This window comes from Halomonas sp. SL18_1 (assembly GCF_055755715.1).
Genome location: NZ_JBVTRK010000001.1, coordinates 3859102 through 3970385 on the forward strand (window position 1 = coordinate 3859102; position 111284 = coordinate 3970385).

Annotated in this window: 100 protein-coding genes, 1 tRNA gene and 30 pseudogenes (2 of these 131 only partly in view); 81 read left to right on the forward strand and 50 right to left on the reverse strand. The window is 67.6% G+C overall.

Annotated elements, in window-relative coordinates; translation table 11 throughout:
• Both ACSJDS_RS19620 and ACSJDS_RS19625 read right to left on the reverse strand, forming a co-directional pair.
• Positions 1–747 carry the 5' portion of a hypothetical protein gene (locus ACSJDS_RS19620; RefSeq protein WP_473034689.1) on the reverse strand. 498 nt of this gene lie to the left of the window's left edge, so 747 of the gene's 1245 nt are visible here — the first part of the coding sequence; its start codon is at positions 745–747; its stop codon lies off the left edge, out of view.
• Positions 748–990: 243 nt separating this feature from the next.
• Positions 991–1323, reverse strand: a complete 333-nt coding sequence (locus ACSJDS_RS19625) for a DUF427 domain-containing protein (RefSeq protein WP_473034690.1) — start codon at positions 1321–1323, stop codon at positions 991–993.
• A gap of 484 nt (positions 1324–1807) precedes the next feature.
• Between ACSJDS_RS19625 and ACSJDS_RS19630 the strand changes: the two genes are divergently transcribed.
• A complete protein-coding gene (locus ACSJDS_RS19630; RefSeq protein WP_473034691.1) occupies positions 1808–2020 on the forward strand; it encodes a hypothetical protein in 213 nt (70 codons plus the stop codon).
• Positions 2021–2088: 68 nt separating this feature from the next.
• Here ACSJDS_RS19630 and ACSJDS_RS19635 read toward each other — a convergent pair.
• Positions 2089–3374, reverse strand: a pseudogene (locus tag ACSJDS_RS19635) (MFS transporter).
• Between the two features lie 399 nt (positions 3375–3773).
• Between ACSJDS_RS19635 and ACSJDS_RS19640 the strand changes: the two are divergent.
• On the forward strand, positions 3774–4217 hold the full coding sequence (locus ACSJDS_RS19640; RefSeq protein ID WP_473034692.1) for an antitoxin Xre-like helix-turn-helix domain-containing protein: 444 nt from the start codon (positions 3774–3776) through the stop codon (positions 4215–4217).
• Positions 4156–4464: an RES family NAD+ phosphorylase gene (locus ACSJDS_RS19645; RefSeq protein ID WP_473034693.1), complete on the forward strand. Its 309-nt coding sequence runs from the start codon at positions 4156–4158 to the stop codon at positions 4462–4464. Before ACSJDS_RS19640 ends, ACSJDS_RS19645 begins: the two co-directional genes overlap by 62 nt.
• Before the next feature lie 94 nt (positions 4465–4558).
• Here ACSJDS_RS19645 and ACSJDS_RS19650 read toward each other — a convergent pair.
• A pseudogene (locus ACSJDS_RS19650) lies at positions 4559–4672 on the reverse strand (DUF427 domain-containing protein); the annotation flags it as partial.
• Between the two features lie 118 nt (positions 4673–4790).
• Here ACSJDS_RS19650 and ACSJDS_RS19655 point away from each other — a divergent pair.
• Positions 4791–5111: a hypothetical protein gene (locus ACSJDS_RS19655; protein WP_473034694.1), complete on the forward strand. Its 321-nt coding sequence runs from the start codon at positions 4791–4793 to the stop codon at positions 5109–5111.
• A 1-nt stretch (position 5112) separates the two neighbouring features.
• Complete coding sequence (locus ACSJDS_RS19660) at positions 5113–5610, forward strand: hypothetical protein (protein WP_473034696.1); 498 nt, start codon at positions 5113–5115, stop codon at positions 5608–5610.
• Positions 5611–5842: 232 nt separating this feature from the next.
• Here the strand turns inward: ACSJDS_RS19660 and ACSJDS_RS19665 are convergent, their stop codons facing one another.
• The 3 genes from ACSJDS_RS19665 to ACSJDS_RS19675 form a co-directional block, all read right to left on the reverse strand.
• Entirely contained in the window at positions 5843–6259 is a 417-nt protein-coding gene (locus ACSJDS_RS19665) for a GNAT family N-acetyltransferase (protein WP_473034697.1), read from the reverse strand.
• A 68-nt stretch (positions 6260–6327) separates the two neighbouring features.
• Complete coding sequence (locus ACSJDS_RS19670; RefSeq protein WP_473034698.1) at positions 6328–7368, reverse strand: sensor domain-containing diguanylate cyclase; 1041 nt, start codon at positions 7366–7368, stop codon at positions 6328–6330.
• 120 nt (positions 7369–7488) lie between these two features.
• Complete coding sequence (locus ACSJDS_RS19675) at positions 7489–7893, reverse strand: GFA family protein (RefSeq protein WP_473034699.1); 405 nt, start codon at positions 7891–7893, stop codon at positions 7489–7491.
• Positions 7894–8178: 285 nt separating this feature from the next.
• On the opposite strand from ACSJDS_RS19675, the gene ACSJDS_RS19680 reads away from it, so the two are divergent.
• The gene (locus ACSJDS_RS19680; protein WP_473034700.1) at positions 8179–8424 is read left to right on the forward strand and encodes a hypothetical protein; all 246 of its coding nucleotides are present in this window, start codon (positions 8179–8181) and stop codon (positions 8422–8424) included.
• Between the two features lie 82 nt (positions 8425–8506).
• Here the strand turns inward: ACSJDS_RS19680 and ACSJDS_RS19685 are convergent, their stop codons facing one another.
• Positions 8507–9130, reverse strand: coding sequence for a PAS domain-containing protein (locus ACSJDS_RS19685; RefSeq protein WP_473034701.1), 624 nt, complete (start codon positions 9128–9130; stop codon positions 8507–8509).
• A 273-nt stretch (positions 9131–9403) separates the two neighbouring features.
• Between ACSJDS_RS19685 and ACSJDS_RS19690 the strand changes: the two genes are divergently transcribed.
• Together ACSJDS_RS19690 and bfr are read left to right on the forward strand one after the other, a co-directional pair.
• A complete protein-coding gene (locus ACSJDS_RS19690; protein WP_473034702.1) occupies positions 9404–10141 on the forward strand; it encodes a 5'-methylthioadenosine/S-adenosylhomocysteine nucleosidase in 738 nt (245 codons plus the stop codon).
• Positions 10142–10221: 80 nt separating this feature from the next.
• Positions 10222–10689 (forward strand): bacterioferritin, encoded by a 468-nt coding sequence (bfr, locus tag ACSJDS_RS19695; protein WP_473034703.1) that lies wholly within the window; start codon positions 10222–10224, stop codon positions 10687–10689.
• Positions 10690–10769: 80 nt separating this feature from the next.
• Here bfr and ACSJDS_RS19700 read toward each other — a convergent pair whose 3' ends face one another.
• Both ACSJDS_RS19700 and ACSJDS_RS19705 read right to left on the reverse strand, forming a co-directional pair.
• Entirely contained in the window at positions 10770–12032 is a 1263-nt protein-coding gene (locus tag ACSJDS_RS19700; protein WP_473034704.1) for a hypothetical protein, read from the reverse strand.
• Between the two features lie 260 nt (positions 12033–12292).
• A complete protein-coding gene (locus ACSJDS_RS19705; RefSeq protein ID WP_473034705.1) occupies positions 12293–12925 on the reverse strand; it encodes an SDR family oxidoreductase in 633 nt (210 codons plus the stop codon).
• 192 nt (positions 12926–13117) lie between these two features.
• Here ACSJDS_RS19705 and hmuQ point away from each other — a divergent pair, with 192 nt between their 5' ends.
• Both hmuQ and ACSJDS_RS19715 read left to right on the forward strand, forming a co-directional pair.
• Positions 13118–13450, forward strand: a complete 333-nt coding sequence (gene hmuQ, locus ACSJDS_RS19710) for a heme-degrading protein HmuQ (RefSeq protein WP_473034706.1) — start codon at positions 13118–13120, stop codon at positions 13448–13450.
• Positions 13451–13467: 17 nt separating this feature from the next.
• Positions 13468–13698: a DUF3820 family protein gene (locus ACSJDS_RS19715; RefSeq protein WP_473034707.1), complete on the forward strand. Its 231-nt coding sequence runs from the start codon at positions 13468–13470 to the stop codon at positions 13696–13698.
• A 79-nt stretch (positions 13699–13777) separates the two neighbouring features.
• On the opposite strand, the gene ACSJDS_RS19720 is transcribed toward ACSJDS_RS19715, so the two are convergent.
• On the reverse strand, positions 13778–14125 hold the full coding sequence (locus ACSJDS_RS19720) for a hypothetical protein (protein WP_473034708.1): 348 nt from the start codon (positions 14123–14125) through the stop codon (positions 13778–13780).
• A gap of 147 nt (positions 14126–14272) precedes the next feature.
• Here ACSJDS_RS19720 and ACSJDS_RS19725 point away from each other — a divergent pair, with 147 nt between their 5' ends.
• Complete coding sequence (locus ACSJDS_RS19725) at positions 14273–14560, forward strand: sll1863 family stress response protein (protein WP_473034709.1); 288 nt, start codon at positions 14273–14275, stop codon at positions 14558–14560.
• Here the strand turns inward: ACSJDS_RS19725 and ACSJDS_RS19730 are convergent.
• Positions 14516–15178 (reverse strand): nucleoside deaminase, encoded by a 663-nt coding sequence (locus tag ACSJDS_RS19730; RefSeq protein ID WP_473034710.1) that lies wholly within the window; start codon positions 15176–15178, stop codon positions 14516–14518. The genes ACSJDS_RS19725 and ACSJDS_RS19730 overlap by 45 nt on opposite strands.
• 129 nt (positions 15179–15307) lie before the next feature.
• Here ACSJDS_RS19730 and ACSJDS_RS19735 point away from each other — a divergent pair.
• The 3 genes and pseudogenes from ACSJDS_RS19735 to ACSJDS_RS19745 all read left to right on the forward strand — a co-directional run bounded on the left by ACSJDS_RS19735 (position 15308) and on the right by ACSJDS_RS19745 (position 16822).
• A pseudogene (locus tag ACSJDS_RS19735) lies at positions 15308–15834 on the forward strand (YgjV family protein).
• A 134-nt stretch (positions 15835–15968) separates the two neighbouring features.
• Positions 15969–16229, forward strand: coding sequence for a hypothetical protein (locus ACSJDS_RS19740; protein ID WP_473034711.1), 261 nt, complete (start codon positions 15969–15971; stop codon positions 16227–16229).
• Positions 16230–16285: 56 nt separating this feature from the next.
• Positions 16286–16822, forward strand: coding sequence for a sirohydrochlorin chelatase (locus ACSJDS_RS19745; RefSeq protein WP_473034712.1), 537 nt, complete (start codon positions 16286–16288; stop codon positions 16820–16822).
• Positions 16823–16839: 17 nt separating this feature from the next.
• Here ACSJDS_RS19745 and ACSJDS_RS19750 read toward each other — a convergent pair whose 3' ends face one another.
• Positions 16840–17490: a hypothetical protein gene (locus tag ACSJDS_RS19750; protein WP_473034713.1), complete on the reverse strand. Its 651-nt coding sequence runs from the start codon at positions 17488–17490 to the stop codon at positions 16840–16842.
• Positions 17491–17664: 174 nt separating this feature from the next.
• Between ACSJDS_RS19750 and ACSJDS_RS19755 the strand changes: the two genes are divergently transcribed.
• From ACSJDS_RS19755 to ACSJDS_RS19785, 7 genes and pseudogenes are all read left to right on the forward strand, one after another.
• Complete coding sequence (locus ACSJDS_RS19755) at positions 17665–18666, forward strand: ion transporter (RefSeq protein ID WP_473034715.1); 1002 nt, start codon at positions 17665–17667, stop codon at positions 18664–18666.
• A 126-nt stretch (positions 18667–18792) separates the two neighbouring features.
• Positions 18793–19173: pseudogene (locus tag ACSJDS_RS19760) on the forward strand (M14 family zinc carboxypeptidase); the annotation flags it as partial.
• A 275-nt stretch (positions 19174–19448) separates the two neighbouring features.
• A complete protein-coding gene (locus ACSJDS_RS19765) occupies positions 19449–20525 on the forward strand; it encodes a M14 family zinc carboxypeptidase (RefSeq protein ID WP_473035087.1) in 1077 nt (358 codons plus the stop codon).
• A 238-nt stretch (positions 20526–20763) separates the two neighbouring features.
• Positions 20764–21279: pseudogene (locus tag ACSJDS_RS19770) on the forward strand (5-oxoprolinase subunit B family protein); the annotation flags it as partial.
• 163 nt (positions 21280–21442) lie between these two features.
• Complete coding sequence (locus tag ACSJDS_RS19775) at positions 21443–22378, forward strand: 5-oxoprolinase subunit C family protein (RefSeq protein WP_473034716.1); 936 nt, start codon at positions 21443–21445, stop codon at positions 22376–22378.
• Between the two features lie 77 nt (positions 22379–22455).
• Entirely contained in the window at positions 22456–23127 is a 672-nt protein-coding gene (locus ACSJDS_RS19780; RefSeq protein WP_473034718.1) for an MFS transporter, read from the forward strand.
• Positions 23124–23696, forward strand: a complete 573-nt coding sequence (locus tag ACSJDS_RS19785; RefSeq protein ID WP_473034719.1) for an MFS transporter — start codon at positions 23124–23126, stop codon at positions 23694–23696. Before ACSJDS_RS19780 ends, ACSJDS_RS19785 begins: the two co-directional genes overlap by 4 nt.
• On the opposite strand, the gene ACSJDS_RS19790 is transcribed toward ACSJDS_RS19785, so the two are convergent.
• The gene (locus tag ACSJDS_RS19790) at positions 23610–24917 is read right to left on the reverse strand and encodes an acyltransferase family protein (protein WP_473034720.1); all 1308 of its coding nucleotides are present in this window, start codon (positions 24915–24917) and stop codon (positions 23610–23612) included. The two genes, ACSJDS_RS19785 and ACSJDS_RS19790, sit on opposite strands and share 87 nt — an antisense overlap.
• Before the next feature lie 607 nt (positions 24918–25524).
• Here ACSJDS_RS19790 and ACSJDS_RS19795 point away from each other — a divergent pair.
• Entirely contained in the window at positions 25525–26244 is a 720-nt protein-coding gene (locus ACSJDS_RS19795) for a DUF1499 domain-containing protein (protein WP_473034721.1), read from the forward strand.
• 63 nt (positions 26245–26307) lie between these two features.
• On the opposite strand, the pseudogene ACSJDS_RS19800 reads toward ACSJDS_RS19795, so the two are convergent.
• Positions 26308–27362: pseudogene (locus tag ACSJDS_RS19800) on the reverse strand (proline racemase family protein).
• Positions 27359–28530 (reverse strand): annotated as a pseudogene (locus tag ACSJDS_RS19805) (zinc-binding dehydrogenase). The pseudogenes ACSJDS_RS19800 and ACSJDS_RS19805 overlap by 4 nt, the downstream one beginning before the upstream one ends.
• Positions 28531–28780: 250 nt before the next feature.
• Here ACSJDS_RS19805 and ACSJDS_RS19810 point away from each other — a divergent pair.
• The 3 genes from ACSJDS_RS19810 to ACSJDS_RS19820 all read left to right on the forward strand — a co-directional run bounded on the left by ACSJDS_RS19810 (position 28781) and on the right by ACSJDS_RS19820 (position 31165).
• A complete protein-coding gene (locus tag ACSJDS_RS19810; RefSeq protein ID WP_473034722.1) occupies positions 28781–29188 on the forward strand; it encodes a phasin family protein in 408 nt (135 codons plus the stop codon).
• A 208-nt stretch (positions 29189–29396) separates the two neighbouring features.
• Positions 29397–30047 (forward strand): 7TMR-DISMED2 domain-containing protein, encoded by a 651-nt coding sequence (locus ACSJDS_RS19815; protein WP_473034723.1) that lies wholly within the window; start codon positions 29397–29399, stop codon positions 30045–30047.
• A complete protein-coding gene (locus ACSJDS_RS19820; RefSeq protein ID WP_473035088.1) occupies positions 30035–31165 on the forward strand; it encodes a GGDEF domain-containing protein in 1131 nt (376 codons plus the stop codon). The genes ACSJDS_RS19815 and ACSJDS_RS19820 overlap by 13 nt, the downstream gene beginning before the upstream one ends.
• Before the next feature lie 84 nt (positions 31166–31249).
• On the opposite strand, the gene ACSJDS_RS19825 is transcribed toward ACSJDS_RS19820, so the two are convergent.
• Positions 31250–32434, reverse strand: a complete 1185-nt coding sequence (locus ACSJDS_RS19825) for a DUF3422 domain-containing protein (RefSeq protein ID WP_473034724.1) — start codon at positions 32432–32434, stop codon at positions 31250–31252.
• Between the two features lie 160 nt (positions 32435–32594).
• Here ACSJDS_RS19825 and ACSJDS_RS19830 point away from each other — a divergent pair, with 160 nt between their 5' ends.
• Complete coding sequence (locus ACSJDS_RS19830) at positions 32595–33488, forward strand: universal stress protein (RefSeq protein ID WP_473034725.1); 894 nt, start codon at positions 32595–32597, stop codon at positions 33486–33488.
• A gap of 13 nt (positions 33489–33501) precedes the next feature.
• Here ACSJDS_RS19830 and ACSJDS_RS19835 read toward each other — a convergent pair whose 3' ends face one another.
• Entirely contained in the window at positions 33502–34215 is a 714-nt protein-coding gene (locus ACSJDS_RS19835) for a DUF3581 family protein (protein WP_473034726.1), read from the reverse strand.
• A 146-nt stretch (positions 34216–34361) separates the two neighbouring features.
• Here ACSJDS_RS19835 and ACSJDS_RS19840 point away from each other — a divergent pair, with 146 nt between their 5' ends.
• The 9 genes from ACSJDS_RS19840 to ACSJDS_RS19880 all read left to right on the forward strand — a co-directional run bounded on the left by ACSJDS_RS19840 (position 34362) and on the right by ACSJDS_RS19880 (position 43383).
• A complete protein-coding gene (locus tag ACSJDS_RS19840; RefSeq protein WP_473034727.1) occupies positions 34362–36347 on the forward strand; it encodes a hypothetical protein in 1986 nt (661 codons plus the stop codon).
• A 297-nt stretch (positions 36348–36644) separates the two neighbouring features.
• On the forward strand, positions 36645–37121 hold the full coding sequence (locus ACSJDS_RS19845) for a hypothetical protein (protein ID WP_473034728.1): 477 nt from the start codon (positions 36645–36647) through the stop codon (positions 37119–37121).
• Between the two features lie 260 nt (positions 37122–37381).
• Positions 37382–37762: a hypothetical protein gene (locus ACSJDS_RS19850; protein WP_473034729.1), complete on the forward strand. Its 381-nt coding sequence runs from the start codon at positions 37382–37384 to the stop codon at positions 37760–37762.
• 279 nt (positions 37763–38041) lie between these two features.
• The gene (locus ACSJDS_RS19855; protein ID WP_473034730.1) at positions 38042–38476 is read left to right on the forward strand and encodes a hypothetical protein; all 435 of its coding nucleotides are present in this window, start codon (positions 38042–38044) and stop codon (positions 38474–38476) included.
• The gene (locus tag ACSJDS_RS19860) at positions 38445–39659 is read left to right on the forward strand and encodes a hypothetical protein (protein WP_473034731.1); all 1215 of its coding nucleotides are present in this window, start codon (positions 38445–38447) and stop codon (positions 39657–39659) included. The genes ACSJDS_RS19855 and ACSJDS_RS19860 overlap by 32 nt, the downstream gene beginning before the upstream one ends.
• A 42-nt stretch (positions 39660–39701) precedes the next feature.
• Entirely contained in the window at positions 39702–40145 is a 444-nt protein-coding gene (locus ACSJDS_RS19865; RefSeq protein WP_473034733.1) for a cache domain-containing protein, read from the forward strand.
• Positions 40142–41020 (forward strand): cache domain-containing protein, encoded by an 879-nt coding sequence (locus ACSJDS_RS19870; protein WP_473034735.1) that lies wholly within the window; start codon positions 40142–40144, stop codon positions 41018–41020. Before ACSJDS_RS19865 ends, ACSJDS_RS19870 begins: the two co-directional genes overlap by 4 nt.
• Positions 41021–41120: 100 nt before the next feature.
• Complete coding sequence (locus ACSJDS_RS19875; RefSeq protein ID WP_473034736.1) at positions 41121–42527, forward strand: putative bifunctional diguanylate cyclase/phosphodiesterase; 1407 nt, start codon at positions 41121–41123, stop codon at positions 42525–42527.
• 40 nt (positions 42528–42567) lie between these two features.
• A complete protein-coding gene (locus ACSJDS_RS19880) occupies positions 42568–43383 on the forward strand; it encodes a PEP-CTERM/exosortase system-associated acyltransferase (protein ID WP_473034737.1) in 816 nt (271 codons plus the stop codon).
• A gap of 52 nt (positions 43384–43435) precedes the next feature.
• Here ACSJDS_RS19880 and ACSJDS_RS19885 read toward each other — a convergent pair whose 3' ends face one another.
• Both ACSJDS_RS19885 and ACSJDS_RS19890 read right to left on the reverse strand, forming a co-directional pair.
• The gene (locus ACSJDS_RS19885; protein ID WP_473034738.1) at positions 43436–44143 is read right to left on the reverse strand and encodes a trimeric intracellular cation channel family protein; all 708 of its coding nucleotides are present in this window, start codon (positions 44141–44143) and stop codon (positions 43436–43438) included.
• Positions 44140–44730, reverse strand: coding sequence for a helix-turn-helix domain-containing protein (locus ACSJDS_RS19890; RefSeq protein ID WP_473034739.1), 591 nt, complete (start codon positions 44728–44730; stop codon positions 44140–44142). The genes ACSJDS_RS19885 and ACSJDS_RS19890 overlap by 4 nt, the downstream gene beginning before the upstream one ends.
• A 236-nt stretch (positions 44731–44966) precedes the next feature.
• Here ACSJDS_RS19890 and tdh point away from each other — a divergent pair, with 236 nt between their 5' ends.
• From tdh to proX, 5 genes are all read left to right on the forward strand, one after another.
• The gene (tdh, locus tag ACSJDS_RS19895) at positions 44967–45992 is read left to right on the forward strand and encodes an L-threonine 3-dehydrogenase (RefSeq protein ID WP_473034740.1); all 1026 of its coding nucleotides are present in this window, start codon (positions 44967–44969) and stop codon (positions 45990–45992) included.
• Positions 45993–45996: 4 nt separating this feature from the next.
• On the forward strand, positions 45997–47187 hold the full coding sequence (gene kbl / locus ACSJDS_RS19900; protein ID WP_473034741.1) for a glycine C-acetyltransferase: 1191 nt from the start codon (positions 45997–45999) through the stop codon (positions 47185–47187).
• A 159-nt stretch (positions 47188–47346) separates the two neighbouring features.
• The gene (locus ACSJDS_RS19905; protein WP_473034742.1) at positions 47347–48603 is read left to right on the forward strand and encodes a quaternary amine ABC transporter ATP-binding protein; all 1257 of its coding nucleotides are present in this window, start codon (positions 47347–47349) and stop codon (positions 48601–48603) included.
• Complete coding sequence (locus ACSJDS_RS19910) at positions 48600–49493, forward strand: ABC transporter permease (protein ID WP_473034743.1); 894 nt, start codon at positions 48600–48602, stop codon at positions 49491–49493. Before ACSJDS_RS19905 ends, ACSJDS_RS19910 begins: the two co-directional genes overlap by 4 nt.
• Before the next feature lie 36 nt (positions 49494–49529).
• The gene (proX, locus tag ACSJDS_RS19915; protein ID WP_473034744.1) at positions 49530–50567 is read left to right on the forward strand and encodes a glycine betaine/L-proline ABC transporter substrate-binding protein ProX; all 1038 of its coding nucleotides are present in this window, start codon (positions 49530–49532) and stop codon (positions 50565–50567) included.
• Between the two features lie 124 nt (positions 50568–50691).
• On the opposite strand, the gene ACSJDS_RS19920 is transcribed toward proX, so the two are convergent.
• Together ACSJDS_RS19920 and ACSJDS_RS19925 are read right to left on the reverse strand one after the other, a co-directional pair.
• Complete coding sequence (locus tag ACSJDS_RS19920) at positions 50692–50934, reverse strand: hypothetical protein (protein WP_473034745.1); 243 nt, start codon at positions 50932–50934, stop codon at positions 50692–50694.
• Positions 50904–51647, reverse strand: coding sequence for a DUF21 domain-containing protein (locus ACSJDS_RS19925; RefSeq protein ID WP_473034746.1), 744 nt, complete (start codon positions 51645–51647; stop codon positions 50904–50906). The genes ACSJDS_RS19920 and ACSJDS_RS19925 overlap by 31 nt, the downstream gene beginning before the upstream one ends.
• Positions 51648–51816: 169 nt before the next feature.
• Here ACSJDS_RS19925 and ACSJDS_RS19930 point away from each other — a divergent pair.
• From ACSJDS_RS19930 to ACSJDS_RS19945, 4 genes and pseudogenes are all read left to right on the forward strand, one after another.
• Positions 51817–52313 (forward strand): annotated as a pseudogene (locus ACSJDS_RS19930) (NfeD family protein).
• A gap of 11 nt (positions 52314–52324) precedes the next feature.
• Positions 52325–53369, forward strand: a pseudogene (locus tag ACSJDS_RS19935) (SPFH domain-containing protein).
• A 154-nt stretch (positions 53370–53523) separates the two neighbouring features.
• Complete coding sequence (locus ACSJDS_RS19940) at positions 53524–53685, forward strand: YhfG family protein (RefSeq protein ID WP_473034747.1); 162 nt, start codon at positions 53524–53526, stop codon at positions 53683–53685.
• Between the two features lie 20 nt (positions 53686–53705).
• Positions 53706–54302 carry a putative adenosine monophosphate-protein transferase Fic gene (locus ACSJDS_RS19945; protein ID WP_473034748.1) on the forward strand — a complete coding sequence of 199 codons (597 nt, stop codon included), beginning with the start codon at positions 53706–53708 and terminating at the stop codon, positions 54300–54302.
• Here ACSJDS_RS19945 and zapE read toward each other — a convergent pair.
• The 6 genes and pseudogenes from zapE to ACSJDS_RS19975 all read right to left on the reverse strand — a co-directional run bounded on the left by zapE (position 54292) and on the right by ACSJDS_RS19975 (position 61829).
• Positions 54292–55470: a cell division protein ZapE gene (gene zapE / locus ACSJDS_RS19950; protein WP_473034749.1), complete on the reverse strand. Its 1179-nt coding sequence runs from the start codon at positions 55468–55470 to the stop codon at positions 54292–54294. The two genes, ACSJDS_RS19945 and zapE, sit on opposite strands and share 11 nt — an antisense overlap.
• A 145-nt stretch (positions 55471–55615) precedes the next feature.
• Positions 55616–56977 (reverse strand): annotated as a pseudogene (gene astB / locus ACSJDS_RS19955) (N-succinylarginine dihydrolase).
• A gap of 2 nt (positions 56978–56979) precedes the next feature.
• Positions 56980–58446, reverse strand: a pseudogene (gene astD / locus ACSJDS_RS19960) (succinylglutamate-semialdehyde dehydrogenase).
• A complete protein-coding gene (gene astA / locus ACSJDS_RS19965) occupies positions 58446–59492 on the reverse strand; it encodes an arginine N-succinyltransferase (RefSeq protein WP_473034750.1) in 1047 nt (348 codons plus the stop codon). The pseudogene astD and the gene astA overlap by 1 nt, the downstream one beginning before the upstream one ends.
• Positions 59492–60565, reverse strand: a complete 1074-nt coding sequence (locus ACSJDS_RS19970) for an arginine N-succinyltransferase (protein ID WP_473034751.1) — start codon at positions 60563–60565, stop codon at positions 59492–59494. Before ACSJDS_RS19970 ends, astA begins: the two co-directional genes overlap by 1 nt.
• 50 nt (positions 60566–60615) lie before the next feature.
• Positions 60616–61829: pseudogene (locus ACSJDS_RS19975) on the reverse strand (aspartate aminotransferase family protein).
• Between the two features lie 205 nt (positions 61830–62034).
• On the opposite strand from ACSJDS_RS19975, the pseudogene ACSJDS_RS19980 reads away from it, so the two are divergent.
• Positions 62035–62660, forward strand: a pseudogene (locus ACSJDS_RS19980) (class I SAM-dependent methyltransferase).
• A 24-nt stretch (positions 62661–62684) separates the two neighbouring features.
• Here the strand turns inward: ACSJDS_RS19980 and ACSJDS_RS19985 are convergent.
• The 3 genes and pseudogenes from ACSJDS_RS19985 to fabV all read right to left on the reverse strand — a co-directional run bounded on the left by ACSJDS_RS19985 (position 62685) and on the right by fabV (position 65274).
• Positions 62685–63662 (reverse strand): GlxA family transcriptional regulator, encoded by a 978-nt coding sequence (locus tag ACSJDS_RS19985; RefSeq protein WP_473034752.1) that lies wholly within the window; start codon positions 63660–63662, stop codon positions 62685–62687.
• Between the two features lie 149 nt (positions 63663–63811).
• The gene (locus ACSJDS_RS19990; protein ID WP_473034753.1) at positions 63812–64012 is read right to left on the reverse strand and encodes a hypothetical protein; all 201 of its coding nucleotides are present in this window, start codon (positions 64010–64012) and stop codon (positions 63812–63814) included.
• 66 nt (positions 64013–64078) lie between these two features.
• A pseudogene (gene fabV / locus ACSJDS_RS19995) lies at positions 64079–65274 on the reverse strand (enoyl-ACP reductase FabV).
• 180 nt (positions 65275–65454) lie between these two features.
• On the opposite strand from fabV, the pseudogene ACSJDS_RS20000 reads away from it, so the two are divergent.
• Positions 65455–65835, forward strand: a pseudogene (locus ACSJDS_RS20000) (DUF7079 family protein); the annotation flags it as partial.
• 10 nt (positions 65836–65845) lie between these two features.
• Here the strand turns inward: ACSJDS_RS20000 and ACSJDS_RS20005 are convergent.
• Positions 65846–66330, reverse strand: a pseudogene (locus tag ACSJDS_RS20005) (glutathione peroxidase).
• Between the two features lie 79 nt (positions 66331–66409).
• Entirely contained in the window at positions 66410–66889 is a 480-nt protein-coding gene (locus ACSJDS_RS20010; protein ID WP_473034754.1) for an NUDIX hydrolase, read from the reverse strand.
• Between the two features lie 193 nt (positions 66890–67082).
• On the opposite strand from ACSJDS_RS20010, the gene ACSJDS_RS20015 reads away from it, so the two are divergent.
• Positions 67083–68633 (forward strand): acyl-CoA dehydrogenase family protein, encoded by a 1551-nt coding sequence (locus ACSJDS_RS20015; protein WP_473034755.1) that lies wholly within the window; start codon positions 67083–67085, stop codon positions 68631–68633.
• Positions 68634–68673: 40 nt separating this feature from the next.
• Here ACSJDS_RS20015 and ACSJDS_RS20020 read toward each other — a convergent pair whose 3' ends face one another.
• The 5 genes from ACSJDS_RS20020 to ACSJDS_RS20040 all read right to left on the reverse strand — a co-directional run bounded on the left by ACSJDS_RS20020 (position 68674) and on the right by ACSJDS_RS20040 (position 71404).
• Complete coding sequence (locus ACSJDS_RS20020) at positions 68674–69456, reverse strand: EAL domain-containing protein (RefSeq protein ID WP_473035089.1); 783 nt, start codon at positions 69454–69456, stop codon at positions 68674–68676.
• Positions 69426–69902, reverse strand: a complete 477-nt coding sequence (locus tag ACSJDS_RS20025; RefSeq protein WP_473034756.1) for a response regulator — start codon at positions 69900–69902, stop codon at positions 69426–69428. Before ACSJDS_RS20025 ends, ACSJDS_RS20020 begins: the two co-directional genes overlap by 31 nt.
• A gap of 96 nt (positions 69903–69998) precedes the next feature.
• Entirely contained in the window at positions 69999–70616 is a 618-nt protein-coding gene (locus tag ACSJDS_RS20030; protein WP_473034757.1) for a LysE family translocator, read from the reverse strand.
• A gap of 46 nt (positions 70617–70662) precedes the next feature.
• The gene (gene rnk, locus ACSJDS_RS20035) at positions 70663–71076 is read right to left on the reverse strand and encodes a nucleoside diphosphate kinase regulator (RefSeq protein WP_473034758.1); all 414 of its coding nucleotides are present in this window, start codon (positions 71074–71076) and stop codon (positions 70663–70665) included.
• A gap of 145 nt (positions 71077–71221) precedes the next feature.
• On the reverse strand, positions 71222–71404 hold the full coding sequence (locus tag ACSJDS_RS20040) for a hypothetical protein (RefSeq protein WP_473034759.1): 183 nt from the start codon (positions 71402–71404) through the stop codon (positions 71222–71224).
• A 395-nt stretch (positions 71405–71799) separates the two neighbouring features.
• Between ACSJDS_RS20040 and ACSJDS_RS20045 the strand changes: the two genes are divergently transcribed.
• Positions 71800–72078 carry a hypothetical protein gene (locus tag ACSJDS_RS20045; RefSeq protein ID WP_473034761.1) on the forward strand — a complete coding sequence of 93 codons (279 nt, stop codon included), beginning with the start codon at positions 71800–71802 and terminating at the stop codon, positions 72076–72078.
• Positions 72079–72190: 112 nt separating this feature from the next.
• Here the strand turns inward: ACSJDS_RS20045 and ACSJDS_RS20050 are convergent, their stop codons facing one another.
• The 3 genes from ACSJDS_RS20050 to ACSJDS_RS20060 all read right to left on the reverse strand — a co-directional run bounded on the left by ACSJDS_RS20050 (position 72191) and on the right by ACSJDS_RS20060 (position 73015).
• Positions 72191–72496, reverse strand: a complete 306-nt coding sequence (locus ACSJDS_RS20050; RefSeq protein ID WP_473034762.1) for an addiction module antidote protein — start codon at positions 72494–72496, stop codon at positions 72191–72193.
• Positions 72493–72825 carry a type II toxin-antitoxin system RelE/ParE family toxin gene (locus tag ACSJDS_RS20055; RefSeq protein ID WP_473034764.1) on the reverse strand — a complete coding sequence of 111 codons (333 nt, stop codon included), beginning with the start codon at positions 72823–72825 and terminating at the stop codon, positions 72493–72495. Before ACSJDS_RS20055 ends, ACSJDS_RS20050 begins: the two co-directional genes overlap by 4 nt.
• 103 nt (positions 72826–72928) lie before the next feature.
• Positions 72929–73015: transfer RNA gene (locus ACSJDS_RS20060), tRNA-Leu, on the reverse strand.
• Positions 73016–73131: 116 nt separating this feature from the next.
• On the opposite strand from ACSJDS_RS20060, the gene queA reads away from it, so the two are divergent.
• From queA to secF, 5 genes and pseudogenes are all read left to right on the forward strand, one after another.
• Positions 73132–74172 carry a tRNA preQ1(34) S-adenosylmethionine ribosyltransferase-isomerase QueA gene (gene queA, locus ACSJDS_RS20065; protein WP_473034766.1) on the forward strand — a complete coding sequence of 347 codons (1041 nt, stop codon included), beginning with the start codon at positions 73132–73134 and terminating at the stop codon, positions 74170–74172.
• 53 nt (positions 74173–74225) lie between these two features.
• Positions 74226–75343, forward strand: a pseudogene (gene tgt, locus ACSJDS_RS20070) (tRNA guanosine(34) transglycosylase Tgt).
• Between the two features lie 106 nt (positions 75344–75449).
• The gene (gene yajC / locus ACSJDS_RS20075; protein WP_473034767.1) at positions 75450–75776 is read left to right on the forward strand and encodes a preprotein translocase subunit YajC; all 327 of its coding nucleotides are present in this window, start codon (positions 75450–75452) and stop codon (positions 75774–75776) included.
• A gap of 350 nt (positions 75777–76126) precedes the next feature.
• Positions 76127–77976: pseudogene (gene secD / locus ACSJDS_RS20080) on the forward strand (protein translocase subunit SecD).
• A 22-nt stretch (positions 77977–77998) separates the two neighbouring features.
• A complete protein-coding gene (gene secF / locus ACSJDS_RS20085; protein ID WP_473034768.1) occupies positions 77999–78925 on the forward strand; it encodes a protein translocase subunit SecF in 927 nt (308 codons plus the stop codon).
• A 111-nt stretch (positions 78926–79036) separates the two neighbouring features.
• Here secF and ACSJDS_RS20090 read toward each other — a convergent pair whose 3' ends face one another.
• Positions 79037–79831: an inositol monophosphatase family protein gene (locus ACSJDS_RS20090; RefSeq protein ID WP_473034769.1), complete on the reverse strand. Its 795-nt coding sequence runs from the start codon at positions 79829–79831 to the stop codon at positions 79037–79039.
• A 212-nt stretch (positions 79832–80043) separates the two neighbouring features.
• On the opposite strand from ACSJDS_RS20090, the pseudogene trmJ reads away from it, so the two are divergent.
• The 18 genes and pseudogenes from trmJ (at position 80044) to ACSJDS_RS20180 (ending at position 94344) form a co-directional block, all read left to right on the forward strand.
• A pseudogene (trmJ, locus tag ACSJDS_RS20095) lies at positions 80044–80807 on the forward strand (tRNA (cytosine(32)/uridine(32)-2'-O)-methyltransferase TrmJ).
• Between the two features lie 85 nt (positions 80808–80892).
• A pseudogene (gene cysE, locus ACSJDS_RS20100) lies at positions 80893–81761 on the forward strand (serine O-acetyltransferase).
• Positions 81762–81889: 128 nt separating this feature from the next.
• Positions 81890–82363 (forward strand): Fe-S cluster assembly transcriptional regulator IscR, encoded by a 474-nt coding sequence (gene iscR, locus ACSJDS_RS20105; RefSeq protein ID WP_473034770.1) that lies wholly within the window; start codon positions 81890–81892, stop codon positions 82361–82363.
• 62 nt (positions 82364–82425) lie between these two features.
• On the forward strand, positions 82426–83574 hold the full coding sequence (locus ACSJDS_RS20110; protein ID WP_473034771.1) for an aminotransferase class V-fold PLP-dependent enzyme: 1149 nt from the start codon (positions 82426–82428) through the stop codon (positions 83572–83574).
• 26 nt (positions 83575–83600) lie between these two features.
• Positions 83601–83927, forward strand: coding sequence for a HesB/IscA family protein (locus tag ACSJDS_RS20115; protein ID WP_473034772.1), 327 nt, complete (start codon positions 83601–83603; stop codon positions 83925–83927).
• A gap of 364 nt (positions 83928–84291) precedes the next feature.
• Entirely contained in the window at positions 84292–84717 is a 426-nt protein-coding gene (ndk, locus tag ACSJDS_RS20120; protein ID WP_473034773.1) for a nucleoside-diphosphate kinase, read from the forward strand.
• A gap of 75 nt (positions 84718–84792) precedes the next feature.
• Positions 84793–85919 (forward strand): annotated as a pseudogene (gene rlmN / locus ACSJDS_RS20125) (dual-specificity RNA methyltransferase RlmN).
• Positions 85920–86033: 114 nt separating this feature from the next.
• Positions 86034–86771: a type IV pilus biogenesis/stability protein PilW gene (gene pilW / locus ACSJDS_RS20130; RefSeq protein WP_473034774.1), complete on the forward strand. Its 738-nt coding sequence runs from the start codon at positions 86034–86036 to the stop codon at positions 86769–86771.
• Between the two features lie 30 nt (positions 86772–86801).
• On the forward strand, positions 86802–87170 hold the full coding sequence (locus ACSJDS_RS20135) for a helix-turn-helix domain-containing protein (RefSeq protein ID WP_473034776.1): 369 nt from the start codon (positions 86802–86804) through the stop codon (positions 87168–87170).
• Positions 87167–87430, forward strand: a complete 264-nt coding sequence (locus tag ACSJDS_RS20140) for a hypothetical protein (RefSeq protein WP_473034777.1) — start codon at positions 87167–87169, stop codon at positions 87428–87430. Before ACSJDS_RS20135 ends, ACSJDS_RS20140 begins: the two co-directional genes overlap by 4 nt.
• On the forward strand, positions 87406–87768 hold the full coding sequence (locus ACSJDS_RS20145; protein WP_473034778.1) for a DUF4115 domain-containing protein: 363 nt from the start codon (positions 87406–87408) through the stop codon (positions 87766–87768). The genes ACSJDS_RS20140 and ACSJDS_RS20145 overlap by 25 nt, the downstream gene beginning before the upstream one ends.
• A 9-nt stretch (positions 87769–87777) precedes the next feature.
• Positions 87778–88892 (forward strand): annotated as a pseudogene (gene ispG / locus ACSJDS_RS20150) (flavodoxin-dependent (E)-4-hydroxy-3-methylbut-2-enyl-diphosphate synthase).
• A 70-nt stretch (positions 88893–88962) separates the two neighbouring features.
• Positions 88963–90264 carry a histidine--tRNA ligase gene (hisS, locus tag ACSJDS_RS20155; protein WP_473035090.1) on the forward strand — a complete coding sequence of 434 codons (1302 nt, stop codon included), beginning with the start codon at positions 88963–88965 and terminating at the stop codon, positions 90262–90264.
• Between the two features lie 12 nt (positions 90265–90276).
• On the forward strand, positions 90277–90936 hold the full coding sequence (locus ACSJDS_RS20160) for a YfgM family protein (RefSeq protein ID WP_473034779.1): 660 nt from the start codon (positions 90277–90279) through the stop codon (positions 90934–90936).
• Positions 90884–91809, forward strand: a pseudogene (gene bamB, locus ACSJDS_RS20165) (outer membrane protein assembly factor BamB); the annotation flags it as partial. The gene ACSJDS_RS20160 and the pseudogene bamB, both read left to right, overlap by 53 nt.
• 48 nt (positions 91810–91857) lie before the next feature.
• Positions 91858–92097, forward strand: a complete 240-nt coding sequence (locus ACSJDS_RS20170) for a hypothetical protein (RefSeq protein ID WP_473035091.1) — start codon at positions 91858–91860, stop codon at positions 92095–92097.
• Positions 92094–93499, forward strand: a pseudogene (gene der, locus ACSJDS_RS20175) (ribosome biogenesis GTPase Der). Before ACSJDS_RS20170 ends, der begins: the two are co-directional and overlap by 4 nt.
• A 215-nt stretch (positions 93500–93714) precedes the next feature.
• A complete protein-coding gene (locus ACSJDS_RS20180) occupies positions 93715–94344 on the forward strand; it encodes a hypothetical protein (protein ID WP_473034780.1) in 630 nt (209 codons plus the stop codon).
• A gap of 253 nt (positions 94345–94597) precedes the next feature.
• Here ACSJDS_RS20180 and ACSJDS_RS20185 read toward each other — a convergent pair.
• Positions 94598–95463, reverse strand: a pseudogene (locus ACSJDS_RS20185) (ATP-binding protein).
• Positions 95464–95597: 134 nt separating this feature from the next.
• On the opposite strand from ACSJDS_RS20185, the gene ACSJDS_RS20190 reads away from it, so the two are divergent.
• Together ACSJDS_RS20190 and ACSJDS_RS20195 are read left to right on the forward strand one after the other, a co-directional pair.
• On the forward strand, positions 95598–96401 hold the full coding sequence (locus tag ACSJDS_RS20190) for a M48 family metallopeptidase (RefSeq protein WP_473034782.1): 804 nt from the start codon (positions 95598–95600) through the stop codon (positions 96399–96401).
• 43 nt (positions 96402–96444) lie between these two features.
• Entirely contained in the window at positions 96445–96705 is a 261-nt protein-coding gene (locus tag ACSJDS_RS20195; protein ID WP_473034784.1) for a hypothetical protein, read from the forward strand.
• Here the strand turns inward: ACSJDS_RS20195 and ACSJDS_RS20200 are convergent, their stop codons facing one another.
• From ACSJDS_RS20200 to ACSJDS_RS20225, 6 genes and pseudogenes are all read right to left on the reverse strand, one after another.
• Complete coding sequence (locus ACSJDS_RS20200) at positions 96706–97035, reverse strand: hypothetical protein (RefSeq protein WP_473034785.1); 330 nt, start codon at positions 97033–97035, stop codon at positions 96706–96708.
• Positions 97036–97063: 28 nt separating this feature from the next.
• Positions 97064–97879: a shikimate dehydrogenase gene (gene aroE, locus ACSJDS_RS20205; RefSeq protein WP_473034786.1), complete on the reverse strand. Its 816-nt coding sequence runs from the start codon at positions 97877–97879 to the stop codon at positions 97064–97066.
• A gap of 10 nt (positions 97880–97889) precedes the next feature.
• Positions 97890–98801 (reverse strand): annotated as a pseudogene (gene hemF, locus ACSJDS_RS20210) (oxygen-dependent coproporphyrinogen oxidase); the annotation flags it as partial.
• A 33-nt stretch (positions 98802–98834) separates the two neighbouring features.
• Positions 98835–99391: pseudogene (gene tsaC, locus ACSJDS_RS20215) on the reverse strand (L-threonylcarbamoyladenylate synthase type 1 TsaC).
• A gap of 68 nt (positions 99392–99459) precedes the next feature.
• Complete coding sequence (gene dprA, locus ACSJDS_RS20220; RefSeq protein ID WP_473035092.1) at positions 99460–100509, reverse strand: DNA-processing protein DprA; 1050 nt, start codon at positions 100507–100509, stop codon at positions 99460–99462.
• Positions 100510–100562: 53 nt separating this feature from the next.
• Positions 100563–101660: a LysM peptidoglycan-binding domain-containing protein gene (locus ACSJDS_RS20225; protein ID WP_473034787.1), complete on the reverse strand. Its 1098-nt coding sequence runs from the start codon at positions 101658–101660 to the stop codon at positions 100563–100565.
• Positions 101661–101838: 178 nt separating this feature from the next.
• Here ACSJDS_RS20225 and def point away from each other — a divergent pair, with 178 nt between their 5' ends.
• The 7 genes and pseudogenes from def (at position 101839) to ACSJDS_RS20260 (ending at position 109376) form a co-directional block, all read left to right on the forward strand.
• Entirely contained in the window at positions 101839–102351 is a 513-nt protein-coding gene (gene def / locus ACSJDS_RS20230) for a peptide deformylase (RefSeq protein ID WP_473034788.1), read from the forward strand.
• Positions 102352–102469: 118 nt separating this feature from the next.
• A pseudogene (fmt, locus tag ACSJDS_RS20235) lies at positions 102470–103453 on the forward strand (methionyl-tRNA formyltransferase).
• A pseudogene (gene rsmB, locus ACSJDS_RS20240) lies at positions 103453–104804 on the forward strand (16S rRNA (cytosine(967)-C(5))-methyltransferase RsmB). Before fmt ends, rsmB begins: the two co-directional pseudogenes overlap by 1 nt.
• Positions 104805–104857: 53 nt before the next feature.
• A complete protein-coding gene (locus tag ACSJDS_RS20245) occupies positions 104858–105064 on the forward strand; it encodes a dodecin (RefSeq protein ID WP_473034789.1) in 207 nt (68 codons plus the stop codon).
• A 117-nt stretch (positions 105065–105181) separates the two neighbouring features.
• Positions 105182–106555 (forward strand): Trk system potassium transporter TrkA, encoded by a 1374-nt coding sequence (trkA, locus tag ACSJDS_RS20250; protein ID WP_473034790.1) that lies wholly within the window; start codon positions 105182–105184, stop codon positions 106553–106555.
• A gap of 43 nt (positions 106556–106598) precedes the next feature.
• Positions 106599–108053: a TrkH family potassium uptake protein gene (locus ACSJDS_RS20255; RefSeq protein ID WP_473034791.1), complete on the forward strand. Its 1455-nt coding sequence runs from the start codon at positions 106599–106601 to the stop codon at positions 108051–108053.
• A 75-nt stretch (positions 108054–108128) separates the two neighbouring features.
• Positions 108129–109376, forward strand: coding sequence for a TraB/GumN family protein (locus ACSJDS_RS20260; RefSeq protein ID WP_473034793.1), 1248 nt, complete (start codon positions 108129–108131; stop codon positions 109374–109376).
• Positions 109377–109391: 15 nt separating this feature from the next.
• Here ACSJDS_RS20260 and ACSJDS_RS20265 read toward each other — a convergent pair whose 3' ends face one another.
• Positions 109392–109826, reverse strand: a complete 435-nt coding sequence (locus ACSJDS_RS20265) for a transcriptional regulator (protein ID WP_473034794.1) — start codon at positions 109824–109826, stop codon at positions 109392–109394.
• Positions 109827–109999: 173 nt separating this feature from the next.
• On the opposite strand from ACSJDS_RS20265, the pseudogene ACSJDS_RS20270 reads away from it, so the two are divergent.
• Positions 110000–111284: pseudogene (locus ACSJDS_RS20270) on the forward strand (sensor domain-containing diguanylate cyclase); it runs 562 nt beyond the window's last position.

Consider the following 111284-nt stretch of genomic DNA (forward strand, 5'->3'; position numbering starts at 1 on the left):
GAGGTCTGAATTAGACTCCAAGTGGCTAACCACCTTTTTTAAATCTTTTTGAATCGTATCTTTAGCATGATCACCAGTAACGGCAAACGTTAAACCATTATGCTTATATGCAACTTTAGTTACATCAGCAGCAACGCAGCCAAAGACGTTCCTCCCATCACGTTTTTTGGGCATTCGTTTTAGCAGCTGAGCTTCAGCATCTCTTATTCTTTTTCTCAATTGCTTACTGCTGGCAACTCTCTTGCATTCAATATAAAAGGCTGCTTTTTTTGAAAAAGCAATAACATCAGTTTCGGTAGTAAGATCTACATGGCAGCCATATTGCAAAAAATAACTAGCGATTCTAAGCTCAAACTGAGCATTCCTAGAGTCAGAGTCTTTATCTAGTGCAGCAAAGTCACTTCCTCCTATCATGAGCTCCAACTTCTCATCACCACCTAAAGGCTCTTTGCATTTCAACCCCCTCAATATCCACATAAGCTCGTGAACTTCCCGCAACACATAAAGCTCCCAATCCAACGGGCTTTCAAACGGCCCTGCCAATGAATTTTTAAACACTCTCCAAGGATCTGCATCTTCCTCCAAAACCAAAGAAAAATAGTCCAAATATCTCTCGATTCTTGTATTTTTTAATTTTATCCCTTTTAAAGAGAGGTGTTCATTAAGTTCGACTAGGTCCTGATAGTGATGGGAGTACTCTAGTGAAGGAAGCGTTTGCAATGGCAAGTTGTATTTTTTTTCTTCCATGCTTATCAAGCTCTCAAACTTTGCACAACAATTAATGAAAAATTTCAGAAAACCATACAGCGGATTTTAGAAGTTTTTTAGTGTCCGCTTTGGGTCGTTTTCTGCCCTTCTCTTCCCTCACGCCGACAGTTTCCGATAGCCAGTGCCTCCATCTGGCCAGATCAGCCGCCGCTGGTCGCGCGCTAGAGCGACCTCCTACAGGACGAGGTGGTGATCGAAGGAGCTGTTCGGCATCGATTCCCGTCATTCCGTCACCCCCTCGTAAAACGCCAGCCATCCGGCAAGTGCTTCCACTCCCTCCACCGGCCGCTCATAGCTCCACGCCACGTCCTGGTGTTCGCCAAACGAAAAGTATGCGGCATCGCCCTTGAAGGGGCAGTGGGTCACGCTGTCGGAGGGGGTCAACAGGTCCATGCGCACGTCGTCGCGGGGAAGGTACTGCCGGGGCGGGTAGCCGCGTTCGCGGAGTTCGATGGCGCGGGTGGTGTCGGCCAGCACGGTGCCGTCGATGACGACCCGCACCCGGCGGGAGTGCGGGTGCAGGGTGATACGGGGCTCGGGGCGGTCCGTTGCCATGATGCTGTCCCTTGCGTTCTGGCGGTGTCGTTATCGGTATCTGTCCAAGACTAGCACCGAAGGATGCTGTGTCCCAGGCATGGGAACGACGGGATGTCGGCGCTACCTGCCCTGGAAGATGTCGGTATTCCCCGCTGCGTCCCGAAAGCCCGCCTTGCACTCCTGGCCGACGAAAGGATCGCAGAACGGAGCCGACGAGGGACTTCCCACCCCAATCCTGGGAAACATGCAGAAATGTAATTAAATGTGACTGAATGTCTCCACCCTGTTCTACACTGGAGGAACCTGGTAGCTCAACCGGGGGTGGGGGCGATACGAGGCATCACGGCTCCCTTGGCGGCGGCATGGGCACTTCCTCCCTTGGCCCTACCCCTGCCCAGGCAAGCACTGAAAGGATCGCCGCCCTGACTGTGACAAAGTAATAGGCAACCAAAAGCGCCCTGAGCCCACGCCAGACTCGAGCGACTTGAGGAGGGAAGCCATCATGAACATCGCCATGTTCACCTCGCTCGCCCCCAACTGGCAGCATGTCCATGCCGACTGCTGGCAGGACGATCAAGGCAACCGCATCCATCGTGTCGAGATCGACGACGAGGCGCTCTACTACTGCCACTTCGCCGGGTCGCCGCTGCCGTGGAACGCCGAGGCCACCAGCCTGGACGAGGCCATCGCCGTCTTTAACGGGCAGCGCGAGTGACCACCGGGCAAGGCGTCGGCAGGGACGCGAGGAAAGCCTGGCCCTGGGTGGCCGGCTGCCCGCCCCCCTCAGGACGTGGCGGTAGGCGTCTCGTCTTCCTCCTCGAGGGGGTCCTCCAGTGGCTCGCCCTCCTCGTCCAGGAGCTGGTGATCGTAGGCCGCCTGGAGGCCGCTCTCCTCCTCGGTGACCTCTTCCTCCTCCTCCTGGGCGATGGCGCCCGGGTAGAAGGGCGAGAGGACGGCCACCAGGATGCCCAGCGCCGCGAACATGGCGAAGGCGTCGGCATAGCCGAAGCCTTCCACCAGGCTACCGACCACGGGCGAACCTGCCGCCTGCCCCAGGGAGACCGCCATGAAGGGCAGCACTGGCCCCACGGAGAGGCGGCCGGGCAGCAGGCGAATGCCGGTCATCAGATAGAGCCCCGTCAGGCTCATATAGGCCAGGCCGAAGACTAGCGCGGAGAAGGCCGTCAGCAGCGGCTGGTCAGGACTGGCCGCGAGCAGGGCGAGGCTCGCCGAGAGCATCATCAGCATCAGGGCCTGGGTGATGGGCGGGTTGTTGCGATCGGCCAGGTCGGCCACCACCGCGCCGCCGAGCCCGGCCACCCCCACCGCGAGCCACAGCCAGGCGGTGGCGCTGGGGGCAGGCCGCCCAGGGTCACCACCAGGTCAGGGGCGAAGATCCAGTAGGCGGCGGAGACGAAGCCCATCAGGAAGGCGAACAGCGAAAGCCGAATCAGCCGCGACCAGGGGAGCTCGCTGAGCGGCGGCGGTTCCGCCGCGTTCGACGGCACGATCCGCGAGACCGAGGGCAGGAAGAGCCAGGCGGCGATCACGCCGAGGCCGGCCAGCAAGGCGAAGGAGAGATAGGCGAGGCGCCAGGCGCCGACCATGAAGAGCACCGTGGGCACCGCCACGATCACGCCGATGCTAGTGCCGGCGTTCATCACCGAGCTGACCCGCCCGTGCAGCGAGCGCTTCACGATCGCCTGCATGGCCGCCGTCAGCGCCGGCATCATCAGGCCGGTGCAGATCCCGCAGGCGAAGACCCCGGCGCCCAGCATCATCGGTCCGGTGGCCTGGCTGATCAGCGAAAGCCCACCGGCGCCGAAGGCCCCGGAGAGCACCGCCGCGTAGCGGGCGCCGAGGAGGTCGGTGACGAGCGGCGCGACCGCCGTGGCCAGCAGGAAGCTGATCAGCGGCAGCGAGCCGATGATGCCGATCACATAGGAGCTGAGCCCCAGCTCCTCGCGAATGGGTGGCACGAAGAGCCCGAAGGCGAAGCGGGCGAGGCCGAAGCTGATCGCGATCAGTGCGGCCCCGAGTAGCGCGAATCCCGTGCTGGAAAGCCTCATCCTGCGTCCTCCGCCAGACTGCCATGAAGTGGTAGATCGTCACCGGCGCCCGGTCGCCGCCCCTGGGCGCATGATGGCGTGTCGGCCCTCTCCCTACGGCCGCTGCTGGCCTACCCCAGCATAGTATGGGGAGGCCTGGTCGCCCGATGTTTTACAGGCCCTGCACCCCATCAGCGTCGCTCAGTGGACACGACTCATCACCACGGCGACCGATGCCACCAGGTCGCGGCAGCCATCCAAGCATTGACCATCGGATGGTGATGCGACACCGAACCCCAGGCGCGCATAGAGCCTGGCAGCTGGGGTGTGGGGAGGGCATCTTCGAAGAAGACGACATTGATGCCTTCCACCATTTGGTCGAGAGTGACATATATCCGCCATTTGGCGAAGGAGGTCAGAATGGCCCTACCCCAGCTACCCACCGAAAAGCGCCAGCAGATGAGCGCCGCGGCGATGCGTACCTACCCCAGCATTGCCAACGACTGGGGGTTGAAGGAGCAGGAAGCCGCCTTGCTGCTTGGCGTGCCTGAGTCCACCTATCGGCGCTGGCGCAAGCAGCCCACGGCGGCCCGTCTCGACGTCAATCAGCTCGAGCGCATGTCGCTGATCCTGGGGATCTACAAGGCCCTGCAGATCCTGCTGCCGCGGGCCGACGCCGCGGATGCCTGGTTGCGCCGGCCCAATCACAATCCCCTGTTTGCTGGCCAGTCACCGCTCGATCGGCTGCGCAGCGGCCTGGTGCAGGATCTCTATGTGGTCCGCCAGCACCTCAATGCGGCCCATGCAGCTCCAGCAGCGGGTCTACCTGGCCGACCTTCAGGGCGAACTCTTCGACTTGCGTGACAACCCGCCTGGGGCCACCCCTCTGCTGGCCCCGGCTGACTGGAGCGCGGGCCAGGCGTTTGGCCGCAAGGCCTGGGAGTCCCATGCCGATGGGATTGTCTACCCAAGCGTGCGTGATCCGAGCGGTGAGTGTGCCGCGGTGTTGCGCCCGCCGGTATTGTCGGCCACCTGGCAGGGCCGGCACCTCGGCTATGAGTGGGACGGCGAGCGAATTCGCCATGTCCTCGAGCTGCGATTGGTGGAGTGAGGGTTGATTCAGATAGCCCTGCGCGGGATGCAGCGAGGGCCGCTACTTGTACCGTGCTCTCCGCTTCGCCGGAATGACGCTTGTCATCGAACGCCAAGTGATGCGCTATCGCCTGCATGCCAGCCAAGGGCTGTTCATAGCTCCACGCCACACTGTGATGCTCGCCACGGGAGTAGTAGGCGGCAACGCCCTTGAAGGGGCAGTGGATCGCGGTATCAGACTATTAGGACACACTGTTATTCACTGGTGGAAGCCATCGTTTGTTGGTAGTATCCAATCAGCTAAGGGAATAGTATCGACACAATAGGCCAGAAGGAATCTGGAGCATGGACTACTACGATAGGGAATACATATCTGCAGCTATTAACTATTTTTGGGGAGACGGCACAGCATCGCCTCAGACAGTAAATGAGAGAGCTACCGAGGTGGTTTACAAAGCAATCTCTGAAGCGCAGGCATGCTCTTCATCCATGGACCTCGTCCCAAGGCCCAGCGGCGTCAAACCGGGGATGTCATATATTGCCAAACAGATTGCAAACATTGGAAAGAACATAGTCGCTGGAAACACATCCATTTACCATGTTTGCAAGGTTAGAATTAGCGTAAGCTATAAAACAGAAACAACCATGGCATTACAAGGAATTTAAAATGCTAAAAATCGGGCTTTCTATTGCTTTGCTGCTATTTCCCCTTGGCACGTTTGCAAAGACAGGCATTGACTTAACGTACTCAGGCCTTAGATTTGAAATTCCCGGTAACTTCTCCATGATAGGTGACGCAGGAGGCAGTCAAAACATTTTAATATTCAGGTATGGAGATGAGCTGGGGAAGAGGTTTTTGGCTTTTTCCGACATGACGGATGACCAAACCCTTAGCTATGGATGCCCAACTAGCTCTTTCTTTATGGCTGTTTTCTTCGATACGAATGACTCTGGATGTGACCAAGATAGCATCCAGATAATGCAAGAGCACTTTGTGGAAGACCGAGAAGTTGAGAAATGGTCTGAGAAAGAATACTCTGTCGTATACTCAGGCAACAGAGGGAAATCATACATTTTCATAATAGGAGACAACGGCAAGCTTGTGAAGTTGGACTCTGACTTCCTAGAAAAAGAATCTTTAAAGAAAATAGTTAGAGATATATAAGTGGAATTCATCCTCTGAGCTGGGGCAGGTGTTGCACTTATTGCTTGAATTCAGGTCATTGAGACCGCCATGTTTTGTCCCATGCACTGCATCAACGAACTGGTAGAGCCCGTACCGACCGACATCGATGGGGAGACACTACTCTCTCCCGTCACCACGACTTTTCACCACGAAGGCCGATACCACCAGGTAGCGGCAGCCATCCAAGCTTTGACCATCGGGTGGTGTTGCGTCATTGAACCCCAGGCGCGCATAGAGCCTGGCTGCTGGGTTGTGAGGATAGACGTTGAGCGCGCACTCGGTGACGCTCAGCGCTTCGCCCCCCTCTCGCCAAGGCGGCAATGAGTCTTCCCCCAAGGCCCTGGCCACGATGACTCGGGGCAATGGCGAGCCGCATCAGATGGCAGCGCTCATGGCGTAAGCAATACTGCCCGAAGCCCAGGAGACTGCCCCTGTCGTTCAACAGCGCACGGCTCGTCACGCTCTCGAGCTGCAGGTCGTCGCTAAAGCTCTCGGCGGTGAAGGGGTAACGGATGGCGGGCCCACCCCACAGCCGGGCATGCTCGGCATCCGGCAACCAGGACTGCAGTAGCGCCAAGTGCCGCTTATCCACCGGGGCCAAGTGCAGTGACCCGGAATCCAATGCCATCGGGAGACTCCAAGCAGGTGCTCTTCCGGCCTAAGCCTTCAGAGAGGGTCATTCTCTCGTGAAATGCGTCAACCAGGCGCTTCTCGATGATATTTCCGCTTGGCGGCGAGTAGCCTTTGGTCGGCGCGGGCAGCGAGGCTTTCCAGGGTGTCGTCGCGGCGCAGCGTGGCAATCCCCGCGCTGATCGAGATGGCGGCCTGCTCCTGCGTCTGCTGCTGCAGGCGCTCGGCGGTGGCGCGAGCCTCTTCGTCGTTGCTCTCGGGCAGCAGGATCAGGAATTCATCGCCGCCGAAGCGGCCCAGCAGGTCGTTTGTGCGCAAGGCGCTCTGTAGGCTCGCCGCAACGCGTTTGAGCGCGGCATCCCCTGCGTCGTGGCCTTGAGTGTCGTTGATCTGCTTGAAGGCGTCGAGGTCGATCATCAACACGCTGAGCGAATTGCCATAGCGCAGCGCCCGCTCAATTTCGCGCTGGCCCAGGGTCTCGATATGTCGGCGGTTGTAGCAGTCGGTCAGGAAGTCGCGGGTGGCCATCTGCTCGAGCTGGCCGTTGAGCACCCTGAGCTCGCGGTTGGCATGCTGCAATTCAGCGGTACGCTGCTCCACGCGTGCTTCCAGCATCTGGTTGTGACGCTCCAGCGCTTCTCGAGCCTGGTGCAGTTCGGTCACGTCCTGAGCGATGCCGAAAAGATGGGTGACGCGCTGCGGGTCGTCGGCAGCGTTGTGCAGCGGCACGATCAGCGTCAACCAGTAGCCGTGCTGCTCGTTGCCATGCTCATCGAAGAAGGTGGCATGCTCTTGATAGCGCATCGGCTTATCTCGCGCCACGCATTCGCGGTAGCGCGCATAGACCGCCTCAGCCGAAGCAGCCGGCATGAACGCCGACAGCGGCTGGCCCAGGCACTCACGGCCAATGGTGTCGAGCTGCGCCGGGTTGGCGGCCTCAGCCGTGAACTGTCCGTCGTCCTCCACGCGTACCAGGAACATGTTCTCGGGGAAGTGATTCCACAGCTCACGAATCAGCGGATGCCTCATCAGGGCTTCGTGGAAGGATTGCAGTGTCTGCTGAAGCGGTTCAACAGCCATGGGATCACCTGCGGCGAGGTTTTCCATACCTTTACAGTAACCACCTGGCCTGGCAAGTGTCGCCAACCCGTTCGGAGCGAAAGCCATGACATCGGGTACCGCATGGCCAATCACTCAGGACGCCCGAAGCCAGGCGAATAGGTGGCATCAGTGCTTCGGCGCGGCTTGCGGATAACGGGGCAGTTCGTCGGCGAGTTCAAACCACTCTGCCTTGGCAGAGGCCCAGGCGTGGACGCGCCTGCCGGGCGCTATCGGGGTGTCCAGGGTGCCGAGGCGCAGCCGCTTGGCTTCGGGCAGGTCGTCACGGGCGCTGTAGAGCGGGCTACCGCACTCGGCGCAGAACACCCGCACCTTGCCAGGCGTGGCGCGAAACTCCTTGAGGTATTCCGCGCCCCGAGTGATGGAAAAGTCGGCCGAGCGGATCGGTGCCACGGCGACGAAGGCCGAGCCCTGGGCCTTCTGGCACTGCTTGCAGTGGCACATCGAGACCTCATCGATCTCGCCGCGGTACTCGTATTCCACTTTGCCACATAGGCAGCTTCCCTTGTGCATCGGCGTTTCTTCCGGTCGGTTTTTTCATCTAACGGGTTTTGGAGCGAATAACGATGCAGTATAGTCGGAGGGTTACGCCCCTAGTCGGTGTTTGCAAGGTGACGCCCGAGAGCGCCTATCTGGACCAGCAGCTGGAGAACCTGGATCCGGCAAAGCCCGTTCTCGAGCAGATACGCTCCGCCAATCGCACGGCACCCGAGGCGGACCTGCGCATGCGCCTGGCGCAACTGGGGATCGATGCGCAGAAGATAGCGACGCCCAGTGGGTCACTGAGCGGGGGAACGGTTGAAGGCGGCTCTCGCCTGCCTACTCTACGCCGACAGGCCACCGCCGCTGCTGTTACTCGATGAGCCCAACAACCATCTGGATTTGCCCTCGGCAGAGGCCCTGGAAGCCATGCTGCGCAGCTACCAGGGCGCACTGATCGTGGTGTCCCATGACGACGCCTTTCTGGATAACCTCGGCCTGACCGATCGCTTGCTGGCGACCGATCAGGGTTGGAGGCTGGAGCCGCTCAGGTCATCCCGCTGATCCTGCATGGCAGGGAAAACAGCCTCGATAAACGATAGGTTTCAGGCGAATAGCGTCTCGCCCCCGCTTCGGCGAGAGGTGTTCAAACATTCAACTGGTCGAGCTTTTTCATCAGATCCGTAATCGTCGCTGCGGAACCGCTCGTATCGTCAGCCAGCCTACGCACATTATCCGCCACCACGGCAAACCCTTTGCCCGCCTCACCGGCGCGAGCCGCCTCTATGCCTGCATTGATGCTCAACAGCCGAAGCATTTTCAATGCATGCACAATCTGCTCCGTTTCCGTGGCAATATCACGGCTGATCTCGGCCAACCTTTCTTCATTTTGACGCCGCGACTGAATGTCCGTTACCACGCCTTCCAAGTAGATCACGTTGTTCTCGGCATCCTTGACAGCACCACCATACTCACTCACCCAGCGCAGACTTCCATCCTGACATTTCAAGCGGTAATCAGCCTGCCAGTTACGCTCAGAGTCGATGGCGCTCTCAATAGCCTGGTCAAGTCCAGCGGCGTCATCGGGATGAATAAGTTCCACATAAGACTGGTTGCGATTGCCAATCAAATCCTCGCTCTCATATCCCGTCAACGCCTTTACCCTGCCGGTCAAATTCAGCATGGTATAGTGATCGTCGTTGCGGCAGCGGTACAAGAATCCGTTCATGCGTGTCGCAATACTTTCATACACACTGTCGTACTCAGACATACCGCACCGACCCTCAGCCATTCCTACATCCGTATTGTCACCGACATTTTCCCGATTTGATCATCTCTCGTCGACATCGCACGGGGCGACAAATTCAACGTAAGAAGCCCATTATACTTAGGCAATTCGTCGGCAAGTTCGAACCACTCAGCCCTGGACGAGACCCAGGCGCGGGCTCGCCTGCCGGTCGCTATCGGGGTATCGAGGGTGTCAAGGCAGTACACTGGGACGAATCTCTTGATGAACCTCTCTGTGGAAAAGGAAACAGCGTCGATGAACGATTCCTCACCCCCTGATGCCCTAACCGATGCCCTTGGCGAGCCCAGGCTGACCTCACTGGGCGGGCACAGGGTGCTTTTCGTGATGGCCGCCGAAGCCGAGTACGGGCCGCATCTCCGGCAGCGTTTCACTCCCACCATGACCGGCGTTGGCCCAGTGGAGGCGGCCGTGGAGCTCACTGCGGCCCTGGCCGCCCTCGCCCACCGTGGGCACCTGCCAAACCTGGTGGTGTCGCTGGGCTCGGCCGGCAGCCGGGTGCTCGAACAGACCGAGGTCTACCAGGCGACCTCGGTCGCCTACCGCGACATGGACGCCACGGCGCTGGGCTTCGAGAAGGGCGCCACCCCCTTTCTCGACCTGCCGGCGACGCTCCCGCTGCCACTGCGCATTCCCGGCATTCGCGAGGCGACACTCTCTACCGGCGCCAATATCGTCTCGGGCGCGGCCTACGACGCCATCGCCGCCGAGATGGTGGACATGGAGAGCTACGCCTGCCTGCGCGCCTGTATGCGCTTCGACGTGCCGCTGGTGGCGCTGCGCGGCATCTCGGACGGCAAGGCGGAGCTACACCACGTGGACGACTGGACGGAGTACCTGCATATCATCGACGAGAAGCTCGCCGCCGCCGTGGATCGGCTCGGCGAGGCGCTTGGCCGGGGCTCGCGGACTGACCGCCGGCCGGCTTGCCGGATCGAATGCGAATCGCACGCGAAGGCAATATCAACCACCTGAATTTAAAGGGAAATTGACCTAGTGAAGAATTCCTTCTAGGATGGGTGATTCGCTCGATTCGCGCCAAGGGAAGGACACGCATGAAAGGCAACCAACGCATCATCGACGCCCTGAACGGTCTGCTGGCGGCTGAGCTCGCCGCCATGGATCAGTACTTTCTTCACTCCGAGATGTATGCCGACTGGGGGCTCAGCAAGCTTCACGAACGCATCGCCCACGAATTCGACGACGAAAAGGGCCATGCCAAGCAGCTGATCGAGCGGATCCTGTTCCTGGAGGGGCAGCCCGACATCCATACCCGTACCCCGGTGCGCATTGGCGCCGATGTGGAGGAGATGCTCGCCAACGACCTCCAGCTCGAGTACGAAGTGGGCGACGCCCTGAAGGATGCCATCGCCCTGTGCGAGCGGGAGCGCGACTTTCAGACCCGCAGCGTGTTGCTGGGGCTGCTCGCCGACACCGAAGAGGATCACGCCTACTGGCTGGAACAGCAGCTGCGGCTGATCAAGATGCTCGGCAAACCGAACTACCTGGTGTCGCAAATGTGAGCCCGGCAGGCGCCCCCTGCCTTCCCCCTGTGAAACTCTCAGCTAAGCCGCATGCCGGCGCTGATCGAACCACCTGATGATCAGGACACCGGCTGCTGCTTGAGCCGGTAGAGCACCTTTTCCGGACGCCCGTCGTCGTCGGTGTAGACCACGAAGGCCTTGTAGTTATCGAAGAAGGTGCCGGTGAAGAAGATCCATTCGTCGGGGCGGAAATTGACGATATCGTCCAGCTTGACGTCCTCCTCATCGAAGAAGTCTTCGCCGGTCAGGGTGATCAGCAGCTCGCGGAAGTCTTCGGCGGAGGCCTCCTCGAGCACGAAGTCGGAGGCGATCAGGTCGCCGAAGAAGGCGCTCAGGTCCGTGTCGCTGGAGGGGCGCTGGAAGGGCACCAGCTGATCCCCGTCCCGGTAGAAGAAGTACTCGCGGGTGCTGCGCCAGCCGCTGTCGTCGGAGCGCGAGGCGAAGGTGTCGTAGTCGTAGCGATAGACTGTGCGCTGCACGATATCGCTGCTCTCCGGGCTCACAACCGGCTCTACCTCCAGGCGGATATCGTCGCGAAACAGCGCCTTCACCTCGGCCAGCTCTTCCTCGCTGACGGATGGGGCGGAGGCATCCACCAGATCATCCCTGTCCCAGTTGGCGACTCGCATTGACGCATCCTGGGTCAGTTCGCCGATCTCGAGCGTCAGGGACACCTCGGCCCCCTCCAGCGCCTGCCCCTGCATATCGACAAGGCGGCCGCCGAACTCCAGGCTGCCTTCCAGGGTATCGGCTGCCGGCCGCTCGAGGGAAACGCTTCCCGTGTCCGTGAGCACTTCTGCCTGGGGGACGAAGTCACCGTCGTCGCGCCCTCCCAGCAGCCCAACGACCATGAAGGTATCGCCATCGAGGGTCTCGACTTCCGGGCCGACCAGGTCTGCCTCTCCCGTCACCATCAGCGTCTCTTCGTGAGGCGACAGCACCAGGCACAGGTACTGCAGTTCGTCGCTGTCGCTTCTGAGGATGAGGTCCGAGGCGGCAACTAGCCCGCTGCTGTCGCTGACGTTGAACCAGCCCTGGCCATAGACGCGCCAGCGCTCATCTTGATGCTCCCAGCTGCCGGTGATGGGGGGCGCCATCTCCGGGTCGTCGCTGTCGATCATGGCAAGGATCTCGGCATCGGCGATCTCTGCCGGGGGCATCATGCAGAGCGTGGGGTCCACCATTTCGAACAGCAGGCCCGGCGGCATCCGCTCCTCAAGCGGGTCGGCGCCGATCGGCGCCGCCGCCACCAGCATGCCAGCTCCCATCAGGCTGGCAGTCCGCCAGGCGCGCGCAGGCGTAAGGGCCGAAAACGTCATCATGGGTACTCCCTGTTTGTGGCCATCGATAGTGCGGTGCCCGACGGCAACGCACTCTTCGCTAAAGTAGCAGTGCCCCCTGGACCAGTCCCCGTTCAAGTGAAGGGGACCGGCAGCCCCGGCTGGGGCTGTGGCTGCTGAGGGAGGTCGGAGAGACCGATCGAAAGGGGCCACCCAGCGGCTCAACAGATGAGCCGAATGAGGAGGTGATTCGGCTCAAGGGTCAAACGGGTGGATAATCCAGGCTCACCGGGGTTGAGGTATCAGACCAGCACCTCGGCGAGGGTGCGCTGCCCGTCGAGCAGCACGAACTCGCGGTTAACCAGCTCCCGGGCCTTGGTCAGATGCAGCAGGGCATGGGCCACGTTGGCCCGGGAGACGCCGTTCTCGCCGCCGGTCTCCTCCAGCGAGGCGGCAACCCGCTGGGTGGCCGCCTCGTCGGTGAGCCGCCCCGGCTTGAGGATCACATGGGGCACGCCAGAGGCGCGCAGGTAGGCGTCGGCGGCGAACTTGGCGGCCATATAGGGGCGCAGCTTCTCGGGGGCGGCCTGGGGGTCCTCGGCACGCATGGCGCTGACCATCAGGTAGCGCGAGAGGCCCTGCTCACGGGCCGCCTCGACGCTGCGGATGGCGCCGTAGAGGTCGATCAGCAGGGTCTTGTCGGCCCCGGTATGGGGGCCGGAGCCGGCAGAGAACAGCAGCTGGTCGCAGCCGTCCAGGGCGTGGACGAAGTCGCCTTCCAGGTCGGCGATCACCGTGTCGATGCCGCGCTCCTCGAACCAGGGCTGCTGCTCCGGGTCGCGGATCATGGCGCGGATGGGCTCGCCGGCTTGCTGAGCCAGGGCACAGAACTGGCGGCCGATCTGGCCGTTGGCACCGATCACCAGGGTCGTCATAGGGCACTCCCTCCTTTCCTGTCTTCGAGATTCCGCTGCGGGCCAGCCCCCCGAGGATAACACCGCACCGCCGCGGGCCGGCTCCGTTTCGCGTAAGGGAGCTCGCCAGCCTCGCACCACCTTGCCTCGCTCGGGGCAAGGTGTCATGGTCCAGCGAGCACGATCACCCACCTGACCTTGGGAGAAGGCACCTTGTACATCGCCATGAACCGTTTCCGAGTCGATCCCGAAAGAGTGGACGAGTTCGAACAGATCTGGCTGACGCGGGAGACGCACCTGCAGGGTCTGCCCGGCTTCGTCGAGTTCCATATGCTGCGCGGCCCGGAGAAGGAGGACCACGTGCTCTACGCCTCCCACACGGTTTGGCGCTCGCGCGAGGACTTCGAGGCCTGGACGCACTCCGAGGCGTTCCGCGCGGCCCACGCCAACGCCGGCCAGAGCCGCCGCGAGGGGCTCTACCTGGGCCCGCCGACCTTCGAGGGATTCGAGGTCATCCAGACCCTCGATAACCACAGCGACACCTGAATCAAGGAGTGTGATGCGTGCAGCCCGCGGACCTGGAAAAGCTGGTCAACCGAACGATGCCCTACGGCAAGTACGAAGGCTGGCTGATCGCCGACCTGCCCGGCCCCTATCTCAACTGGTTCGCCCGTCAGGGATTCCCGGCCGGCGAGATCGGCCAGCTGCTGCAGCTGATGCACGAGATCGACCACAATGGCCTGAGCCCGCTGCTCGAGCCGCTGCGCCAGCGGCCTGAGCCGACGACTCGGTAGGCCCCGCCCGCTGATCGCGGCGCCCCGGCGCTCCCCCTCGGGTGCCCGGGCATCCGCGCCTGCCGCCAGCTACGAGGCGTCAGGCGCGCCCCGCCATGACCCGGGCCAGCTCGGCCCGATAAGCCGCGGGGTGCTGCGACGGGTCGGCGGGAAAACGCCCGAGCGCCACCGCCAGCTCGAAGAAGCCCTGCCGGGGCAGGTCGCCGCGCCGGCTGACCACCAGGGCGGCGATCAGCGGGCGGCCGGCGGCGACGTCTTCGCGCATCAGCGCTTCCAGCGCCAGGGCCACGCGCTGGATGGTCCGCGGCGGGGTGAGCCCCAGCGCTTCGGCGGCCTGCTGGTAGGTGATGGGCACGGCCTCGTCGGGGAGGTCTTCGAGCCGTTCGCGCAGGCGCAAAGCCAGCTCGGCTTGCTCGGACGTGAGCATGGGGCTGTCTCCGTATCAATGAGATGGCATCGCCGCCAGCTTGCCACCGCGCCGGCTGAATATGCCACCCTGGAGGGCAGCACCCTGTCGGCCCGAGACCGACTATCCTCAAGGTGCCCACTTTCATCAGACGCAAAGGAGCGCCCCATGAGCGACAGGCAAGCCTATGAGCAGAAGCTGCAGGCCAAGCTGGATGAATGGCAGGCCGAGGTGGACAAGCTCAAGGCCAAGGCGAAGAGCGCCGAGGCCGATGCGCGGATCGACTATCAGGAAGAGATCGACCGGCTGGAAGCGAGCCGCGAGGAGGCCCGCGAGAAGCTGGCCGAACTTCGCGAGGCCGGCGATGGCGCCTGGGAAGACCTCAAGGATGGCGCCGAGCGCGCCTGGAAATCACTCAGCGATTCCCTCGAGAAGGCGCGTTCGCGCTTCAAGTAAGCCGCCTGCCGACGGCCGCTGCGGCCGTCGGTCTTGCCAAGCAGAGCATCGATCAAGGGGCACGCTTGCCCTGCCAGTCTTCGCGATCCAGCTCGGGGCAGTCGGCGCGAAAGCGGGCGTAGAGCTCGATGCCACGGGGTCTTCGAGAATATCGACCCGAATCCCCTTGCCGCGCAGCAGCTCTTCGTTGCCGGAGGCATTGGTGACGTCGCCCACCACTACCCGGGCGAAGCCGCGCATGTACAGCAGGGTGGCGCAGATATCGCAGGGGCTCAGGGAGGTGAAGAGCGTGGTGCGGCTGAAGTCGAGGCGCCCGGCATCACGAATGGCGGCGGTCTCGCCGTGGTTGTAGGGGTGATCCTCCTGAACCAGGGTGTTGTGCCCCTTGCCGACGATGCGCCGAGTGTCATTGTCGATGATTACAGCGCCAATGGGACAGCCGCCCTCCTCACGGCTCTTCTCGGCCAGCAGCACCGCGATACGCATGAGATCGGCATCGCTCAGGCGCCGTGCGAAGTCGTCATTCATCAGCGCCGGCAGGCTGCCGGTGGGCATATGGGCGATGGCGATCAGCGCCGCCTCGGTCACCTCGGCGCCAGCGTTCAACAGCGTGTGCATGGTCTCTCCTGTTGCCACATCGAAACTGCCATCATGCCTGAATCGTCGCCGCCCTTGGTCATCCCACAGGGCGACGGCCCGGCGTGCTAGCATGGCGCGATTCCTTTCCACTTCGACAGCGGTGTGTCCATGGAAGAGCTCGGCCTGAGATGGCTGCTGGGCCAGGGCGTGAGCCTGATAGCACTGACGCTTTGCCTGGTGGCCTTCGCGAGCAAGCGGGACGACAAGCTGTTCGTGCTGCTGCTGTTCGCCAATGTCGCCTTCGCCGCCCAGTTCGCGCTTTTCGAAAGCTGGGTGGCCGCCGGCATCTCGGCGCTGATCGTGCTGCGCATCGCCCTGGTGCGGCGCTATCCGCGCAACCGTATCCTGATGGCGACGATGCTGCTGGCCACCCTCGCGGTGGCGGCACTGTCCTGGAGCGGGCCCCAGGACATCCCGGCCCTGACCGCCGGGCTGCTGGGCACCTGGGCATGTTCATGCTGCGCGGGATTCCCATGCGCCTGACCCTGGCGGCCGCGGCGCTGTGCTGGGTTATCAGCAACCTGCTGGCCGGCTCGATCGGCGGCACCATCGCCGAATCGCTGATCTTCGCGACCAACGTGATCACCGTACTGCGGATGCGCCGCGATGCCCGCCTGCGCTATATCCACGGGTGAGCCGCCATCATGGACCAGCGCACCAGCCGGCAGGACCTGGCAGCTTCCCCACTTGACCGGGACCCGCCTGGGTAGTGTGATGGGCCCAGGCGCCCTGGCGCCAATCCCCGCCCCGTGCCAGCCAAGAGGCCTCCATGCGCAAGATCCTGCTCGTCGATAACGGCTCCCTGAGGCCCCAGGCCGCGCTCAACCTGCGTCGCCTGGCCGAGGCCCTGAGCCGGACCACCGGCCATGAGGTCGAGGCCGCCTCCCTGCTGCATTCCTACAAGATTCCCGCGGAGCAGCTCGAGGGGCACAAGGCGGTCTCGCTGGGGCCGCGGGCCGCACAGCTGGCGGCGCAAGGCGCGACCGAGCTGGTGGTCCTGCCCTTCTTTTCGGCCCTAGCCAGGCGCTGACCCGCTACCTGCCCGAACGTCTGGCCGAGGTGCAGGCCAACCATCCTAAGCTGTCCGTGAAGGTGGCGCTGCCGCTGGTGGACAGCCAGGCCCCGGTGGACCTGCGCCTGGCGAAGCTGTTGGCCGACAACGTCCGCGAACGGATTCGCGGCTCGTCGCCGCCCAAGGTAGTCCTGGTCGACCACGGCAGCCCGATCCCCGAGGTCACGGCGGTGCGCAACTATCTCGCCGGCCAGCTCAGCGTGCTGCTGGCCGGGGAGGCCAGCTGCGTCACCTTCGCCTCCATGGAGCGCCGTGACGGCGAGGCCTACCGCTTCAACGAGCCGCTGCTGGTGGACCTGCTGGCCTCACGGGCCATGGCCGACAGCGAGATCATCCTGGCCATGCTGTTCCTCTCCCCGGGCCGCCACGCTGGCGAAGGCGGCGACATCGCCGCAATCTGCGAGCAGGCGATGGTGGACACCCCCGGGCTGAGCGTCACCACGACCCGGCTGGCGGGCGAGCACGACGGCATCCTGGAGATTCTCGCCACCCGCCTGGAGCAGGCCCTGGCCGGCGCCCCGCTGCTGCTGGCGCTACCCGCCGCCCGCTGAGCCGCTCTCTCGCCGGCTCAGTCGACGGCAATGGTCTCGCCGCCGGCCGCGTCATGGCGCCAGCGCTGCCCCTCCACCTCGACGATCAGCGCGCCGTCGCGCCATTCGACGGCACGGTACTCGGTCTCCGGCGGGACCTGCGGTTCATGCTCGGGCAGGCGCAGCGGCCGGGCGTTGTCGCTCACCGTCTCGCCCAGCCCGTCGAGGCCCACCACCGCCAGGGTACGGGTCGGGGCCGGGCCTTCCTGGGCGAACACCACGTACTGGCCATCGTCGCGCCAGGGGCCAAGCGCGACGCTGCCGCCGTACTGGAAGGCGGCGGGATGAATGGCCTGGTCGTCCCGCACCACCAGCCAGCCGGCGCCGTGGGCGGCCCCCGCCGTGGTGATCGCCAGCCAATCGCCATCCGGCGACAGCCGGGCATCGGTGAAGCGCTGTGCGGCACCGAACTCGCTGTCGGCATCGACGCGAATGTTGCCCGGCAGCGCGCCGATGGTGAGCAGCTCGCTACCATCGGCGCCCCGGACCCTCGCCTCGCCGACCTCGAGGGGGACGAGATCGGGCGTTGCCGCCTCCCCGGGCGGGGGCTCGGCACAGCCCGCCAGGGCGCTTCCCACCAGGACCAGCAGACAACAGACGCGCGTGGCGGCCGGGCTCGTCGATATCATCCTCAAGCCTCCCGTTGGCTGGTGCGTGACAGTCGATCCCTCCAGGGGCTGCCAGGCTCAGGGTAGCAGTCAGCCATCTGTCGACAAGACGCGGCCCGGACAGCGGGAGGTCGCCAACGGGCCAACCTTCTAGGCTGGAAAGCATCGTTGCGGCACCGAGCTCAAGGAGGCGTCATGCCTGACACCCGCGAGAGAGCGCTCAGCCCCGCCCTGGAGCGTGTCCATCTGGTGTGGGACCTGCTGATCATCGTGCTGGTGATCGCCAACCTGGCCCTGCTGCTGTTCGACAGCCTCTTCCTGCTGTCGCCGCTGAATGCCGCCTTCGAGGCCGCGGCCCCCGGCCTGCATGGCGCCTACGACCGGTACATCCACGCCCGCTTCATCGCCATCGACCTGGCCTTCGTGGCCATCTTCATGCTCGACGTGCTGCTGGGCTGGGCGGCGGCCATCGCCGAGCGCCGCTATCACCGCTGGTTCTTCTACCCCTTCGTGCACTGGTACGACGTGCTCGGTTGCATCCCGGTGGGCGGCTTCCGGCTGCTGCGCATCCTGCGTGTGATCTCGCTGCTGCACCGCCTGCAGCGGCTGGGGCTGATCGACGTGCGCCGCTGGTACCTCTATGAGGTGGTCGCCAAGTACTACGATATCCTGCTGGAGGAGCTCACCGACCGCATCGCCATCCGCATGCTCGACAACGTCCAGTCCCAGCTGCGCTCCAGCGACTCGCTCTCTACTCGACTGGTCGACCAGGTGGTGCGGCCCCGCCAGCAGGCGCTGATCCAGGAGATCAGCCAGCGCCTGGAGGCCATGGCCGGCACCGCCTACGCCCACAACCGCGACGACACCCTGCGCTATGTGCGCGGCCTGGTCGGCCGCACCCTGGCGGAGAGCCCGGAGATGCGCCGGCTAGCGCGCCTGCCGCTGGGTAGCCAGGTGAGCCGAGGCCTGGAGGCCTCGCTCTCGGACCTGGCCTGCCGCCTGGTCAACGAGGCCCTGGAGGGGCTGCAGTCGGCGGAGTTCACCGCGCTGGTGGAGCACCTGGCCGAGAGCGGCTTCGATGCCTGGCTGCACACCGACTCCCATACCGAACAGGTCACCGAACAGGTGCTGGTGGACATGCTGGAGCTGCTCAAGGAGCAGATCGCGGTCAAGCACTGGCACCGCAAGTACCAGTAACGCCGAGGCGGAACCGATGGTCGAGCGGCAGGCTCGACCGCCGGAGAGCACGCCGCCATCGCGTGGCAGCCGCCGGGTTTGCGCCATACTGTCACCAGGCGTGGCCAACCGAAGCGGGGAGGGGAAATGGGACAGGATCTGCACGACAGCCGCTTCCGTCATCGCTACCTGAGCCATGACGACCTCACGCACCAGCTCAAGGCGTGGGTGCAGGCCTACCCGCGGCTGGCTCACCTGCAGAGCATCGGCATCAGCCCCGGGGGGCGGGAGATCTGGGTACTCACCATCGGCCACGAGCCGGAGCGCAAGCGGCCGGGCGTGTGGGTGGACGGCAACATGCACGGCACCGAGCTGGCGGGGTCCAGCGTTGCCCTGGCGGTGGCCGAGGCGGCCCTGGCCCTGCACAGCGAGTCGGGCGCCGTGCCGGGCGACCTGCCCGAGCACTGTCGCCAATTCCTGCAGGACGTGCTGTTCTACGTCTGTCCGCGCCTCTCGCCGGACGGGGCCGAACAGGTGCTCAGGCAGGGCGGCTTCGTGCGTTCCGCGCCGCGCCGCTCGCCGGAGAGCGCCGGTCGGCCGCACTGGCGCGCCCAGGACCTGGATGGCGACGGTCGCTGCCGCTACCTGCGCCTGGAGGACGCAGCCGGCGACTTCGTCGCGTCGCCCGACGCCCCCGGCCTGATGCTGCCACGCCGGATCGACGACCCCCGCCCTACTGGCGGCTCTATCCCGAAGGCGTCATCGAGCACTGGGACGGCGAGACCATCCCCGAGCCCGAGTGGCTGCAGGACACGCCCGACTTCAACCGCAATTTCCCCTGGCGCTGGCGGCCGGAGCCGGAGCAGGTCGGCGCCGGCGACTATCCGGGCTCCGAGCCCGAGACGCGCGCCGTCATCGACTTCGCCAGCGCGCACCCGAACCTCTATGCCTGGCTGAACCTGCACACCTTCGGCGGCGTGTTCATCCGCCCCTTGATCGACGCCCCCGACAGTCAAATGGATCAGGGCGACCTGGCCATCTACCGCCAGCTGGCCGCCTGGGGCCGCACCCGGCTCGACTACCCCACCGTCAGCGGCTACGAGGAGTTCACCTATCAGCCGGAAACCCCGCTGCACGGCGACCTCACCGAGTTCGCCTACCACCAGCGCGGCTGTGTGGCGATGGTCTGCGAGCTCTGGGACCTCTTCCAGCGGATGGAACGCCCGCGTCCCGAACGCTTCGTGGAGCACTACACCTCCCTCGATCGCGAGGGAATGGAGCGGCTGGCCCGCTGGGACCACGACCATAACCGCCAGCGTCTCTTCCACCCCTGGCGGGCCGTTCGCCACCCCCAGCTGGGCGAGGTTGAAGTCGGCGGCCTGGACCCGGTCCATGGGATCTGGAACCCGCCCCCCGAGGCGCTGCCCGAGCTCTGCAACGGCATCGCCGCCTACTGGCTGCGCGTGGCGGCCCTACTGCCACGCCTGGCCATCGCCGCCGTGCGCTGTACGCCGCTGGGAGCGGGCCATTGGGCGCTGCGGGTCACGGTGGAGAATCTCGGCTACCTGCCCAGCCACGGGGTCAATGCCGCCCGGGAGCGGCCCTGGAACACCGGCGTCGAGGCCCACCTCGCCGTCGAGGGCTGCCGGCTGCTGGCTCCCGGAGAGGCCCGCCAGTCGCTGGGCCATCTGGCGGGATGGGGACGCGGCCTGGGCGAGGCCGCGCAGATGCCCTGGTTCCAGCGCTCGCCGGGCAACGACCACCAGGCCACGGCCCGCTGGATCCTCCAGGGCGAGGGGGAAGTCCGGGTGCGCGTCGGTGGACCGCGGCTGGGCCAGCTGACGCTCACCCTCCCGATACCGGCGGATTCGCACCGGTAGGGGACATCACGCCTCGGCCGGCAGGGGGGCACCGGGACGTCGAGGCTCAGCGCGGCTGCGGATGGACCCGCAGCCGCCAGGAGGCCCCCGCCACCCCGACCAGCGCCCCGGGCAGCGCGCACTGAGGTTCCGACGCTTCCCCTTCTCCATTACACTGGCCCGCACCGCCCCGAGAGTCGCTAACGCCATGGCCCCAACATCCCTACCAAGACTGGAACCCGCAGGCCTCGACGGCTGGATGGTGCGGCTGTTCGACGCCATCGAGGAGCGCAACCTGCCCTGGCTCGCCGCCCTGAGCCGTGAGTGCGAACACGCCTTCGGGGACGCCCTGGTGGACCTGGTGCCCTCCTACACCACCCTGCTGGTGGTCTTCGATCCGGTGCGCCTCGACCCTCAGGCGGTGCGCCGCCGGCTGCTCGAGCTGCTGGCCGAGCTCACCTCGGACGAGAGCGGCGCGGCGGGGCCGCTGCATGAGCTGTCCACCTGGTACCACCCCAGCGTCGGGCCCGAGCTGTCGCGGGTGGCCGAGCGCGCGGGGCTCTCCGTCGAGGCGGTGATCGAGGCCCATGCCGCCCGCGAATATCGGGTCTTCGCCCTGGGCTTCGCGCCCGGGTTCGCCTTTATGGGCCTGCTCGACGAGCGCCTGGAGTGCCCGCGCCTGGCCACGCCGCGGCGCCAGGTGCCGACAGGCAGCGTAGCGCTGGCCGGTCGCCAGACCGCGGCCTACCCGACCGTGACGCCTGGCGGCTGGAACCTGATCGGCCGCACCCACGCCCGCCTGTTCGACCGCAACCGTGACGGCTTCAGCCTGCTGCGGGTGGGGATCGGGTGCGTTTCATTCCCGTGGCGCGGGCCGACTTCGAGGCTCGGGGCGGAGACGTCACGCCGGTGGCCAGCGAAGGGGAGGATGCATCGCCATGAGCGAAGCGACAGGATTTCGGGTGGAGCGCGCCGGGCCGCTGGCGCTGCTGCAGGATGCCGGCCGCTTCGGGGTGCGGCAGCTGGGCGTGACCCAGGGCGGCCCGGCCGACCTCCACGCCTGGGCCTGGGCCAATCACCTGGCCGGCAACGCCTGGGGAGCGGCAGCCCTGGAGATCACCTTCGGCGGCCTTGAGCTGCTTGCCGAACGCGACATGACGCTGGCAGTGGCCGGCGCTGATCTGGCGGCCACCCTGGACGGGGCGCCGCTGCCGATGTGGCGCACCCTGCAGGTGCGCCAGGGGGCACGGCTGGCCTTCACCACGCCGACCAACGGCCTGCGCGCCTACCTGGCGGTGGCCGGAGGCTTCGCCGCCGAGCCGGTGCTGGGCAGCGTCGCCTGCGTGGTGCGCGAGAGGCTCGGCGGCCTGGACGGCCAGGGCCGCCGGCTGGCCGACGATGACCGGCTGGCGGTACGCCGCACCGGGGCGGCCTGCGTCGAGACACGCGAGGCGCCGACCGACCAGCGCCCCGACTATCGCGCCCCGACACGGCTGAGCCTGCTGCCCGGCGCCCAGATCGCCGACTTCACCGGCAGCAGCCTGTACGCGGCCTTCAATGACGAGTGGCACGTGGATGACCGCGCCGACCGCATGGGGGTTCGCCTGACCGGCCCCGCCCTGAGCTGCCGGATCGAGTCGCTTATCTCGGAGGGCATCTCCCTGGGAGCCGTCCAGGTGCCGCCGGACGGCCAGCCCATCGTCCTGCTCAACGACCGCCAGACCATCGGCGGCTACCCGCGGCTGGGCAACCTGACGCCGCTGTCAGCCTCACGGCTTGCCCAGTGCCTGCCCGGCCAGGCGGTGAGACTCGCCCCGGTCGCTATAGAGCACGCCCTGACCGAGCACCGCCGCTTCCTGGCACGCTTCTGCTGAGCGTCGGGGCACGGCGCGACCAAGGGTGGCTCAGGCCGTTCTCCTTCCCGCCCTTTCACCATGGCCATGGAGCGGACATGACGACAACGCCCCACCGGGACGCCCGCCAGACCACCTACAGCTACTTCGCCGCCTTCGTCGCCATCGGCATGAGCGGCGGCCTGCTGGGGCCGGCCCTGCCCCACCTGGCCGAGATGACCGGCGCCACCATGGGCCAGATCGCCATCCTATTCACGGCCCGGGCGCTCGGCAACATGCTCGGCTCGGTGCTCTCCGGCGCCCTGGTGGACCGCTTCCCCGGGCATCGGGTGCTGATGGGCATGCTCGGGCTGATGGCCCTGGGCCTGGCCGCCGTGCCCTTCAGCCAGGCCCTGGCGGCACTCACCGCGGTGGTCTTCCTGCTCGGGGTCAGCGAGGTCTCGGTCAACGCCGGGGCCAACACCCTGCTGCTGTGGCTTCACGGCACCGCCTCGCCGCCCTGGATCAGCGCCCTGCACTTCTGCTTCGGGCTGGGCAACATGCTGGTGCCGCTGCTGCTGGTGGCGGCGCTGTCCATGACCGGCCAGTTCCAGTGGGCCTTCTGGGGAGTGGCGCTCTACGCTCTGCTGCTGCTCGTCCCGCTGGCCAGACAGCCGAGCCCGCCGCCGCCCGCCCCCGCGCTGAGGAGTCGGCGAACCGACCCGCGCCGGACGCCGGGCGGCTTGCCCTGTTCCTGCTGCTGTTCGGGCTCTACGTGGGGATGGAGGTGACCTTCGCCGGCTGGATTACCGCCTACGCGACCCTTGGCGGCATGCCGGCCGGCAGCGCGGCCCTGCTGGTGACGCTGTTCTGGGTGACACTCTCGGCGGGGCGCCTGCTGGCCATCCCCCTGCTGCGCCGGATCACGCCGTTGCGGGTGCTGCGCCTCTGCCTGGGGCTGGCGCTCGCCGCCGCCCTGGCGCTGCAATTCGGCTGGCTTCCCCTGCCGGCGGTGGCACTGCTGTTCGGCCTGGCCAGCTCGGCGATCTTCCCCACCCTGTTCGGGCTGGCCAACCAGCTGATGCCCATGAGCGGACGCACCACCGGCTGGATCTTCCTGGCGGCCGGCAGCGGTGCCATGGCGGTACCGTCGCTGGCCGGTCCCCTGCTGGAGCGGGCCGGCACCGGCGCCTTCCCGCTGCTGCTGCTCGCCCTGGTGGGCCTGATGGGCGCGGGGCTGGTCCTGCTGCGCCGACGGGTGCGGCGTGGCGCCTCAGCGGGGCTGGGGATGCCGGCGCAGCAGCCAAGAGGCCGCCGCCACCCCGGCCAGGCCGATCAGGGCGCCCGGCATCGCCCCTAGCGCCATGCTGATCAGAATGCCGGCAAACAGCGCCGCCCCGCCGCCCAGCACCGCCGGGGCAGCGGTGGCAGAGACCACATCGCGCTTGCGGCGCATCTCGAAGCTGACCACCGCCACCATCACCGGCGCCACCGTCAGGGCGCAGAGCAGCAGCCACACCAGCCGCCCCCACCAGAAGCCCAGCTCCCCCGGCACCCCGGCATCGATGGGCAACCCCAGGCGCTCGCCCAGCCAGGCCGCCGGCAGCTCGGCCACCTTGTGCCACAGATAGAGGGGCATGCCCAGGGCGCCGAGGAGGGTCACCGTGCGGTGGATCGGGCGACGCGCCAGCAGGCGCCGGGCCGGCCCCTCGGCGAGCAGCACGGTACCCACCTGCAGCCACATCACCCCCATCAGCGCTAGCGTCGGCGGCAGCAAATTGCTGCGCCCGCCCACCTCGCCATCCACCATGGCCAGCGGATAGCCGGAGCCCACCGCCAGAGCCAGCCATGCCAGCCCCAACGCGCCCAGCCCCAGGCCGGCCCATGGGCCGGCGAAGCGCCCCTGCCGCCAGGCGATCCCCAGCTGCTGCGGGAGCAGCCAGACCACCAGCAGGTTGAGCCAGCCAAGTACGGTGACGCGGTCAGTGGCCAGCTCGCCCAGCCGCAGCAGGTCTGCCGATGACCCGGGACGCGCCCGCAGCAGATCGACCAGTACGGCGATAACCACCAGCATGGAGACAGCCCCGAGCCCCCAGCGCCGGTCGGCGCGCACGCTGAGCGGTAGCAGCGCCTGCACACCAAGCAGCATCAACAAGAACCACAGGTGCACCGTCAGGGAGTGGTTGAAGGGCTCTAGGAAACGCCCGCCGGTATAGCGCGAAAGCAGCGCCACGGCGGCCAGCACCGCCAGGTAGGTCACCGTGGGACGTGCCAGGGCCAGCGCCCGGGCCGCCCACCAGTGCAGCTGGCGATGCCCGACATCGAGCCGACGCAGGGCGCCGTCGGTGCTCACCGCGGCGGAAACGAAGACGAACAGCGGTACCACCTGCACGAACCAGGTCAGGACACCCGCCCCCTCCCAAACCACCAGCAGATGGTCGGTGTCTACCAACAGTCCCTCGTCGAAGCGCGGCAGGGTGGCGATCCAGTGGCCGAACACCACCATCAGCAGGGCGCCGGCTCGTAGGGCATCCGGATAGCGGTCGCGAGTCGTGGCGGCGGCGATTCCTGACTGACTCATGGTCGACTCCGGCTATGACGGGTAAGACACGCGCTTAAGAAACGGTGTTTCTTAAATCCCGTTCTATACCAGCCCTCCGGAGACGACAAGGGGTGAGCCGTCAGCGACCATGGCGTCGCCAACACTCAGGCGCAGCTGCAGCCACATTGCGCTGCACCGTAATCCTTTCAATAAAAAAGGACCCCCGAAGGGGCCCAGTAGGAGCACGCCAGCTCACATCGTGTTACTGCCAGGGGTGGCAGCGTTGCAGCGCTCGCGCTGCAGGAAATCCGTTTCAGGTCTTCAACCTGTCTATCCCTCACAATGCGAGAGGCGGGCCAATAATTGGCCACTTCATTTATAATCAGATAGTTATATGCATTGAGCGCCCCACGGGGCACGACGGCACGCGCCGCCCGGGCCGCGACATGCACCAGCCAGGGACGCCAACATCGGCCCATGCCTCATCATGACGCACTGCAGCAACTCGCCGCCCATCGGCGCGACGCGACGAGCGGGTAAGCGCCGATGCGATATGCTGTTGGTCAGATACCTGTGACGCGGAGGTTACCGATGGCACCCCACAGCTCCTCTCCTCCCCGCCCCCGGGGCGGCGAAATGGCCGACGATGCTTGCCTGGCTGGCCGTGCTGCTGCTGATCGTGGCGGCGCTGATGGTGATCGGCGCCGGGCCGGCCTACCGCCAGGGGATGCTGCCGCTGGGCGAGGCCTTCCACCTGCTGCGCAACGGCATCTTCGTGGCGCTGGGAGCCGGCGCCGTGGGACTGGCCACCCTGATCGTCGCCGCGGCCTGTCGGCGGCGCCTGGTCGTCCTGACCGCCGTCGCGGTGGTTGCCGCCAGCGTCGGCATGATGGCGGTGCCCTGGCAACACTGGCAGCGCGCCCAGGAGACGCCGCCGATCCACGACATCACCACCGACACCCAGAATCCGCCCGCCTTCGAGGCCCTGGCCGGCGCCCGCGAGGCGGCCCCCAACGCCGTGGCCTACCCCGGCGAGGCGACCGCCCGCCAGCAGCGCCAGGCCTATCCGGATATCCAGCCGATCTTGCTGGACCTGCCCCTGGCAACCGCGCTCAGCGCCGCCGAGGCGGCGGCGCTCGACATGGGCTGGGAGCTGGCCGGCGTCACCGATACCACCCTCGAGGCCACCGCCACCACCGCCTGGTTTGGGTTTGAGGACGACGTGGCCATCCGCCTCACCGAGACCGACGAGGGGGTACGCGTGGACGTGCGCTCCGCTTCGCGGATCGGGCGCGGCGACATGGGGGCCAATGCGGCCCGAATCCGCGCCTATCGCGACGCCCTGGCGCAGCGGGTCGGAGGATAATCGTCGCGGGCGATGGGGGATGCCGAACGGAGCACAGTGGCAGCGTCCGGCAGCCTGTCGGCGCTACTCGGCGTCCGGAGACGAATGAGCGGTGCTGAGAATATGGTGCAGCCCGGCGCACTCCACCATGGGGTCCTCGCAGTTGACGACGATGTCCGAGCGCGCCAGCACGTAGCTCTTGCCGGTGATAGTGTTCTCCACCACCAGGCCCTTGCCCTCCTCACGGACACCGGTGAACTTGCCGATGAAGCCGGTCTCGCGCAGGGAGACGGTCTCCAGCTTGTCGCCGGGCCTGATGCGCCCCTCGTAGTGCATCAGCGCCAGGCGCGCCGAGGTACCGGTGCCGGTGGTACTGCGACAGATCACCCGGGATGCACGTAGGTGGTGGAACGTGAGCGGTAGAAGTCGTCGGCGACCTGCTCCACCGGCCCCATGAAGTGCAGGAAGGGCAGCGGCCCGACATCGCCCAGGGTGTAGTGGGAGAAGCCGCGTTCGGCCTGGATCGCCTCGACGATCCGGTGGGCACAGTCCGCCAGGGCCCGCTCTTCGTCGCGGGTCAGGTGGAAGCCCAGCTCGGCGGCATCCACCAGGGCGTAGAAGCCGCCGCTATAGGCCACGCTGTAGGTCACCTCCCCCACTCCGGGCACATGAATGGCGGCCCGGTAGGTATCGATATAGCTGGGCAGCCCCTCGCAGGTAATGGCCTCGACCACCCCGTTCTCCACCAGCGCCTCGATCTGCACCAGCCCCGCTGGCGATTCCAGCGCGAAACGCTGGCGCCCCTCCCGCTTGGGCACCAGGCCGCTCTCCAGCACCGCCGTGGCGGTACAGATGGTGTTGGAGCCGGAGTAGATGGGGTAGCCCATCACCTCCATGATGATGTAGCCCACCGCCGCTTCGGGGTGGGTGGCCGGCACCAGCAGGTCCACCGACATCTCGGGGATCCCGTAGGGCTCTTCCAGCAGCAGCTTGCGCAGGCCGTCGGCGTCGTCGCGCAGGTAGTGCATCTGCTCGCGCACCGAGGCCCCGGGCAGCGGCTCGATGCCGCCGGTGACGATACGGCTGACATCGCCGCCAGCGTGGGTGTCCATCAGCTGCAGGACCAGTTCGTTGCTCATGGGGTGTTCTCCAGCGCGAAGGGGGCACCGTGCTCGGCCCACTGCGAATCGGGGACGATGACGATCTTGCCCAGGTAGCCGCTGCCGCGATTGACGAAATAGCGCTCGGCCTCGTGCAGCTCGGAGAGCTTGAAGGCGGCGTGAAGCACCGGCTTGAGCTGACCGCCGCGGATCCACTCGACCAGCTGCTCGGCCTCCTCGCGGGTGCCGTGGGAAACCCCGAAGATCTGCACCTGGTAGAGATAGATGCGCGTCCACATGATCTCGGAGAGGTTGCCCCGCTGGCGCCGGCGATGGAGAGCCGCGGATAGGTAGTTCGGCGCTTCATGTCGACGATCATGGTGTCGATGAAGCGGTCGGTCATCTCGCCGCCGACCAGATCCATCACCGCGTCGATGGGCGCCCCCCGGTGGCCTCGAGGACCCGCCCGACGAAGCTCTCCAGGTCGCCGCGGTCGATCACCGCCTCGGCGCCCAGCGCCAGCAGGGCCTCGCGCTTGTCGGGCTGGCTCACCGCATAGGGAATGGCGCCGACGATACGGCAGAGCTGGATCAGCGCCGTGCCCACGCCGCCGCTGGCGCCGCTCACCAGCACCCTCTCCCCGCGCCGACCCGGGCCGAGGTCATCATGTGGTAGGCGGTCTGGTAGGAGCACATGCCCATGGCGGCCACCTCGGCATCCGCCAGTTCCGGGTTGGGCACATGGTGGAACTGCTCCGAGGGCACGACGATGTACTCGGCAAAGCCGCCGTCGGCACCGTGGCCGTAATAGTCCGGCGTCAGGTTGATGTCGCGACGCGCGTCGGCGTAGAGGTTGAAGTCGAGCAGACCGCGCTCACCGAGCCGCTCGAGATCCACCCCCTCCCCGGCGGCGACCACCCGACCTGCCACATCGGCCCCCTGGATGCGCGGAAAGCTCAGGGTGGGCTCGCCCCCATGGCGAAGGACGTCACCTCGCCCTTGTCCTTGGTGGGATCGAGGCCCTCGCGGGCCTTGCGGTCGGTATTGTTCTTGGCGGTGGCGGTGACCCGCACCAGCACCTCGCCGCGGCCAGGGCGGGGCGTCGGCACGTCCTGGCGATAGACCAGCTTGTCGACGTCACCGTGGCCGGTCAGCAGCATGGCCGACATGCTGGCGGGGATCGTCTCCGGATGGGAATCGTGGGCCATCGGCTGCCTCCTGAATTGATGAATGACTCATGGCGCGACGATAGCAAACTCATCGGCACTGCCAACAGCAGCATAGGTCGGCCCCCGTGCCACGGCCAGCGCGCCGGGCGGGCCTTTCCGGGAGGGCGTGGATTCGCTATGTTGCACTGCACAAACATCCCTGCTATTGTGCAATGCAGCAAAGACGCAGAAGGCATCGGTCGACCACCAAGGCCTTCGCACTATCAAGCACCCTAAGGAGGGTCAAGCGATGCAAAACGTCGATACCAAGCAGTTCACCGAGCAGTTCGAATCCGTGTTCATCGGCCCGACTCGCGCCTACGCGGCGCTGACCGTGGACTACAGCGAGAAGCTGATCAACGCCCAGCTCGAGGCCGGCAAGTCCTGGGCCGACGCCAGCCTGGCGCAGCTGCGCAGCCTGCTCAACGTCAAGACCGCCGAAGACCTGCGGATCTACATGGAAGGCCAGCAGAACGTCGCCAAGGAGATCACCGAGCGCTTCAAGCGCGATGCCGACAAGGTGGTGGCCCTGCAGCAGGACTTCGTCCAGCAGAGCCAGAAGCTGACCGAGGAGAGCGTCGAGAAAAGCCAGAAGCTCGCCGAGAGCGGCGTCAAGAAGGTGACCGAGTCGGCTAGCAAGGCCGCCAAGCGGGCCTGATCCCGCCGCCGGCCATGCCGGCAGCCAAGACGTGACAGTAGGGCCGTCGATCGCCGATCGACGGCCCTTTCGCGTAGACGCCGACCACCGGCGCACGGTGAACTTGCGACAGCCCCCGGGCTGGTCATGCTTAGCGTCAATGCCCCCGCAAGGATATGCTGACAGCAGGGGACAGGTGGCGAGGCGGCCGGCAACAGGGAGCGCACAGGTGAACCGAGCAGCGGGCAGGGCCAACGACAGCGGACAGGCAGGGCGCTGGAGCGCGGCGCCGATTCGCCTGCTTGTCCCGGCGATGCTGTGGCTGTTCCTCCTGGTCGGCGAGGCCGGCGCCGAACCGCATTCCTTCCAGGGCGAGTCGACGCCACTGCTGCCCCACGCCCACTATGTCGTCGAGCCGGAATCCGGCTGGCAGGTCGAACAGGCGGTGCGCGCCTTCGCTGCCGGCGCCTTCTGGCCGGCCGAGGCCGAGGCCCTCAACCTGGGTCGGGTGGACACCGCCGTGTGGCTGCACCTCGAGCTGCTCGCCCCGACGGTACCGACAGGCCCCTGGCTGCTGCATCTTGACCGGCATCGGTTCCAGGAGGTCACCCTCTACCAGCGCAGCGAGGCGGGCTGGCAGCCGCTGGCGCCCAGCGCCCGGCTGACAGGCGCCGAGGGCCGCTGTTCGAACTGCCCCTCGAGGCCGAGGCGCCTCAGCGCTTCATGCTGCGGCTGGTGTCCGCCGCTCCCATGCTGGTCGCCCCGCAGCTGCAGACACCGGGCGCCTACCTGGCCGAAGCACGCCAACACGACTTCACCAACGGCCTCTACTACGGGCTGCTCGCTGCCCTGGCATTTTTCGCCCTGGTGCAGGCGCTGACCCTGCGTGACCGCAGCCCGCTCTGGTACGCGCTGCTGATCGTGCTGGCGGCCCTGCACCTGAGTCTATCGCGAGGGCTGCTCATCACCTTCTGGCCAACGGCAACGCCGCGCCTCGAGCTGCTGGCGGGGAGCGCCACCCTGGCGGCCATGGCGATGGCGGCACTGCTGCTCAGCCGTGACTTCCTGCTCACCCCCAGCCGCGACACCGACGGCGAGCGGCTGACTCGTCTGGGCCTGCTGGTGGCGGCCAGCACGCCGCTGGCGATGCTGCTGTTCGGCGAACGCATCAGCCTGCCCTACCACACCCTGATGGGAGTGGTCTGCACCATCGCCCTGATGACGGTCGCCGCACGCGCCCTGCGCCGCGGTTTCCGGCCGGCCTGGGGCCTGCTGCCCGCCTGGCTGGCGCTGATCGGCGGCCTGGGCCTGACGGCCGGCCTCTACCTGGGGATTCTGCCCTACCGCCCGTGGAGCGTGCACGGCTATCAGGCCGGCTCGCTGGTGGCCGCCCTGCTGCTGCCGCTGGCGCTGGCCTGGCGAGTGCACTGGCTGGCACGGGAGCCTGCCGTCCGGGATCGCCAGCGCGGCTCGGGGCAGCAGCGCGACATGACCGACCCCTTGACCGGGCTCTACAACCGCCAGCGTCTGCCCGGCGCCCTGCGGGAGGCGGTGAAGCGCTGCCGACGCAACGGCGAGCCGCTGAGCCTGATCCTGCTCGAGGTGGATCACTTCAAGGCCTGGCACGACAGCTGGGGCCATGAGGCCGGGGACCAGGTGCTGGAAGCGCTGGCCAAGCAGATCCGCCAGCATGTGCGTCAGAACGACATCGCCTGCCGCTACGGCGGCTCGGAGTTCGCCCTCATCCTGTCGGGCACTCACGCCCAGGCGGCAGTGGAGATCGCCGAGCGGCTGCGGCGCACCATCGAGGATCAGCCGTTCACGCCGCTGCCCAACCAGCTGGCCCGGGTCACCCTCAGCCTGGGCATCGCCCAGCTGGGGGCCGGGGATACCGCCGAGAGTCTGATGCAGCGCAGCGACCGTGCGCTCTTCTCGGCCAAGCGCCTGGGCTGCAACCGCAGCGTGGTGGACGGTGCCTCGTCCCGCGCCACTAGCTGACCGCTCCCTCCTGCCCACCGTACGCCCTTACGGCGGCGTCAATGCTGTTTACCCGCCAGATCCGCCAGGCCAGCAGGCCGATGATCAGCGCCCCCAACGGCCCCAGCACAGCGGCAGCGGTATAGGGGGAATCACGATCCCCAGGGCGGCGAGACTCTGCAGCCCCAGCTTGAAGAGGCTGAAAAGGTAGTAGCTGATAACGATGATCGACAGCCCCTCTACCGCCTTCTGGATCTTGAGCTGGCTGCTGGCACGCTCGTTGAGGCTGTGCAGGATGTCGGAGTTCTGCGCTTCGATCTCCACCTGGGCACGAGTCCTGAGCAAATCATTGAGCCGCGCCACGTTCTCGGCAAGGTTCGCCTGGCGCCGGTCGATGGCCGCACAGAAGTGCACCGTGGGGCGAAAGCGGCGCAGGATAAAGGTGCCCAGACGCGGACGGTCGCCGACCCGAGTCTCGCGAAGCTCCTCGATGCGAGTGTAGACGAGGCGGGCGTAGGCTTCGGTGGCGCTGAAGCGCTGGCGCGAGCGTGAACTGCTGCGCTCCAGCCGCGCCGAGAGCGAGGAGATCGCCGCCAGCAGCGGGCGCGGTGTGCTCTCCTGCTGCTCGGCGTTGCGCTCCGACAGCTCGCAAAGCTCCCGCTCGTAGCCCTGCAGCTCGACGCCGAGCTCCTTGGCCAGCGGCAGCGACAGCGACGCCATCATGCGATAGGTCTCGATCTCCAGCAGGCGCCGCACCATGCGGCCCAGGCGGAAGGCGTTGAGCCGGTGGTTGACCAGCAGCAGGCGGTTCACGCCCGTCTCGGTGAGGCGAAAGTCGCTCCAGACGGTAGCATCGCCGCCGCCCACCCCGGAGCCGGCCGGGTCATCGAAGCCATAGGCGCTAGTCTTGCCGGCCCAAGACGCTTCCGACTCCACCAGCACCAGGCTGGCATTGATCAGCGTCTCACGGTGCGCCTCGATGAGGGTCGCCAGCAACGGAGGAGGCGCCGGCCAGGCGCTCGTTTCCTCGCGCTTGGGCACCAGCAGGGTCAGGGTGAAGAACTCGGTGTGCCGCTCCCATTTCAGGGTCTGGCCGTCGAGGGCCAGGATCCCCTGAACCGCCTCGACGTCGGGGGAAGCGTCGGCCATCTCGCCAAGGCGGGCGAGGATGGCGTCGCAGACCTCGCCGTCGTCGAGAAAGGCCAGGTGGTGCAGGTAGGCCGGCTCAGCGAAGTAGATCGAGGGTCGGGCGTGCAGCTCGTTGTGTAGGCGTTCTCGCTGAGGGTGCATGGTCGGTTCCAGGAAAGATTGAAACTCGAGACTACGGCCTGGGCGCCCGGCAGCCAAGTCTCCAAGTGTCGGCAAGGCAGAGCTGGGTGGAGGACGACGAGGCCCAGCGAAGTGCGCTAGGCTTGAGCTGTCGCCTTCTGCCGCCAAGGGAGAAATCTCCATGAGTGAGCGCATTTCGCTCGTGATCGTACCCGTGGACGGGTCGTCCACCGCCGCCGCGGCTACCCGCCATGCGGCCCTGCTGGCGCGCCTGCTCGAGGCCGAGCTGCAGCTGCTCCACGTGATGCCGCTCAATCCGCCGGAATTCAGTGATATGCCGGCCAACCGCCAGGCCGAGGCCGACCGCGACCGCTCGCTGCGCCTGCAGGCCGCCGCCGACGCCTTCGCCAGCGCCCGCGAGGCCATCGAACCGCCGCTGGCATCGCCGCCCCGCGAGGTCACCCTGGAGGACGACACCTTCGTGCGCCAGCCGGCCCGCGCCATCGTCAACCATGCTCGCCAGCACGACCGCTGCCTGCTGGTGATCGGTGCTCGCCACCTCACCGACATGGGCAAGTTCGTGGAGGGCAGCGTCAGCAACGAGGTGGTCCACCGGGCGCGCGGCCCGGTCACCGTGGTCCACGCCGAGGCGGCGCCGGAGGATATCCAGCGCATCGGCCGTGTGCTGCTGCCGGTGGACGGCTCGCGGCACAGCAACCAGGCCGCCGAGCTGGCCGGGGACCTGGCACGCAGCGCCGAGGCCGGCGTGGAACTGCTGTTCTGCCGCCCCAGCGGCAAACCGGCCGACCAGGACGCCGACCAGCAGGATGAGGCCGAGCGCATCTTCGCCCAGGCCCGCCAGGTCCTGGGCGAGGTGCCGGCCGGCGTTACCGAGCAGCTGCTGGCCGGGGAGCGCTTCGCCGAGGCAATCGCCGAACACGCCGCGCGCTACGAGGACTACCCGGTCATCATCATGGGGCGGCGCGGGCTGGGCACCTGGCGCGAGGCGCTGCTGGGCAGCGTCAGCCACCGGGTCATCGACTTGGCCTCCTGCCCAGTCACCGTGGTGGTGTAGCGCTCGTGGTCGCTCAGTCGCCGGCTTCGTAGGCGGCCTTGAGCCGGTAGAACTCGGTGACGATCGCCTCCATGGCCTCGGCGTCGTAGTCGCACAGGCCGCTGACCACCAGCTTTTTATTGCCGCTGCCGACCTCCTCGCCGCCGTCGGTGATGGAGAACTCGAGCCGCACGTCGCCGCGCTTGCCGTTCACCTCCAGGGTGGCGTCGACCAGCGTCAGCTGCGGCTCGCGAAGGGCCAGGCGCTCCAGTGAGAAGCCCATGCTGTCGTAGATCACCAGCGGGCGGCGCGGGTTGAACATCACCCCCTGGGCCTCGAGCAGCGGCTTGAGCACGTGGGGGAAGTTCTTGCCCGAGAAGGCCACGTAGCCGCGGGTGAAGGCCTCCACCGCGGCGGCCTCATGGGTCGTCTCGCCGCGGCGGGTGGCCTCCAGGTAGCACTTGCCCTCGTCGTCACTGACCTCCAGCAGGCCATCGTCCTGGGCCTGCAGGGTGAGCGGCGTGCCGTCGCCGACCATGCTCTTGAACTGAAAGTCCATGTGCCGCGAGAGACCGAAACGGTCCAGCACGAGGGCGAACAACAGGTCTCCCGGCACGCAGAAGCGCCGCGCCCCCGCATCGTGGATGGGGTTGAAGTCGCCGGCAACGCGCTTGGCGAAGTCGCTGGCCTGCTGCGCAGAAATGCAGATGCGCGAGCCCGTGCGCGTATGATAAGGATCGAGAAACATACGTGGTCTTGTCTGCCCTGGGTGATGAGGCGGTCACCGATGCGAATCGGCGGCATGCTGCAACGCGTCGATGATGCCATAAATCGGCCCGGGGCGAAGCCACTGCGCTCGCGGCAATCAGCCAACGAGGAGGCCAGCGGCACGCCATGGGGCCCACCAACGAACAGCCGCCGCGCCGGCTCAGGCGCAGCGCGATCTGGCTGGCAGCGAGCCTGGCGCTGCTGACACTGCTCTGCCTGGCCGGTCTCAACCTGCTGCTGAACAGCGCCTGGGCCCAGGCCTGGCTCGACCGCCGCCTGCCCGAGGTCTCGATCTCCTGGCACAGCGGCTGGAGCCTCTGGCCCGGCCGGCTGCGGCTCGAGGGCCTGGTCATCGAGCGCCACACCGAGGCGCTGCCGCTGACCCTGGCCGTGGAAGAGGCCGAGCTGCGGCTGGCGCCGGGCGAGCTGCTCCAGCGTCGGCTGCGGATTCAGCGGCTCGACGCCAGCGGCCTGCGGCGGCTGGCGGTGGGCGAACACCGCCTGCAGGGCGAGGGGGAGCTGCGCCTGGAGGCGTTGAGCCTGACCGCCGATCGCCTCAGCCTCGACTCCCTGGCGCTGTCCCTGGCCGAGGGCGCCCTGTGGCGCGACGAGACCCTGCTGGCCGAGGCGCTGTCCCTGACCGCCCGCCTGAGGGTCGATCCCCTCGACCCGACTCGGGGCGTCGACCCGTCGCAGCTCGCCGCGGTCTCCGGCGAGCTGAGCCTGGCCGGCCGCGCCGACGCCTGGGATGTCTTCAATCCCTACCTGCAGGCCACCCCCTGGCTGGCGCTGGCGGGTAGCGGCGTGCTCAGCGGCGAGCTGGCGCTGCAGCAGGGCGTGCTGGCCCCGGGCAGCCACCTGACCCTGGACGCCCCGGCCCTGGCGGTGACCCTCGACGAGAGCGCCCTGCTCGAGGAGGCCGATGCCGCCGCGCCCGGCCATCGCCAGCGGCTGGCCGGGCGCGGTCGGGCCAGCCTGCGGGTGAGCGCCGAGGACGAGGCTGACGCCACGCCCCGACTGGACGTCGGCCTCATTGAGGTGACCATGCGGCCGCTCCACGAGGCGGATGCCCCGCCGCTGCTCGCCAGCCGCCGCTTCGCCCTCTCGGCTTGGCTGCCCGACGCCGACCTGACAGCGCCCTCCCGGCCCCCCGACAGCGCGCAGCTGAGCTGGCACGGCGCCGAGGTCGCCGACGTGGGCCGACTGGCCCGCTACCTGCCGCCGGGCTCACCGCTAGAGCTGCATGACGGCAGCGCCCGCCTGGACGCCGAGCTTCGCTATCGCCACGGCCGGCTCCGGGGCCGCATCGACCTAAGCGGCGAGACGGTGGCCCTGACCCTGCTGGAGCAGCGCCTGCTGGGCGAGCTCACCCTGGGGCTGAACCTCGTCGAGCTCGACCCCCAGGCGCGGCGCCTCGACCTCTCGGGAACGCACCTGCGGGTGGCAGCCGCCGCGGCGGGCGAGCCCACGCCGATGATCACCGACCTGAGGCTGCCGACGGCGCGCTTCCAGGCCCAGCGACCGCTGGCCGAGCTGGCGGACCCGACGGGCCCGCCGCCGCTGGACGGCGAGCTTGCGGTCAGCGGGCGGGTCACCCACCTGGCCTTCCTGAACGCTTACCTCGCAGAGGCCCTCGACGGCCGCGGCCTGACCCTGGACGGGGAGAGCGAACTCGAGGCCCACCTGCGGCTGGGCAACGGCCACCCCCTCCCTGGCAGCCGCTTGGCCCTGAGCGCGCCGCGGCTCGAGGCCCGCTTCCTGGGCTTTCACGCCCGGGGGCGCGGCAGTCTGCTGGCGCAGCTGAACGAGGCCCAGGAGGAACCCGGGGCCGAGCTTGAGCTGCGCCTGGAAGACGCGCATTTGGGCCATGGCCAGGACCCGCGCCCGCTGCTGCTCGCCCCGACCCTGACCCTGGCGGCAGAGCTCGACTCACTCGACGCGCCCGAGGCCGCGGCCCTGCGCCTGGCCTGGTCGGAAGCCAGCGTCCCCGACGTGGCGGTGCTGGGTCAGCACCTGCCTCCGGCCGCCCCCTGGCGCTGCTGGGCGGACGCGCCGACAGCCGCGGCGAGCTGCGGCTATCGCCCGACGGGGTTCGCGGCGAGCTCGCGCTGAGCGGACGCGCCCTGCGGGCCCGGCTGCTGGACACCGAGGTCGACGGCGAGCTGAGCCTGGCACTGCCGATTCGCCACGCCCGCCTTGACGGCAGCCATCTCGACCTCTCCGGCGCCCGCCTGACGCTGCGCGCCGACAGCGCGGAGGGCGCCCAGCCGCTGAGCACCCTGCTGGTAGCCCGCCGGGCCCGCTTCGATCACCCCTTCGGCGGGGGCAGCCCCCCGCAGCCGCCTGGTACTGGAGGGGCGGGTCGAGCGGCTGGGCTTTCTCGACCGCTTCCTGCCCGCCGCCCACGGCGTGACCCTGCGTGGCGACGGACAGCTGCAGGCCGAACTCGAGCTGGTCGGCCAGACGCCCCAGCCGGGTAGCCGGCTGCAGGTGGATACCCAGCGGATGGCCGCCACCTTCCTGGACTACCGGGTGGTCGGCGGCGGGCGGCTGGAGGCACGCCTGGAGGGCAACCCCCAAGCCCCCGCCGCACGGCTCAACCTGAGCCTGCCGCGGCTGTCGCTGGGGCGGCGTGACGGCTCGACGACCTACCTCAGCGGCCGCCACTTCCGCCTGGAGATCGCCACGCCCCATTTCGCGATGGCCGCCGGGGCTATCCCGCTGGCGTCGCTGACCACCCGTATCGCGCTGCCAGTGGCCGAGGTCGCGGATCTCGCCGACTATCAGGCCTATCTGCCGGTGGGCGCCGGACTGGCCCTACTGGGCGGGCGCGCCAGCCTCGCCGCCGAGCTCGAGCTGGAGGGCCCCCGCGCCCGGGGGACCTGACCCTGCAGGCCTTCGATGCCGGCCTGCGCCTCGGCGAACAGCAGCTGCAGGGCAACCTGCGCCTGGAGGCCCGGCTGCGCGAAGGCAACCTCGATACCCTGCAGTTCGATGCCGCCGGCAGCCGCCTGCGACTGGACAACGTCTCGCGCCAGGGGCTCGACGGCCAGCGCGAACGAGGCTGGTGGGCTCAGCTCGACCTCGAGGCGGGCCAGCTCACTTGGCAGCAGCCGCTCCATCTGGATGCCGAGCTGGCGCTAGCCATGCGCGACAGCGGACTGCTGGCCAACCTGGTGCTGGCCAGAAGCGCCGAGCGGCCGCGGCTCGGCCGGCTGCTCACCGTGCCCGATATCCGCGGTCATACCCGGCTGCGCCTGGGCGGCGATGGACTGCACCTTGAGGAACTGGACCTGACCGGCCGCGACCTGGCCCTGCTGGCCAACCTGCGGCTCGCCGACGAGACGCTGCGGGGGTGCTCTACGCCCGCTACGGCGCAGGGCGGCTGGGACTTGCCCTGGGAGATGACGGGCGTCAGCTGCGGCGATTCCGCCCGCGGCGCTGGTACGACAGCGCCGCCGAGGCCCAGGCGCGCGACCCCCGCCAGCCGCTGCCGAGCGACTGGCGGCAGGCCGTCGACGGGGTGATCTCCGGCACCGACGACTAACCCTCTGTCCCCAGAACGTTTACGATAGGTTGATCGCATTGCGTTGATAGCCTAGGGCCGCCTCCCTTCGCATCAAGGGCTGCCAACGCATATATTGTGCATAAACGCATCACTCAATCGTGCCAGCTCAGGGAACACGACGTCATCCGGGCGGCGCCCGGTAAGCCAAGGAATCGGGAGTCCACGCTATCACGATGCTCACGCCGAACATCATGACCATGACCGCCTCACGCCAGTGCAGCTTCGGAAAGGGTGGCGCTTGGTCGGGCTGAGGCAACAGCTGCTCGCCGCTCTGGCGCTGCTGCTGGCGACCTCGGCCGCCGGTAGCGATGCCGAGCGGGTAGAGCTGGTCGCACACCCGGAGGTCACCACCCAGACGCTGACCCGAGACACTACCCGAGCCATCTTCGCCATGCGCCAGCGCACCTGGCCCGACGGCCAGGCGGTGAGGGTCTTCGTACTGGCCAACGAGCACGAAGACCACGTGCGCTTTGCCAAGGAGCGCCTCGCCGTCTTCCCGCACCAGCTACAGCTGTCCTGGGACCGGGTGGTGTTTTCGGGTACCGGCCAGGCCCCCACCCGTGTATCCTCGCCGGCCGACATGCTGGAGCGGGTAGCCACGACCCCCGGCAGCCTCGGCTATCTCGCAAGGGAGCATCTGGATGAGCGTGTCCAAGTCATCACCATGGAATAGCGCAGCGCAGCGCCTGATCCTGGCGGCCCTGGCCACCCTCGGCGCCTCGCCGGCGGCGGCGGACGGCATCCTGGATACCCTGCAGGTGCACGGCTTTCTCAGTCAGGCGCTGGTGATCACCGATGACAACGACTTCTTCGGTCCCAGCAGCGACGGCGGCGGCAGCCTTAAGTTCACCGAGATCGGCGCCAATGCCTCGCTTCGCCCCCATCAGGACGTGCTGCTCGCGGCCCAGGTACTCAGCCGGCGCGCGGGAGGCGATGGCAGCGATGCCAGGCCGGTGCTGGACTACGGGGTGGTCGACTACCAGATGCTCTCCGACCAGCGGCGCACCCTGGGCCTTCAGGCCGGCCGTTTCAAGAACCCCTTCGGCTTCTACAACCAGACCCGCGACGTGGCCTTCACCCGGCCCAGCATCCTGCTGCCGCAATCGATCTACTTCGACCGCACCCGCTCGCTGGGGCTGTCGGCGGACGGCGTGAGCCTCTACCTCGACGAGCGCCTGCCCAGCGGTTCGCTACGCGCACAGCTCGGCGTCGGCCGGGCACAGACTGGCGACGACCTGCGCCGCACGCTGAGGCTGAATGAGGTTCCCGGCGGCTTTGCGTCGCGGAACTCGGCCATCGGCCAGCTGCGCTACGAGCACGACGGCGGGCGCATCGCGGCGGCCATCAGCGCCGCCACGGTCAAGACCACCTTCGAATCGGAGGTGCCCGGGCTTGGCGACGGCGATTTCCGCTTCGAGCCTTGGATCCTGTCGCTGCAGTACAATGCCGAGCGCTGGAGCCTGACCGGCGAATTCGCGCTGCGCGGCTCTAGCATGAGCGGCTTCGACGACCCGCGCTTCAATTTCGATATCACCGGCGAGAGCTGGTACGTCCAGTACACACGCCGCTTCCATGACCAATGGCAGTGGCTGGTGCGCTACGATAGCCTGACCAGCAACCGCGACGACCGCTCCGGGCGCGCCTATGCCGCCAGCGGAGCGGGGCCGGCACACTCCCAGTTCGCCGACGACCTGACTCTCGGTCTGCAGTGGACCCCCCACCCCAAGCTGCTGCTGGCGGCGGAGTATCACCATATCGACGGCACCGGCTGGCTACCCAGCCAGGACAATCCCGACCCCGATGAGACGCGGCGGCGCTGGAACATGGTGCTGTTCCAGCTCTCGCTGCGATTCTGAGCCCTGCGGCTGTCAGCCCCGAATGATGGAAGGTGCTTGCCGATGACCCACGACACCACCGCCGTCAAGCGCCGACGCCTCAGCCTGACGTGGCGCGTCATCGCCCTGAGCTCCCTGCTGCTGCTCGGCGTCGCGGGGCTGTTCACCTACCTGGGTCATGACAACCTGACCCGCCAGTTCCAGCAGAGTCGTGACGACCATCACGCCCGCCAGGTCCGCGAGATCCGCCTGGCCCTGTCCCGCTCGGAGGAAAGCCTGCGTCAGCTGGCCGGCGTGGTGGCCTCCTCTCCCGGCCTGGGTCCGGCCCTGGCGAACCGCGACCGAGAGGCCATCCTCGCGGCCCTCACCCCCCAGTGGCCGACCCTGCAGCTGGAGGCCGGCATCGACGAAATCCTGGCCTTCGACAGCCAGGGCCAGCAGCTGGCCGGCCGGGGGAACGCCACGCCGGAGACGACCGTCCACTGGATGAGTGGCGGCACCGCGTGATCGGCTCGGACATGCCGCTCACCGCCCTGCGCTGCCGCGACGACTGCCGCCAGTATGCGGCGGTGCCGGTGCTGGGCGAGGGCGAGAACCTAGGCATGGTCAGCCTCTCCCGCTCGCTGGCCGACGTGATCCGCCAGCTGCACCAGGTCTCCGACAGCAAGGTGGCGCTGCTGGTCACCGGCCGCCAGGCCGCCGTGGGCCCCTCCGAGCGCCATCTCGCCGCCTGGAACGGCGATCTCGTCGCGCTGACCCATGCGCAGGCGAGCCTGCCGATTCTGCGGCAGGCAGCCTCCCTCTCGTCACTGGCGCCCCTCGAGGAGCGCCCGCTGCAGCTGACCCACGCCGAGCGCCACTTCGAGCTGAGCGCCGTGCGCCTGGCAGATCACAGCGAGCCGGGATACAGCGGTCACTTCCTGCTGGTATCGGACATTACCCCCCAGATCCAGGCCATCCAGCGCGATACCCGCACCCTGCTGCTGGCCGGCCTCGGCGGCTGGCTGGCCGCCGAGCTGATGCTGCTGGCCATCCTGCTGGGCCCCATGGCGCGGCTGCGCCGGCTGGCCGGGGCTCTGCCCTCGCTGGCCATGGGGGCTTCGCCGACGCCCGTGCCCGGATCGCCCGGCCCCGGCACCGCCTGGCCGACGAGATCGACGTGCTGGAAGGCACTACCCTGGAGCTGGCCGACCGCCTGCAGATGCTGGACCGAGAGGTCCACCGCCGCGGCGAGCTACTGGAGACCCGCGTGCGCGAGCTGGGCCAGGAGCGCGACTTCGTCAGCAGCCTGCTGGATACCGCCCGGGTCTTCATCCTCGCCCAGGACGAGCGCGGTCGGCTGGCGCTGGTCAACGAGCACACCCTCGGCGTGCTGGGAGTGAGCGAGGACGCCCTGCTGGGACGCCACTTCGACGATGCGTTCCCCTGGCGACGCGCCAGACGCACCTGCCGGGGCAGCAGCACGAGGAGCGCACCCTGTCATTGGGGCCGGGCATCGTGCGCACCATCGTCTGGTATCACGCACCCCTCAACGCCTCCAGCGATGCCTCCCTGGCACGTATCTCGGTAGGCCTGGACATCACCGAGCGCAAGGCGGCCGAGACCCGGCTGACCTGGCTGGCCCAGCGCGACCCGCTGACCGAGCTCTACAATCGCCGCTATTTCCAAGAGGCGCTGGACAAGGCGCTGGTGCGGGAGGGTGGCGGCGCGCTGCTGTTCCTCGACCTCGACCAGTTCAAGGACGTCAACGAACTCAGCGGCCACCACGCCGGCGACCGCCTGCTGCGCATGGTGGCCGACACCCTCCACCAAGAGCTCGGCCACCGCGGGGTCATCGCGCGGCTCGGCGGCGACGAGTTCGCCATGCTCATCGAGGGCGCCGACGAGCAGCGCGCCGTGCGCACCGCCCAGCATATCGAACATCTGCTGGATACCCTGGAGTTTTCCAGCGGCGGCCGCCGGCACCGGGCCAATGCCAGCATCGGCATTGCGCTCTACCCGATCCATGGCGATACCCCCACCGAGCTGATGGCCAGCGTCGATGTCGCCATGTACAAGGCCAAGGCCAGCAACGTCCAGCGCTGGCACCTGCTCTCCACCGTGGAGGAGGCGCGTATCGAGCTCAAGGAGCGGGTCTACTGGGTGGAGCGCATCCGCAAGGCACTGCGGGAGGACGCCTTCGAGCTGATGGTGCAGCCCATCGTGCGGCTGGCCGATCGCGATATCCGCCACTACGAGGTGCTGCTGCGCATGCGCGAGGACGACGGCACCCTGCTCTCACCGGGCCGCTTCATCCCTATCGCCGAGCGCAACGGCCAGATCCTGCAGCTCGACCGCTGGGTGATTCGCCGCAGCCTGCGCCTGCTGGCAGCCGTCCAGGGACGCGGCATCAGCCTGGCCGTCAATCTTTCCGGGCAGTCGCTGCACGACGCCGGCCTCAACCAGTTCCTCGCCGATGAGCTGGCCGCCAGCGGCGCCGACCCGCGTCAGCTGATCCTGGAGGTCACCGAGACCGCGGCGGTCACCGACTTCTCCACGGCCAGGGGGGTGCTGCAGGGCATGCGCGAGCTGGGCTGTCGCACCGCCATCGACGACTTCGGGGTGGGCTTCAGCAGCTTCCACTACCTGGGCCAGCTGCCGGTGGACTACATCAAGATCGACGGCTCCTTCATCCGTACCCTGACCACCAGCGCTGACAGCCGCGTGATCGTCAGGGCCATGGCCGACATTGCCGCCGGCTTCGGCAAGCAGGCCATCGCCGAGTTCGTCGACCAGGAGGCGATGCTGCCGATCCTGCAGGATTACGGCATCGCCTACGGGCAGGGTTTTCACCTGGGGAAACCGATTCCCCACAGCATGGCCTTCGGCGTGATATCACTCGACGGCTGAACCGACCGGCACTCCCATGATCCGCCAAGGAACCTTGTAGATGACCGCTCGCGAGACCTTCGGTGCCCCACCCGAGCCAACCCGGCTCTTCGAGCGCTTTCAGCGCGAGTTCCAGTTCCAGCTGACCGCCACGCCGGCCGAGCACGAGCGCGTCTTTCGCCTTCGCCATGCGGTCTACTGCCGCGAGCTCAGCTATGAGGCGGCCGCCGATCCGGTCAAGGAGCTGGAGTACGACGCCCATGACCGCCAGGCCATTCACTGCCTGGTGACCCACCTCGACAGCGGCCTCGCCGCCGGCTGCCTGCGCCTGGTGCTCCCCGCCCCCCTCGAGCACCCGGACGGCCCGCGGCTGCCGCTCCAGGGATACGCAGGGCAGAGCCTGACCCATTCCGTCTGGCACCCGGAACGACTCGATCACCGCCAGATCTGCGAGGTCTCGCGACTGGCCACCTCGCCGCACTTCCGCAACCGTCCGGCCAACGCCGACATCGTCGACCCGGGCGCACCGCCGCTGTTCAGCGACGACGAGCGGCGCAGCTTCCCGGCGATCATCGTCGGGCTCTTCCTGGCCAGCACCGCCCTGGTGGGCCTGGCCGGTCGCCGGCACGTCTTCGCCATGATGGAGGCGCGGCTGCCCAGGCTGCTGTCGATGTCGGGGCTGAGCTTCACCCGGGTCGGCGACACCATCGACTTCCATGGCCGACGCAGCGCCTACTACATCGACCAGCAGCGGGCGGAACGGGAGATGCACCCCCACCTGGTGCCCCTCTACCGGCACATCCAACGCACCCTGGCCCCCCAGCTGCCCCGGGCCATGCCCGGCGCCGTCGACAGTGCGCGCGCCCGTCCCGGCTGAGCCGTTCAGGGATCGCGCGACCCTTGGCGATCGCGCTGGCGGCTCGGCGGGATCAGCTTGACCCGCGTTTTGGGGCGTGCCCGCGGTGGCCCGCCATCCCCGGAGTGCCCCTCCGGCGGCACCCGGGCCGGCTCGGAGGCTGGATCGTTACCCAGGCGAAGGTGGGCAGCGCCAGCCGCCAGTGGATCGCCGCCAGGCGCAGCCCCAGCGTGATCAGCAGCGCCACGGCGATGGTCAGGGTCGGCGGCGCCGCCAGCGCCTCCAGCACCACATAGGCGATACCGCCGGCGATGGAGGCCGTGGCATAGACTTCACGACGCAGCACCATGGGCACCCGGCGGGCCAGCACATCGCGCACCATGCCGCCGGCCACCCCGGTCAGCAGGCCCATCAGCACTGCCACCAGCCCCGGCGCCTCGAGCAGCAGCGCCTTGTGCGCCCCGATCACCGTGAACAGCGCCAGGCCGAAGGCGTCGGCCACCGGCAGGAAGACCCGTGACAGGCGGTGAATATAGTGGAAGCCGATCATCGACAGTCCCACGGTGCCCAGGATCACCCACAGGTAGGTGGGGTCACTGACCCAGAACACCGGGCGAACGCCCAGCACCAGATCGCGCAGGGTACCGCCACCGATCCCAGTTACCGCCGCCAGCACCAGCATGCCGAAGGGGTCCATACGCGAGCGGCACGCCAGTATCACGCCGGAGAGGGCGAAGACGATCACCCCTGCCATGTCCAGCCAGTAGATCAGTCCCGTCACTGGTAGGTCACCACCAGAAAGCCCACCAGCTCCTCGTCGCCGCTGTTCTCGATGGTGTGCTCCAGGTCGGCATGGTAGTGGGCACGATCCCCGGGGCCGAGGGCGCAGCGGTTGTCGCCGGCCTCGATGCGAGCCCTGCCCTGGGTCACGGTGAGCAGCTCGCGGGTGCCCTCGAAGTGGGGGGCGCTGTGCAGGCTGGCCCGCGGGGCCAGACGCACTTCGTAGAACTCCACGTTCTTTTCCAGGTGCAGCGGGGAGAGAGTGCGAATCCGGCACTCCTGGTCGTCGCGAAACAGCTGGCTGGCGTCGTCGCTACGCACCACTTCGATGCGCGAGGCGGCCCAGGGCTGGTCCACCAGCTCGCCGATATTGAGGCCGAAGGCCTGGGCGATGCGCAGGGTCACCGCCAGCGTAGGATTGGCCCGCCCGCGCTCGATCTGACTGAGCATCGAACGGCTGACCCCCGAGGCGGCGGCCAGCTGCTCCAGGGTGAGGTTGCGCTTCTTGCGCAGCTCGATCACCCGGTTGGCCAGGCCCTGGCTGCCCACGTCGACGGCGCCCTCTCTGGCGGATGCGCTATCGTTCACCTCGACTCTCCTCTATACCCATAGACAGGTGGCACGCATGGCCACCGATAATTCCACTATAAGGGAAATTAATCTTGCATAGCAGAATATTTCTGCAATACTGGAAACTAATCTTCTATAGTAAACACGACAGCCCCGATTGCCAACGACCGCCCTGCCCATTGGCTGCCAGCCCGGCGCCACAAGCGCCTCGCTTGGCGACAAATGCTCGTACCACGACCCACAACAGGTGAGACATGAAAGCACTGGTCAAGAAGGAAGCCGCCCCCGGCCTGTGGCTGGAAGACGTGCCAACACCCGATGTCGGCATCAACGACGTGCTGATCCGCGTCAAGCGCACTGCCATCTGCGGCACCGACATGCACATCTACAACTGGGATAGCTGGGCGCAGAAGACCATCCCCACTCCCATGGTAGTGGGTCATGAGTTCGTCGGCGAGATCGTCGAGGTCGGCTCCAACGTCAACGATTTCAAGCCTGGCCAGATCGTCTCCGGCGAGGGTCACGTGGTATGCGGGCGCTGCCGCAACTGCCTGGCGGGACGCCGCCATCTGTGCGCCTACACCAGCGGCGTGGGGGTCAACCGGCCGGGCGCCTTCGCCGAGTATGTCGCCCTGCCCATGTCCAACGTCTGGGAGCATAAGTCGGGCATCGATCTCGACGTGGCCGCCATCTTCGACCCCCTGGGCAACGCCGTGCACACCGCCCTGCAGTACGACCTGCTCGGCGAGGACGTGCTGATCACCGGGGCCGGCCCCATCGGCGCCATGGCCGCCGCGGTGTGTCGCCACGCCGGCGCCCGCCACGTGGTGATCACCGACCTCAATCCCGAACGCCTGGCGCTGGCCAAGCGCCTCGGCGCCACCCGCACCGTGGACGTGCGCCACGAGACCCTGGCCGAGGTACAGCGCGACCTGGGGCTCAGCGAAGGCTTCGACGTCGGCCTGGAGATGTCCGGCAGTCCCGCCGCCTTCCGCGACATGCTGGCCAACATGTGCCACGGTGGCAAGGTGGCGATGCTCGGCATTCCCACCGAGGACATCGCCATCGACTGGAACACGGTAATCTTCAACATGCTGACCCTGAAGGGCATCTACGGGCGCGAGATGTACGAGACCTGGTACAAGATGTCGGTGATGATCGAATCGGGGCTGGATATCGCGCCGGTGATCACCCACCGCCTGCCCTATACCGAGTTCCAGCGGGGCTTCGATGCCATGCTGTCCGGTGAAGCCAGCAAGGTCGTTCTGAACTGGGAGTGATGAGATGTACGGGGACTTTCAACACCACCTGCGCCGCGAGCTGGACGCCATCGAGGCGGCCGGCCTGACCAAGCACGAGCGGCTGCTCGCCTCGCCGCAGGGGGCCCACGTGGCGATCGAGCAGGGGCGCGAGGTGCTCAACCTGTGCGCCAACAACTACCTGGGCCTGGCCCAGCACCCGGCGGTGAACGCCGCCGCCAAGGCGGGGCTGGAAGAGTGGGGCTACGGCCTGGCCTCGGTGCGCTTCATCTGCGGCACCCAGAGCCTGCACAAGCAGCTGGAAGCCAAGCTCAGCGACTTTCTCGGCACCGAGGACACCATCCTCTATCCCTCCTGCTTCGACGCTAACGGCGGGCTGTTCGAGACCCTGCTGGGCGCCGAGGACGCGGTGATCTCCGACGAACTCAATCACGCCAGCATCATCGATGGCGTACGCCTCTCCAAGGCCCGTCGCTACCGCTACCGCAACCGCGACATGGCCGACCTGGAGGCGCAGCTCAAGGCCGCCGACCGCGACGGCGCCCGCTTCAAGCTGATCACCACCGACGGCGTCTTCTCCATGGACGGCTACATCGCCCCCCTCGACGAGATCTGCGATCTGGCCGAGCGCTACGGGGCGCTGGTCCACTTCGACGACTGCCACGCCACCGGCTTCGTCGGCGCCGGGGGGCGCGGCACCCATGAGCACCACGGCTGCCTGGACCGGGTCGACATCACCACCGGCACCCTGGGCAAGGCACTGGGCGGGGCCAGCGGCGGCTACACCAGCGGCAAGCGCGAGATCGTGGAGCTGCTCCGCCAGCGCTCGCGGCCCTACCTGTTTTCCAACACCGTGGCACCGCCGGTAGTGGCGGGCGCCCTGAAGGCGCTGGAGCTGGCCGCCGAGTCCGATGAGCTGCGCGACCGACTCAAGGACAACACCGCCTTCTTCCGCGACGGGCTCGAGCGACTGGGCTTCGAGCTGCTGCCCGGCGAGCACCCCATCGTGCCGGTGATGCTGCACGATGCCGCGGCCGCCGGCCGCTTCGCCGACGCCATGCTCGAAGAGGGCATCTACGTGATCGCCTTCTCCTACCCGGTGGTGCCCAAGGGCAAGGCACGCATCCGCACCCAGATGTCGGCGGCGCTCACCCGCGACGACCTGGAATTCGCCCTGGCCGCCTTCGGTCGGGTCAAGGAGCGGCTGGGGCTCTAGGAGGCTGTCGCCCCCTGAAGCGGATCATGCAGGCAGAAAAATTTACGCTACCCTTTACCATTAGGGAGTTAAGAGCAGGCTCGCTGAGTCCTTGAACATCAAGGCACGCCCCCGATAGAACTCGGGATAACAGTGCTAAAAGGCGCAGGAGGCTCCGATTTGATACGCGCAGAAGGCGTCACCAAGGTCTTCGGCCCGACTCCAGAAACGGCGCTACCGCTGCTGGAGTCGGGCAAGGGAAAAAGCGAAATTCAGGCCGAGACAGGCCAGGTCGTGGGGGTCCACGACGTCAGCTTCACCGTCGAGTCCGGCGAAATCTTCGTCATCATGGGCCTCTCGGGCAGCGGTAAATCCACCCTGATTCGCTGCATCAACCGGCTCTTCGAACCCACCGCCGGACACATCTTCTTCCAGCATCCCGACGAGGGAGAGATCGACATCACGCAGCTCTCTGGTGAGCGTCTGCGCATGCTGCGCAAGTACCACATGAGCATGGTCTTCCAGAATTTTGCGCTCTTCCCCCATCGCAGCGTGCTCGACAACGTGGCCTACGGGCTGGAGGTCCAGGGCAAGTCGCGTGACGAACGCCACCGCCACGCCCAGGAGATGCTCGAGATGGTCGGCCTGGGCGACTGGGGCAAGGCCTACCCGTCGGAGCTGTCGGGCGGCATGCAGCAGCGGGTCGGGCTGGCTCGGGGGTTGGCCACCGACGCCGGGGTGCTGCTGATGGACGAGCCCTTCTCGGCGCTGGATCCGCTGATCAAGGTCAACATGCAGCAGGAGCTGAAGAAGATCCAGCAGCAGCTGGGCCGCACCATCCTGTTCATCACCCACGACCTCGACGAGGCCATGCATATCGGCGATCACATCGCCATCATGGAAGAGGGCAAGATCATCCAGCTCGGCACCCCCGAGGAGATTCTGGTCAACCCGCGTACCGAGTACGTGGCCCGCTTCGTCGAACACGCCGACCCCACCGGGGTCATCACCGCCGGCACCATTGCCCTGCCCTTCGATAGCCCGGCCTTCACCACGGTGAGCGAGGCCGACGGCCTGCGCTTTGTCGCTGCCGAGGATCTGCCGGAGCTGCACTATGGCCTGGACGATCAGGGCCAGCTGCGCGAGGCCCGCCTGAATGAGCAACGCCTCGAGATCCGCTCGCTCGATGAGGCGCTCGAAAGCGAGGCCCGCGGCGCCCGCCGTGAGGACCTGCTGATGCACTGTCCGCGCGAGACTGTCCTGCGTCGGGTGCTGCGTGGCCGCACCCGCACCGCGCTACCGACGCTGGTGACCGACGACGAGGGCCGCGTCATTGGACTGATCGACGAGCCCCAGCTGATCAGTGGCATTCTCGAGAAGCGCGGGCCAAGCGCCGACGGCGAGTCGCAGCCGGCGACGGAGGAGGCGTGCTCATGAGCGAGTTTCTCGAGCTGCTTCGCCAGCTGATCACCGACCCCTTCGGGCTGCTCGACGCCCTGCCGGTGCGTCAATGGATCACCGATGCGGTCAACTGGGTGGTGAGCAACTTCCGCGACTTCTTCCGCGCCTACCTCAGCCCGCCGGTGCGCGGCGTGATGGAGGTCATCCAAACCGCTCTGCAGGCCATCCCGCCGGGGCTGTTTTTGATCGGCATCTTCCTGATCGGCTGGCGGGCCGCCTCCTGGCGGGTGGGGCTGTTCAGCCTGATCGCCTTCGCCCTGGTCGGCTTCATGGGCGTGTGGGACGCCATGGTGGTGACCCTCTCGCTAGTGGCCACGGCAGTGCTGTTCTGCATGCTCATCGGCCTGCCGCTGGGCATCCTCTGCTCGCGCAGCGACCGCTTCGCCAATGGCATGCGGCCGATCCTCGACATCATGCAGACCACCCCACCCTTCGTCTATCTGGTGCCGGCGGTGATGCTATTCAGCATCGGCAACGTGCCAGGGCTGATCGCCACCATCATCTTCGCCATGCCGCCGATGATCCGCCTGACCAACCTGGGCATTCGTCAGGTGCCTACGGAGTACATCGAAGCCGCCGAGGCCTTCGGCTCCACCTCACGCCAGATCCTCTGGAAGGTGCAGTTCCCGCTGGCCCTGCCCACCGTAATGGCAGGGCTCGACCAGACCATCATGCTGGCACTCTCGATGGTGGTGATCGCCGCCATCATCGGCGCCGGCGGGCTCGGCCTGGAGGTCTACGCCGGGCTCGAGCGCCTCAACATCGGCCAGGCCTTCGTCGGCGGCATCGGGATCGTGCTGCTGGCCATGGTGCTGGACCGCATCACCCAGGGACTGGGCGAGAAGGCGCCCGGAAAAGGCAAATAGTCCCGCTTTCACCGCAACGTGAACAGGAGGTATGTCATGCATAACACGACAACCCATCGACATCCGCTGAAGCACACCACCCTGGCCCTGTCGGCGGCCTGCCTGCTGGGGCTGGGCGGCCAGGCAGCGGCCGACACCGAGCGCCCCGGCGAGGGCGTATCGGTACAGCCCGCCGTGGCCACCTGGACCTCGGCGGTACCGGTGAGCTGGGCCTTCGTCGAGCTGCTCGAGGAGCTCGGCTATGAGGTCCAGACCCCGATCTCGCTCTCCAATCCGGTGGCCTACTTGGCGGTCTCCGAGGGTGACGCCGACTACTGGCCTAACGGCTGGTTCCCGCTGCACAGCCCGCAGCTGCCGGACAACTTCGACGAGGTCGCCACCATCTTCGATCCGCTCTGCACTGCCTGCGGTATCCAGGGCTATCTGGCCGACACGCCCTCCATCGAGGAGTATGAGATCACCGGCATCGAGGATTTCACCCGCGACGAGGTGAAGGCCGCTTTCGATGCCACCGGTGATGGCAAAGCCGACCTATTCGGCTGCCCGCCGGGGTGGGGCTGCCACGAGGGCATCAATGCCATGCTCGATAAGTTCGAGCTACGCGACCATATCAACCACGTGGATGCCGGCTACGCCGCCAACTTCGCCGAGGCGCTGTCGCGCATCCAGGCCGGCGAGCCGGCGCTCTACTACACCTGGGGGCCCAGCGCCTGGCTGCTCTCCCTGGTGCCCGGCGAGGACGTGATGTGGATCAACGCCCCGGGCATCGTCGAGGACGAGGCCGAGCGCGCCGAGGGTGTCGCAGGCGCGGTCAGCGACCCCATCGAGATGGGCTTCGTGGCCGCCGACATCCAGGTGGCGGCCAACAACGACTTCCTCGAGGCCAATCCGGCCGCCGCCGAGCTGTTCCGCCAGGTGCGCCTGCCCCTGGAGTGGATCAGCGAAGTGGACGGTGCCATGGACGAGCAGGACCTCACCGATGCCCAGGTCCGGCCGCTGGTCGCCGAGTGGATCGCCGAGAACCGCGACACCGTCGATGAGTGGCTCGCCGCCGCCCGCAGCGCCGCCGAGTAAGCATCGGCACATCGCTCAGTCGCGGCACCGGGGCATCACGAAACGCCCCGCAACGCCCCCGCCCTTTCGGCGGGGGCGCTTGTTACGATGCCCCTTAGCAGCCGGCCCAAGACGTCGGACCCCGTCAGGATCCGCTTCTCCTCCCCCACAGCAGGATGACGTCCTCATCGAGAACGTCATCCTCGCGATGCTCCGAGTGGACCCGAAAGCGTCCGATCACTGCCCCCAGCGGTAGCGCCGGATCTCGTACCACGATGGGTCGGTGACAGTAGCGCAGCGGATAAAACGGCCCCAGACCGAAGAGCACCGCTCTCAGGAAGGCGTCGATATCGATCACTAGCCGCGGCTCGCCGGCGTCATCGACCACCACTGCCCGGCTATGGCCACAGGCCTGCAGGCGACGCAGGAAGTCATCGTGCCGCGTGCTACGGATGGCGGGAAACACCGGCCTGTCCCGTCGAAGGGCAGGCAGATAATGCTGTTGGAAGCCAAGGGCTCCCCTTCACGGCCCAGCGGCACATCGTCCAGGGTCAGAAAATTCATCGCACCGCGCCCTTCCACGCGATCAATCTCGGTTTCGTTGGACTCCATATGCAAGCGGATCAGCTGGTGTAAATCACGCTCCTTGAAGTAGGGAATCGCCTCCGCGCCCAACCAGCGATCCAGCCCCCAGGCGGTAGGCCTCGCCACTGTCCATAGCAGCAGCTGATAGAAACGGATCATGGGAGTCAGCCAGGCCGCCATGCGAAGCGCATGGCGCGAAAAATAGGCTTGGGGCAGGATCTCCGCACACAGGGTGATCACCACGGTGGAAAACAGAAAGGCGACCAGCGCTCCCATCACCGAGCCGGAGAGCAGCGCCAACAGCACGTTCACGGCCACGTTGCCCCACAGGATGGTCACCAGCAGGAAGTTGGCATCCTGTCGCAGGCGCTGTACGCGTTGAGCCCGCGGGTTACCCTTGCGTGCCTCGAGTTCCAGCTCGAGCTTGCCAATGGCGAAAAACGCCAGATTGAGGCCCGAGAACAGCGCCGACTGTAGCAGACACAGAACAATACCGATCCAGCTCAGCAGGGTCATATCGGGTGCGCTCCTTTGCAGCCGTCAGGTGGCACGCGCAGCATACCGCGATCCGCGATCATCCAGTCGAGGCAGTGGTTCCCACCCACCCTGCCCTGATCCAGACAACCATAGCCCACCGCGCCATAACCGGTTACCCTCGTGGGTGTTTGCCGACCCCGGAATGCCCATGGACTGGAATCCCGCCGTCATCTGGCTGATCATCGCCCTGCTGCTGGGCCTGGCCGAGCTGACCTCCGGCGGCCTGGTGCTGCTGGCGCTGGCCGCAGCCGCCCTGCTCACAGCCGCCCTGGCCACCCTGGGGCTATCGCTGCCCTGGCAGCTGCTGGGCATGGGCGTCTTGTCCGGCGTGCTGGTGCCGCTGGCCGTGTGGAAGATCCGCCCCTGGTTCTCGCCCCGCGGGGTAGCCTACGGCACCACCGGCACCGGGGTGGAAAAGGGCCACACCTATACCACCCTCAAACGCGACTTCGACGGCGCCACCGGCATCAAGATCAACGGCGACTTCTATCGCCTGCGCGTCGCCGACGAAGCGGGCGAGAAAGCGGCGAGACCGAGCTGCCGGCAGGCACCCCCGTTATCTTTCAGGCCTTCGACGGCACCACCGCCATCGTTCGCCTCGCCCAGGCGGCGCCCTTCCAGCGCGCCACCCACGACCCGGAGTAACCCACATGGATATGGACCTTCCCGTCAGCCCGGGGCTGCTCATCGCCCTGATCGTCGTCGTCATCGGCATCCTGATCATCGCCAAGGGGCTGGTGATCGTGCGCCAGTCGGAGGTGATGGTGATCGAGCGCCTGGGTCGTTCAGCCGGGTGCTGGAGAGCGGTATCAACATCATCGTGCCCTTCATCGACCAGCCCCGCGCCATCACCATGATCCGCTACCGCAAGATGGGCGAGGAGTACCACGCTATCACCAGCAACGAGACGCGCATCGACCGCCGCGAGACGGTGATGGACTTCCCCGGCCAGCCGGTGGTGACCACCGACAACGTCACGGTGCGCATCAACGGGGCGCTCTACTACCAGATCATCGACCCCAGGCGCGCCGTCTATGAGGTCGAGAACATGAGCCAGGCGGTGGAGGTGCTGGCCAAGACCACCCTGCGCTCGGTGGTGGGCAAGATGGAGCTCGACAAGCTGTTCGAGTCCCGGGCCGAGGTCAACAACGAGATCCAGGCGGCCATGGAGGAGCCCGCCTCCAAGTGGGGGTGAAGATCTCCCGGGTCGAGGTGCAGGACATCGCCATGCCCGAGGAGGTGGAGTCCGCCATGCGCCTGCAGATGGCCGCCGAGCGCAAGCGCCGCGCCACCGTGACCGAGGCCGAGGGCGAGAAGGCCGCCGCCATCGCCATGGCCCAGGGCCAGCGCGAGTCGGCGATTCTTAACGCCCAGGGCGATAAGGAGTCGGCCATCCTGCGTGCCCAGGGCGAACAGGAGTCGATCAAGCTGGTGCTGGGCGCCATCGGCGACAGCGAGGAGAACAAGCGCACCGTAGTGGGCTACCTGCTCGGCCAGAGCTATATCAAGGCGCTGCCGACCATGGCCCAGGAGGGCGAGCGCGTCTTCGTGCCCTACGAATCCTCGGCGCTGCTGGGCTCCATGGGCATGTTCCGCGAGATGGCCGGCTCGCCGGAGGACGCCGTGGCCAGCCACCTCAAGGCCGGCGGCAACGCAAGCGGCCTGCGCGGCGGCGTGGTGGGCGGTGCGGCCAGCGGCTAACGCTCGAAGCCTGGGCATCGGCTGTCAGGCCGATGTCCCGGCACTTTTCCAGCGACAGCGACTGGTCCGACTACAGCGACTAGCGCTCGGGAAGGAAGCATCGTGCGCCGATATACGTTAAAATACGGGCATCGGAAAATTCGAGGCAATCCCCATGACCAAGGTATCCCTCAAGACCAAGCAGGACTATTTTGCCAAGGTCAAGCAGCACAACTATGCGGCCAGCCTGCGCCTGGAAGGGTTCAGGGCTCCCAATGCACCACTGCACGCGCTGCCCAGCAAGTCCGCCACGCTGGAAAAATATCGCCAGCGTTGAGCGTGCCACTAGCCGTTTTCATGGACAAGTACGGCGTCGGCCAGGATCCCTACTGTTACGACGGTAGCAGCGTTTTCAAGAATCTCCTCGATATTCGTGACGATGCAATCCTGCAGGAAGCCGAACGCGAGCTGACGATCATTGCTGCCGACGGGATTCCTTTCACTCCCCCGCCCTACGATTTTGACTATCTCAAGGCGCTGCACAGGCAGCTCTTCCGTGACCTTTATCCTTGGGCCGGCGAAATCCGTACCATAGATATTTCCAAAGGCGATACGCGCTTTTGCCATTGCGACCGCATTGAACCGGAAGCCAACAAGCTGTTCACACAGTTAGTGCGAGCCAACTGGTACACAGACCTTGAGCGTGACGACTTGATAGTTGCCGCCGCAGAGTTCTACGGCGATCTCAATGTCCTGCACCCCTTTCGGGAAGGCAACGGCAGGGCGCAGCGTATTCTCTTCGAGCATCTGATCATTAATTGCGGCTACGAGATATCGTGGGCCCGGCTGGAACGGGACGAGTGGATTCGAGCCAACATCGCTGCTTACTACTGCGATTACGGCCCCATGATCGAGGTTTTCAGGCAGTGTATCGGGGCGCCGCTTACCGAATGACGTAGTCGGTTGAGCCGCTTGCAGGTAGTCCACCAAACCTTTCCAGCTGCATCTCCTGCAGGCGGCTCAGGGCGCGACGGAACGGGAAGGCGAGATAGCCCCGGGGATAGAGCGCCTCCATGGCCACCTCGGCTTCCACATAGAGCGGCACGCGGCGGTCGTAACACTCGTCGACCAGGGCGATGAAACGACGTACGCCGTCGTCGCGGCGCGAGAGCGGCGGCAGCTCCCTCTCCCCGGCCTCGACACGCTCGATACCATCCTCGGTACCACGCGCGATGCCGCCCAGAGCATGGGCATCGTTAAGCTGCGGTACCTCGCTGAGCAGGATATGGTCGAACTCGTCGACCAGCGCAATGAAGTCCAGCGCGGCCAGCGGCTGCTCGCACAGCTCAGCGTAGCGGCACCACACCACCCGCTCGCTGCACCGCTCCACCGCAATCCGGCGATGCCCCAGCTCGATGAACTCGGCGCTGGGCTCGGTGCTCGTCGTCTCCTCCTCGCTCAAGCGCTCGAAAACGGCCGCTAGTACACTCGGGCGGCCGGGTTCGCTCACCCAGTAGCGCTGGCAGGGCTTGCCTGGGTGCAGCCGGTGGTCCTGCCCACCATCCAGTTCGACCACCTCCATGCAACGCCTCATGGCCGCCACGGCAGGCAGGAAGCGGTCGCGGTTGAAACCGTCGGCATAGAGCCCATCCGGTGCCTGATTCGATGTGCACACCAGCACGAGTCCCTCGTCGAACAGCGCGCCCAGTAGTCGGCCGAGCAGCATGGCATCGGCGATATCGTTGACGAACAGCTCATCGAGGCAGAGCACGCGCACCTCAGCCGCAAGCTCGTGTGCCAGCGCGATGAGTGGGTCGGCGGTGCCACTCAGCTGGAACTGGCGCTGGTGCACCCAGCGCATAAAATGGTGGAAGTGCAAGCGCCGGGCGGGCACCTGGAGATGTCGGTGGAAGCCGTCCATCAGCCAGGTCTTGCCGCGCCCCACCGGGCCCCAGAGATAGACGCCGGGTATGGCTTGGCACCCATCTGAGGCGGCGTTATCGTGCAGCGCCCGGTGGCAGGCGTCGAGCCGGACGGCGGCAGTCCGCTGCGCCTCATCCGTCACGAAGCCCTGGCGCTCCACCGCCTCGCGGTACAGCGCCAGCGGTGAAACAGCCGTCATGTCTCGGCGTCTGCGCTCAGCCGCTCAATGCGGGCTGCTTCGGTCATGCCGGGGCTCCTGAAACCATCCTTAGCGGTGAGGCTCCACCATAATCGTTAAAGCCCCGGCTCGCCAGCAGACGGGCCGGGGCTCAGGGGCTGCCCCTTCACCCCCGCTGGAACGGATACACCGAGCCGATCTGCAGAATGCGAGTGAGCTCGTCCAGGGCGCTGAGCGACTCCACGGCCAGCTGCGGGTCGGCGAGATCCGCGGGCGCCAGCCGGTCGCGGTAGTGGCGCTCGACCCAGGCGGTGAGCTCGCCGTAGAGGGCATCGTCGAGCAGTACCCGGCCGGTGAGCGCGGCGCGTTCCGCCGCCGAGAGCACCACCCGCAGGCGCAGGCAGGCGGGGCCGCCGCCGTTGCGCATGCTCTGCTTGACGTCCTTGACCACCACCTCGCCGATGGGATTGGGCCCCGCCAGCAGCAGGTCCTGAAGAGTGCGCCACACCGCTTCGTTCTCCTGGCACTCGCCGGGCACCACCAGGGTCATGGTGCCATCGGGGTTGGAGAGCAGCTGGGAGTTGAACAGATACGAGCCCACGGCGTCGGCGAGGCTCACCGCCTCGGTGGGCACCCGCACCGGGATCAGTGGCGTGGCCAGCTTGGCGCGCAGTTCGTCGAGGGCAGCCTGCTCGTCGAGGAAGGCCATCTCGTGGTAGAGCAGGACCGGCCCGTTGCCCACCGCGATGACGTCGTTGTGGAACACGCCGGCGTCGATCGCCTCAGGATGCTGCTGGGCGAATACCGTCTGCGATTCGGTCAGGCCGTGCTGGCGGGCCACCGCCTGGCTCGCCTCCAGGGTCTGGCGGGCCGGGAAGCGCCGGGGAGCCACCCCGGCTCGCTGCCCCAGCCGAAAGCCTGGCGGCCATAGACGTAGAGGTGCACGCCGGGCTCGCCGTGATCGCCGGCCAGGCGCGTATGATTGGCCGCCCCTCGTCGGAGAACGCCGGGGTGGCGGGCAGCACCGGATGGTGGGCGAAACGGGCCTCGTCGCGAAAGATCGCCGCCAGCACCCGGCGGGTGGTGGCTGGTTCCAGGAAGCGGTGGAAGCTCGACTGCAGGTTGGCCGGCGTGAAGTGCACCCGGCCGTCCGCGGCGTCGGCGCTGGGCGTGACGGTGGCGGCGTTGGCGGTCCACATGCTGGAGGCGGAGCAGACCGCCCGCAGCAGCTGGGGCGCCTCCCCGCCGCCCGGGCCAACACCTCGGCGTCGCTGCCGGCAAAGCCCAGTGCACGCAGCGCCCCCAGGTCCGGGCGCTGCTGGGGCGGCAGCACGCCCTGGGCGTAGCCGGCGTCCTTGAGCGCCTTCATCTTGGCCAGCCCCTGCAGCGCCGCCTCGCGGGGGTTGGCCACCAGCCCCTCGTGGGTCATGGAGGCCACGTTGCCCAGCGCCAGCCCCGAGTAGTTGTGGGTCGGCCCCACCAGACCATCGAAGTTGACCTCCCGGTAGTCCGCTTGGCGGTCGTCGATGCTCACAGGCTCACCCCCGGCGGCAGTTGATCGGGCAGGTGGAGGTCCTCGCTCTCCATGGAGGCCACCGGATAGGCACAGTAGTCGGCCGCATAGTAGGCGCTCGGGCGGTGGTTGCCGCTGTCCCCACGCCGCCGAAGGGGGCATCGCCGGAGGCGCCGGTGGTCTGGCGATTCCAGTTAGTGATCCCGGCGCGGATGCGCAGCAGGAAATCGTCCCAGTCGGCGCGCTCGCCGCCGATCAGGCCGGCGGAGAGACCGTAGCGGGTGTCGTTGGCCAGGGCGATCGCCTCGTCCCAGTCGCGGTAGCGATACACCTTGAGCAGTGGGCCGAAGTGCTCCTCGTCGGGCACCGGCAGGCCGGTGACGTCAATCAGCGCCGGCGACAGCAGGCTGGTGCCCTCGCGCAGCCGCTCCATGCGCGAGAGCACCGTGCCGCCCAGCGCCTCGAGATCATCCTGGGCCTTGAGCAGGCCGTCGGCGGCTCCGGGGCTAACCAGGCCGGCGTAGAAGGGCGCCGGCTCGTCGAACTGGCCGGCCACCCGCAGCCGGGCCATGGCATCACTCAAGGCATCGAGCAGATGATCGCCCACCTGCCCCTCCGGCACGATCAGCCGCCGCGCGCAGGTGCAGCGCTGCCCACCGGAGAGGAAGGCCGACTGCAGGATGGTCAGCACGGCAGCATCCTGGTCGGGCACGTCCTTGACGACCAGGGGATTGTTGCCGCCCAGCTCCAGCGCCAGGATCTTGTCCAGCTGACCGGCGAACTGGCGATGCAGCAGCCCCCCACCTTGGCACTGCCGGTGAACAGCAGGCCGTCGATGTCGGGATGGGCCGAGAGCGCCTGGCCCACCGGTGCGCCGCCCTGCACCAGGTTGATCACCCCCGCCGGCAGGCCCGCCTCCTGCCAGCAGGCCAGGGCCAGGTCGGCGGTCAGCGGGGTCTGCTCGCTGGGCTTGAAGACCACCGTGTTGCCGGCCAGCAGCGCCGGCACCATGTGGCCGTTGGGCAAATGGCCGGGGAAGTTGTAGGGTCCGAACACCGCCATCACCCCGTGGGGACGGTGGCGCAGCACGGCGCGGGCCTCGCCCAGGTCGCGCTCCCGCATGCCGGTACGCTCCTGGTAGGCGCGCAGCGAGATGGCCACCTTGCCGATCATGGCGCCCACCTCGGTGCGTGCCTCCCACAGCGGCTTGCCGGTCTCGCCGGCAATGGCCCGGGCCAGGTCCTCGCGGTGGGATTCCAGCACCTCGCGGAACCGCTCCACTAGCGCCTGGCGCTCGGCGAAGGGGGTGCGCGCCCAGGCCGGGAAGGCGGCCCGGGCCGCAGCCGCCGCCGCGCCCACCTGGGCATCGGAGGCCGCTGCCCCCTGCCACAGGGTCTCACCGGAGACCGGGTCGCGCTTGGTGAAGCCTTCCGCCTCGCCCCCTGCCAGGCGTCCCCGATCAATAGCTGCTGCGTGGCGTTCATCAAGGTGTCTCCTCGGTATCCAGGACGCGCAGGGCATCGCCGGCGGCGACGCCGAGCCGCTCTGCCTCCTGCGCGTTGAGCGTGATGATGTCGTCTTGGTCGGGGCCGGCGGCGACCCAGGCGGCGCGGAAGTCCGCCATGCCGGTGGTGGCCGCCAGCCACCGCGGGCGCTGTGCCGGGTCTTCATCGGCCGGCTTGATCTCAACCCGGCAGCGGCGCGACCGGCGCACCGCGCGAACGTCGTCGATGTAGGCCTCCACCGTGGGGCCGCCGTCGAAGATGTCGATGAAGCCTTCCCAGCGCAGTCCCTCCTTCTTGAGCATGGCCAGCGCGGGGCGGGTATGCTCGTGAACCTGGCCGATGCAGGCCCGCGCGGCGTCGGAGAGGAAGGGCGTGTAGATCGGGAACTTGGGCATCAGCTCGCCGATAAAGCTCTTCTGACCCAATCCCGTCAGCCTGTCCGCCTCGTCGAAGTCCAGCGGGAAGAAGTGGCTGCCCAGGCACTCCCAGAAGGGACTCTTGCCGCGCTCGTCGAACACCCCGCGCATCTCCGCCAGCACCTTGTCGGGGAAGCGGTCGCGAAACTCGGCCATGAACAGCCAGCGCATCATCGACAGCAGGGCGCCGTTGCGCTGATGGCGACGGTCGGCGCCGCGATACTGTGGGCGCAGAAACAGCGAGGCCACCTCGGCATCGCCGGTATGGTCCGAGCTCAGGAAGAGCGTATCGATGGTGCGGTGCAGGTCGAGCTGCACCGAGGAGTGGGCCAGGGTACCCAGCCGGTAGTGGTAGAAGGGCACCTCGCGTCCCACCTGCCCCTCGATGGCGCAGCAGCCGGCCAGCTCGCCGCTGGCTTCGTCCTCCAGCACGAAGAAGTAGTTGCGCCGGTCCACCGGCGTGCGCTCCTCGAAGGCGGCGACCGCCGAGGCGATCTTGGCCGCCAGGAACTCGCGATTGTCGGGCAGCGAGGTGAAGCCCACGCCGGTCTCCCGGGCCAGGGCCTGCAGCTCCGCCAGGTCGCCTTCGGCGATCGGTCGAATTCGCATCACAGCTCCCCCTCGTCGAATCCGGGCTCGTCGTCGTCGCTGCCAGGCAGGGCCAGGGGAGCGGCGAGCACCGCCCGCCCCTCCTCCACGCCCAGCAGATCGGCATGGGCCGGCGAGAGCATCAGCTGGCCGGTGGGCGACAGCGCATAGCGCGCCACCACACAGCGGAAGTCGCCTAGGCGCTGGTTAGCCACCATGGCGGGCTCGGCGTCGGGCAGCAAATGTGCCGGGCGCACCCGCACCGGGTGCCAGGCGGCACGGCGGAAGCTGGCCAGCCGCTCGCGCTCGCCCTTGATCACCGGCCCGGCATCGAAGATGTCGACGTGGCGCGAGCGCAGGAATCCCTCGGCCAGCATCTCGGCCATGGCGACCTCGTGGTCGGGGTGCTCGCGGCCGATGGCGGCGCGCGCCTGGGGGGTGAGCAGCGCCAGGTAGAGCGGGAACTGCGGCATCACCTCGGCGATGAAGCTCTTCGAGCGCACCCCGGCCAGGTAGTTGATCTCATGGTAGTCGCGCACGAAGAAATGGCACCCCACGCTGTTCCAGAACGGCGACTCGCCGGCCTCGTCCAGGTAGCCGGGAAAGGCCATCGCCAGGATGTCGGCGAAGCGCTCCGGGTACTGGGCGATGAACATTAGCCGGGCCCGGCGCAGCAGGCTCTCGGCGCTGGTGCCGCGGTAGCGCGGGTCCAGGGACAGGGCGCACAGCAGGGTCGCCTCGGAGACCTCGTGGGAGAGCGCCAGAGTCTGCACCTCGCGGCGCACGTTGAGCTGCTGGGAGGCGTGGATCAGGGTCTCCTGGCGATAGGTGTAGTAGGCCTCGCTGGCGCCGGCCTCGGCACGAATGGTGGCGGTGCCTGCCACCTCGCCGCGCTCCAGATCCTCGAGCACGAAGGTGTAGTGCTCGTCGCCGGGGAAGTCCACCTCACGGGCGAACGCCTGCCGCGAGCGGGCGATGCGCTCCTCGAGGCGGTCGCGATGGGCCGGCAGGTTGGTCAGGCGCGGCGTGGCACAGCCCGCCAGCCGCTCCAGGGCCGGCAGGTCGGCCGGCCGCACGGGGCGTACCACCATCATGGCTGGATCTCCGAGTCGTGGGTCGACGTCTTGCGGGGCATGCCCGGACCTCACTGGCCGGCCACCAGCCTCGCCACGGCGCGCTCGAGCCGCGCCATGCCCTCGCTGATATCCGCCTCGGGAATCACCAGCGAGGGGGCCATGCGCAGCACGTTGGGGCCGGCGATCAGCGCCATCAGTCCCTCCTCGATGGCCAGCGGCAGGATATCCTTGGCGCGCCCCTCGTACTCGGGCGCCATCTGGGCACCGATCAGCAGCCCCATACCGCGAATCTCCTGAAAGACGCCGTGCTGGCGGTTGATGGCCTCCAGGTGTTCGCGAAACAGATCGTGGCGACGCTTGACGCCGGCCAGCACCTCCGGGGTGTCAATATGCTCGACGGCGGCCAGGGCCACCGCGGAGGCCAGGGCATTGCCCCCATAGGTGGAGCCGTGGGTGCCGATGGCCATGGAGGGAGCGATGCGGTCGGTGGTCAGCATGGCGCCCACCGGGAAACCGCCGCCCAGCGACTTGGCGCTGGTCAGAATATCCGGCGTGACGCCGTACTCCATGTAGGCGAACAGGCTGCCGGTTCGGCCGGCGCCGGTCTGCACCTCGTCGAAGATCAACAGGGCATCGTGGGCATCGCACAGGTCGCGCAGCCCCTGCAGGAACTCGGGCGTGGCCGGCACGATGCCGCCCTCCCCCTGCATCGGCTCGACCATTACCGCGCAGGTGTCGTCATCGATCAGATTGCGCACGCTGTCCAGGTCGTTGAATTCGCCGTGGACGATGCCGCCGGGCACCGGCCCGAAGCCCTGGGAGTACTTGGGCTGGCCGCCGACGCTGACGGTGAAAAAGGTACGGCCGTGGAACGACTGCGAGAAGGAGACGATGCGGTGCTTGTGCTCGCCGGCAGTATCGTGGGCCCAGCGACGCGCCAGCTTGAGCGCCGCCTCATTGGCTTCGCCGCCCGAGGAGCAGAGATATACCTTGTCGGCAAAGGTGCGCTCCACCAGGCTGCGCGCCAGCGCCAGGGCCGGCTCGTTGGTGTAGACGTTGGAGAGGTGCCAGAGCTTGCCCGCCTGCTGGGTGAGCGCCTCGACCAGCACCGGGTGGCAGTGACCCAGGGAGTTCACCGCGATACCACCGGCGAAGTCGATGTACTCGCGCCCCTGCTGGTCCCACAGGCGGCTGCCTTCACCGCGCACCGGGATGGCGGCCTGGGGGCGTAGTTGGGCACCATGTACTGATCGAAATCGGCGCGGGTCGGGGTCTGGCTCATGTCGGTCTCCCTCCATCGAGAAATAGGCAAGCGAAGTATCACCCGAGTATAGGGAGCGCGCCTCGCGCTGGCTTTCAGCAATGGGACCCCGACTTGTGAAAAAGGCTGTGACCGCAGGGTGTCATCACCGCCGGTCAGGATCGTGTAGCGGATCAGTGTTAAGTCCCACAGGCTGCTAGACTGTTGGTCTGGCAAGGAGCGAGCCATGTTCAATACCACCCGCTGGAATCGAATCCGCTACGGCCTCTACTCGCCGATCTACGATGCGGTGGCCGATCGCGCCTTTCGCAAGGCACGCCAGGTGTCCCTGGAGCAGGTGGACTGGCAACCCGGCATGCGCGTGCTGCTGGTCGGCGCCGGCACCGGGCTGGACTTGCCCTGGCTGCCGCGGGACGTGGAGCTGCATGCCACCGACCTGTCGCCGGCCATGGTCAAGCGCCTGGAAGCCCGTGCCGAGCACCTGGGCATTGACGCGCTCTGTCGCGTGATGGACGCCGAGGCGCTGGACTACCCTGACGGCAGCTTCGACGCGGTGATCATGCACCTGATCCTGGCGGTGATGCCCCACCCCGAGCGGGGCCTGGCCGAGGCCCACCGCGTCCTGAACACAGACGGCCAGCTGTGCGTGATGGACAAGTTCCAGGCCGATGAGTCCCCTGCCCGGGTGACGCGCCGAGCGCTCAACGTCCTGACCTCGGCGCTGGCCACCGATATCACCCGCCAGGCCCGCCCCTGCTGGAAGCCGCCGGTTTCACCGTCACCCTCGACCGGCCGGTGCTGATGGGGTCGCTGTTTCGCACCCTGCTAGCCCACAAGGCAGCCGACACCTGAGCGGCGACAGACCCGCCATGGCGCTCAGCCCAGCCGCTCCTCGCGCGGGGTCACTCCGAAGTGGTTGCGGTAGGCGGTGGAGAAGTGGGCCGGCGAGGAGAAGCCGGTCTTCAGGGCGATCTCCCCGGCGGGCAGCTCGCTCTCGCGCAGGAGCCGACGCGCCTCCTGCAGGCGCAGGTCGAGGTAGTAGCGGCCGGGCACCGCCTGCAGATACTTCTTGAACAGCCGCTCCAGTTGGCGTCGCGAGATCCCCAGGTGCTCGGCCAGCTCATGGGTGGTCAGCGGCTCCTCGATGTTGGCCTCCATCAGCTGTACCGCATCCACCAGCTGCGCCGGGGCATGGCCCAGGCGGGTACGCAGCGGCACCTGCTGGGGCTCGTCGGCCATGCGAATGCGCTCCAGCACGAAGTGCTCGGAGACCCGCTCGGCCAGCTCGCTGCCGTGATGGGCGGCGATCAGGGTCATCATCATGTCCATCGCCACCGTGCCACCGCCGCAGGTGAGGCGGTCACGGTCGATCTCGAACAGCTGCTGGGTGAGTCGCACCCGCGGGAAGGCGCGGGTGAAGGCGGCGAAACGCTGCCACGGCAGGGTGGCACGGTAGCCGTCCAGCACGCCGGCGCGGGCCAGCAACTCGGTCCCCCCACCGACCCCCACCAGCACCACGCCGCTGCGCCCCAGCCGGCGCAGGCAGGCCAGGGGCAGCGACTCGACGGCAGCAGGCAGCGGGCTCGGGGCGCATACGATCAGCATCTCCAGCTCATCCGGCACGCTCTCGACGGGTTGGCCGGCGGCGAGGCTTAGCTCGGCCAGGCTCGGCACCTCACGGCCGTCGGCGCTGAAGGCCTGCACCCGGTAGAGGCGACAGCCGGCCAGCTGGTTGGCCACCATCAGCGGTTCCAGCGCACAGGCCTGGGCGAGCAGCGAGAAGCCGGGCAGGGTGAGAACGCCGACCCGACGGGTCGGCGATGTCGCGGATTGCGGGATGGGGGTATCGGGCATGGAACGCAGCGCCGTGAGCCGAATCGAGGCTGTGATCTTACTCGATTGGCACGGGCCGCGCCGAACATCGGCTGGCAACGCAGCGATTATCGGGCCGCTCGCTCAACGCGAACGGCCCTTACCGATCGCCGGGCCGGCGGGTGGGGGCCTCAGGGCCAGACCAGCGTGAAGATCAGAATCGCCCCGGCGATCAGCGCCGCCACCAGCAGCACCCAGTGCAGGTTCTGGGGCGACTGCTTGGCCTCCGGCTGATCCTCGTCCGGCTCCGGGTTGTCGAAATCCTCCGGCTCCCTCACTTCCTTGAGGTGCTGGCGCTCCTCTTCCAAGGTCTTGCTTTCCTTGGTGTCCATCGCGGCTCTCCATCGGCTCATGGGCTCTGCCCGGCGAATCGGAGAGGAACCCTCGATTCGCCGGGACTATACCGTCACGACATCGAAGCTCACGTCCGGGTTCACATCGGCATTGTAATCGACGTCGTCGCGCTCGAACCCGAACAGCTTCAAGAACTCGTGCTTGTAACCAGCATAGTCGGTGATCTCGAAAAGGTTCTCGGTCGTCACCTTGGGCCACAGCGCCTTGCACGCCTGCTGGACGTCGTCGCGCAGCTCCCAGTCGTCCAAACGCAGCCGGCCCGCCTCGTCGATCTTGCAGTCGCTGCCGTAGAGGCAGTCGCCGAACAGCCGGTTGAGCTGGTCGATGGTGCCCTCGTGCAGGCCTTTCTCCTTCATCACCTTGTAGACCATGGCGATATAGAGCGGCATGACCGGAATGGCGGCGCTGGCCTGGGTCACCACCGACTTGAGCACCGCCACGTTGGCCCCGCCCCCGCTGGCCTTGAGTCGGGCATCGATCTCGCCGGCGGCGCGGTCAAGATCCTCCTTGGCCTTGCCCAGGGCGCCATGCCAGTAAATCGGCCAGGTAATCTCGGTGCCGATATAGCTGAAGGCGACGCTGCGGGCGCCGGGGGCCAGCACGCCGGCGCGGTCGAGGGCCTCGATCCACAGCTCCCAGTCTTCGCCGCCCATCACCGCCTTGGTGTCCTCGATCTCCTGCTCGGTGGCGGGCTCGACCTCGGCCTCGATGATGGTGTCCTTGTTGGTGTCGATGGCGGTGGCGCGATAGGTCTCGCCGATCGGCTTGAGGCTGGAGCGCTTGAGCTCGCCCGAGTCGGGCAGCTTGCGCACCGGCGAGGCCAGCGAATAGACCACCAGGTCGACCTGCCCCAGGTCCTGCTGGATCAGCTCGATGGCTTTCTCGCGCACCTCATGGGAGAAGGCGTCGCCGTTGATCGAGCGGCTGTAGAGCCCCTCGGACTTGGCGAAGCGGTCGAAGGCGGCGCTGTTGTACCAGCCGGCGGTGCCGGGTTTCTTCTCGCTGCCGGGCTTCTCGAAGAAGACCCCAGGGTGTCGGCGCCGTAGCCGAAGGCGGCGGTGATACGCGCCGCCAGGCCATAGCCGCTGGAGGCGCCGATGACCAGTACCTTCTTGGGGCCCTGCTGGGCGTTCAGGCCGCGGGCGCGAGTCGCCTCGATCTGCTCGAGCACGTTCTTCTCGCAGCCGACGGGATGGGTAGTGGTGCAAATGAAACCGCGAACCTTGGGTTTGATGATCACGACAGACCTCGTTGTTGATGGCGGGCGCCCCGCAGGCGCCGCCCGAGCGAGTAAAGTAGGCTATGGCGATATTCTAGCGGCCGCCACCCGTCCTGTCCGCCCCTGTCCTGCCCCGCTCTTGAGCCGCGCCGCCGAGTGGGCAGGATGCCTTCTCGGGTAACGCGCAGGCAGGAGACGACGATGGATGCGCAGACGCTGGTCGATGAGCGCGGCGAGCTGTGGCTGGCGCTGGCCCCGCTGTGGCTAGACCGCGAACCGAGCGAGCGCGATTTCGCGCGGATGGTGGAGGTGATCGAGCGCCACGACCTGACCCTGAACGAGCTGGAGTGGGTCTTTCGCATCGAGCTGGCGCCGGTGCTGGCGCGCAACCAGATGTCCATGGCAGGCGAATGGCGAGAGTTCGACGACTACAAGCTGATGCAGCGGCTGGTGGCCCACAACCTGCGGCTCAAGGGCTGGCGACGCATGAGCTGGTCGCTGTTCTCGGGGCTGACCACCATGATGACACGCCACCGCTGGAACGAGCTCATGCTGCGGGTGATGGTCGCCCGGGCGAAACGCCCCACTGAGTTCAATGTTCATCCAGAGCCCGCTCCAGGGCCAGCTCCAGGGCCTCACCGTTCTCCCCGGTGAGAAGCGCTGCAGCACGCGCCCGTCGCGCGCCACCAGAAACTTGGTGAAGTTCCACTTGATTACCGTGGTGCCCAGCACCCCCGGCGCTGCGCGCTTGAGCTCCACGAACAGCGGATGCGCGCCGCGCCCATTGACCTTGACCTTCTGCATCAGCGGGAAGGTCACGCCGTACTCCCGTGAGCAGTGGACGCAGAAATCCAGCGCCGACTCCGGTGCCTGGCGGGCGAACTGGTTGCAGGGAAAGCCGAGCACCGTGAAGCCCCGCTCGCGATGGCGACGATAGAGCCGCTCCAGGTCGCGCAGCTGGGAGGAGAAGCCGCAGCGGCTGGCCACATTGACGATCAACAGCACCTGCCCCTGCAGGGCTGCCAGATTGAACGGTTCGCCGCTGTAGGTGCGGCATTCATGGTCATGAATGGACATGGTTTGCCTGCCTTGGAGTCACCTATCACGATGCCACGTCGTCTGCGGCGGCGCCAGCCCGCCGCGGCCGCCGGCGGCGTCATGCCGGCGCGTTAAGCCAGCCTTCCCGCACCAGCGCCTCCACCGCCTGGCGGGTATCCGGGGTGACCTGGGCCATCGTCAGCGCCTCGCCCAGGGGGACCCAGAAGGCCTCGGCGACCTCGTCGGCCTGCAGGGTCAGGGGGCCATCGTAGTCGACGACGAAGGCGCTGCCGAAGATATGGTTGCCGCCCCGGGCATGCACGAACTGCAGCGCATAGCGCAGCGGCACTCCGCGGATCCCCAGCTCCTCGGCCAGCTCACGGCGAGCCGCCACGTGCACCGCCTCCCCGGCACCGACCACGCCACCGGCGGCGAGGTCGAGGGCGCCGGGAAACACCTCCTTGGTCAGGGTGCGGCGCTGCACGCAGAGCTCGCCGCGGGCATTGCACACCACCACATAGGTCGCGCGATGCCAGAACCGGAAGCGGCGCATCAGCGCCCGCGGAGCGCTGCCGCAGGGGCGGTTGCGGGCATCCACCAGCTGGATGGACTCGTCGGCAATGCGCGGCGCCGGCAGCGCCTGGTCGAGGGGGCGGGGACCGTCACGGCTCTCTCCACAGCAAGTCTGCCCCCAGCCTACCCAGCCCTCGCCACCGCGTCACGCGCATCGTCACGTTGACCGCCGCGGGCGCAGTGACCATGCTGCGAACAGGCCCCCGAGGAGCGCTGCCATGACCGACCGGGCACCCCGCACGCGGCTGGCAACCCACGAGGTGAACAACCAGCCCGCACCGCCGGGCGAACGCGACCGGCTTACCGGCGACATCCCGCTGCGCGAGGCGCTGGCGCGGGAGGCGCCTGCCTGGGTTGTCGAGCGCCTGGCCCCGCTGGGCCGCGAGGTCGGCAGCCCCCGGGTCGCCGCCCTGGGCGAAGCCGCCAACCACCATCCGCCGGAGCTGCGGCTGTTCGACCGCCACGGCCGGCGGCTGGACGAGGTGAGCTACCATCCGGCCTACCATTCGCTGATGGCGCTGGCGCTGGAAAACGGCTGGCATGCCGTGGCCTGGGAGGAGGAGGGACGCGGCGGCCACCAGGCCCATGTGGCGGCCCTCTACCTGCTGACCCAGGCCGAGCCGGGTGTCTGCTGCCCGGTCACCATGACCCATGCCGCCATGCCGGTGCTGCGCCGCGACCCGGAGGTCGAGGCGCGTTGGACGCCGGGCCTGCTGGCCCACGCCTATGACCCGCGCACCCTGCCGGCGTCGGAGAAGCACGGCCTGACCCTGGGCATGGCAATGACCGAGAAGCAGGGCGGCAGTGACGTGCGCCGCAACACCACCCGTGCCGAGCCGGCGGGCGAGGCGTGGCGACTCACCGGTCACAAGTGGTTCTGCAGCGCCCCCATGTCCGACGCCTTCCTGACCCTGGCCCAGACCGAAGGCGGGCTGGGCTGCTTCCTGGTGCCGCGCTTCACCCCGGACGGCGAGCGCAACGCCATCGAACTGCAGCGGCTCAAGGAGAAATGCGGCAACCGCGCCAACGCCTCTGCCGAGATCGAGTACCGCGGCGCCTGGGCGACGCTTATCGGCGAGCCCGACCGCGGCGTAGCCACCATCCTCGACATGGTCCAGCAGACCCGGCTGGACGCCGCCACGGCGCCGGTGGGCATGATGCGCCAGGCGCTGACCGAGGCCTGGCACCACGCCCGGGGGCGCCACGCCTTCGGCCGAGCGCTGGCCGAGCAGCCCTTGATGCGCGCGGTGATCGCCGACCTGGCGCTGGAGGTGGAGGCAGGCACCGCCCTGGTGCTGCGCGCCGCCCGGGCCTTCGACGGCGCCGCCCGGGGCGATGATCGGGAAGCGGCGCTGGCCCGGCTGCTGCCGGCGCTGGCCAAGTACTGGCACAACAAGCGCGGCCCGGGCTTCATGGCCGAGGCCATGGAGTGTCTCGGCGGCATCGGCTACGTGGAGGAGACACCGCTGGCGCGGCTCTACCGGGAGGCGCCGGTGAACTCGATCTGGGAGGGCTCGGGCAACGTGATCTGCCTCGACGTGCTGCGGGTCCTGGCGCGCCATCCGGCCTCGCTGCAGGCCCTGCACGACGAGCTCGCCGCCGCCCACGGCCAGCAGCCCGACTTCGACCTCGCCTTGGCCGGGCTCGAGCGCGAACTGGGGCGCTCCGCCGAGGCCCTGGAGCCCCGCGCCCGCTGGCTCACCCAGCGTCTGGCCCAGTGCCTGCAGGCCTCGCTGCTGCTGCGCCATGCCCCAGCGAGGTGGCCATGACCTTCTGTCGCACCCGGCTCGGCGTCGAGGCGGCCCCGGTCTACGGCGTGCTGCCAGGCGATGCGCCGCTAGCGGCGATCCTGGCGCGTATCGGCGACTGAGCCAGCGCCAGGCCGGGAATCGCCTCGGCGGGCACCGGCCGCGACAGGCCGAAGCCCTGCACATGGGTGCAGCCGAAGCGAGCCAGCAGGCCTAGGCACTCCAACTCCTCGACGCCTTCGGCGACCACCCGGATCCCCAGGCGACGCCCCAGCAGCGCCACCGCTTCGACGATGGCGGCGTCCTGGGTGTCGTCCTGCAGGTGGCGCACGAAGCTGCGGTCGATCTTGAGCTCGCTGATCGGCAGCATCTGCAGCCGGGAGAGAGACGAGAAGCCGACACCGAAGTCATCCACCGACACCTCCAGCCCGGCCAGATGCAGCCGGGCGGCAATCTCCGATCCCAACAGCTCATCGTCCATGGCCGCCGTCTCGGTGATTTCGAGCACCACCGGCGGTGACGCTCCCGGGATCCGCTGACGGGTCCGGGCCAGCAGGTCCGGCGCCATCAGGTCATCGGCGGTGACATTGACCGATACCGACAGCGCCAGGCTCAGGCGCTGCCAGCATTCGGCATCGACCAGCGCCTGGTGCAGCACGTGGCGGGTCAGGCGCCGGCTCTGGCCGGGCGTGAGCATGGGCAGGAAGCTGGCCGGCCCGATCAGGCCGATCTCCGGGTGGACCCAGCGGACCAGCGCTTCAACGCCGCTGAGCCGCCCGCTGACCAGCTCGAACTGGGGCTGATAGTGGAGAGTCAGCTCGCCCTGCTCGAGGGCCCGCTCCAGCTCCTCGGCGGAGAAGAAGGGGCGCTCTCGGGGACGATGGCCGGCTCCCGGCCGATGCGCAGCCCGCTCAGCCGCTGGCGCAGCTCGGCCAGACGCATGGGCTTGTCCAGCGAGCCCAGCATCTGCAACCCCAGGGTCTGCCCTACGCGCTCGGCGATGCGCGAGATCTTGCGCTCGACGCCACCGAGCAGCAGCACCCAGCCGGCATACTCCTGTTCAGCCAGCTTGCGCAGCAGAGCGATGCCGTCCGGGTCGCCGAACTCCAGCCCCATGATCACCAGCTCGGGCTGGCAGGCGGCCACCTCGTCGAGCAGCGACAGGGTTCGCCGACAGCAGCGGCTCTCCATGCCCAGCAGGTGAAGCTGCAGCGAGAGAATGGCAACCACGTCGGGGTCCTCATCGAGAACCAGCGCCAGGGTGCGCGGTGGATTTGGCTGATGGTGCATCGGCAGGGTGTCCGCTCAGGCAACAGCCTTGAGGCTAGCATCGCCGAGCCGCGAGCATCCCAGCGATGCGGCACTTGCTGTCAACGCAGCTGCCGGTCAGCCGATCGGGCCGAGCACCACCCGAAGGGCCAGGGCCAGCAGGATCACCCCGGTCAAGCGGTGAATCCAGTGGGCCCTGGCCTGCAGCCAGGGCAGCACGCGGGAGTGCGAGAGTGACACCGCCACCAGCACGTACCAGCCACCGTCGATGACCATGGCGGTGAGCACGATGATCGCCTTGGCGGCCAGGCTCATCTCCGGGGTGACGAACTGGCTGAGCAGGGCGATAAAGAAGAGGATCAGCTTGGGGTTGCCCAGCGCCACCAGCATGCCGTCGCGGGCCGCCTGGCCGCGAGTGGTGGCCAGGCCGCTGGCCTCCAGCGTGCCGCCCCGCCCGGCCCGCAGGGCCTGGATACCCAGCCAGGCCAGGTAGGCCGCCCCGGCCCAGGTAATCAGCTGGAACAGCAGCGGGAAGCGCACGATCAGCGCGCCCAGCCCCCAGACGGTAAGCAGGGCATAGAACCCCACCCCCAAGGCATGGGAGAGCGCCGCCATCACCCCCGGGGCGCGCCCACCGCCAAGGGTATGGCGCAGCACCAGCGCCAGGCTGGGCCCGGGCGACATGGCCCCCATGGCGCACACCGCTACCAGCGACATCCATAGCGTGAACGGCATCCTTGTCTCTCCTTTCAGGTGTCGAGCCTTCGGCCATCTTGACGGCTCAGCGGTGGAACTGCCCCTCGCGCTCCGGCTGCCAGAGGATGGCATCGATGCGCAGCGTTGCCTCGCCGCCGCCCGGCAGCGGCCAGTCGATGGTATCGCCGATGCGCAGCCCGATCAGGCTGGCGCCGATCGGCGCCATCACCGAGAGGCCATCCTCGGTGTCGGCCAGGGCATGCGGGTAGACCAGGGTGCGGATCATCTGCCGGCCGCGGGTCAGGTCGGTAAACTGCACCTGGCTATTCATACTGACCACGTCCTCGGGGATATCCTCCGGGTCGATGACCTCGCCCCGCTCAAGCTCGACTTCCAGCAGGTCGGCCACGAAGCGATCCTTATCGCTCGCCGCGTCGATCAGGCGCTGCAGCCGCTCGGCATCGAGGCGGTTGATGATGATGGGGGGACGGGACGACATAGCACCTCCTCAGCCAGTCAACGCTGCCTAGACGCAACGCCGACCGTGCAACAAAAACAGTCCTTCGCCCGCAAGCGGGAGAAGGACTGTGGCTTTGGCCATCATAAGCCCAAGCAGCGGCCCTGTCAGGCCCTATCGACGCTCCCTAACGAGGCGAGCGACGGGCGGTCACCAGCACCACCACGCCCAGCGCCGTCAGCGCTACCCCGACGAAGGCGACCGGGTTCCAGGCCTGCAGGCCGAACAGCGCCAGCGCCAGGCCCAGCCCGATCAGCACCGCGGCGAACCACTTCACCCCCATAGCGGACTCCTTGTTCCCGTGACTCATGGGTTATCCGACCCTTCCTGCTCGCTACCGAGCAGCGCCCAGCGAAGGGGCCGGCTGCGGGACGTGCACCGTGCAACTCACTCCCGCCATGCCTGCTGCTCTCAGCTAAGCACAGCCCGAGGCACTCTGGCCATGAGGCGAGCACTTCCCTTCTCTTGACACAGCTTAGCGGCGTTCCAGGCGACGGTGTCGTGGTCTGGCGCTCAGGGAGTGGCAACAGATTAAAGAACAGCGTTTACAAACACCGTTTTTCTACTAGCCTGTCTAATAGGGGACAAGGAACCAGGCGGCGGGCTCTCGACGCCGCAGGCCCGGGCAGGAAGCCCGCACCATGAGAAAACAGCGTGCACCTGGCACGGCGGCCAGCAAGGCTCATTCGAGGAGGGACAGCCGCCATGAACATCACCTTTGCCAAGCCACTGCAGCCCCACTGGCAGCATGTTCACGCCGACTGGTGGCAGGATGATCAGGGCAACGACATTCATCGCGTCGAGGTCGATGACGATGCTCTCTACCACTGCCACCTGGCCGGCTCACCGCTACCTTGGGACGGCGTAGCCACGAGCCTGGACGGGGCCATGGCCATCTGCCATCGCGAGCCGGCGGCTGCGCGGCGGCGAAAATGCCAGCCCGTAAGGGAGGATGGCAGCGACCAGACGGTGGCCGAGGGCTGACGCGGGGTGCGCAGAAACACCAGCAGCCGCTCGTATCCCAATTCCTATCCCAATACTCGAAATGCGCTAGGGCGATACGGGATGCCACACCCTGCCACGCTTGCCGACCACCTCACGAAGCATGATGCGTCAGGTCGTGGAAGTGGATACCGGTCGCCTTGATGACGGCGGTCATGGTGCGCAAGGTGGGATTGCCCTTGGGAGAGAGCGCCCGGTACAGGCTCTCCCGTGAGACCTTGGCACGCTCGGCCACAGCAGCCATGCCACCCTGGGCTTCCACCACATGGCGTAGGGCCATCAGAAAGGCAGACTCTCCGCCCTCCTCGTCCAGCTCATCGAAGGCGGCGCGCAGGTAGTCAACGGCCATCGCCGGGTCATCGCGCAGCATCTCAATCACAGCATCGTCGTGGCTTTTCATCTCCGGGATCTCCTTCGGTGGTCGGCCAGAAACGCCTTGGCCTTCTCGATGTCGGCCTGCTGGCGCTTCTTGGTGCCCCCGATCAACAACATCACCAGGCGCCTGCCCACCTTGGCGTAATACACCCGGTAGCCAGGGCCGTAGTCGATCCGCAGCTCCAGCACTCCATCACCCACGGACTTGGTGTCGCCAGCATTGCCAGCGGCCAAGCGGTTGAGGCGTGTCAGCACGCGCATGGCGGCCTGACGATCCTTGGCCTTGGTGGCATCCAGCCAGGTTTGGAAGGGGGCATGGCCATCAGCGGTGAGGTAGTGCGTCAGCTCCATCATCGAGAACATTGTAGCCTAAAAGCTACTAGGAAGAACGGGCACAGAGCCCAGTCATGATGGCAGGAAATGCGAGGTAAGGAAGGAGAAACAAGCTGCTGCTTGATGGTACCGGCGGTCGGACTCGAACCGACAAGGGCTTGCACCCGGCGGATTTTGAATCCGCTGCGTCTACCAATTCCGCCACGCCGGCAACGCGCGAAGCATTATACGTGGGCCCCGCAGGAGGTCGATCGCGGGCCTGACTTCGTCCGGGTGAAGCGGTATCCTTAGCGGCTTGCCCAGAGCCACCGGATTCCGATACTGCCCATGCAGCGCGCCGATTTTCACTATGAACTGCCCGAGGCGCTGATCGCCCGCTACCCTTCCGAACAGCGCAGCGACTGCCGCCTGCTGTGCGTGGAGGGCGCCAGCGGCGCGCTGGCGCATCGCCGCTTCCCCGACCTGCTGGAGCTGCTGGCCCCCGGCGACCTGCTGGTATTCAACGACACCCGGGTGATTCCCGCCCGCCTGCACGGCCACAAGGCCAGCGGCGGCAAGGTGGAGCTGCTTCTCGAGCGGCCGCTGGACGCCCATCGCGGCCTGGCGCATCTACGCTCGAGCAAGTCACCCAAGCCGGGCACCGAGCTGGTCTTCGAGGGCGGCATCCGTGCCGTGGTGGAGGGGCGTCGCGAGGCGCTGTTCGAGCTGCGTTTTCTCGGCGAAACGCCACTGATCGAGCTGCTGGAGCAGCACGGCCATATGCCGCTGCCGCCCTATATCGACCGCGAGGATGAGCTGGCCGACCGCGACCGCTATCAGACCGTCTACGCCCGCCGCGACGGCGCCGTGGCCGCCCCCACCGCCGGACTGCATTTCGATAAGCCGCTGCTGGCGGCGCTTGCCGAGAAAGGCGTGGCCAGCGCCTTCGTCACCCTGCACGTGGGCGCCGGTACCTTCCAGCCGGTGCGCGCCGAGGATATCCGCGAGCACCAGATGCACAGCGAATGGATCGAGGTCAGCGAGGCCGTCTGCGAGCAGGTGCGTGCGACACAGCGTCGCGGCAACCGCGTGGTGGCAGTGGGCACCACCAGCGTGCGCTGCCTGGAGAGCGCCTGCGCCAAGCGCACCAGCGGTGAGATTGCCCCCTACAGCGGCGAGACCGATATCTTCATCTACCCGGGCTACCAGTGGCGCTGCGTGGACGCCCTGATCACCAACTTCCACCTGCCGGAATCCACCCTGCTGATGCTGGTGGCCTCCTTCGCCGGGCATGAGACCACCATGGCGGCCTACCGCGAAGCCGTCGCCGAGCGCTATGCGTTTTTCAGCTACGGCGATGCGATGTACTTGACCCGCAAGACGCCCTGAACCTTTCGAGGGCCTTGCAGAAAGAAGAGAGTTCCATGCGTAACGAATGCTTCATGTCCTTCGAACAGCTGGCCAGCGACGGCCGGGCGCGCCGCGGCCGCCTGACCTTCCCCCGCGGCACGGTGGAGACCCCTGCCTTTATGCCGGTGGGCACCTACGGCACCGTCAAGGGCATGACCCCGCAGTCGGTGCAAGAGATCGGCGCCGAGATCATCCTCGGCAACACCTTTCACCTCTGGCTGCGCCCCGGCACCGAGGTGATCGAGGGCCATGGCGACCTCCACGACTTCGCCCAGTGGCAGCGGCCGATCCTCACGGACTCCGGCGGCTTCCAGGTCTTCTCCCTGGGCGAGATGCGCAAGATCACCGAGCAGGGCGTGCACTTTCGCTCGCCGGTGGACGGCGCCAAGGTGTTCATGGGCCCCGAGGAGTCCATGGCAGTGCAACGCTCGCTGGGCTCCGACGTGGTGATGATCTTCGACGAGTGCACCCCTACCCGGCCACCGAGCGGGAGGCCGCGCTCTCCATGGAGCGCTCCCTGCGCTGGGCCAAGCGCTCGCGAGACGCCCACGGCGACTCTCCCTCGGCGCTGTTCGGCATCATTCAGGGCGGCATGTATCCCGAGCTGCGCGAGCAGTCCCTCAAGGGGCTCATGGAGATCGGCTTCGACGGCCTGGCCATCGGCGGCCTCTCGGTAGGCGAGCCCAAGGAGGAGATGATCGGGGTGCTGAACTATCTCCCCCAGTGGATGCCTGAGAACTACCCCCGCTATCTGATGGGCGTGGGCAAACCCGAGGACTTGGTGGAGGGCGTACGCCGCGGGGTCGATATGTTCGACTGCGTGATGCCCACCCGCAACGCCAGGAACGGCCACCTGTTCACCGCCGAAGGCACCGTCAAGATCCGCAATGCCAAGTACCGTCACGACACTCGCCCCTTGGAAGAGGGCTGCAACTGCTACACCTGCCAGCACTTCTCCCGGGCCTACCTCCACCACCTGGACCGCTGCGGCGAAATGCTCGGCTCGATGCTCAACACCATCCATAACCTGCGCCACTATCAGCGGCTCATGGCCGGTTTGCGCGGTGCCATCGAAGCGGGTACATTGGCGAACTTCGTGGAAGGCTTCTATGCGCAGCGCGGGCTGCCAACACCTCCCGCACCGAATTGATCCGTGGCCGGTGACCCGGGCCGGGCGCCCGGCAGCCGCCAGCGGCGCCATTGCCTGACGACCTTTCGGACCACTCCGTTTCAGACAACCTAGGAGACGCACCTTCATGCTGGATTTCTTCATCTCACCGGCCTACGCCCAGGACGCCGGGGCCGGCAGCGGCATGGCCCAGATCATCATGCTGGTCGGCTTCGTGCTGATCTTCTACTTCCTGCTGTGGCGCCCCCAATCAAAGCGCGCCAAGCAGCATCGTGAGCTGATCGGCGGCCTCTCCAAGGGTGACGAGATCGTCATCGGCGGTGGCCTGGTGGGTCGCATCACCAAGGTCAGCGACGAGTTCATCAGCATGGAAATCTCCGACGGCACCGAGGTCAATGTACAGAAGAACGCCGTGGCCGCCGTGCTGCCCAAGGGCACCATCAAGTCCATCTGATGCTGTCGCCCCACGCCCTTGCCGGCTGGCCCCGCCCGGGCCGGATAGCGGCGAGGGACGTACAGCGGCCGCTGTCCCCGGTGCCTCTAGGCCACCGGGGGCAGCGGCCGAGCTGACGTTGCGCTAGGAGCCTGTCGGGTTTGACCGATCGTCGCGAGGAACACGGATTTCGAGACAAGTTTATCGATCTGATGAGGCGAATAGCGCGCTATTTAACGAATCAGATCGAATGAAATTGGCCGAAAGCCCGGGTTTCGCAGCAGATCAGCGTTAAGTCCGACAGGCTCCTAGCCCCTTTGCGGCAACCCGTTCTCAGCCATCTCGTTTCAGCAACCAAGGGCAGGGCTCGCATGCTCAACCGTTTCCCCCTCTGGAAGTACCTGCTGATAGTCATTGTGCTGCTGGTAGGCCTGGTCTACTCGCTGCCCAATCTCTACCCGGAAGATCCCTCCATCCAGATCAGCAGTGCCCGCGGCGACGCCACCGTCGAGGCGGGCCAACTCGAGCGCATCGAGCAGTCATTGCGCGATGCCGGCATCGATATCAAGCGCGTCGACATCGACGACACCCGGGTGCTGATCCGGCTCGACGACGCCGACGACCAGATTCGCTCCCGCGACCTGATCGCCGACATGCTCGGCAACGACTTCGTGGTGGCGCTCAATCTCGCCGACTCGACCCCGGCCTGGCTGCGGTCGCTCGCCGCCTCGCCCATGACCCTGGGTCTTGATCTGCGCGGCGGGGTGCACTTCCTGCTCGAAGTGGACATGGACGCCGCTCTGACCCAGCGCCTCGAGGTCAACGCCAGCGCCATGCGCGAGCAGCTGCGCAGCGAACGCATCCGCTATCGCGGCACCGAGATCGAGGAGCGCACCCTGACCTTCTCCTTCGCCAACGAAGAGGACCGCGACAACGCCCGCCGGCTGATCAGCCGCGAGTTCCGCGACTTCGACTACGCCAGCGAAGGCGACGGCCGCGGGTCACGCCTGGTGATGACCCTGACCGACACGGCGGTCAACGAGATTCAGGACTACGCGGTCAACCAGAACCTCACCACCCTGCGCAACCGGGTTGATGAGCTGGGCGTGGCCGAGCCCATGGTGCAGCGCCAGGGACCGGATCGCATCGTGGTGGAGCTGCCGGGGGTGCAAGACACCGTGGCCGCCAAGCGAGTGGTGGGCGCCACCGCTAACCTCGAGTTCCGCCTCGAGGCGCGCCCGGATACCCCGGACGCCGAGACCGAGACGTTCGCTTTCCGCAACGACCCCAATCGCACCGCCGACCTGATGCGCGACGTCATCATCACCGGCGACAGCGTCTCCAGCGCCAACCGCAGCTTCGACGAAAACGGCCGCCCCCAGGTCAACATCAACCTGGACGGCACCGGCGGCACCCTGATGAACCGCGCCACCCGCACCAATATCGGGCGCAACATGGCGGTGCTGTTCATCGAGCACAAGACCCGCGACCGGGTGGTCATCGAAGACGGCGAGGAAGTGGAAGTTCGCGAGCCCTACACCGAGCGCGGCCTGATCAGCCTGGCCACCATCCAGAGCGCGCTGGGCAACAGCTTCCGCATCACCGGGCTCGACTCGCCCACCGAGGCGGGGAACTCGCCCTGCTGCTGCGCTCCGGCTCGCTCGCCGCCCCCATCTACTTCGTCCAGGAGCGCACCATCGGCCCGAGCCTCGGCGCCGAGAACATCCAGCGGGGCGTGATGTCGGTGCAGATCGGGCTGCTGCTGGTGGTGGCCTTCATGCTGATTCGCTATAAGATGTTCGGCCTCTTCGCCAACGTCGCCCTGGCGCTCAACCTGACCCTGCTGATCGCGGCCATGTCGATGCTCGGCGCCACCCTCACCCTGCCCGGCATCGCCGGTATCGTGCTGACGCTCGGCATGGCGGTGGATGCCAACGTCCTGATCTTCGAGCGAATACGCGAGGAGCTGCGCGGCGGGCTATCGATCCAGCAGGCGATCCATGCCGGCTATGAGCGCGCCTTTACCTCGATCCTCGACGCCAACATCACCACGCTGCTGGTGGCGGTGATCCTGTTCTCGATCGGCACCGGGCCGGTCAAGGGCTTCGCCGTGACCCTGTCGCTGGGGATCCTCACCTCGCTGTTCACCGCCCTGCTGGTGACCCGCTCGATGGTGAACCTCACCTACGGCGGCAAGCCGGTCAAGAAGCTGTGGATCTAAGGCTCACCAACATGAGGTGGTTATGAAAGCCCTCGTCAATCGACAGTTCGACTTCATGGGCAAGCGGAAGGTCGCCTTCGCGATCTCGGCCGCTCTGATCCTGGTGTCGATCCTTTCGCTGCTCTTCCAGCAGCTCAACCTGGGTCTGGACTTCACCGGGGGAACCCTGGTGGAGGTCCGCTATGCGGTGGCGCCCTCCCTGGACGCCGTGCGCCAGACCCTGGAGGCCGCCGGGTTCCGCGACGTCTCGGTGCAGACCTTCGGCGCCTCTACCGAGGTGCTGATTCGCCTGCAACAGGCCTTCGACCCCGAGGTCGGCGACCGGGTGGTCAGCCTGCTGCGGGCCGACGGTGATACCGTGGAGCTGGTCCGCGCCGAATTCGTCGGCGCCCAGGTCGGCGAAGAGCTGCGCGACCGCAGCGGCATGGGCCTGCTGGTAGCGCTGGGCATCGTGATGCTCTACGTGGCCTTCCGCTTCCAGTACAAGTTCGCCATCGGCGCCCTGCTGGCCCTGATGCATGACGTGCTGATCGTGGTCGGCATCTTCTCGCTGTTCCAGCTCGACTTCGACCTCACCGTGCTGGCCGCGCTGCTGGCGGTAATCGGCTATTCGCTGAATGACACCATCGTCGTCTACGACCGCATCCGCGAGACGATCCGCAAGTCGCGCATCGACGACATGCCGGCGATCTTCAACGAAGCGATCAACCTCACCCTGTCCCGCACGCTGGCGACCTCTGGTACCACCCTGCTGGTACTGATGGCGCTGCTGCTGCTGGGCGGCGACATGATCCACTACTTCTCGATCGCCCTGATCCTCGGTGTGATCGTCGGCACCTTCTCCTCCATCTACGTGGCGGCCGCCCTGCTGCTCGCCGTGAAGCTGGAGCGTAAGGACCTGATCCCGCCCAAGAAGGAGGACGCCGAGGCGGAGGAGGAGCTGCCCTGACAGCTGTAAGCTGTAAGCTGTTGGTCAGCATCAATTTATGGGAAAACGAAAAACCCCACCGCTGTCAGGCGAGTGGGGTTTTCTTATAGCTTAAGGCATAAAGCTTATGGCTCAGAAATGCGGCTTGAGCTGCTGAACCAAGGCCTTGTAGAGGCGCGGGCCGGCAGCCATCAGCAGCCCTCCGGTCTCCATGGCGGGCTTGCCGTCCGGCGTGCCCATCAGCGCGCCGGCCTCCTTGAGCAGCAGACTGCCGACCAGGCGGTCCTGCTCCTCCAGCCCCAGCACGAAGGCGGCGTCGACGCGGCCGGCGGCCAGCTCGGCCATGTCCAGCAGGCCGCTGCCGCTGGCCAGCTGGGTCTCGAGCTGGGGACCGAGCTGCTGGATCAGGGTCAGGTAGGCGGGCAGGTGGCGCGAACGCCGCTCGCTCTCCGGCAGCCCCATGGCCAGCCGCGCCCCGGCGATGGCGGCAGTCTTGGGCACGCGGATGCGCTTGCCGTTGTGCTGGGCACCGCGGCCGCGGCTGGTCAGGTATTCGTCATCGCTGAAGGGGCAGATCACCACCGCATGCTCCGGGCGTCCCTTGACCAGGCAGACCAGCGACAGGGCGAAGCCCTTGCCGGCCACGCCCAGGCTGGAATAGCCGTGGAAGGGCTCGATCCGCCATTCGATATCCTCCCCTTCGCCTTCACCGGCGCGGTAGGGAGTAAAGCGTCCGGCAATGGCATGCTGGGGATAGCCACGGCTGAGCTGACGAACGATCAGCGTCTCGGCGTTGCGGGCGGCGTCCTCGAGCAGGCGCTCGAGGCTGTGTTCTTCATGGGCATTCTCGATACGTTCGCGAATGCGCAAAAACTGTTCGGCGGCGCTGCGCGTGGCGCGCAGCGCGAATTGGACCATCGGATGCATGATCGGGCCTTGGAGCGTCGGTGGTGTTAAAGAACGAAGCGGTTCGTCTGGAGGCGAACGGGTCGGCGCGAATCCTAGCAGAAGGACGCGACGAGCGCCATCGGCCTCGCCCCTCGCCCCTCGCCCCTCGCCCCTCGCCCCTCGCCCCTCGCCCCTCGCCCCAGCATGCTAGACTCCCCACTTACCGTTCCACCAGCCTTACGAGAAGCCCCATGCTCGAGCGCATCCGCATCGTTCTGATCGGCACCAGCCACCCCGGCAACGTCGGCGCCACCGCCCGTGCCATGCACAACATGGGGCTGGCCGACCTGGCTCTGGTGGCGCCGCGCTGCGAGCCACTGACCAGCGACAGCATCTCCCGCGCCTCGGGCGCCGATGCCCTGGTGCACCGTGCCCGCACCGTCGAGACCCTCGAGCAGGCGGTGAGCGACTGCACCCTGGTGGTGGGGGCCAGCGCCCGCTCGCGCACCCTGCCCTGGCCGATGATCTCCCCCGGGCCCTGGGCGAGCGGCTGCCGGCGGAGCTGGCCGGCGACGGCGCCCGCCTGGCCCTGGTCTTCGGCCGCGAGGACAGCGGGCTAACCAACGCCGAGCTGCAGCGCTGCCATGCCCATGTGCACATCCCCACCAACCCGGACTTCAGCTCACTGAACCTGGCCGCCGCCGTGCAGGTGCTCGCCTACGAGTGCCGCCTGGCCTGGCTGGCCAGCGGCGATGCGCCCGAAGCGGCGCCGGTACCCCATCAGCCGCTGGCCAGCCATGAGGAGCTGGAGCACTACTTTGACCACCTGGAGCGCACCCTGGTCACCATCGGCTTTCACGACCCGTCGCTGCCGCGACAGCTGATGGCCCGGCTGCGGCGCTTCACCCTGAGGGCGCGCCCCGAGCGCATGGAGCTCAATATCCTGCGCGGCATCCTCTCCGCTACCGAGAAGCAGGCTCGGACGGCCCAGGACGAGCGCGAGCCCAGGCCTTGAAGCCAATGCCTGCCGCCCCCAGATAGTGATCGATACCCGGTCGCCGCACACCCTGTCACACGCCCTGCCACCCAAGGACCGCCGCATGTTTCAACGACTGCGCGAGGACATCAACAGCGTCTTTTCCCGCGACCCCGCCGCCCGCAACTTCCTGGAGGTGCTGACCAACTACCCCGGTTTGCACGCCCTGCTGCTCCACCGCCTGGCGCACTGGCTGTGGGGCAAGAGACTCAAATGGCTGGCCCGCACGCTGTCGACCTTCTCCCGCTGGATGACCGGCATCGAGATTCACCCCGGTGCCAAGATCGGCCGGCGCTTCTTCATCGACCATGGCATGGGCGTGGTGATCGGCGAGACCGCCGAGGTGGGCGATGACGTCACCCTCTACCAGGGGGTGACCCTGGGCGGCACCAGCTGGCACAAGGGCAAGCGTCACCCGACCCTGGAGGACGGGGTGATCGTCGGCGCCGGCGCCAAGATCCTCGGCCCCTTCACCGTGGGCACCGGCGCCAAGGTCGGCTCCAACGCGGTGGTCACCAAGGCGGTGCCCCCGGCGCCACCGTGGTCGGCATCCCCGGCAAGATCGTCCAGCGCCCCGACCCCGACAGCGCCGAGGCGCTGGCCGTGGACCCCGAGCGCCGCGAGGCGATCCGCCAGAAGTTCGGCTTCGACGCCTACGGCGTCAGCGAGGACATGCCGGACCCGGTGGCGCGCTCCATCCAGGCGATGCTCGATCACATGCACGCCGTGGACGAGCGCATCGAGCGGATGTGCAGCACCCTGCGCAAGCTGGATGCCGGCTACCGCGATGGCCGCCTGCCGGAGCTGCGCGACGAGGACTTCGCCGAGATACTTGCCGACGTGGAGCGCTGCTGCGGGCCCACCGAAGCCGAGCCGTCGACACGCCGCAGCGACCGACAGTGCAAGCCGGAGGGCGATTCGGGCAATGGTTGACCACGGCGCTTGGGCTTTATCATAATGGGGTCTGAATCTTGCGGTTGGCAGCCCGGCCGCTTCGCTCCCCGAGCACCAGCCCGCCACCGGCGCCGAGGTACGCTCCCCATGCGTTTAACGAGCCCAGCATGCGTTTGACCACCAAGGGACGCTACGCCGTCACCGCCATGCTCGATCTGGCCCTCAACGCCGAGAAGGGGCCTACCAGCCTGGCCGACATCTCGCGCCGCCAGGAGATTTCGCTGCCCTACCTCGAGCAGCTGTTCGCGCGGCTACGCCGCGCCGAGCTGGTCAAGAGCGTACGCGGACCCGGCGGCGGCTACCTGCTGGCGATGCCGACCGAGGCGCTGTCCATCGCTCGGGTCATCGATGCGGTCGATGAGTCGGTGGACGCCACCCGCTGCCAGGGGCTGTCCGACTGCCAGCAGGGCGACACCTGCCTGACTCACCACTTGTGGTGCGACCTCTCCGAGCAGATCCGCGGCTTTCTCGACGGCATCACACTCGCCCAGCTGGTCGACAACGGCGAGGTGCGGCGCATCGCCGCCCGCCAGCGGCAGCGCAGCCGGGACAGCGACACCATTCTGACCTCGCCGCCCTGAACCCGGCGCCGTCGCGCCCCGCCAACCATGACAGCCCCAGAACCGGAGACCCCCGCGAGCCCATGAGCGCCCTCGTCTACCTCGACTATGCCGCCACCACGCCGGTCGACCCGCGGGTCGCCGAGGTCATGGCCCGCCACCTCACCCTGGACGGCATCTTCGCCAACCCCGCCTCGCGCAGCCACATGCTCGGCTGGCAGGCGGAGCAGGCCGTGGAGAGCGCCCGCCGCCAGGTGGCCGACCTGATCGGCGCCGACCCGCGCGAGATCGTCTGGACCAGCGGCGCCACCGAGTCGGACAACCTGGCGCTGATCGGCTTCATGCGCGCCAACCGGGAGCGCGGCCGGCACCTGGTCACCTCGACCATCGAGCACAAGGCGGTGGTCGATACCGCCAAGGCGCTCGAGGCCGAGGGCTTCGACGTGACCTGGCTGACCCCGGGCCGCGACGGCCGGGTGACGCCCGACCAGCTGCGCGACGCCATGCGCCACGACACCGCGCTGGTGTCGCTGATGGCGGTCAACAACGAGCTGGGCGCCATCCACGATCTCGCGGCGCTGGCCGAGGTGGCCCATGCCGGCGGCGCCGTCTTCCACGTCGACGCCGCCCAGGGCGTGGGGCGCATTCCCCTCGACGTCAAGGCGCTGGGCATCGACCTGATGTCGCTCTCCGGCCATAAGGCCTACGGCCCCGAGGGGGTGGGCGTGCTCTACGTCAAGCGCAGCCCCGAGCTACGCCTGGAGGCGCTGATCCACGGCGGCGGCCATGAGCGCGGCATGCGCTCCGGCACCCTGCCCACCCATCAGATCGCCGGCATGGGCGAGGCCTGCGCCCTGGCCGCCGCCGAGAGCGCGACCGACCAGGCGCATATTGCCACGCTGCGCGACCGACTGCTCAACGGCCTCGCGGGGCTCGACGGCATTCACTGCAACACCACTCGCGAGGTCTCGGTACCCAACATTCTCAACCTCGCCTTCGAGGGCGTCGACGGCGAGTCGCTGTTGATGGCGCTGCGCGAGATCGCCCTCTCGACGGGATCGGCCTGCAACTCGGCCAGCGTCGAGCCATCCTATGTATTGAAGGAGATCGGCGTCCCGCGTCGCCTGGCGCTGGCGTCGCTGCGCTTCAGCTTCGGCCGCTTCACCACCGACGCCGATATCGACAGGGCCCTGGATGCCCTGCACCATGCACTGCCGGGGCTGCGTCGCTAGCCTCGTCCACCTGCAGGAGATTGACCATGGCGCAACTTTCGATCACCACCGCCGCCGCCGACCAGATTCGCCGGGTGCTCGAGGAGCGCGGCCACGGCCTTGGCCTGCGCGTCTCGGTCAAACCCAGCGGCTGCTCCGGCTACAGCTACGTCCTCGACTTCGCCGACGAGGCGGCCGCCAACGACGCCACCTTCGAGGAGCACGGGGTCACCGTGTTCGTCGCTCCCGAGGCCCTGGAGATGCTCGACGGCAGCGAGGTGGACTATGTCAGCGAAGGGCTCAACCGCTTCTTCCGCTTCAACAACCCCAACGTCAAGGATCAGTGTGGGTGCGGCGAGAGCTTCACCGTGTAACCCTACGGCACTCCCAAGGCCTGAGAGGCGCCGGGAGTAAGCCGACGAGGAGGTCCGATGCCATGGATGGCATCGGTAGCGCCCGAGGAGGGGTTCACAGCGCCTCCTCGTCGGCCTGCTCCCGGATCAGCCCCGAGCGGTGCTGCTAACGGTGATAGTCCTGGGGTGCCGGTGACGATTGTTCAACGCCGTCCGGCGGCGCTATACTACGCGCCCAGTCGGCCCAGGCCGCACCGTATCACGCTGCGCGCGCCGCCCTCGCTCCCCAGGGAGCCCGGGGCGGCGCGACGCTATCTGCATCTGCAGCGAACGTTTTCATCTCGGCGGAACACCGCCCGCTACTGACCCATTCGGAGATACGCCCATGGCTACCCAGCGCACCCTGTCCATCATCAAGCCCGACGCCGTTGCCAAGAACGCCATCGGCGAGATCATCTCGCGCTTCGAGAAAGCCGGCCTGAAAGTCGTGGCCGCCAAGATGCTCAAGCTCGACGAGGAGAAGGCCGGCGGCTTCTACGCCGAGCACAAGGAGCGTCCCTTCTTCAAGGACCTGGTCGGCTTCATGACGTCCGGTCCGGTGGTGGTGCAGGTGCTGGAAGGCGAGGACGCCATCGCCAAGAACCGCGACCTGATGGGCGCCACCAACCCCAAGGAGGCCGCGCCGGGCACCATTCGCGCCGACTTCGCCGAGACCATCGACGCCAACGCCGTGCACGGCTCCGACTCTCCGGAATCCGCCGAGCGCGAGATCGCCTACTTCTTCGGTGCCGACGAGATCTGCGCACGCTGAGGCAGGCGCCGGCTTGACACCTGCTGCGCGGGGGCGACACGCCCCCGCCCTTGCCCCTCCGACGTCCCTGATGCCATGACCGCCAATACCGCTCCCCAGAAGACCAACCTGCTCGGCCTGACCCGCGAGGAGCTGGAAGCCTTCTTCCTCTCCATCGGCGAGAAGAAGTTCCGCGCCGCCCAGGTCATGAAGTGGATCCACCACGAAGGCTGCGACGACTTCGAGGCCATGACCAACCTCTCCAAGGCCCTGCGCACCCGCCTGGCCGAGGTCGCCGAGATCCGCGGTCCCGGGGTGGTCTACGAAGGCACCTCCGGCGACGGTACCCGCAAATGGGTGCTGGAAGTGGAGGACGGCAGCTATGTCGAGACGGTGCTGATCCCGGCCGAGAACGGCAAGCGCCGCACCCTGTGCGTCTCGTCCCAGGTGGGCTGTTCACTTGACTGCAGTTTCTGCTCCACCGGCAAGCAGGGGTTTCAGCGCAACCTCAGCGCCGCCGAGATCATCGGCCAGGTGTGGGTGGCCAGCCGCAGCGGCGGCCCCCGCAAGGACACCGCCAACCGCCCCGTGACCAACGTGGTGATGATGGGCATGGGCGAGCCGCTGATGAACTACGACAACGTCGTGCCGGCCATGAAGCTGATGCTCGACGACAACGGCTACGGCCTCTCCAAGCGTCGGGTGACGCTCTCCACCTCCGGGGTGGTACCGATGCTCGACAAGCTCGGCGACGAGCTCGACGTGAGCCTGGCGATCTCGCTGCACGCCGCCACCGATGCGCTACGCAGCGAACTGGTGCCGCTCAACCGCAAGTACAACATCCGCATGCTGCTCGACGCCTGCCAGCGCTATCTGGCCAAGTGCGACGACACCCGGATGGTGACCATCGAATATACGCTGATCAAGGACATCAACGACCAGCGGGAGCATGCCGAACAGCTGGCCGCGCTGCTCGAGGAGCTGCCGTGCAAGATCAACCTGATCCCCTTCAACCCCTTCCCCACTCGGGCTACGAGAAACCCTCGCGCAACCAGACGATGCGTTTCCAGCAGTGGCTCTATGAGCTGGGCTATACGGCGCCGATCCGCTCCACCCGCGGTGACGACATCGACGCCGCCTGTGGCCAGCTGGTGGGCAGGGTTAAGGACCGCACACGCCGCCATGAGCGCTATATCCGCTCGATCCAGATCGACGCCGACTGAAGGCGGCGCCTGCCTTGACTTCAACCCGGCACAGCGCTTTGATGGTCAGGCTTTTACCGGCCACCCGGGCGCAGCCGTTGTCAGACGGCCGCAAGCCGTGACGAAGAGGATGCCATGACGCGCCGCCCCCGCCTGCTCCACCGACCGACGCCGCTGCGCCTGGCGGCCATCCTGGCCGGGGCGCTGTGGCTTGGCGGCTGCGCGGCACAGGGCGAGCGAGCCGGCGACGTGCCAGGCCCTGCCGAGGCCTATACCCAGCTGGGCACGGCCTATCTGGAGCGGGACAACCTGAGCCGGGCCATGTCGGCGCTGAACCGCGCCCTGGAGATCGCCCCCAGAAGTCCCGAGGCGCTCCAGGCCATGGCCATCGTCTACCAGCGCCAGGGGGAGCACGAGCTGGCCGACTCAACGTTCCAGCGGGCCCTCCGGGCCGATCCCGGCTTTACCCGGGCGCGTAACGACTATGCGGCCTACCTGTATGACCGCGGCCGCACCCGCGAGGCCTGCGAGCAGCTGGAAGAGGCGTCCCGGGACACCCAATATGCCAGCCGCGGGCAGCTGTTCGCCAACCTTGGCCAGTGCCAGTGGGACATGGGCGACACGGCCGCGGCGCGCACCAGCCTCGAGCGCGCCCAGTCGATCGACCCGCGCCACCCGCGCAGCTACTTCACCCTGGCGGAGCTGGAGCTGGCGTCGGGCAACCTCGAGCGCGCCCAGCGGCAGCTCGAGGGCTTCATGCGCCTGGCCGGCTCGACACCGGCGGCCCAGGCGCTGGCCCGGGACCTTGCCGACGCCGGTGGCGCGCCCGGCACCGCCTTACGCACCCAGGATTCCCCGAGTGGCGCTCCCTGATCAACGTTTCATGACGAAGGATGCTCAGCCATGAGCGACACCTACAATACCGATGCTCCCGACGTCACGGCCCAAGCGTCCCCCGGCGAACTGCTGCGCCGCGAGCGCGAGACCCAGGGGCTATCCCGCGACGAGGTCGCCACGGCGCTCAACCTCCGGCCCGCCGTGATCGACGGCCTGGAGGCGGACAACTACGACCAGGTGCCCATCGTCGCCTATCGGCGCGGCTACCTGCGCGCCTATGCCCGCCTGCTGGGCATGGAAGACCGCGCCGTGCTGGACGCCTATGCCAGCCGCTTCGAGGAGGACGAACCGGAGCGCCGCGTGACCCCGGTACAGGTGACCCGTCCCCCTCGCGGATCGGCGCCTGGCTGTTCAAGCTGGTCACCCTGCTGGTGATCGCCGGTCTGATCGGCCTGACCCTGATGTGGTGGCAGAGCCGCGGCGGCAGCGAGCCGCCCGATGTTAGCGACAGCGGACCGGTGTCCGTGGACACCCTCGACGGCACCACCCTGCTCGAAGAGGAGCCCGCCCAGCCACCGGCGAGGGCCTGCCGCCGCTGCCCGAGGAGGGCGTCGACCCCATCGATCCCGGCGCGCCCGCCGCCCCGACGCCAACCACCCCTCCCGGCGAGGTGGACCCCGGCGGTGCGCTGCTGATTGCCGCCGGCCCCGAGGCACCGGCGACCGATGACGCCCCCGCCGAGGTCGAAGAGGTCGCAGAGCCCGAGCCGGTCGAGGCGCCCGCCGCCGACCCGCGCCAGCTCGAGCTGACCTTCAACGAACAGTCTTGGACCGAGATCTTCGATGCCAACAACCAGCGCATCTTCGTCGGTCTACAGGAACCCGGCACCTCGGCAAGCGTCGAAGGCGAACCGCCGTTTCGCCTGACCATCGGCAACGCCACCGGTGTCGAGCTGATCTGGGCCGGCGAGAGCGTCGATCTCGGCGCCCGCGCCGGTGCCAACAACGTCGCCCGCTTTACCTTGGGAGAGTGACCCGCCGCCATGCACGCACCATCCCCCATCATTCGTCGCAAGTCGCGCCAGATCCATGTCGGCCAGGTACCGGTCGGGGCGACGCCCCGATCTCCGTGCAAAGCATGACCAACACCGACACCCTGGACGTGGCCGCCACCGTGGCCCAGATTCGCCAGCTGGAGACGGCCGGTGCCGACATCGTGCGTGTCTCGGTGCCCTCCATGGACGCCGCCGAGGCCTTCGGCCGCATCAAGTGTGAGGTGGCGGTGCCCCTGGTGGCGGACATTCACTTCGACTACAAGATCGCCCTGCGGGTCGCCGAGCTCGGTGTCGACTGCCTGCGCATCAACCCCGGCAACATCGGCAAGGAGGAGCGCGTGCGCGCCGTGGTGTCGGCCGCCCGCGACTACGGCATCCCGATCCGCATCGGCGTCAACGCCGGCTCGCTCGAGAAGGAGCTGCAGCGCAAGTACGGCGAACCCACGCCGGCCGCGCTGGTGGAATCCGCCATGCGCCATATCGACCACCTCGACCGCCTCGACTTTCCGGACTTCAAGGTCAGCGTCAAGGCCTCCGACGTCTTCATGGCGGTGGCCGCCTATCGTCAGCTGGCGGGCATGATCGAGCAGCCGCTGCATCTGGGGATCACCGAAGCGGGCGGCCTGCGCTCGGGCACCGTCAAGTCGTCGATTGGCCTGGGGCTGCTGCTGATGGACGGCATCGGTGACACCATCCGGGTGTCGCTGGCCGCCGATCCGGTGGAGGAGATCAAGGTCGGTTTCGACATGCTCAAGAGCCTGCGCCTGCGCAGCAAGGGCATCAACTTCATCGCCTGCCCCAGCTGCTCGCGGCAGAACTTCGACGTGATCGGTACCATGAACGTGCTCGAAGAGCGCCTCGAAGACATCATGACGCCGCTGGACGTCTCGGTGATCGGCTGCATCGTCAACGGACCCGGCGAGGCCAAGGAGAGCGATATCGGACTCACCGGCGGCAGCCCTGCCAACCTGGTCTATATCGATGGCAAGCCGGCCAGCAAGCTGCGCAACGACCACCTGGTCGACGACCTGGAGCGACTGATCCGCGACAAGGTGCGCGAGAAAGAGCAGGCCGAACAGGATGTGATTGCCCGCGGCCAGTGAGCCGGGCATCAACAAGGAGTCAGCATTGAGCAAGACCGCAACCCCCAAGAAGATCCAGGCCATTCGCGGCATGAACGACCTGCTGCCGGGCCAGTCTCCCCTGTGGCAGTACTTCGAGGGCCAGGTACGCCAGCTGATGGCGCGCTACGGCTATGACGAGATCCGCACTCCCATCGTCGAGCAGACCGCGCTGTTCGCCCGCTCCATCGGCGAGGTCACCGATATCGTCGAGAAGGAGATGTACACCTTCGCGGATCGCAACGGCGATAGCCTCACCCTGCGCCCCGAAGGCACGGCGAGCTGCGTGCGTGCCGCCATGGAACACGGCCTGCTGCACAACCAGACCCAGCGGCTCTGGTACCAGGGGCCAATGTTCCGCCACGAGCGCCCCCAGAAGGGCCGCTACCGGCAGTTCCATCAGGTCGGCGTGGAGTCCTTCGGCCTCGAGGGCCCGGACATCGACGCCGAGGTGATTCTGCTCTCGGCGCGACTGTGGCGCGACCTCGGCCTGCTCGAGCATGTCACCCTGGAGCTCAACTCGCTGGGCTCCACGGAGGCCCGCGCCGCCTATCGCGACACCCTGGTGGCCTACTTCGAGGCCCACTACGACACCCTCGACGAGGACTCGCGCCGCCGCCTGGGGAGCAACCCGCTGCGCATCCTGGACTCCAAGAATCCGGCGATGGCCGAGATGCTCGCCGGCGCCCCCAAGCTGATCGACCACCTGGACGATGCCTCCCGGGAGCACTTCGAGGCGCTCTGCGCCATGCTCGATACCGCCGGCATCGACTACATGATCAACCCGCGACTGGTGCGCGGCCTGGACTGCTCTGGCCGTACGGTCTTCGAATGGACCACCACGGCGCTGGGTAGCCAAGGCACGGTGTGCGCCGGGGGCCGCTACGACGGCCTGGTCGAGCAGCTGGGCGGCAAGCCGACGCCGGCGGTGGGCTTCGCCATGGGCATCGAGCGGCTCGTGCTGCTGCTGGAGACCCTGGCACTGGTGCCCGAGGCCGCCCTGGACGAGCTGGACGTCTATCTGCTGCCCATGGATGATAGCGCCACCGGCACCGCCCTGGTGCTCGCCGAGGAGCTGCGTGCCGCGCTGCCCGAGCTGCGCCTGCAGCTGCACTGTGGCGGCGGCAGCTTCAAGAGCCGGATCAAGAAGGCCGATAAGAGCGGCGCCCGCCTGGCGCTGCTGCTCGGCGAGGATGAGCTGGCCCAGGGCCAGGTGACCCTCAAGTTTCTGCGCGAGGAGCGCGACCAGCAGCGCCTGCCCCGCGAGTCGCTGGCTGCCGAGCTCGCCCCCTGCTGGCCGACGACAGCGCCGCCTGAGGCGGGCGGCCTGGCCCGACCCATCGCATTGCCGTAAAGGAGACCGCCCGTGGCGGAGCTGAGAACCGAAGAAGAGCAGTTGGACGCGATCAAGCGCTGGTGGAAGGAGAACGGTACCTCGCTGATCGCCGGCGTCGCCATCGCCGTGGCCGGCGTGTTGGGCTGGAACGCCTGGCAGAACTACCAGGAGAATCAGTCCACCGCCGCCTCGATGCGCTACCAGCAGCTGATCAACCTCACCGCCGGCAACGACCTCGGCGAAGACGCCGTGCTACAGGCCCGCCAGCTGGCCGACGAGATCGTCGACAACCACGGTCGCACCCTGTATGCCGATCTGGCCCGCCTGATCGACGCCCGCCTGGCCGTGGCCCAGGCGGATCACGACGCCGCCCAGGCCGCCCTGCGCGCGGTGATCGATGCCAGCGGCCGGGAATACCTGCAGGGTCTGGCCAGGCTACGCCTGGCTCGCCTGCAGATCGCCCAGGGCGATGCCGACGCCGCCCTGGCCACCCTGGAGAGCAGCGTCCCCGCCGCGCTCACCGCCCAGCGTGAAGATATCCGCGGCGACGCCTACCGGGCGCTGGGCCGCGATGACGACGCCCGCAGCGCCTGGCAGAACGCCATGGCGGCCGCCGAACAGCGCGACCAGCCGCTGTATGGCGTGGATCTCAAGCTCGACGACCTCGGCGTGGAGGAGGCCACCCTATGACCCCTTCCCTGATTCCCAGGGCCCCGCTGGCCCTCGTCGGCCTGCTCGCCCTCGCCCTGCTGACCGGCTGCGCCAGCAAGCCGGAGCCCCGCTATTCCCCAAGGAGCTGCAGCGCTTCGACGCCAGCGCCGAGCTCGACACCGACTGGCGCCAGCGGGTCGGCCGCGGCCTGGGCCGCGCCCAGTACCCCATCGCCCCGGACCTGGACAGCGGCGTGATCTTCGCCGCCGACGAGCGCGGCCGGGTGACGGCCGTGGACGCCGAGAGCGGCGACCGGCTGTGGCAGCAGGACCTGGAGACCGGCGTCTCCAGCGGCCTGACCGCGGTGGCCAACCAGGTCTACCTGGGCACCCGCAACGGCGAGGTGCTGGCGCTGAGCCAGAGCGACGGCGAGGTGCTGTGGCGCTCACGGGTCTCCAGCGAAGTGCTGGCGCCCCCCAGCCCAATCAGCAGCTGCTGGTGGTGCAGAGCGTGGACGGGGCCGTCACCGCCCTCGACCGCCGCACCGGCCAGGAGCGCTGGGTGCACACCAGCAGCCAGCCGGCGCTGACCCTGCGGGGCACCGGCACCCCCCAGGTGATCGAGCCGGTCACCTTCGTCGGCTTCGCCAACGGCCGCTTGACCACCCTGGACAATCGCAGCGGCCAGCCGCTGTGGGAGCGGCGCATCGCCGTGCCCCAGGGCCGCAGCGAGATCGAACGCCTGGTGGACCTCGACGGCCAGCCGGTGCTGACCCCGGATGGGCGGCTGTTCGTGACCAGCTACAACGGACGCCTGGTGGCCCTGGAAGCCACCAGCGGCGATATCCTGTGGGAGCGCGAGCACTCCAGCTACATGACGCCGGTGCTGGTGGGCGATGTGCTGTTCTCCGTCAACGAGGCCAGCCATGTCATCGCCCTGGATGCCAACAGCGGCGCGGAAGTGTGGCGCAACCGCGACCTGGAAGGCCGCTGGCTGACTTCGCCGGCGTTCGCCGACGGCAACCTGGTGGTGGGCGACTTCGAGGGCTATCTGCACCTGATCGATGCCCGCAGCGGCGACTTTGCCGCCCGTAGCCGCATCGACCGCTCCGGCATCAGCGTGCGCCCGATCACCGACTTCCGCCGGATCTATGTGCTGGCCAACAACGGCCGCCTCGAGGCCCTGGACATTCGCCGATGACCCCCGTGATCGCCCTGGTCGGCCGCCCCAACGTGGGCAAGTCGACCCTGTTCAACCGCCTGACCCGCTCCCGGGACGCCCTGGTAGCCGATTTCCCCGGGCTGACCCGGGACCGTAAGTACGGCAACGGCCTGCTCGGCGGCAAGGCCTATACGGTGATCGATACCGGCGGTATCAGCGGCGACGAGGCGGGCATCGATGCGGCCATGGCCGAGCAGTCGCTGGCCGCCATCGATGAGGCCGACATCGTGCTTTTCCTGGTGGACGCCCGGGCCGGGCTCAACGTGGCCGACCAGGCCATCGCCAACCACCTGCGGGTCAACCAGAAGAAGACCTGGCTGGTCGTCAACAAGACCGACGGCCTCGATGAGCCGAGCGCCGTGGCCGAGTTCTGGGAGCTGGGACTGGGCGAGCCGCGGCCCATCGCCGCCGCCCACGGGCGCAACGTCACCGCGCTGATCGACGAAGTGCTCGCCCCCTTCCCCGAGCGCGACGAGAGCATCCCGGCAGACACCGGCACCAAGGGCATCCGCATCGGCGTGATCGGTCGCCCCAACGTCGGCAAGTCGACCCTGGTCAACCGCCTGCTCGGCGAGGAACGGGTGGTGGTCTTCGACGAGGCTGGCACCACCCGCGACGCCATCGAGATCCCCTTCGAGCGCCGCGGCAAGCCCTATGTGCTGGTGGATACTGCCGGCGTCAGGCGCCGCAAGAACGTCAGCCAGATCGCCGAGAAATTCTCGATCATCAAGACCCTGGAGGCGATCAAGGCGTGCCATGTCGCCATCATGGTCCTCGATGCGCGCTCGGGCCTGGTGGAGCAGGACCTGCACCTGCTCGACTATGTGCTGACCACCGGTCGCGCCCTGGTGCTGGCGGTCAACAAGTGGGACGGCCTGGAGCACGAGGCCAAGGAGACGATGCGCGCCGAGATCAAGCGCCGCCTGGGGTTCGCCGACTACGCCGAGCTGCATTTCATCTCGGCGCTGCACGGCACCGCGGTGGGGATCTCTACCCCTCCATCGAGCGCGCCTTCGCCTCGGCCAACGCCCACTGGTCCACCAACCGCCTGACCACCATCCTGCAGGATGCGGTCAGCGAGCATCAGCCCCCGCTGGTCCACGGGCGGCGCATCAAGCTGCGCATGGCCCATCAGGGCGGCAGCAATCCCCCGATCATCGTGGTCCACGGCAACCAGACGGACGCGCTGCCTGAGGCCTATCGGCGCTACCTGACCAACACCTTCCGCAAGGTGCTCAAGGTGCGTGGTACGCCGATCCGCTTCGAGTTCCGCTCCGGCAAGAACCCCTACGACCCGCTGGCCGGCGCCAGCGACCGCGAGAAGGCCAAGAAGCGCGAACTCTCCCGCACCAAGGAGGCGCGTCAAAGCCGCCGCCGCTGACCCCGCGCCACCGGCCTCGACAGCGCCCGGCTCGCCTCTCGGCGGGCCGGGCGCTGTCGCTTTCTGGCCACTTCCCGCCCCGGGGCGAATCCTGCAGAATCCGCCAAACAGAATCCACTTGACAGGGCGCACCGCCGGCCCTCAAATACGCCGATTTTGCGCCGCAGCATGGCGGCATTCGGGCCGCGCCCACTCTTCTCCTGGAGGCACCCTCGATGATCTCTCGACTCGTTCCTGCTCGCTTTCGGCGCTGGCGGCTGCTCGCGCCGCTGTGCCTCTCCGCCCTGCTCGCCGGCTGCCTGGCGCTCCCCCAGACCGGCCTGTTCGCCTTCCGCCTGGCGGTGACCTCGCTGGGCGTGGAGGAGGTGCGTATCGGCCCCTACGCCGTGGATGCCCGCCTGGACACCAGCGATATCATGTCGCTGGCGCTCTCGAGCCTGGGCGCCGGCAGCCTTCCGGTGCAGGCGACTCTGGCCATGGGCCTGGGACTGCCCACCGGGATGCCGCCGGTGGAGATGTCCGGCTTTCGCTGGAGCCTGGACATGCCGGGCGTCGACCCGGTGAGCGGCAACTACGAGCAGGACGTCACCCTCACCTCCGGCGACGATGCCAACCTGCGCCTGCCGGTGGCCTTCGACCTGCTGGCGGGCGGCCGCGAAGGGCTCGGCCCGATGGTGGAACTGGCCAGCCAGCTGGCGCGCCAGGGGGAGCTGCCCGCCGGCAGCGAGCTGGCCATCACCCCGGGCGATCTGCGCGGCCTGGGCATGACCCTGCCCGCCGGCCTGCTCACTCCCACCATCCGCCTGGGCGTGGGCGAGGACGGCAGGCTGATGCCGCGGGGTTAATGCTGACACACGACCGGCTCGGGGCTGCTCCCGGCGCTACTCGTCTTTTCTTTAATTCTTCGCACTTTAGCGTGAACATGTTTGGCAAGCTTCAAGGTGGGAGGCCGGCTCTGCCGGGCGAAGGCGCCGCAGGCGCCCCTTGGGTAGCGCAGCGCGCTACTTCGCGAGCTGAAGTCGAAGCGTCGAACCGTCCCTCCCACAAAGCCAGTTCACGCCAGTCTGCGATGATCCTTTTCTTTGGCGCCGCTGGCGCCTACTTCCCATGCAGGCGCCGGCGGCCCACCCACTGGGCGGCGAACTGCCAGGCGCCGCGGCCGCTGCGCCCGCCGCGCAGGGTAGCGAAGCGGATCGCCTCGGCGCGGGCCTCGGCGTTCCAGTCCTCCCGATGGCCGAGCTGGGTCACCCAGTGGCAGCACGCCTCCAGATAGACATCCTGATTGAAGGGGTAGAAGCCCAGCCATAGGCCAAAGCGGTCGGAGAGCGAGATCTTCTCCTCCACGGCATCGCCGTGATGCAGCTCGTCGCCCACCAGCTGGCTATCGGCGTTGTCGGCCAGCGACTCCGGCAGCAGGTGGCGTCGGTTGGAGGTGGCATAGAGCAGCACATTGGGCGGCGGGCCGGTGAGCGCCCCGTCCAGCACGCTCTTCAGCGCCTTGTAGGCGTCATCGTGGCCCTCGAAGGAGAGATCGTCGCAGTAGACCACGAAACGCTGCTCATGGTGGCGCAGCTGCTCCACCAGCATCGGCAGGCTGGCGAGATCGTGGCGATCCACCTGTACCAGGCGCAGCCCCTCCCCCGCCAGGGAGTTGAGCAGGGCGCGGATCAGCGACGACTTGCCGCTGCCCCGGGAGCCCCACAGCAGGGCATGGTTGGCCGGCAGCCCCTGCAGGAAGGCGCGGGTATTGTCCACCAGCGCCAGCTTCTGACGCTCGATACCCAGCAGATCGTCAAGGCTCAGCGCATCGCGCGGCGGCACCGGCAGCAGCCTTCCGCCCAGCGCGTGGCGCTGCCAGAGAGCGGCCACATCGTGCTGCCAGTCGACCTCCTCGGGTACCGGGGCAGCCAGTGCTCCACGTGGTCCAGCAGGTGGCTCAGGCGTCTTGTCAGCTCGGCATCCATCGGTGGCGCCTCCTTGTCATGGGGTGCAGTGGGGTAACGATCAGGTTGACCTGGCGGTTGTTCGGGGTATCTTGTGGCGAACCGTCATCCCCGTCCAGGGTCATACAGGTCCCGGATACATGAGGAACTCCATCATGCGCTGGTTTCGTTATCTTGCCGTGGGCGCGCTGACCCTGACGCTCACCGCCTGCGCCACCTCGCCCACCGGCCGCCAGCAGCTGACGCTGGTCTCCGACGCTCAGCTCAATCAGATGGGCCAGCAGGCCTTCGAGCAGTACCAGGAGGAGCTGCCCAGCGCGGGAAGCGCCCATCAGCGCTACGCCCAGTGCGTGGCCGATGCCCTGATTCGGGTGCTGCCCGAGCGCGAGCGACAGCAGGACTGGCAGATCCGCGTCTTCGAGGAGGAGCGCGCCAACGCCTTTGCGCTGCCCGGCGGCTACATGGGCGTGACCACCGGCCTGCTGGAGATCGCCGAGACCCAGGACCAGCTTGCCGCGGTGGTCGGCCACGAGATCGGTCACGTGCTGGCCCGCCACGCCAACGAGCGGGTCTCGACCCAGATGGCCACCGATCTGGGGCTCTCGGTACTCTCCACCACCGCCGGCATGCAGTCACCGGGCGGCCAGCAGCTGATGGGCGCCCTGGGCCTGGGCGCCCAGTTCGGCATCCTGCTGCCCTTCTCGCGGCGTCATGAGAGCGAGGCCGACACCATCGGCCTGCAGCTGATGGCCGACGCCGGCTTCGACCCGCGCGAGAGCCTGGCGCTGTGGGACAACATGAGCGCCGCCAGCGGCGGCGGCCAGCCTCCGGTCTGGATGTCCACCCACCCCAGCCACGGCCAGCGCGTGCAGGGGCTGCAGGCGCAGATGGACAGCGCCCTGAGCCGCTATGAGCAGGCTCAGCAGGCCGGGCGCCAGCCCGACTGCCGACGCCCCTAAACGCATTGCGGCGCTCCCCCACCTCCCACTTTTTGGAAAGCGAATGCTGAAACTTGGACTGCTGCTGCTGATCGTGCCGCCCCTGACCCTGATGGGCCTCTACTTCTGGGAACTGGGGAACGTGCGCGAATGCACCCTGGTACAGGAAGGCTACTGGGATTACCTCGAAGGGGTGTGTCGCCAGACGCCCCAGCCCTTCGTGCCCTGGGTGGAGCGCCAGCCGCTGCTGGTCAACGGCGGCATGCTGCTGTCGGTGGTAGGCGTGGGGCTGTGCATGGTGGGGCTCTACGTCAAGCGGCGCTGATCAGGCCAGGCGTCCGGCCAGCGTCAGCCCCGCGGCCATGGCGATGACCAGCAGCGACATGACCGTGCCCAGCAGCCCGAACAGGCGACGCTCGCCCTCCCGGCGCAGCGAGGCAACGCCCATGCCGGCCGCAATCAGCTGCAGGCCGACCAGGAAGAGGAGCTCCACGCCGACCACGCTGATGCTCTGTGGATGCCCGCCGCTATCCTCGGGTGCACTGGCGGTGATGATCGAAGCCGTCACCGCCAGCCCCACCAGGAAAACGGCACCGAATAGCGCAATCAACAGCGACACGATGCCCAGGCTGGACTGGCGAGGAGAAACTGACATCAGGTGCCTCCTGTCTCAGACCGAGCACTCATTTCAGCGCCCGCCGAAGCTGCTCCCTTACCGGGGCGGTGTCCGGGCGCTTGCCGCGCCACAGGAAGAACGACTCCGCCGCCTGCTCCACCAGCATGCCCAGGCCGTCGATGCCGTGGGCGCCACGCTCGGCGGCCCAGCGCAGGAACACCGTAGGCTTTGCACCGTACATCATGTCGTAAGCGGCCGCGGGCTGCGCGAAGAGGTCGTCGGGCAGCGGCGGCAGATCGCCGGCGAGACTCGCGCTGGTGCCGTTGATCACCAGCTCATAGGGCCCCTCGACGGCATCGAAGCCGCCGCCGACGATCTCGCCCAGGTCCTGGAAGTCGGCGGCGAGGGCCTCGGCCTTGGTCGCGGTGCGATTGGCGACCCGCAGGCTCGCCGGCGACTCGGCCAGCAACGGCTCCAGCACGCCGCGCACCGCCCCGCCGGCCCCCAACACCAGGAGTCTGGCGCCGACCAGGCTGACCCCGTGGTGCTTGAGGTCGCGCACCAGGCCGACGCCGTCGGTGGTGTCCCCATGAACGGTGCCGCCTTCGCCCAGGATCAGGGTATTCACCGCCCCGGCCCGTCGGGCGCGCTCGCTCAGGCTGTCGCAGAGGCGAAAGGCCTCCTCCTTGAAGGGCACGGTGACGTTGGCGCCGCGCCCGCCCTCGGCGACAAAGGTCCGCCAGGCCCCGGCGAAGTCGTCCAGCGGCGCCTCGATGGCGGTGTAGTCGATCGCCTCGCCGGTCTGTTCGGCGAAGGCGGCATGAATGGCCGGCGATTTGGAGTGGCCCACCGGGTGGCCAAAGACGCAGTAGCGATCGATCATGAAATTTCCTCTTCCCCAGCCAGTCCCGGGGGCGCAGATAGTCTGAATAAAGCACCGCCTCCGGGCTGCCGGGCTCCGGCTCCCAGGCGTATTCCCAGCGCGCCAGGGGCGGCATCGACATCAGGATCGACTCGGTGCGCCCGCCGCTCTGCAGCCCGAACAGGGTGCCGCGATCCCATACCAGATTGAACTCCACGTAGCGCCCGCGCCGGTAGAGCTGGAAGTCGCGCTCGCGCTGGCCCCAGGGCGTGTCGCGGCGGCGGCGCACGATGGGCAGGTAGGCATCGAGGAAGGCGTCGGCCACGGCGCGCTGGAAGGCAAAGCACTGCGAAAACCCCCATTCGTTGAGGTCGTCGAAGAAGAGCCCACCGACGCCGCGGGTCTCGTCGCGGTGCTTGAGGTAAAAGTAGTCGTCGCACCACGCCTTGAAGCGGGGGTAGACGTCCTCGCCGAAGGGGGCGCAGGCATCCCGGGCCACCCGGTGCCAGTGCAAGACGTCATCGCGCACCGGATAGAAAGGCGTCAGGTCGAAGCCGCCGCCGAACCACCACACCGGCGCTTCGCCGGGCTTCTCGGCGATGAAGAAGCGCACGTTGCCATGGCTGGTGGGCACATGGGGGTTCTCGGGGTGCAGCACCCAGGAGACGCCCACGGCATGAAAGCTGCGACCGGCCAGCTGCGGGCGCGCGGCGGTGGCGGAAGGCGGCAGCTGCTCGCCGAACACATGGGAGAAGTTCACGCCGCCCTTCTCGAAGACGGCGCCGTGCTCGAGCACCCGGGAGCGACCACCACCGCCGGCCTCGCGCTGCCAGGCATCCTCGCGAAAGCTCGCCTTGCCGTCCTCGGCGGCCAGGCCAGCACAGAGCCGCTCCTGCAGATCGAGCAGGTAGCGTTTGACGTCATCGAGATAGGCGTGAGCCACGCACCCTCCTGGTGAAGAAAATGAGGGGCAGGGTCAGCCGCGCAGTACCCGCCCGCTGATCAGGTCGCGAATGGTGCTGGGGCGCTCCAGCCCCCCAGCTCACCTTCGACCACGGCGTCGAGCTCATCGCCGAAGGCCGCCCTGACATCATCGGCGCTCAGCGCCGGGGGCTCGCCCGCCCGGTTGGCCGAGGTGGAGACGATGGGCCCCCCGAAGGCCTCGCACAGTTCGATCACCCCGGGATGGTCGCTGACCCGCAGCGCCACGCTGTCGTGGGCGCCGCGCACCAGCGCATGAGTGCGACCATTATCCGGCACCAGCCAGGTGTTGGGCCCCGGCCAGCTGGCCGCCAGGGGCGCATGGAGCTCCAGGGGCAGGCCCTCCAGCCAGGGAGCGAACTGGGCGATGCTGCCGGCCACCAGGATCAGCCCCTTAGCCGGGTCGCGCTGCTTGAGCCGCAGCAAATGCGCCACCGCCTCGTCGTTGTCCGGGTCACAGCCCAGCCCCCAGACGGCCTCGGTGGGATAGGCGATCACCCCGCCGGAACGCAGCGCGGTGACGACAGGGGCAAGGGAAGCAGCCTGGGACATAGCGGATCGATCCTCGAGGTCACGGTCAATGGAGACAGCGGGCCCGGACGGCCGGCAGGCCCATGCTATCACGCCGGCACGCCGCCCGGCAGGCGCACCCAGCCACCCGGGGCCTGGGCGACGCGGCCCTCCAGCTCCAGCTCGAGCAGGCGGCGCTGGCAGTCGGGCACCGCCAGGCCGGTCAGCGCCACCAGGGCGTCCAGGGGCGAGGGGGTATCGCTGAGCCAGCGCAGCAGCGGGTCGCCGGCGACATCCGACGGACTCGCCGCCAGGGGTGCGGCGGCGGCAACCGCCCACTGGCTCAGCTCCTCGAGGATGTCGTCGACCTGGCGCACCAGCACCGCGCCCTGGCGAATCAGCCGCAGGCAGCCGCGCGCCTGGGGGTTATGGATCGACCCCGGCAGCGCGAAGACCTCGCGGTTCTGCTCCATGGCCAGCCGGGCGCTGACCAGCGAGCCGCTCTTCTCGGCGGCCTCCACCACCAGCACGCCCAGCGCCAGGCCGGTCAGGATGCGATTGCGGCGTGGGAAGAAACCGGCGCGGGCCCGGGTGCCGGGCGGATGCTCGGCGAGCAGCAGGCCGCCACTCTCCTGCAGCCGCCGATGGAGCGCAGCATGGCGTGGCGGGTAGATCACGTCCACCCCGCAGCCGAGCACCGCCACGCTGCGCCCGCCGGCCTCCAGCGCCGCCCGCTGGGCGGCTCCGTCGACCCCCAGCGCCATGCCGCTGACCACGCACCAGTCCCGGGCCACCAGCTCCCGGGCGAAGGCCGCCGCGTTGGCCAGCCCTTCCCGGGTGGGACGCCGCGAGCCGACCATGGCCAGCGCCGGCGGCCTGAGCGCCTCGAGGTCGCCCAGCGCCCAGAGCACCGGCGGCGGGTCGCTGATCTGGCCGAGCAGCCCCGGCCAGGCGGGGTGCCCGGCGTGCAGCAGATGCCGCCCCTCGCCCTGGGCCAGCCAGGCCTGGTCGGCCTCGATCTGGGCCGTCAGCGGGCTGCGCGAGGGGTGGTCGAGCCACAGCCGCAGCGCCGTGGCGGCCTCGCGCGGCAGCCGCGCCAGCCAGCCGTCGGGCCAGGGTGGCGCGGCGGCGGCGATCTCGGCCAGCCGCGCTGCCCCCATCCCCGGCAGCCGCGACAGCGCCAGCCACTCCCGGGCCTGGAGCCGGGCCAGGCTCACCGCCCCGCCACCCCGGTCGCCGGGCTGAGCACACGATCTCCCACTTCCAGGGTGCGGGTAGCCCGCATCACCAGCCCGTAGCTCATCTTCTGGTAGGGGCGAAAGACCATCACCAGCCCCGCTTCAGTGCCGGGCAGCCGCAGCGTTTCGCCGGTGCGAGGGTCGCTGACCCGCTCCCCGAGCTGCTCGACCTCGAGCACATGGCCCGGCGCCAGGCCGTCGCGGCGACCGCGGTCCAGGGCCACCACCTGCAGCCGGCCGATGAAGCGCACCCCGCCGGGCACGGCCAGGATCTGACCGTCCACCGCCTCATCTGGCGCCCGGGGGACGAATTCGCGGGTCAGCTCCCGCTCTTCCAGCGGCAGCACGATATCGTTGTTGCGAATCTCCTGGCTCGCCGAGAGCGCCTCGAGCACGGCGATATCGCCCTCCTGGCGTACCTGGCGGGCCTGTCCCACGCTCTCCAGCTCCAGGCCTAGCAGCTCGCCGCTGACGGCATCGGAGTAGCGCTCGCCGATGCGATAAATGCCGTAGCGCGGCCCGCGCTCGAGGTGGCCGCGGGCATAGAGGCGGTCGCCGGCCCCGCTGATGATGCGCCGGTCGTCGCCGGCCACCACGTAGGCCAGTTCCTCCAGCGCCTCGGGGTCATCGATCACCCGATGGTCGCGCAGGAAGTGCTGCACCGCCTCCAGCGGAATCGGCTCGATGGCCTCACGCGGTGGAATCCGCCTCACCTCGGGCGACAGCCGCACCTCGCCCTGGCCACGTTCGAGCCCCAGACAGGGGCGACCGTTGCAGTCGTAGAGATAGATAACATCGCCAGGGTAGATCAGGTGCGGATTGCGGATCTGCGGGTTGACCTGCCAGACCTCGGGCCACTGCCAGGGGTGGCGCAGAAAGCGTCCCGAGATGTCCCACAGGGTGTCGCCGCGCACCACGGTATAGCGTTCCGGCGCGTCGCTGCGCAGCCCCTGCTGCCAGCTTGGCGACTGCGCCATGGCGGCACCGCCCGCCAGCAGCAGCGCAGCGCACAGCGCCCCCGTGAGCCGCTTGACCAGCCGAGCGGGTCGCCGCCCCTTCACCCTTGCGTTCATCCCTGCTGTCCCCTGCGTCTGCAGCTCGCCACCCCTGCGCCCATCCCCGGGAACCGGACCGGCGTGCTATAGTCTGATGCTATTGTGAAGATAAGGGGCCGCAAGGTTTCACCCCGGACCCCGTCGCCCTAGAATAGGGGCATCCCCTGAATGACAGCATAACGGTGAATCCAACGCCATGGCTAAATTACCCATCCTCGAATTTCCCGACGAGCGGCTGCGCACCAAGGCGGCGCCGGTCGAGACGGTCGATGACGAGGTGCGCCAGCTGGTCGACGACATGCTCGAGACCATGTATGACGCCTACGGCATCGGGCTCGCCGCCACCCAGGTGGATGTCCACCGCCGCGTCATCGTGATGGACGTCAGCGACGACCGCTCGCATCCCCTGGTGCTGATCAACCCCGAGTACACGCCTATCGGCGACGAGCGCGAGCCGATGTCGGAAGGCTGCCTGTCGATTCCGGAATACACCGCCGAGGTGCCCCGCGCCCTGAAGGTCCACCTCAAGGCGCTGGACCGCGACGGCCAGCCCTACGAGCTGGAGGCCGACGGCCTGCTGGCGCACTGCATCCAGCACGAGTGCGACCATCTCGAAGGGGTGCTGTTCGTCGACTACCTCTCGCCGCTCAAGCGCGAGCGGGTGCTCAAGAAGATGCACAAGCGCCACCGCCAGATGCAGCCGGCCTGACGGGCCGCCAAGCCCGCTGCCGAGAAGGCCGCGCCTGGGTAACGGGCGCGGCCTTCGTCGTTTGCGTCCGGCTCCGTTATCATGAAGGGGCATCCATTCAGGCAAGGCCCTCGACATCATGTCCCGACCCCTGCGCGTCCTCTTCGCCGGCACCCCCGATTTCGCTGCCGAAAGCCTCAAGGCCCTGCTGGGCAGCCGTCACACCATCGTCGCCGCCTACACCCAGCCGGACCGCCCCGCCGGTCGCGGCCGCAAGCTGACCGCCAGCCCGGTCAAGGCGCTGGCGCTGGCCCATGACCTGCCGGTGCGCCAGCCCGAGACCCTCAAGGCCCCCGAGGTCCAGCGCGAGCTGGCCGCCTTCGAGGCCGATGTCCTGGTGGTGGTGGCCTACGGCCTGATCCTGCCCCGGGCAGTGCTCGACATCCCCCGCTGGGCTGTCTCAACGTCCACGCCTCGCTGCTGCCGCGCTGGCGCGGAGCGGCGCCGATCCAGCGCGCCATCGAGGCCGGCGACGCCGAAAGCGGGGTCACCATCATGCAGATGGACGAGGGCCTGGACACCGGCGACATGCTGCTGACCCGCCGCACCCCGATCAGCGCCACCACCACCGGCGGCGAGCTCCACGATACCCTGGCCGCGCTCGGCGGCGAGGCGATCGTCGCGGCGCTGGACGCCCTGGCCGATGGCGGACTGAGCGCCACCCCCAGCCCGAGGTCGGGGTCACCTACGCCGCCAAGCTCAGCAAGGCCGAAGCGGCGCTGGACTTTTCCCGCCCGGCCGCCGAGCTGGCCGCCCGCATTCGCGCCTTCAATCCCTGGCCGGTGGCCTGGTGCCCGCTGGGCACGGAGCGCCTGCGCCTGCTGATGGCGGAGGTGGCGCCACCGGCCGACGGGGAATCGCCCCGTCCCCCGGCACCCTGCTCGACCACGACACGGACGCCCTGCGCATCGCCTGCGGCGAGCACGGCCATGAGGTGCTGCGGGTGAGCCGCGCCCAGCTGCCCGGCGGCAAGCCGCTGGCGGTGCGCGACCTGCTCAACGCCCGTGGCGACCGCCTGCCTCCCGGCCTGCGTCTGGGCCAGGCTAACGAGGAGACGCCCTGATGCACCGCTCCACTCCCGCCACTCGCGCCGGCAAGTCGCTCCAGAACGGTGGCCAGGCCGTGCGCGCCAGCGCCGCCCGAGCCCTGGCCCCGGTGATCGCCGGCAAGGGGTCGCTGGCCGATCTCGACGACCACCAGGTGGTCGCCCGCGACCGGCCGCTGTTCAAGGCCATCTGCTACGGTGTCTGCCGCACCCTGCCGCGGCTGGAAGCCCTGGCGGAGCGGCTGCTCAAGAGCCCCTTCAAGGCCCGTGACGCCGACGTTCAGGCGCTGCTGCTGGTCGGCATCCACCAGCTCCTCTACCTGCGCATCCCGGCCCACGCTGCGGTGGGCGAAACCGCTGGCGCCGCCCGACTGCTCGGCAAGGAGTGGGCCACCCGGGTGATCAACGGCTGCCTGCGCCGCCTACAGCGCGAGTCCGCCGCGCTGCAGGCCGAGGTCGACCGCGACCCATCGGTGGCGCTGCTGCACCCCAAATGGCTGCTCAAGGCGCTACGCCAGGCCTGGCCCGACGACTGGCGCGCCATTTGCGATGCCAACAACCAGCCCGGCCCGATGACGCTGCGGGTCAATCGTCGCCACGGCGACCGCGAAGCCTATCTGGCTCGGCTGATCGATGCCGGCATCGAGGCCCGGCTGTGCTCCCATTCCCCGACGGCCTGACACTGGAGACGCCGGTGGACGTGTCGGCTCTGCCCGGCTTCGCCGAGGGCGACATCAGCGTCCAGGACGAGGCCGCCCAGCTGACCGCCGAGCTGCTCGGTCCGGCGCTGGCGCCGCGCCCCGGCGGCCGGGTACTGGACGCCTGCTGCGCTCCCGGCGGCAAGAGCGCCCACCTGCTGGAGCTGTTCGACATCGAGCTGCTGGCGCTGGACAGCGACGCCGCGCGTCTGGCCCGGGTCGAGGACACCCTGGCCCGGCTCGGGCTCTCGGCCACCCTGGTCCACGACGACGCCACCCGACGCGACTGGTGGGACGGCACCCCCTTCGATGCCATCCTGCTCGACGCTCCCTGCTCCGGCACCGGGGTCATTCGCCGCCATCCGGACATCAAGCGCCTGCGCCGGCCCTCGGACATCACCAAGCTGGCCGAGCTGCAGACGCGGCTGCTGGACAACCTCTGGCCGCTGCTGCGCCCGGGCGGCACCCTGCTCTACGCCACCTGCTCGGTACTGCCCGAGGAGAACGCCGACCGGGTGCGCGATTTCCTGGCCCGCACCCCCAACGCCGAGGTCACCACGCCGTCGGACGTGGGCTGGGGGCGTCCCGCCGGTGCCGGGCGCCAGCTGCTGCCCGAGCCCGACAGCCACGACGGCTTCTTTTACGCCCGGCTCAAAAAAGTGCCAGACTGAGGTGGCAGACCGGCTGAATCGGCCATTCCTGTCATACGCCAACCGGAGGTGCCATGAGCAATCACGTCTACAAGCACGTCGAACTGACCGGCTCATCGGAGGAGAGCATCGAGGCCGCGATCCAGAGCGCCATCGCCAAGGCCTCGCAAAGCCTGCACGGCATGCGCTGGTTCGAGGTGGTGGACACCCGCGGGCATATCGAGAACGGCCGTGTCGCCCACTGGCAGGTCACCCTGAAGATCGGCTTCACACTCGACTGACCGCAGCGCCGGGCCTGGCCCGGCCTGTTATTTCGACGGCGGCTGGTTTAGGCTTGCCGTCATCACGTTGCGGCGCACCATTTGCGCCGCCGCTGCTTGTGTCGGACCCAAGAGCCCATGAAGATCATCATTCTCGGCGCCGGCCAGGTCGGCGGCACCCTCGCCGAGCACCTGGCCCGCGAAGAGAACGACATCACCGTGGTGGATACCGACGGTGAGCGCCTGCGCGAACTGCATACCAAGCTCGACATCCGCACCGTGGTGGGCCCTGGCTCCTACCCCATGGTGCTGCGCCAGGCCGGCTGCGAGGATGCCGACATGCTGATCGCGGTGACCAGCCAGGACGAGGTCAACATGATCGCCTGCCAGGTCGCCCATACCCTGTTTCGCACCCCCACCAAGATCGCCCGGGTGCGCGCCACCGCCTACCTGACCCGCAAGGGGCTGTTCGCCCACGAGGCGGTACCCATCGATGTGCTGATCAGTCCCGAGCAGGTGGTCACCGACCATATCCGCCGGCTGATCGAGCATCCCGGCGCCCTGCAGGTGCTGGAGTTCGCCGGCGGCCTGGTGCAGCTCGTCGCGGTCAAGGCCTTCTACGGCGGCCCGCTGGTGGGCCAGGACCTGGGGTTTCTGCGCCGCCACATGCCCAGCGTCGACACCCGGGTGGCGGCCATCTACCGTCGCAACCGGCCGATCATCCCGCGCGGCGACACCGTCATCGAGGCCGACGACGAGGTGTTCTTCATCGCCGCCCGCCGCGACATCCGCGCGGTGATGAGCGAGCTGCGCCGGGTCGACCGCGACTTCCGCCGGGTGATGATCGCCGGCGGCGGCGACGTTGGGGAGCGGCTCGCCGAGCACCTGGAGCACAGCCACCAGGTCAAGATCATCGAGCACGGCATCGAGCGCTGCACGGTGCTCTCCGAACGCCTCGACCGCACCGTGGTGCTGCACGGCAGCGCCACCGACAAGCGGCTGCTGGAGGAGGAGAACATCGACGAGTGCGACATCTTCTGCGCCCTGACCAACGACGACGAGGTCAACATCATGTCGTCGATGCTGGCCAAGCGCATGGGCGCCAAGAAGGTGCTGACGCTGATCAACAACGCCGCCTATGTGGACCTGGTCCAGGGCGGCGAGATCGACATCGCCATCTCGCCGCAGCAGGCCACCATTGGCAGCCTGCTGACCCATGTGCGCCGCGGCGACATCGTCAACGTCCACTCCCTGCGTCGCGGCGCCGCCGAGGCCATCGAGGCGATCGCCCACGGCGACATGCAGTCCTCCAAGGTGGTGGGCCGCGCCATCGGCGAGATCGACCTGCCGCGCGGCACCACCATCGGCGCCATCGTGCGCGGCAAGGAGGTGCTGATCGCCCATGACGACGTGGTGGTGGCGTCCGGCGACCACGTTATCCTGTTCGTGATCGACAAGCGCCGCATCCGCGAGGTGGAGCGGCTGTTCCAGGTCGGCCTGACGTTTTTCTGATGAGCATGATTTCCGCCTGCCGCGACGCAAGGACCGCCGCCCGATGAGCCTGCGCATCATTCTTCGCATCCTGGGCCTGCTGCTGGTGATGTTCAGCCTGACCATGATGCCGCCGATCCTGATCTCGCTGCTGTTTGGCGACGGCATGTGGGATGCCTTCGCCATCGCCATCCTGATCACGGTGGCCACCGGCGGAGCAATGTACCTGCCCAACCGGCGCGCCCGCAAGGAACTGCGCACCCGGGACGGCTTCCTGATCGCGGCGCTGTTCTGGAGCGTGCTGGGGCTGTTCGGGTCGCTGCCGCTGATGCTCACCGGCGACGCGGCGCTCTCCATTACCGACGCGGTGTTCGAGTCTTTCTCAGGGCTGACGACCACCGGGGCCACGGTGATCACCGGCATCGAGCACCTGCCCGAGTCGGTGCTCTACTATCGCCAGCAGCTGCAGTGGCTGGGCGGCATGGGGATCGTGGTGCTGGCGGTGGCGATACTGCCTACGCTGGGCGTCGGCGGCATGGCCCTCTACCGCACCGAGATTCCGGGGCCGCTGAAGGATTCCAAGCTCACTCCGCGCATCACCGAGACGGCCAAGGCGCTGTGGTACATCTACGCCGCCCTCACCGTGACCTGCTTTCTGGCCTACCTGGCGGCGGGCATGGACTGGTTCGACGCCCTGGGGCACAGCTTCTCGACGGTGGCCATCGGCGGCTTCTCCACCTACGACGCCAGCATCGGCCACTTCGACAGCGCCGTGATCGAGTTGATCTGCGTGACCTTCCTGATCGTCTCGGCGATGAGCTTCAGCCTGCACTTCCTGGCCTGGCGCGGCAAGCAGCTCCGGCACTATCTGCAGGACCCGGAGGCCCGCTTCCTGCTGCTGTTCCTGGCCGGCTTGGCCATGATCACGGTCATCTCGCTGTGGCTCACCGGCGTCTACGGCGACGAGACCCAGCGCGCCCTGCGTCACGGCCTCTTCCAGGTGGTCTCGGTGGCCACTACCGCCGGCTTCGGCGTCGCCGACTTCGCGGCCTGGCCCGGTGCGCTGCCCTTCCTGCTGTTCGTGGCGGCCTTCGTCGGCGGCTGCTCCGGCTCCACCGGCGGCGGCATGAAGGTGATTCGCATCATCCTGATCTTGAAGCAGGGCATGCGCGAGGTGATGCGCCTGATCCACCCCAACGCGGTCATCGCGGTGAAGATCGGCAAGGTGAGCGTGCCGGACGGCATCGCCCAGGCGGTGTGGGGCTTCTTCTCGGTCTACCTGATGCTGTTCTTCCTGATGCTGGTGGGCGTCATGGCCACCGGGGTCGATCAGGTCACCGCCTGGTCCACGGTGGCCTCGGCGCTCAACAACCTGGGCCCGGCGCTGGGCGCGGCTTCCGCGAACTATGGCGACCTGCCGGAACTCGCCAAGTGGATCCTGGTGGTGGCCATGCTGCTGGGCCGCCTGGAGATCTTCACCGTGCTGGTGCTGTTTACCCCCGCCTTCTGGCGCCGCTGAGGCAGCCAAGGGGTTTGGCCTGCTGCGGCCCTTCGTGGATAATCGTCTCTCTCACCCCTTGATGTCCGAGCGTCCATGACCGACTCCCAGGATCCCGTGATCGACCCCGGCCAGACCGGGGCCTTGAGCGGCCCGCACCGTATCGTCGAACTCGGCGGCACTCGCTATACCCTGCTGGGTACCGCCCATGTCTCTGCCGACAGCGCCGAGGACGTCCGCCGCCTGATTCGCTCCGGCGACTTCGAGGCCGTGGCCATCGAGCTGTGCGACTCCCGCCACCAGAATCTCAGCGACCCGGACGCGCTGGGCGGCCAGGATCTGTTCGCCATCTTCCGCCAGGGCAAGGCCGGCATGGTGGCGGCGAGTCTCGCCCTGGGCGCCTTCCAGCAGCGCGTCGCCGAGCAGTCCGGCATCGAGCCCGGCGCCGAAATGCGCGCCGCCCTGGAGGAGAGCCGCCGCCGCGAGCTGCCACTGCTGCTGATCGACCGCGACGTGGGCATTACCCTCAAGCGCATCTATCACAACGTGCCCTGGTGGCAGCGCTTCTCGCTGTTCTCGGGGCTGCTGGGCAGCGTGCTGTCTCGCCAGGAGGTCAAGCCCGAGGAGATCGAGCGGCTCAAGGAGGGGGATGTGCTGGAGTCCACCTTCAGCGAGTTCGCCGCCGAGTCCGAGGCGCTGTTCACCCCACTGATCACCGAGCGCGACCGCTACATGGTGATGCGCCTGGCCGAGGAGGCGCCGCCGGGGCGCTATCGCAACGTGCTGGTGGTGATCGGCGCCGGCCACCTGAAGGGCATGGCCGAGACCCTGGAGGCGCCGCTGCCGCCCTCGCCCCGGGAAGAGCGCGAGAAGCTCGACACCACGCCGCCACCCTCGAAGGTGTGGCGTGCCCTGCCCTGGTTGGTCACCGTGCTGGTACTGACCGGCTTCGCCATCGGCTTCTCACGCAACACAGAGCTTGGCTGGCAGCTGGTGGGCGAGTGGTTCCTGATCAACGGCGTCTTCTCGGCGCTGGCCACTACCATTGCCCTGGCCCACCCGGTCACCATCGCCGCTACCTTCTTCGCCGCCCCGCTCACCTCGCTGAACCCCACCATCGGCGCCGGCTTCGTCGCCGCCGGGGTAGAGCTGTTCATGCGCAAGCCCAAGGTGCGCGACTTCTCGACCCTGCGCCACGACGTGACCGCGCTCAGGGGCTGGTGGCGTAACCGGGTCTCGCGCACCCTGCTGGTGTTCCTGCTGGCCACCCTGGGCTCGGCCGCCGGCACCTGGGTGGCGGGCTTTCGCATCGCCGGGGCGCTATTTGGCAGCGGCGGCGCCTGATGCATCAACCGCATTCTACCGCTCAGTCCTCCCACCGGTCGCGTCGGCATCAAGTGGCGGGCAATTCTCGGCGCGATGGAACGCCTCTATGACCTGAGCGACTACCTTGCGCTGTGCGATGGGCAGTGCAAGGTAGCGCTCCAGCACCTGCCTCTCCTCAGCGCTGATCGTGGCATCCCAGCGCCCCCTGGCCTCACGAATCTGCCGGCCAACGGTCTCGCCATAGCGTAGCGCCTGAGGCTCTACCTCCAGCCAGGCAGCCAGCACCTCGATCTTTTCCTGCTTCGGTAGGGTCTCGCCAAGCAGCCATCGCCTCACCCCCTGCAGCGTCACCGGCTTGCCCCAGTAGCGCAGGTTGAATTCACGCTCCAGCACGGCAGGGCGGGGCTCATAGCCGGCAGCACGCATGGCACTGGCCAGTCGCTCGGCAAACGAAGTCTTTTCGCTCATTGCGGCAACTTGCCGCGCATGCCACACGTCAGGATAAACTCTAGTTGAACTAGCATGTGAACCAATGGTTAAATTAACAAAATAGGAAATTGCCTTTACTCAAAACTGCAGCTCAGGCATCGGCGTCCCCAGGGGCAACCCGACCTACCGGATCCCGAGCCAAGGAAACCGCCATGGACTCGCTGGGAACGGATCTCGAAGCGAGCGACTACCGAATCGCATTGAAGCGCGACGCCCGCACCATTCAGCCCTGCGGTTGCCTCGTCACCGTCGATCGACAGTGGCGGCGCGTACGCATGGCCAGTGCCAACCTGGAGGACTTTTTTTCACTGACTGTCGATGCAGCCCTCACCCATTCTCCTCAGCGGCTGCTCGGCAAAGGCTTGATCCATGAGTTGCAGCAAGACCTCGCGCCATGTCCCGCTAATCGAAACCGATATGCCATTCGACGATTGAGTTCTTCCGAGCGCTCCCTGCTGGTGGCCGCTCATGCCACACCGTCCGGTGCCACCCTCGAGATCGAACCATGCGACGGCCTGCATGACGATCTGGCTTACCAAGCGATGGCCTGGGGAGATCGAATTGCCGAATGCGACGACGAGGACGCACTGCTTGACCTGCTGCTACGCGCTGTTCGCGAGCTCAGCGGGCACGATCACGCGTCTGCTCATCCCTTAGCCCCGGCATCCGCCCCATCAGCAGACAGCTCGCTATATCTGTGCATGGTTGCCGACACTCAGGCCGCCCCGATTCCTCTTGTTGGCACCCCTCCAGCGAGCCACGCCCTGCCATCCAGCGAGCTGCAGGCCTTGGCAACCCCAGAGGCCCAGCGGCTGCGACAAGAGGGGATTCACTCCATGCTGTCGATCTCATTCAACGAGGCCGCCACGCCACAGTGGGGAACACTGATTAGCCACAGCAATGTGCCGCGTCATCTCCCCTCACCGTTGCGTCGACTGCTCCGGCTGATCACGAGAACCGCCCTGCAACGTCTCCATCTATTGGAGGCCCGCCACAGCCTGCAGCGCAGGCAGCGCTTCCTGGACGCCTATCCTCAGGTCACCAGTGGAGGTCAGCAGCACCCGCCGATTCGGACTCTGCGCGCAGCCAGCAAGACGTGGCTGAATGACTTCCGAGCATGCGGTATGCTCCTTATCCATGGCAATCAAATCAATGGCGTCGGAACACATCCTGACAAAACGATGCTGTGCAAGATCATGCCGTTCCTGAAGACGCATGCCCAAGAGCAGCCTTGGGCAAGCCATGAGCTCACCCAGCTCCCTCTCGCCGAACTCCCTCAAGCCAATCGGATTGGCGGTCTGCTCGCCGTTGCCCTGGACAGCGGCGGTGCCAATGACTGGCTGCTGCTATTCCGTCCGGCAGTCAGCCCTAACGGACACAGCCGACCATGGAGCCACTACGACCGACAGCACGCACGGGATCTGGCTCGACTACTAT

What these genes read in the sequence shown, in the direction of transcription:
- ACSJDS_RS19625 (WP_473034690.1), bottom strand. Translation starts at nt 1,323, where the DNA reads ATGGCAACGGACCGCCCCGAGCCCCGTATCACCCTGCACCCGCACTCC.
- ACSJDS_RS19630 (WP_473034691.1), top strand. Translation starts at nt 1,808, where the DNA reads ATGAACATCGCCATGTTCACCTCGCTCGCCCCCAACTGGCAGCATGTC.
- ACSJDS_RS19640 (WP_473034692.1), top strand. Translation starts at nt 3,774, where the DNA reads ATGGCCCTACCCCAGCTACCCACCGAAAAGCGCCAGCAGATGAGCGCC.
- ACSJDS_RS19645 (WP_473034693.1), top strand. Translation starts at nt 4,156, where the DNA reads ATGCAGCTCCAGCAGCGGGTCTACCTGGCCGACCTTCAGGGCGAACTC.
- ACSJDS_RS19655 (WP_473034694.1), top strand. Translation starts at nt 4,791, where the DNA reads ATGGACTACTACGATAGGGAATACATATCTGCAGCTATTAACTATTTT.
- ACSJDS_RS19660 (WP_473034696.1), top strand. Translation starts at nt 5,113, where the DNA reads ATGCTAAAAATCGGGCTTTCTATTGCTTTGCTGCTATTTCCCCTTGGC.
- ACSJDS_RS19665 (WP_473034697.1), bottom strand. Translation starts at nt 6,259, where the DNA reads ATGGCATTGGATTCCGGGTCACTGCACTTGGCCCCGGTGGATAAGCGG.
- ACSJDS_RS19670 (WP_473034698.1), bottom strand. Translation starts at nt 7,368, where the DNA reads ATGGAAAACCTCGCCGCAGGTGATCCCATGGCTGTTGAACCGCTTCAG.
- ACSJDS_RS19675 (WP_473034699.1), bottom strand. Translation starts at nt 7,893, where the DNA reads ATGCACAAGGGAAGCTGCCTATGTGGCAAAGTGGAATACGAGTACCGC.
- ACSJDS_RS19685 (WP_473034701.1), bottom strand. Translation starts at nt 9,130, where the DNA reads ATGTCTGAGTACGACAGTGTGTATGAAAGTATTGCGACACGCATGAAC.
- ACSJDS_RS19690 (WP_473034702.1), top strand. Translation starts at nt 9,404, where the DNA reads ATGAACGATTCCTCACCCCCTGATGCCCTAACCGATGCCCTTGGCGAG.
- bfr (WP_473034703.1), top strand. Translation starts at nt 10,222, where the DNA reads ATGAAAGGCAACCAACGCATCATCGACGCCCTGAACGGTCTGCTGGCG.
- ACSJDS_RS19700 (WP_473034704.1), bottom strand. Translation starts at nt 12,032, where the DNA reads ATGATGACGTTTTCGGCCCTTACGCCTGCGCGCGCCTGGCGGACTGCC.
- ACSJDS_RS19705 (WP_473034705.1), bottom strand. Translation starts at nt 12,925, where the DNA reads ATGACGACCCTGGTGATCGGTGCCAACGGCCAGATCGGCCGCCAGTTC.
- ACSJDS_RS19720 (WP_473034708.1), bottom strand. Translation starts at nt 14,125, where the DNA reads ATGCTCACGTCCGAGCAAGCCGAGCTGGCTTTGCGCCTGCGCGAACGG.
- ACSJDS_RS19725 (WP_473034709.1), top strand. Translation starts at nt 14,273, where the DNA reads ATGAGCGACAGGCAAGCCTATGAGCAGAAGCTGCAGGCCAAGCTGGAT.
- ACSJDS_RS19730 (WP_473034710.1), bottom strand. Translation starts at nt 15,178, where the DNA reads ATGCACACGCTGTTGAACGCTGGCGCCGAGGTGACCGAGGCGGCGCTG.
- ACSJDS_RS19740 (WP_473034711.1), top strand. Translation starts at nt 15,969, where the DNA reads ATGCGCAAGATCCTGCTCGTCGATAACGGCTCCCTGAGGCCCCAGGCC.
- ACSJDS_RS19750 (WP_473034713.1), bottom strand. Translation starts at nt 17,490, where the DNA reads ATGATATCGACGAGCCCGGCCGCCACGCGCGTCTGTTGTCTGCTGGTC.
- ACSJDS_RS19755 (WP_473034715.1), top strand. Translation starts at nt 17,665, where the DNA reads ATGCCTGACACCCGCGAGAGAGCGCTCAGCCCCGCCCTGGAGCGTGTC.
- ACSJDS_RS19775 (WP_473034716.1), top strand. Translation starts at nt 21,443, where the DNA reads ATGAGCGAAGCGACAGGATTTCGGGTGGAGCGCGCCGGGCCGCTGGCG.
- ACSJDS_RS19780 (WP_473034718.1), top strand. Translation starts at nt 22,456, where the DNA reads ATGACGACAACGCCCCACCGGGACGCCCGCCAGACCACCTACAGCTAC.
- ACSJDS_RS19790 (WP_473034720.1), bottom strand. Translation starts at nt 24,917, where the DNA reads ATGAGTCAGTCAGGAATCGCCGCCGCCACGACTCGCGACCGCTATCCG.
- ACSJDS_RS19795 (WP_473034721.1), top strand. Translation starts at nt 25,525, where the DNA reads ATGCTTGCCTGGCTGGCCGTGCTGCTGCTGATCGTGGCGGCGCTGATG.
- ACSJDS_RS19810 (WP_473034722.1), top strand. Translation starts at nt 28,781, where the DNA reads ATGCAAAACGTCGATACCAAGCAGTTCACCGAGCAGTTCGAATCCGTG.
- ACSJDS_RS19825 (WP_473034724.1), bottom strand. Translation starts at nt 32,434, where the DNA reads ATGCACCCTCAGCGAGAACGCCTACACAACGAGCTGCACGCCCGACCC.
- ACSJDS_RS19830 (WP_473034725.1), top strand. Translation starts at nt 32,595, where the DNA reads ATGAGTGAGCGCATTTCGCTCGTGATCGTACCCGTGGACGGGTCGTCC.
- ACSJDS_RS19835 (WP_473034726.1), bottom strand. Translation starts at nt 34,215, where the DNA reads ATGTTTCTCGATCCTTATCATACGCGCACGGGCTCGCGCATCTGCATT.
- ACSJDS_RS19840 (WP_473034727.1), top strand. Translation starts at nt 34,362, where the DNA reads ATGGGGCCCACCAACGAACAGCCGCCGCGCCGGCTCAGGCGCAGCGCG.
- ACSJDS_RS19850 (WP_473034729.1), top strand. Translation starts at nt 37,382, where the DNA reads ATGCGCGACAGCGGACTGCTGGCCAACCTGGTGCTGGCCAGAAGCGCC.
- ACSJDS_RS19860 (WP_473034731.1), top strand. Translation starts at nt 38,445, where the DNA reads ATGAGCGTGTCCAAGTCATCACCATGGAATAGCGCAGCGCAGCGCCTG.
- ACSJDS_RS19865 (WP_473034733.1), top strand. Translation starts at nt 39,702, where the DNA reads ATGACCCACGACACCACCGCCGTCAAGCGCCGACGCCTCAGCCTGACG.
- ACSJDS_RS19880 (WP_473034737.1), top strand. Translation starts at nt 42,568, where the DNA reads ATGACCGCTCGCGAGACCTTCGGTGCCCCACCCGAGCCAACCCGGCTC.
- tdh (WP_473034740.1), top strand. Translation starts at nt 44,967, where the DNA reads ATGAAAGCACTGGTCAAGAAGGAAGCCGCCCCCGGCCTGTGGCTGGAA.
- kbl (WP_473034741.1), top strand. Translation starts at nt 45,997, where the DNA reads ATGTACGGGGACTTTCAACACCACCTGCGCCGCGAGCTGGACGCCATC.
- ACSJDS_RS19910 (WP_473034743.1), top strand. Translation starts at nt 48,600, where the DNA reads ATGAGCGAGTTTCTCGAGCTGCTTCGCCAGCTGATCACCGACCCCTTC.
- proX (WP_473034744.1), top strand. Translation starts at nt 49,530, where the DNA reads ATGCATAACACGACAACCCATCGACATCCGCTGAAGCACACCACCCTG.
- ACSJDS_RS19925 (WP_473034746.1), bottom strand. Translation starts at nt 51,647, where the DNA reads ATGACCCTGCTGAGCTGGATCGGTATTGTTCTGTGTCTGCTACAGTCG.
- ACSJDS_RS19940 (WP_473034747.1), top strand. Translation starts at nt 53,524, where the DNA reads ATGACCAAGGTATCCCTCAAGACCAAGCAGGACTATTTTGCCAAGGTC.
- ACSJDS_RS19945 (WP_473034748.1), top strand. Translation starts at nt 53,706, where the DNA reads ATGGACAAGTACGGCGTCGGCCAGGATCCCTACTGTTACGACGGTAGC.
- zapE (WP_473034749.1), bottom strand. Translation starts at nt 55,470, where the DNA reads ATGACGGCTGTTTCACCGCTGGCGCTGTACCGCGAGGCGGTGGAGCGC.
- astA (WP_473034750.1), bottom strand. Translation starts at nt 59,492, where the DNA reads ATGCGAATTCGACCGATCGCCGAAGGCGACCTGGCGGAGCTGCAGGCC.
- ACSJDS_RS19970 (WP_473034751.1), bottom strand. Translation starts at nt 60,565, where the DNA reads ATGATGGTGGTACGCCCCGTGCGGCCGGCCGACCTGCCGGCCCTGGAG.
- ACSJDS_RS19985 (WP_473034752.1), bottom strand. Translation starts at nt 63,662, where the DNA reads ATGCCCGATACCCCCATCCCGCAATCCGCGACATCGCCGACCCGTCGG.
- ACSJDS_RS19990 (WP_473034753.1), bottom strand. Translation starts at nt 64,012, where the DNA reads ATGGACACCAAGGAAAGCAAGACCTTGGAAGAGGAGCGCCAGCACCTC.
- ACSJDS_RS20015 (WP_473034755.1), top strand. Translation starts at nt 67,083, where the DNA reads ATGACCGACCGGGCACCCCGCACGCGGCTGGCAACCCACGAGGTGAAC.
- ACSJDS_RS20025 (WP_473034756.1), bottom strand. Translation starts at nt 69,902, where the DNA reads ATGCACCATCAGCCAAATCCACCGCGCACCCTGGCGCTGGTTCTCGAT.
- ACSJDS_RS20030 (WP_473034757.1), bottom strand. Translation starts at nt 70,616, where the DNA reads ATGCCGTTCACGCTATGGATGTCGCTGGTAGCGGTGTGCGCCATGGGG.
- rnk (WP_473034758.1), bottom strand. Translation starts at nt 71,076, where the DNA reads ATGTCGTCCCGTCCCCCCATCATCATCAACCGCCTCGATGCCGAGCGG.
- ACSJDS_RS20040 (WP_473034759.1), bottom strand. Translation starts at nt 71,404, where the DNA reads ATGAGTCACGGGAACAAGGAGTCCGCTATGGGGGTGAAGTGGTTCGCC.
- ACSJDS_RS20045 (WP_473034761.1), top strand. Translation starts at nt 71,800, where the DNA reads ATGAACATCACCTTTGCCAAGCCACTGCAGCCCCACTGGCAGCATGTT.
- ACSJDS_RS20050 (WP_473034762.1), bottom strand. Translation starts at nt 72,496, where the DNA reads ATGAAAAGCCACGACGATGCTGTGATTGAGATGCTGCGCGATGACCCG.
- ACSJDS_RS20055 (WP_473034764.1), bottom strand. Translation starts at nt 72,825, where the DNA reads ATGATGGAGCTGACGCACTACCTCACCGCTGATGGCCATGCCCCCTTC.
- queA (WP_473034766.1), top strand. Translation starts at nt 73,132, where the DNA reads ATGCAGCGCGCCGATTTTCACTATGAACTGCCCGAGGCGCTGATCGCC.
- yajC (WP_473034767.1), top strand. Translation starts at nt 75,450, where the DNA reads ATGCTGGATTTCTTCATCTCACCGGCCTACGCCCAGGACGCCGGGGCC.
- secF (WP_473034768.1), top strand. Translation starts at nt 77,999, where the DNA reads ATGAAAGCCCTCGTCAATCGACAGTTCGACTTCATGGGCAAGCGGAAG.
- ACSJDS_RS20090 (WP_473034769.1), bottom strand. Translation starts at nt 79,831, where the DNA reads ATGCATCCGATGGTCCAATTCGCGCTGCGCGCCACGCGCAGCGCCGCC.
- iscR (WP_473034770.1), top strand. Translation starts at nt 81,890, where the DNA reads ATGCGTTTGACCACCAAGGGACGCTACGCCGTCACCGCCATGCTCGAT.
- ACSJDS_RS20110 (WP_473034771.1), top strand. Translation starts at nt 82,426, where the DNA reads ATGAGCGCCCTCGTCTACCTCGACTATGCCGCCACCACGCCGGTCGAC.
- ACSJDS_RS20115 (WP_473034772.1), top strand. Translation starts at nt 83,601, where the DNA reads ATGGCGCAACTTTCGATCACCACCGCCGCCGCCGACCAGATTCGCCGG.
- ndk (WP_473034773.1), top strand. Translation starts at nt 84,292, where the DNA reads ATGGCTACCCAGCGCACCCTGTCCATCATCAAGCCCGACGCCGTTGCC.
- pilW (WP_473034774.1), top strand. Translation starts at nt 86,034, where the DNA reads ATGACGCGCCGCCCCCGCCTGCTCCACCGACCGACGCCGCTGCGCCTG.
- ACSJDS_RS20135 (WP_473034776.1), top strand. Translation starts at nt 86,802, where the DNA reads ATGAGCGACACCTACAATACCGATGCTCCCGACGTCACGGCCCAAGCG.
- hisS (WP_473035090.1), top strand. Translation starts at nt 88,963, where the DNA reads ATGAACGACCTGCTGCCGGGCCAGTCTCCCCTGTGGCAGTACTTCGAG.
- ACSJDS_RS20180 (WP_473034780.1), top strand. Translation starts at nt 93,715, where the DNA reads ATGATCTCTCGACTCGTTCCTGCTCGCTTTCGGCGCTGGCGGCTGCTC.
- ACSJDS_RS20190 (WP_473034782.1), top strand. Translation starts at nt 95,598, where the DNA reads ATGCGCTGGTTTCGTTATCTTGCCGTGGGCGCGCTGACCCTGACGCTC.
- ACSJDS_RS20195 (WP_473034784.1), top strand. Translation starts at nt 96,445, where the DNA reads ATGCTGAAACTTGGACTGCTGCTGCTGATCGTGCCGCCCCTGACCCTG.
- ACSJDS_RS20200 (WP_473034785.1), bottom strand. Translation starts at nt 97,035, where the DNA reads ATGTCAGTTTCTCCTCGCCAGTCCAGCCTGGGCATCGTGTCGCTGTTG.
- aroE (WP_473034786.1), bottom strand. Translation starts at nt 97,879, where the DNA reads ATGATCGATCGCTACTGCGTCTTTGGCCACCCGGTGGGCCACTCCAAA.
- dprA (WP_473035092.1), bottom strand. Translation starts at nt 100,509, where the DNA reads ATGGGGGCAGCGCGGCTGGCCGAGATCGCCGCCGCCGCGCCACCCTGG.
- ACSJDS_RS20225 (WP_473034787.1), bottom strand. Translation starts at nt 101,660, where the DNA reads ATGAACGCAAGGGTGAAGGGGCGGCGACCCGCTCGGCTGGTCAAGCGG.
- def (WP_473034788.1), top strand. Translation starts at nt 101,839, where the DNA reads ATGGCTAAATTACCCATCCTCGAATTTCCCGACGAGCGGCTGCGCACC.
- ACSJDS_RS20245 (WP_473034789.1), top strand. Translation starts at nt 104,858, where the DNA reads ATGAGCAATCACGTCTACAAGCACGTCGAACTGACCGGCTCATCGGAG.
- trkA (WP_473034790.1), top strand. Translation starts at nt 105,182, where the DNA reads ATGAAGATCATCATTCTCGGCGCCGGCCAGGTCGGCGGCACCCTCGCC.
- ACSJDS_RS20255 (WP_473034791.1), top strand. Translation starts at nt 106,599, where the DNA reads ATGAGCCTGCGCATCATTCTTCGCATCCTGGGCCTGCTGCTGGTGATG.
- ACSJDS_RS20260 (WP_473034793.1), top strand. Translation starts at nt 108,129, where the DNA reads ATGACCGACTCCCAGGATCCCGTGATCGACCCCGGCCAGACCGGGGCC.
- ACSJDS_RS20265 (WP_473034794.1), bottom strand. Translation starts at nt 109,826, where the DNA reads ATGAGCGAAAAGACTTCGTTTGCCGAGCGACTGGCCAGTGCCATGCGT.